Here is a 113,363-nt window from a genome sequence, read left to right on the forward strand (position 1 = left end):
CGGTCGACCGGCCCTGTTCGACGACCCGCTTCGGGTTGGCCCGGGTGGTCAGCTCGTCGACGGTGACGGCCAGTGCCTCCCGCGCGCGTTCGATCTCGGCCTGGATGGTTTCCGCGTCGCGGGCCACCGCACCCTCCCCTTGCTGATCATCACCCGAAGCGGTGACCTGAGTTGCCGGTGCCGGCGGGCGCTGCTCACCGGGTGCGTCGCCCGGTCGGAACCGACGGACCGCCGCGGCTGTCTACCCTAGCCGCATGACTGCGATGCTGGTCGACGTGGGCGACCGGGCCCCGGCCTTCACCCTTCCCGACGCCGACGGGACACCGGTGTCCCTGTCCGACTTCGCCGGCGCCCCGGTGATCCTCTACTGCTACCCGGCGGCGATGACCCCGGGGTGCACCACCCAGGCCTGCGACTTCACCGCCGCCCGGCCGCAGCTGGAGCCGGCCGGGTACCGGGTCGTCGGCCTGTCCCCCGACTCTCCGGACAAGCTGGCCCGGTTCCGGGCCGAGGAGTCGCTGTCGGTGACCCTGCTGTCCGACCCCGACCACCGGGTGCTCGCCGAGTACGGGGCCTGGGGACCGCGGACCCTCTACGGGCGCACCGTCGAGGGCGTCATCCGCTCCACGTTCGTCATCGACGCCGACGCCGTGCTGCAGAAGGTGTGGCGCAACGTCAAGGCGACCGGCCACGTCGGCCGGGTGCTGCGGGATCTGGGACTCGCCGAGCACTGACCGGCGGCGCGCGTCGTCGTCATACTCTCCACGCCGGTCACACCCGGCCCGGGGCCGTAGCCCAATTGGCAGAGGCACACGGTTTAGGTCCGTGCCAGTGTGGGTTCGAGTCCCACCGGCCCCACACACGCGTTCCGTGCCCGGCACCTTGCACCGAACGAGGCGGCCGGGTCATCCGCCGCCACGATCGCCCCGGCCCTGCCTCACCCGTCGCGGCCGTCCACCGACGTACCGTGGGGACGACTGTTCGCGACGGGCCCCGGCCCCGCAGCTCGTCCGATGCGCGGCGCGGGTGCCCGTCCAGGCCGAGAGGTTGACCAGCATGACGTCGCCGCACGATCCGGGCTCGCCAGCGGACCGACCGGACCGGGATCCGGCGACCACGGTCGCCGGCCACGGCGAGCCGATCCCGACCGACTCGCGGGACGTCACCGTCCCGGACGACGCGCCGGCGGCGAGCGCGCCCACCGACCGGACCGGGCCGACCCCGGGCACCGCCTCCGGCAGCAGCCCGATCGGGTCGCCGTGGCCGCCGACGTCGCCCCCCGACGACAGCCGGGACGAGGGTGACCTCCGGCCGTTCGGCGCGGCCGAGCCGGGTCCGGCGGACGTGCCGTACCGTCCGGACGACCAGGCGCCCCCGCCGGCCTTCGCCGCCGGCGGAGATCCGTCGGCGGCCGGCCGGTGGGACCCGCGTGAGGACTCGCCCTCGCCGTTCAAGCCCGGGCCGTCGTCGTTCCCGGCCGCGGGCGAGCCGGAGTACACCCCCGAGTCGACACCGTCCCGCACGGACCCGGAGCCGCGGCCGGCGGGCTCATCCGCCGATCCCTCTGCCACCACGGCGATCCCGGCGTCCGAGTGGGCCCCGCCCGACTCGTCCGGAACCGCCGCCGGACAGCCGTCCGGCGCCAGCGGGTTCGGGTCCAGCGCGGACTCCACCGCCACCAGCCAGTACCCGGCGATGACGGTCGCCGGCCTGGCCGGCACCACGGGTGAGCAGGACCGGTACGGCCGGGGCGGGTACGCCCCGCCGGCCGAGCCGATGGTCGTGCCGGCCCGGGTCGACCCGAACGCGGCGCAGCCGCCGGGTCGTCGGGACGTCGGTGGCCGCACCGTGGCCGGGCTGATCAGCGCGGTCCTGGGCCTGCTGCTGGTGGGCGGCGGGCTGTACCTGGTCGGCGAGTTCGGGTCCCGGATCGCCGTCCGCATGCTCGACGAGGGCGTCTCGGCCGCGGCGTGGGACGTCGTGCTCACCGCTGTCGGTGCGCTCCTGGTCCTGGGGGCGGTCGTGCTGAACGGCTGGTCACCGTGGGCGACCCTGCTGCCCGGCGTGGTGCTGGTCGGCGCGGGCATCTGGTCGATCGTGGCCTACGACGGCGCCGACCGGATCGCCGGCTTCCTGAACCGGATCTTCTCGGAGAACCGGCTCATCGGCTGGGGCGTGACGGGCTGGGTGCTCGTGCTGGGAGCGGCGCTGCTGGGCGCCTCGTGCGCCGCAATGATCGCCCGCGCCGCCGGCCGCACCCGCGGGCGGCCCTGACCCGCGGATCCGTCCGATGCCGCGGCCGGGGCGACCGTCCAGGTCGGCCCGGCCGTGGCACCGTCAGGTCAGCGATCCGGATCGGCCAGCACGCCGAGCAGTCGGGGCAGCATGAGGCGCAGCGCCCGACCACGGTGCGACAGCGCGTCCTTCTCGGCTGGCTGGAGCTCAGCCGAGCTGCGGCCGTCGCCGGCCGCGTCACTCTCGGCCGGAACGAACAGCGGGTCGTAACCGAAGCCGTGCTCGCCCCGCTCCTCCCGATCGATCCGCCCGGGCCACTCCGCGCGCAGTACCTCGACCGCCGGCCCCGGGATCCGGTCGGGGACGGCCAGCGCCAGCGCGCACACGAAGGCGGCGCCGCGTCGGCCATCGGGGACGTCACGCAGCTGGGCCAGTAGCAGCGCGTTGTTGGCGGCGTCGTCGCCATGCCGGCCCGCCCACCGTGCGGACAGCACGCCCGGCATGCCGTTCAGCGCGGCGACGGTCAACCCGGAATCGTCGGCCAGGGCGATCTCGCCGGTGGCGGCAGCGGCCTGGACCGCCTTGGCCGCGGCGTTCTCCTCGAAGGTCGCGCCGGTCTCGGGCTCCTCCGGGAACTCGGGCACGTCGGCCAGGCCCAGCACGGTCACCTGGTCCCCGACCAGCCGCTGCAGCTCGGCCAGCTTCTTGGCGTTCCGGGTGGCGAGCAGCACGCGCCCGGCGCCGGTCCCGCTCATCGCCTGGCCGCCGGCACGGTCCGCTCCAGCGGCTGCTCGAGCGCCAACGCCTGCAGCACGGTCAGCTCCTCGATGCCGGCCAGGGCCAGGTCGAGCATCCCGTCCAGGGTGCCGCGGGCGAAGGTGGCGCCCTCACCGGTGCCCTGCACCTCGACCAGGGTGCCGGCGTCGGTGGCCACCACGTTCATGTCGACCTCGGCCCGGGCGTCCTCTTCGTACGGCAGGTCGAGCCGCAGCCGGCCGCCGACCACGCCGACCGAGACCGCGGCGACCTGGCAGGACAACGGCTGCGGATCGGTGAGCGCGCCCTGCTCCCGTAGCACCGAGACCGCGTCGGCCAGCGCCACCCAGGCGCCGGTGATGGCGGCGGTGCGGGTGCCACCGTCGGCCTGCAGCACGTCGCAGTCGACGGCGATGGTGTTCTCGCCCAGCGCCTTGAGGTCGATGCAGGCCCGCAGCGACCGGCCGATCAGCCGGGAGATCTCGTGGGTGCGACCGCCGACCCGGCCCTTGACCGACTCCCGGGCGGAGCGCTCGTGCGTGGCGGACGGGAGCATCGCGTACTCGGCGGTGAGCCAGCCCAGTCCGGACCCCTGTCGCCAGCGCGGCACCCCGCGGGTGACCGAGGCGGCGCACAGCACCTTGGTCCCGCCGAACTCCACGAGCACGGAACCCGCCGGGTGGGCCTGGAAGCCCCGGGTGAAGCGCACCGGCCGGAGCGCGTCGTCGGTGCGGCCGTCGCTGCGGAGACCCGGAGTGGACGTCGTGGCTCGGTCGGTGCGGGTGTCGGTCGAGGCATCAGGCATGGCAGCAGCGTAGGGCGCGACGCCGACGGCTCTCTCCCATCACCGGCCCGTTGATCGGGCCGGTGGTGCGTCAGCGAGCGGACGGCCCGGTCGGCAGCGGCCGGACCGGCGTGGTCCCCAGGCCGTACCCGATCCCCACGGACAGGGCCGGCCCGATCTCCGGGCCGAGGAAGCGCCGGCCCAGCCGCAGGAACGGCTCGCGATCGCCGGTGGCCAGGAACTCGTGCCGGGGGGTGTCGTCGGCCGGGTCCTCGGCGACGCCTCCGGGCGGGACGGGAGCCAGCAGATCGGCCTCGGTGAGCAGCCGGTAGACGTCCTTGGCCGTCTCCTCGGCACTGGAGACCAGGGTGACCTGGTCCCCCATGACCAGCTGCAGCACCCCGGTGAGCATCGGGTAGTGGGTGCAGCCGAGCACCACGGTGTCGACGTCGCGGTGCTGCAGCGGCGCCAGGTAGGCCTGGGCCAGACCGACGACCTGGCGGCCGGAGGTGATGCCCCGTTCCACGAAGTCGACGAACGACGGGCAGGCCACGGGCCGGACGTCCACCGGCACCTCCGGTGGGCCGGCGCCGGCGGCGACGAGTTCGCCGAACGCGGCCGGATAGGCGCCCGAGTCGACCGTGGCCGAGGTGCCCAGCACCCCGACCCGGCCGGTCCGGGTGACCGCCAGGGCCCGGCGGGCGGCCGGGTGGATGACCTCGACGACCGGGATGTCGTACCGCCGCCGGGCGTCGTCCAGCATGGCCGCCGAGGCGGTGTTGCAGGCGATCACCAGGATCTTGACGCCGTCCGCCACCAGCCGGTCGGCCACGGCCAGGGCGTGCCGGCGGACCTCGTCCAGGGGCAGCGGACCGTACGGGCCGTTGGCCGTGTCGCCGACGTAGCGGACCCGCTCGGCGGGCAGTTGGTCGATGATCGCGCGGGCCACGGTGAGCCCGCCGACCCCCGAGTCGAAGACGCCGATCGGCCCTGATCGGCGATCGTCCCGGAGATCGTCCTGAGAATCGTCCCGGAAATCGTCCCGGGAATCGTCACGGTCGCCACCGGCAGGGATCACGGTCCGCACGCTACCTGCGGGCCCGTGCGCGCGGCGCAGGCCGCGACGCGTCCGGTCAGCTCGGGATGGCGCGGCGCCGGTTGGCCCGGTCCGCGCTGGAGACCAGGAACGCGGCCAGCACACCACCGATCGCCCCGAACAGGTGCCCCTGCCAGGACACGGTGACCACGCCGGACAGGTCGCGCACGGCGACCTGCACGATCCCGGTCCAGAACAGGGAGCCCCAGACCGCCAGCAGCAGCACGCCGAGCAGGATGTGCTGCCAGGTGCGGGTGAAGATGCCCCGGGCGACCAGGTAGGCCAGCCAGCCGAAGACGACGCCCGAGGCCCCGACCGTGTCGGTGTGCGCCGGCGCGATCAGCCACACGCCGAGCCCGCTGATCAACCAGACCAGCACGGTGACCGAGATGAACTGCTTCACCCCGCCCACCATGACCAGGAAGCCGAGGACCACGAACGGGATCAGGTTCGACCACAGGTGCGTCCAGGACGCGTGGATGAACGGTCCGGTGAGCACGCCGAGCAAGCCGTCGACGCTGCGCGGCTCGATGCCGTACCGGACCAGGCCGTCGCTCATCAGGGCGTTGACCACCTGGACCACGACCAGGACGACGGCGAACGCGCCGACGGTGATGCCGGCGACCCGGGCGTTCTCGGGCAGCCACCGCCGTCTCTCGGTCGCGCCCGCACTCGGCGGCACGGCGGGGAACGACGGTCCGGACGGCAGCGGAGCGCTCATGGTTCCCAGGTTACGGAGCGCGGGTCCCGCCGCCATCGGGGAGAACCCGCAGCCGACCCCGGATCCGGCCGGTCAGGCCCAGAGCTGGCCCTCCAGGCCGACCGAGGCCTGGGCGTCGTCGCCGGCCTCGTACACGCCGGTCGACAGGTACTTCCAGCCCCCGTCGCACACCACGAAGGCGATGTCCGCGGAGCCACCGTCACGAGCCACCCGGGCGGCGATGCCGAGCGCGGCGTGCAGGATCGCGCCGGTGGAGATGCCGGCGAAGATGCCCTCGACCTCGAGCAGCTCTCGGGTACGGCGGACCGCGTCGTCCGGCCCGACGGAGAACCGGGAGGTGAGCACCGACTCGTCGTAGAGCTCGGGCACGAAGCCCTCGTCCAGGTTGCGCAGCCCGTACACCAGCTCGCCGTACCGGGGCTCGGCCGCGACGATCTGCACGTCCGGCAGCTGCTCCCGCAGGTAGCGCCCGACGCCCATGAGCGTGCCGGTGGTGCCCAGACCACCCACGAAGTGGGTCAGCTCGGGCAGGTCGACGAGCAGCTCGGGTCCGGTGCCGGTGTAGTGGGCCAGGGCGTTGTCCGGGTTGCCGTACTGGTAGAGCATCACCCAGTCCGGGTGGTCGGCGGCCAGTTCCTTGGCCATGGCCACGGCGGCGTTCGACCCGCCCGCCGCGGGCGAGGAGATGATCTGCGCGCCGTACGCCCGCAGCAGCAGCTTGCGCTCCTGCGAGGTGTTCTCCGGCATGACGCAGATCAGCCGGTACCCCTTGACCCGGCACACCATGGCCAGCGAGATGCCGGTGTTGCCGCTGGTCGGCTCGATGACGGTGCACCCGGGGCGCAACCGCCCGTCAGCCTCCGCCGCGGCCACCATGGCCAGCGCCGGCCGGTCCTTGATCGACCCGGTGGGGTTCCGGTCCTCCAGCTTGGCCCACAGCCGCACGTCGGCGGACGGCGACAGTCGGGGCAACCCGACGAGCGGGGTGCCACCGACCGCGTCGACCAGACTGGAGTACCGGGTCATCGGACGTCGGACCGCCGGATCAGAACCGGCCACCGGCGACCGCCGGCAGGATCGTCACCTGGTCGCCGTCCTTGAGCTGGGTGTCCAGGCCGCCGGTGAACCGGACGTCCTCGTCGTTGACGTAGATGTTCACGAAGCGGTGCAGCGCGCCGTCCTTGACCAGCCGGCCGCCGAGCCCCGCGTAGTTGTTCTCCAGGTCCGCGATCACCTCGGACAGCGTGGCGCCGTCGGCCGAGACCGACTTCTCGCCCTTGGTCATCGGGCGCAGAATCGTCGGCACCGACACGGACACGCTCATGGGATCTCCTTCTTCGGTTCGTCCGGCGCCGGGTGACGGTCGCTGATCGTCACCGCACGGCCGGGCGGGCGGGGCGGCCGGGTGCGGCGAGGACCGACCGGCGCTGCTGGGTACAACAGTCTTCAGACGACAACGTTCCCGTCGGCGGGGAGGACCTCGACCTCTTCTTCGGTGACCACTCCGTCGACGATCCGGTAGGAGCGGAACTCGTCCCGGTGCGGCTCGCGGGTGGAGACCAGCACGTAGTGGGCGTTCGGCTCACCGGCGTAGGCGATGTCGGTGCGGCTCGGGTAGGCCTCGGTCGCGGTGTGCGAGTGGTAGACGACCACGACCTCCTCGTCGCGGGCGTCCATCTCCCGGTACAGCGCGAGCTGCTCGGCGGAGTCGAACCGGTAGAAGGTCGGCGACCGCTCGGCGTTGGTCATCGGCACCAGCCGGGTGGGACGGTCCGATCCGGCGGGCCCGGCAATGATGCCGCAGGCCTCGTCGGGATGGTCGGCCCGGGCATGACCGACGATGGCCTCGACCAGGTCGCGGGGGATGCGCAGCACGCCGGCCAGCTTATCGGCCGCCCCGGACGGCTCCGACCACGGCGGTCGCCCGCTGCGGGTGGCCCCGGTCACCCGGTCCGGACGTCCGGGCCGCCGGCCGGTGCGCCGATCTCGGATCAGGGCTCCGGATCCGGGTTCCGATCAGTGCAGCAGGGCGGTGACCAGCGAGTCCTGCACCGCGCTGAGCCAGCGGTAGGTCGCCAGCATCGGCGCCCGCGACGGATCCTCGTCCTCGCCGGATCCGTCCAGGCCGTCCACCGGTCCGTCCGGATCCCGAGGGGCCGCCGGAGCGTCCGGGTGCGGGCCGGGCAGGTCGGCGTCGCCGTCCTCGGTGATCTCCAGCCGGACGCCGAGCGCCAGCCGCACGTCGTTCAGCGCGGTGATCCAGGCCTGCGCAGTCGCGTCGTCCAGCCGCACCGTGCCCCCGCCGCGGGGCAGCGAGTCCAGCAGCGCGACGGCGGCCTGGTCCTTGGCGGCGATGAGCTCCGGCTCGCGCAGCGACCGCATCACCGCGGACAGGTCCGGGTCCTCCGCGGAGAAGTCCGGCAGCAGGCGCGCGACGGCGGCGTCCTGCGGGGAGCGGGTCGGGCCCCAGGCCACCCCGGTCAGCGCGACGAGCGGGTCGTCAGAGCCGTCGGAACGCCGCTCCGCCAGCAGGTGTCGCACCTGGTCGACCAGGTCGGACACCAACGACGCCTCGGGCGCGGTGAAGGTGGCGACGTATCGGCCGAGCCGACGCCGGAACGGTCTCACGGAGGTGCCGCCGGTCAGCGGTCCTGCGCCATGGTCGCCCACAGCCCCGCGGTCTGCAGTTTGACCACGTCGGCCTCCATCTGCTCCCGGGTGCCGGACGAGACGGTGGCGCGGCCCTTGTGGTGGACGTCGAGCATCAGCGACTCGGCCTTCGGGCGGGGGTGTCCGAGCAGTCGCTGGAACATCAGGGTGACGTACGACATCAGGTTGACCGGGTCGTTCCAGACGATCGTGACCCACGGCGCTGCCGCCGTGCCGGTCAGTTCGGCGACCGGCTCCTCCACGGTGGTGCCGCCGGAGGCGCTCCGCATCCCGGCGGGACGGACTGATGTCACGCCCCTCAGTGTGGCACGAGCCTGACGGCCCGTGCCGGATGGGCGTGGCCGGGTGATCGACCGCGGTCTCTAGGCTGCCGTCATGCCTGCGCCCGCCACCGGCTCCACCGCGCTGTTCACCGACCGGTACGAACTGACCATGTTGCAGGCCGCGCTGGCCGACAGCACCGCCGCCCGGCACTGCGTGTTCGAGGTGTTCACCCGGCGCCTGCCCACCGGCCGGCGGTTCGGCGTGGTCGGCGGGACCGGTCGGTTGGTGGATGCGGTCACCGCGTTCCGGTTCGGGCCGGATGACCTGGCCCCGCTGCAGGGCGTGCTGGACGACCGCACCCTGGAGTTCCTGGCCGGCTACCGGTTCGACGGGGACATCGAGGGCTATCCCGAGGGCGAGCTGTTCTTCCCGAACTCACCGGTCCTGACGATCACCGGCAGCTTCGCCACCGCGGTCATCCTGGAGACCCTGGTGCTGTCGATCCTCAACCACGACAGCGCCATCGCCTCCGCGGCGGCCCGGATGAGCTCGGTGGCCGACGGGCGCACGCTCATCGAGATGGGGTCCCGCCGCACCCACGAGGAGGCGGCGGTGGCGTGCGCCCGGGCGGCGTACCTGGGCGGCTTCACCTCGACGTCCAACCTGGCCGCGGGGCGGCGGTACGGCATCCCGACCAGCGGGACCGCGGCGCACGCGTTCACGCTGCTGCACGACTCGGAGGCCGAGGCGTTCCGGGCCCAGGTCGCCGCGCTCGGCACCGGCACCACGCTGCTGGTGGACACCTACGACATCACCCTGGGCATCGCCACCGCGATCGAGGTGGCCGGGCCGGAGCTCGGCGCCGTGCGGATCGACTCCGGGGACCTGGGCGTGCTGGCCCGGGCGGCGCGGACCCAACTGGACGGGCTGGGCGCCACCGGCACCAAGATCGTGCTGTCCGGCGATCTCGACGAGTACGCCATCGCCGCGCTGCGCGCTGAACCGGTCGACGCCTACGGAGTCGGCACGTCGCTGGTGACCGGATCCGGGGCACCCACCACCGGGATGGTCTACAAGCTGTCCGAGGTGGACGGCCGACCGGTGGAGAAGCGCAGCACCAACAAGGTCTCGCACGGCGGCCACAAGCAGGCGCTGCGGCGGATCCGACCCAGCGGCACGGCGACCGAGGAGGTCGTGTTCCGAGCTTCGGGACCGCACCCCGACCTGGGCGAGCACGACCGGGTGCTGACCGTCCCGTTGATGCGCGGCGGCGAGCCGGTGAGCGGGCTTCCCACGCTGGCCGAGAGTCGTGAGCACCTGCGGGCGGCCATGGTGAGCCTGCCCTGGGAGGGGTTGAAGCTGTCCTCGGGTGAGCCCGCGCTGCCGACCACCCTCGCGTTCTCCTGAGAGGCACCCTGCCGTGACCGACCCCGTGACCGACTTCCCCACCGCTCCTCGACCCGACGGCCCGCGGGCACTGCTCGTGGTGGACATGCAGCACGACTTCGTCGACCCGGCCGGATCACTGTCGGTGGCCGGCGGCCCGGAGACGGTGGCACCCATCGTGGAGCTCATCCGCCGGTTCCGCCGCGACGGGCACGTCGTGGCCTTCACCCAGGACTGGCACCCGGCGGTCACGCCGCACTTCGCCGAGCACGGCGGGCTGTGGCCGGTGCACTGCGTGCACGACTCGGCCGGCGCCGAGTTGCACCCGGACATCGCCGCCGAGATCCGGGACGGGGACCCGCTGATCCGCAAGGGCGACGGCCCCGAGGACGCCTACTCCGGGTTCTCGGTGCTGCACCTGCCGTCCGGCCGGCACGCGCCCACCGGGTTGGCCGAGGCGCTGGCCGAACGCGGCGTGCACGAGGTGACCGTGGTCGGGCTGGCCGGCGACTGGTGCGTCAAGGCCACCGCCCTGGACGCCGTGGCACACGGCCACCCCACCACCGTGCCGCTGGCGCTGACCCGGTTCGTCGAGCTGCGTCCCGGCGACACCGAGCGGGCGGTGGCGGAGATGCGGGCGGCCGGGGTCACCGTCCTCGACACCTGAACCTCCGGACCTGACCCGACCGCCGGACCGGCGCGACTGGATCCGATCGGTGAGACTGCCGGGATGCGGAGCGCTCCCGAGATCGTCCACCACTGGGCCGACCACCCGCTGACCGGCTGCCCGGCGGCGGACCGGGAGCTGTTCGCCGTTCGGCTCGACCACTGGTGGCCGGACCTGCACGCCGGCCTGTCCGCCGTGTACGGCCCGGAGGTCGGCCGCGACGCCGAGACGCTGCGCGACCTCGAGCACCGCCTGGTCGTGCTGGCCGCCCGGGCCTTCGCCTCCCGGGACCCGGAGCTGCGCCGCCTCGACCTGGTCCGCACCCTGGACGACCAGTGGATCGGCGCGCCGCGCATGGTCGGGTACGCCGCCTACGCCGACCGGTTCGCCGGCGACCTGGCCGGGGTGGCCCAGCAGGTTGACCACCTGCGCGAGCTCGGCGTGACCTACCTGCACCTGATGCCGCTGTTGCAGCCGCGACCGGGTGACAGCGACGGCGGCTACGCGGTGGCCGACTACCGCACCGTGCGGCCCGACCTCGGCACCGTCGAGGACCTGCGGGCGCTGGCCACCACCCTGCGACGGTCCGGGATCAGCTTGGTGCTGGACCTGGTCCTGAACCACGTGGCGGCCGAGCACCCCTGGGCGGCGGCGGCCCGGGACGGGGACCGCCGGCACCGCGCGTACTTCCACGTCTTCGACGACCGCACCGGCCCGGACGCCCACGAACGCACGCTGCCGGAGGTCTTCCCCGACTTCGCCCCCGGCAACTTCACCTGGGACGACGAGCTCGGCGGCTGGGTGTGGACCACCTTCAACGCCTTCCAGTGGGACGTGAACTGGGCCAACCCGGACGTCTTCGTCGAGTACGCCGACCTGGTCCTGTTCCTGGCCGACCTCGGGGTGGAGGTGATGCGGCTCGACGCGATCGCGTTCCTGTGGAAACGGCTGGGCACCAACTGCCAGAACCAGCCCGAGGTGCACTCGATCACCCAGGCGCTGCGGGCGCTGGCCCGCATCGCGTGCCCGGCGCTGGCCTTCAAGGCCGAGGCGATCGTCGCCCCGGCCGACCTGGTCGCCTACCTCGGGCAGGGCGTGCACCACGGCAAGGTCAGCGACCTGGCGTACCACAACTCGCTCATGGTGCAGATCTGGTCAGCCCTGGCCACCTCCGACGCGCGGCTGGCCGCGGCCGCGCTGCGGGCCATCCCGCCCATCCCGGCCAGCGCCGCCTGGGTGACCTACCTGCGCTGCCACGACGACATCGGCTGGGCGATCGACGACGCCGACGCCGCCGCGGTCGGCTGGTCCGGCGGCGCGCACCGCGCCTTCCTGTCGGACTGGTACTCCGGCGGGTTCCCCGGCTCCCCCGCGCACGGACTGGTCTTCCAGGCCAACCCGGCCACCGGGGACCGCAGGATCAGCGGCACCACCGCGTCGCTGTGCGGACTGACCGACGATCCGGCGACCTGGGACGACGCGGTGGCCCGGATCCTGCTCGGGCACGCCATCGTCTTCGGCTGGGGCGGCGTCCCGGTGCTGTGGTCCGGGGACGAGTTCGCAGCCACGAACGACCCGGACTGGGCATCCGAGCCGGGCCACGACCGGGACAACCGCTGGACGCACCGGCCCCGACTGGACCGGATCGCTGCCCCGGACGACCCGGATCACCCGTCCCGCCGGGTGTTCCGCGGGTTGGCCCACCTGGCCAGGGTGCGGGCCACGCTGCCCCACCTGGACGCCTCGGTCGCCGCGACGGTGCCCGAGCTCGCCGACCCGGAGGTGCTCCCGGTGCTCCGGCAGCACCCGGTGGGTCCGCTGCTGCAGCTGGCCAACGTCACCGGGCAGTGGCGTCCCTGGCCGGGGCACCGGCTGGCCGAGCTCGGGGTCACCGATCCGCACGGCACCGGCCACGACCACCTGGCCGGGCGGGACGTGGCCGCGGGGCCGGACGGCAACCTCTGGCTGGCCCCGTGGACCGCCGTCTGGCTCACCCGTCCGGCTCGCTGACCGGCCCGCTGACCGGCCCGGTGACCGGCTGGATCGGTCGGGTCAGCCCCGGCCCGATCCGCCGTCGCCGGCCGTGACCCCGATCCCGTCGAGGCCGCTGGTGCCCGGCGTGCCGTCGATCCGGACACTCTGGAACGGCAGCCGCGGCTGGCCCAGCCCCGCCCGCGCGGCCTGGAACTCGGCCTGACCGGAGCCGACCGTGATGAGCCCGTCCGTGCCGTCGTGGCTCGGGCCGGCGGGCCGGGCGCCGCTGCGATCGGGAGCCCCGTGGTCCACCCTGACCCGGGGCAGCGCGTGCCCGTGGTGCCGCTGCAGGAAGCCGACCAGCGCCTCCCGCACCTCGCAGCGCAGGTCGAAGGCGGTCGGCCCATCGACGGCCGACACCAGCGCGCGCAGCCGGACCAGCGAGCTGGTCGCGTCGGTGACCTGCAGGACGCCGACCCGGCCGTCCCAGTGCTCGGAGGCGGCCAGCACCCGGTCCAGTTCGGCGCGCAGCGCGTCCAGCGGCACCGTCCAGTCCACGTCCAGCTCGACGGTGCCGAGCAGCTTGGACTCGGTGCGGGTCCAGTTCTGGAACGGCGTGCTGGTGAAGTACGTCGACGGCAGGATCAGCCGCCGGTCGTCCCAGACCGCGATGACCACGTAGGTCAGCGTGATGTCCTCGATCCGGCCCCACTCGCCCTCCACCACCACGACGTCGTCCACCCGGATGGCGTCGGTGAACGCCAGCTGCAGGCCGGCGAACAGGTTGGACAGCGAGGACTGCGCAGCCAGGCCGGCAACGATGCCGATGACGCCGGCCGAGGCGAAGATCGTCGCGCCCGCCTGCCGGGCGCCCGGCAGCGTCAGCAGCATGGTCGCGATCACCAGGATGACGATCACCGCCACCGCGACCCGCCGGAGCAGGCTGACCTGGGTGCGCACCCGACGCGCCTTGCGATTGTCGACGGTGTCGATCCGGAACCTGTGCAGGGTGACGTCCTCGAAGATGTGGACGAGCGCCACCGCCAGCCAGCCACCCATGGCCAGCACCACCAGCATCATCACGGTGCGGGCCGGGCCCTGCCAGGGACCGAGCACGGCGCTGGTGTTCAGCACCTGCTGCAGCGCGATGGTGATCAACAGCATCCGCAGCGGCAGCCGCACGCGCCGCATGGACTGCCCGGCTCCCGGCTTGCGTCGCACCACCCGCCTGACCACCAGGTGCAGGACGACGCTCACGGCGAGGGCGGCGACCACCCCGATCGCGGTCCACAGGGCCAGGCCGGCCCAGGTGTCGGTGGCCCAGACCATCGATTCGTCGGATTCCACTCAAGCTCCCTTCGCTGTCGTCGGCTGGATGTCGGCAGGACTCGGCGGTGCGTGGGGACACCGTCGGGAGGTCGGGGATGCGCAGGACGTCCGGCATCCGGCGGGACACCTCCACCGCCGGCTCGCCGACGAGCCTGATCCGGGCGGCCTGCCTGGTGCGGCGGCCCGGGTCGTCCCTCCACCGTGCCGAAGCGGGGTCCGGATCTCCACCCGCAACGCCCGGATGGTGACCCTGTCCACATCGGCGCATCCCGCCGGGCAGGATGGGAACCCGCGACCGTCCGACCGACCGCGAAGGGTCCTCATGCCGCGCAGCATCGCCACGACCACCACCGTCGACCGCGACGGACTGCTCGAGTTCGTCCGCCCCCGTCACCACATGGCCCTGCTCACCGTCCGGCAGGACGGGTGGGTGCAGTCGTCGCCGGTCACCGGCGGCGTCGACCAGGAGGGCCGGATCGTCATCTCCAGCTACCCGGAGCGGGCCAAGTCCCGCAACGTCGGCCGCACCGGGAAGGCGTCGGTGCTGGTCATGTCGGACGAGTTCAACGGCGCCTGGGTGCAGGTGGATGGCACGGCCGAGCTCATCGAGCTGCCGGACGCGGTGGAGCCGCTGGTCGAGTACTTCCGATGCATCTCCGGGGAGCACTCGGACTGGGACGAGTACCGGCAGGCCATGGTCGACCAGGGCAAGTGCCTGATCCGCATCACGCCCACCGCCTGGTCGCCGATCGCCACGGGCGGATTCCCGGCGCGACTGGCCTGAGCCGGGACCGCCCGGAGACCCTCAGCGGGGTGCGCGGGCCAGCACGGTGATGGTGCCCGGGTCGATCTCGGTGAACCCGGCGTCGCGGACGGCCAGCCTGCGTCCGTCGCGCCAGGCCGCGGCGGCGTCGCCGGTGCCGGCCAGCAGCGCGTCCCAGTGCGGCGTGCGGCCGTGCAGCAGCACCGGGCAGCCGGCGTCCCGCCAGCGGCGCAGCGCATCCGGATCGCCGCCGTCCTGCGCGTCCGCGGCCAGCAACGCTGCCGCGATCATGCCGGCGTGCCCGACCTGGGCCATCAGCTTGCCCAGCGTCATCCGCGGTTCGACCGGCAGCCACACCTGCAGACAGTGCGCCGGATCGATGCCGGTGGCGTCCGGCACCGGGCCCTCCGGCACGTCGGTGCCCCCGACCTGCAGCCGGGACACCCCAGGGTCGAGCTGCTCGACCGGCCCGGGCACCAGCACCCGGACCTCGGCCCGGACCCGGTCACCGATCCCACCCGCCGACCCGGCGGCGACCGGCAGGTCCTCAGCCAGGGTCACCCCCGGCAGCTCGCCGGTGGCGTCCCAGTGCCCGGCCCGGGCCCGTCGAGTCACCTTGCGGATCGAGCCCGAGCAATAGTCGCTCACTGCCTCGAACCAGGGCCCGCCCGGCTCGGCCCGCGGGTCCAGGCACACCCGGGCCGCCCCGGACGCGGCGGCCACCAGCGCGGCCGACCAGTCCGGCGGTGCGACGCGTTCCATCCGCAGCACCAGCTGCATGGCCCGCACGGCCTCGACCGCCTCGTCCCGGTCGGCCAACACCTCCTCCGGCCGCATGCCCATCCAGTGGGCGTACCGGTCACGCAGCGGCGCCAACGCGACTCCGATGCGACCGTCGCCGGGATCGGCAGCCGCGTCGGCGGCTGCCACGCGGTCGGGGGCGGGGTCGGCGGTCATGCCAGCGGCACCCGGCGGAACGACCCGTCGGCGACGTCGGCCGCCTCGATCTCCTCGCGGCTGATGCCCAGGATGAACAGCACCGGGTCCAGGAACGGCTGGTTCAGCGTGGTGTCCGCGTGCTCGGCCACCACCGGCTTGGCGTTGAAGGCGATGCCCAGGCCCGCGGTGGTGAGCATGTCGATGTCGTTCGCCCCGTCCCCCACGGCCACGGTCTGGTTCAGGGCCACCCCGGACTCCAGCGCGAACCGGGTCAGCGCCCGGGCCTTGCCGGCCCGGTCGACGATGTCCCCGACCAGGTTGCCGGTGAGCCGCCCGTCGATCACCTCCAGGGTGTTGGCGGCGACGAAGTCCAGGTCGAGCTCGGCCACGAGGTGCCGGGCCACCTGGGTGAAGCCTCCGGAGACGATGCCGCAGCGGTAGCCCAGGCGCTTCAGGGTCCGGACGGTGGTGCGGGCCCCCGGCGTCAGCGGCAGCGCGCGGCCGATCTCGTCGAGCACGCCGGCGTCCAACCCGGCCAGCATGGCCACTCGGGCCCGCAGCGACGCCTCGAAGTCGAGCTCGCCGCGCATGGCCGCGGCCGTGATGTGCTCGACCTCGGCCAGCGCCCCGGTGTGCTCGGCCAGCATCTCGATCACCTCACCGGTGATCAGTGTCGAGTCGACGTCGAAGACGATGAGCCGCTTGGCCCGTCGTTCCAGGCCGGCCCGTTCCACCGCGATGTCCACCCCCATGGCCGCGGCCACCTGGGCGGTCGCCACCCGCAGGGCGTCGTCGTCGGGTGCCGAGACGGACAGCTCCAACCCGGTGACCGGGTAGTCGGCCAGGCGCGTGATCGCGTTGATGTTCGCGTCGATGGTGCCGAGCCGGAGCGCCAGCTCACCCATGGCCGCTGCCCGCAGTGGTCGACCCAGCACCACCACCGCGTGCGTGGTGGGGCGCGACGGTGCCTGTTGTTCGTCGATCTGGACGCGGACGGTCATGCCCAGCCCGTCCAGCGACGCCCGGACGTCCGACCCGATGGCCGATTCGGCGTCGGCCGGGTCGTCGGCCGCGATGACCAGCACGCCCAGCGTGAGCATGCCGCGGATCACCGCCTGGTCGATGTCGATCACCTCCACCCCGTGCCCGGCCAGGGTGCTCAGCACCCGGCCGGTGACGCCGGGCTGGTCCGGCCCGGTGACGGTGACCAGCACCTGCCAGCCCGGGACGACACCGTCGTCCGGAGTGGTTCGTGCGGTTGTGGCCTGTTGTTCCATCGGTGCACCTTCTCGGGCGGAACACACCACCGGCCGCCTGCTTGGTGAAGCAGGCGGCCGGGGTGGGGATGACTGACGCGCGGGACGAGCGGACCGTCAGCGCTGCGGGATCTGCAGGTGCGGGCTCGACTCGGCCTCCTGCAGCGGGGCCCAGTCCCGGGACGGATGGGCCTCGGTCCGCATGCGTTCGATCATGTGCGGGTGGTGCAGCTCGAACGCGGGGCGCTCGGAGCGGATCCGCGGCAGCGACAGGAAGTTGTGCCGCGGCGGCGGGGAGCTGGTCGCCCACTCCAACGAGTTGCCGTAGCCCCACGGGTCGTCGGCGGTGGTGATCTCGCCGTACCGGTAGGACCGGATGACGTTCCAGATGAACGGCAGCGTGGACGCCCCGAGCACGAACGCGCCGATGGTGGAGATCGCGTTCAGCGTGGTGAACCCATCGGTGGGCAGGTAGTCCGCGTAGCGCCGCGGGAAACCCATGGCGCCCAGCCAGTGCTGCACCAGGAACGTCAGGTGGAAGCCGATGAACGTGGTCCAGAAGTGGAACTTGCCCAGACCCTCGTTCAGGAACCGCCCGGTCATCTTCGGGAACCAGAAGTAGATCCCGGAGAACGTCGCGAACACGATGGTGCCGAAGAGCACGTAGTGGAAGTGCGCGACCACGAAGTACGAGTCCGACACGTGGAAGTCCAGCGCCGGCGCCGCCAGGATGACGCCGGTCAACCCGCCGAGCAGGAAGGTGACCAGGAAGCCGCAGGCGAACAGCATCGGCGTCTCGAAGGTCAGTTGCCCCTTCCACATCGTGCCGATCCAGTTGAAGAACTTCAGGCCGGTCGGCACCGCGATGAGGAACGTCATGAACGAGAAGAAGGGCAGCAGCACCGCACCGGTGGCGAACATGTGGTGCGCCCACACCGCCACCGACAGCGCGGCGATCGACAGCGTGGCGTAGACCAGACCGCGGTAGCCGAACAGCGGCTTGCGGCTGAAGACCGGGAAGACCTCGGACACGATGCCGAAGAACGGCAACGCGATGATGTACACCTCGGGATGCCCGAAGAACCAGAACAGGTGCTGGTAGAGGATCGCCCCGCCGTTGGCCGGGTCGAACACGTGCGCTCCGAAATGCCGGTCGGCCAGCAGCCCGAACAGGGCCGCGGTGAGGATCGGGAACGCGATCAGCACCAGGATCGACGTGATCAGGATGTTCCAGGTGAAGATGGGTAGCCGCCACATCGTCATGCCCGGGCAGCGCATGCAGATCACCGTGGTGATCATGTTGACGCCACCGAGGATGGTGCCCAGACCGGACACGGCCAGGCCCAGGATCCACAGGTCGCCACCGACACCGGGCGAGTGCTCGATGTTCGACAGCGGCGGGTAGGCGGTCCACCCGAACGCGGCGGCACCGCCCGGGGTGAAGAAGCCCGCGACGGCCATGGTGGCGCCGAAGAGGTACAACCAGTACGAGAAGGCGTTCAGCCGCGGGAAGGCCACGTCCGGCGCGCCGATCTGCAGCGGCAGCACGAAGTTGGCGAACCCGAACACGATGGCCGTCGCATAGAACAGCAACATGATCGTGCCGTGCATGGTGAACATCTGGTTGTACTGCTCGGGCGAGAGGATCTGCATCCCCGGATGACCCAGCTCGGCCCGGATGAACAGGGCCATCACGCCGCCGACCATGAAGAAGAAGAAGGCGGTGGTGATGTACATCTGACCGAGCACCTTGGGGTCGGTCGTCCTCAGGTACCCGAGGAACTTGCTGCCTCGGGGGGACCGTGCGGCCGGGTACGGCCTGGTCACCACGGGACGTGGGGCGACGGCAGTCAAGGAGACCCTCCAGCAGGTCGGCGCACTGGCGAGACGTAGGTGGGACCCACGTGAGAAGCAGCTTAGTCCGACAATCTGTAGAACTCGCCCTCCGGGCCGGACAACCTGCGAATCCCCTGGACGCAGCGCGTGTCCGGAGCGTCGCGGACCGTCGGTGACCGGGCTCCGGTGAGCCGGTCCCACGCCCGCCAGCGGGCCGCTGCACCGGAACCACGTGGGTGCCCCGATCGCGGAGCCTGCCCGGGAGCGGGTGGGTCCGCCGCCGGATCGGACCCGGAACGACGGAAGGGCCCCACCTGAGGCGGGGCCCTTCCGTTCGCGGGTGGAGCTGAGGGGACTCGAACCCCTGACCCCCACACTGCCAGTGTGGTGCGCTACCAGCTGCGCCACAGCCCCGCGGTGAATGCTGGAACAGGTTAGCAACCCGCCGTCCCGGTCCCAAATCGCCTGGTCAGCGCGGTTCCGGGTGCTTCCGCGGCCGAGCGGGGCGCGCACCGGCCGGTGCACCGCCGGTGCCGTGGCGGACCGTCAGCCGAGCAGGTCGGGCAGCCAGGACGTCGAGTTGTACCAGGGCACGTCCTGGCCGTCCCGGAGCACCGTCGGCGTCGCGACCCGCTGGGTGGCGGCCTGCAGCGCGACTCGGCCGGACTCGGCGGCCGCGCTGGCCGCCGGGACCTGACTGCCCGACGTGATGCAGTCCGCGGCGGCTCCGGCTCCGGCGCCGGACGCCAGGTCGGCGAGCTGCCGGTCGGTCAGGTCGGTGGCGCCGCCCTCGTCCGGCTGGGTGTCGTCGGCGAACAGCGCCGCGTGGAAGGTGTCGAAGACACCGGGCTCGGCGCCGGCCTCCTCGGCCACGCACGTCATGGCGGCGGCCGCGCGGGTCGAGTAGCTTCCCGACGCCGACTGGCCGTCCATGAACGTCAGCAAGTGGTACCGGACCACCACCCGGCCCTCGTCCAGCGCCTGCGCGAGCTGCTGGCCGTACTGCTCCTCGAAGTCGGCGCAGATCGGGCAGAGCCCGTCCTCGTAGACGTCCAGGACCGGCACGTCCGGGTTCCCGGCCGCACCCGGCGCGGCGACCGTGATGGCGCCGTCCTGGACCGTGGCGGTCGTCGTCGTCGCGCGGCCGTAGCCGTCGTTCTGCACCTGGGTGCCGGAGCGGTACAGGAAGACCCCGACCACGATGACCACGACCATCACGATGACCACGACCAGCAGGACGATGCCCTGCGTGCGGTTGCGACCGGAACGTTCCGCCGCCACCGACACCCGACCCGGCTGCGCACCGTCCGGTCCGTCCGCCGGGTCGGGGTCGCCGGGCTGCTGCCCGCTCGGCGGCTGGCTGGACTTGGCCACGTGGTCTTCCCTCCTGCTCACCGGGGGTCCCTCCGCCCGGTCGCGGCCCGGAGCACGGCGAACCGCACCGGGCGTCCTCCGGCGCGCGCGGACCCGCGCGTCGCGTGGACGACGTGGACACTCTGCCCGCATCCGATGAGCGGCAGATGAGTGTCCGACACCGGAGGCCGACCGCCGGAGCGGCCGGCCTCCGGGTCACTGGGCCAGCAGGTCCATCACCGCGACGACAGCCGGTTGGGCCGGCTGGGCGGAGGTACCGGTGGTGGCGGCCTGTCCGGGGATCGTGACCAGCACACGACTGCCGAGCGGCACCCCGACCAGTCCCTCGAACGGCGTGCCGGCCTGGACCGGCAACTGCTGCGGTCCGGTACCACCGGTGGTCTGGTTCTCGCCCTCGGTGGCGGGCCAGGTGCTGCCGGCGGACTCGCCGGTCCAGTCCACGGCCACGTACTGGGCGAGCACCTGGGAGTTGTCGACGATCGGCGCGCCGGTGCCGCGGGCCAGTACGGCCACGCTCTGCTCGGTCGGTTCGGCCAGGCCGGCCGGGATGGTGATGCTGGGCCGGGCGCCGAGGGCGCCGGAGATCTCCGGCGCGCCGGCCGGGGTCGGCTCCGGGGTGGCATCCGCCTGACCGCCCTGGTCGGGCCCGATCGCGTTCACGATGTCGACCACGAAGACCAGCGTGTCGGTGCCGCCGATGCCCGCGCCGCTGTTGCCGGCGGACCCGTACCCGTCGGCCGGCGGCAGGCTGAGCAGCACCCGGCTGCCCACCGGCACGCCGACCAGGCCGGTGTCCCACCCGGGCACCACGGCACGGACCCCGATCTGGAAGGTGCTGGTGGCACCGCGGTCGTACGAGTTGTCGAAGACTTCGCCGCCCCAGATCTGACCCAGGTAGTTGGTCACCAGCCAGTCGCTGGACTCCACCATCGGCCCCGTGCCCTCGCTGAGGACGACGCGCTGCAGCGACGGCGGACTGCCCTCGGGGAAGGTCAGCGTCGGCTTCTCGCCGAACGCGCCCGACACGGTGGGCATCTGGTCGGCCGGCACCGGGTCGGCCACCGCGGTGGCCGGCGGGACGGTGGGGCCGAGCGTGGCGGCAGCGCTGCTGCTCGTGGTCCCCGTCGCGGTCGTCTCGGTGCTGTCGCCGCCGGAGCCGCAGGCGGCCAGCAGGAGCAGCGGGATCGCGAGCAGGACAGCGCGCACGCGCATGGAACGACACCTTCCGGTCGTGGTCGGAGGCGCGGTCCGCGAGTCCGGCGCGTCGCTCCGACAGATCAGTGCGGCCGACCGGCGCAGCCGGGCGACAGCCGCGGGCCACCATACGCATCGTTCCCGGCAAGGCACTGTGAACCGTGCGTCACGTCGGCGGGGACGACCCGGCCGGTCGGCACCGGGACCGGACACGGGCGCGGCCTAGGCTGACGGATCGTGGCTTCCCCTCGCGTCTTCGTCTCCCAGCTGGCCGGACTGCCGGTCTACGGGCCGGGCGGCGAGTCCATCGGCAAGGTCCGGGACGTGGTCGCGGCCCTGCGGTTGGACCGCAAGCCGCCGCGCGTCCTGGGCGTCGTGGTGGAACTGCCGACCCGGCGACAGATCTTCGTGCCGATGCTGCGGATCACCTCACTGGAGGCCCGCGCGGTGGCCCTGGCCACCGGTTCGGTCAGCCTGCGGCCGTTCCAACAACGCCCGACCGAGATCCGGCTGGTCGGCCAGCTGCTGGACCGACGAGTCCGGCTGGCCACCACCGCCGCCGCCGCGACCGTGCTGGACGCCGCCATCGAGCGCACCCGGACCCGCGACTGGATCGTGGCCAAACTGGCGGTGCGCGAGCGGTCCGGCCGGATCGGCCGACGCGCCCCGCTGCAGGTGCTGTCCTGGACGGACGTCCGCGGCACCGAGCTGAGTGACATCAGCGGTTCGTCCATCCGGCCGACCCAGGAGCTGCTGGAGTCCTTCGAAGGACTGCGGGCGGCCGACGCGGCGGCCACGCTGCGCGACATGCCGGAGCACCAGCGGCACCAGGTGATCGACGCCCTCCCCGACGAGCGGCTGGCCGACCTCATCCAGGAGATGTCCGAGGAGGACCAGAAGGACCTGCTCGCGCACGTCGACGAGGCCCGCGCCGCGGACCTGCTCGAGGCCATGGACCCCGACGACGCGGCCGACCTGCTGGCCGAGCTGCCCGAACGGATCAAGGAGCGCCTGCTCGAGCTGATGGAACCGGAGGAGTCCGAGCCGGTCCGGCGGCTGCTGCAGTACAGCTACGACACCGCCGGTGGCCTGATGACCCCGGAGCCCGTGGTGCTGGCCCCGGACGCCACGATCGCCGAGGCGCTGGCCCGGGTCCGCTCCCCCGACCTGACGCCGGCGCTGGCGTCGATGGTGTTCGTCTGCCGCCCCCCGCAGGCCACCCCGACCGGTCGCTACCTGGGCTGCGTGCACACCCAGCGGCTGCTCCGGGAGCCGCCGTTCGAGCTGGTGGCCGGGGCACTCGATCCGGACGTGGCCCGGCTCGGCCCCCACGCCCGGCTCACTGACGTGACCCGCTTCTTCGCCGCGTACAACCTGGTCTGCGCCCCGGTGGTCGACGACGAGGAGCACCTGCTGGGCGCGGTCACCGTCGACGACGTGCTGGATCACCTGCTCCCGGAGGACTGGCGGGAGAGCGGTCTGGACGAGGACGAGGTGGGCGTGACGGGCAGCCGCCCGAAGCGGACCCCCGCCACCGGGGCACGCCGGGCCCGCGCCGACGGTGGCCCGGACCAGGACCTGAGCGACGCGGGGGTGGGACATGCCTGAGGGCAGGACACGGCGGCTGGATCAGCCCCGCGGCCGGGGGCGGTTCACGCTCGACATCGATCCGGACTCGTTCGGCGCCTGGTCCGAACGGCTGGCCCGGTTCCTCGGGACCGGGACCTACCTGTTCTGGCAGACCCTGGTCGTCATCGTCTGGATCATCCTGAACATGACGGCGCTGTCCCTGCAGTGGGACCCGTACCCGTTCATCCTGCTGAACCTGGCGTTCTCCACCCAGGCCGCCTACGCCGCCCCGTTGATCCTGCTGGCGCAGAACCGTCAGGACGATCGGGACCGGATCATCCTGGACGAGGACCGGCAGCGAGCCGCGCAGACCAAGTCCGACACCGAGTTCATCGCCCGCGAACTGGCGGCACTGCGGGTGGCCGTCGGCGAGGTGGCCACCCGTGACTACCTGCGGGGTGAGCTGGAACGGCTGCGGGCCGACCTGGACGCGCTCAGTGAGGGCGTCCCGCCGCCCAAGCGGCGGGACAAGAAGCCAGGCAAGGCGGAGGCCAAGGCCGACAAGCGGCCGGTCACCGTCGACGGCCCGGAGTCACCGGTCACGCCGACCTGACCCGGTCGGAGCCCGGTCCCCGCACGGCGACCGGGCCATGCTGGTGGTGCACGACGCCCGATCGAGCGACCGGGAACATCGCGTCCGACCATATAGTTGACGTGTCCAGTACGCGCTCGCCGGCTCGTACCCGCCCGGACGGGTCCCGGTTGCTGCAGGAGGTCAGACATGCAGATCGGCATCTTCGGCGTCGGGGACGTCACCCCGGACCCGCACACCGGCGTCGCCCCCACCGAGCACGAGCGACTGAAGGCGATCATGACGATCGCGGAGCACGCGGAGCAGGTCGGGCTCGACGTCTTCGCCACCGGCGAGCACCACAACCCGCCGTTCGTGCCGAGTTCGCCGACCACCATGCTGGGGTACCTGGCCGGGCGGACCGAGCGCATCGTGCTGTCCACCTCGACCACGCTGATCACCACCAACGACCCGGTGAAGATCGCTGAGGACTACGCCACCCTGCAGCACCTGTCCGACGGACGGGCCGACCTGATGCTGGGTCGCGGCAACACCGCACCCGTCTACCCGTGGTTCGGACAGGACATGCGCCAGGCGGTGCCGCTGACCCTGGAGCACTATCACCTGCTGCGCCGACTGTGGGACGAGGACGTCGTCGACTGGGAGGGCCAGTTCCGCACCCCACTGCGCAACTTCACCGCGACGCCCCGACCGCTGGACGGCGTGGCCCCGTTCGTCTGGCACGGCTCGATCCGCACGCCCGAGATCGCCGAGATCGCCGCCTTCTACGGCGACGGCTTCTTCGCCAACAACATCTTCTGGCCCAAGGAGCACTTCATCCAGCTGATCAACCTGTACCGGCAGCGGTTCGAGCACTACGGCCATGGTCGCGCCGATCAGGCCATCGTCGGGCTGGGTGGGCAGGTGTTCATGCGGCCGAGGTCGCAGGACGCGATCACCGAGTTCCGGCCGTACTTCGACGTGGCGCCGGTGTATGGGCACGGGCCGTCGCTGGAGACGTTCATGCGTCAGACCCCGTTGACCGTCGGCAGTCCGCAGCAGGTCATCGAGCGGACGCTGGAGTTCGCCGACTTCTTCGGCGCCTACCAGCGCCAGCTGTTCCTGATGGACCACGCCGGCCTGCCGCTCAAGACGGTGCTGGAGCAGCTCGACCAGCTGGGCGAGATCGCCCCGGTGCTGCGCCGCGAGTTCGACGCCAAGCGCCCGGCCGGTGTGCCGTCCGACCCGCCCAGCCACGCCGAGCGGGTGGCCCGACGGCAGGCCGAGCAGCAGAGCGCCGAGGCGCTGGTCCCGGCCGGTCGGTGACCGCCCGATGACGCACCGGATGACCGCCCGACCGATGGAGGGTGACCGAGCATGAGCAATCTCGAGGCGACCGCAGTGACGGGGCCGGCCGGCGTCCGGACTGAGGCCGGGACGGCACTCACCCTGGAGCCCCGTCTGGTTCCGCTGGGCGGCATCCGCGGCATCACCGTGGCCCGGACGCTGCCGCACCGGCGGCGTCCGACGGTCGGCGCGTGGTGCTTCGTGGACCACTTCGGTCCGGACCCGGCCCCGATGGTGGTGCTGCCGCATCCGCACACCGGCCTGCAGACGGTGACCTGGCTCTTCGCCGGCGCGGTCCGGCACCGCGACAGCCTGGGCAGCGACGTGTGGGTGCGGCCCGGGCAGCTCAACCTGATGACGGCCGGCCCGGGCGTCGCCCACTCCGAGATCTCCCAGCAGGTCGCCGGCGAGCCGGACGAGGCGGCCACCACCCTGCACGGGCTGCAACTCTGGCTCGCGCTGCCGGGCGACATGAGTGCAGTCACGGCCGCGTTCGAGCACCACGGCGACCTGCCGACGGTCGAGCTGCCCGCGATCGACCAGTCCGGCACGCCGGAGATGGTCACCGCGACCGTGCTGGTCGGGACCCTCGCCGGCGTCGCCTCCCCCGCCACCGTGCACTCACCGTTGGTCGGCGCCCAGATCGTCGCGGACGGGCCGGTCACGACCACGCTGCCGGTGGACACGGCGTTCGAGCACGCCGTGCTGCCGATCGGTACCTCGGTCCGGGTGGACGGCGAACCGGTGTCGGAAGGGCACCTCCACGTGCTGCCGACGGGGGCCGACCGGATCGAGCTGGCCGTGGCAGGCGCCGGCACGGTGATGCTGCTGGGCGGCACTCCGTTCACCGACGACCTGGTCATGTGGTGGAACTTCATCGGCCGCAGCCACGAGGACATCGCCGCCGCCCGGACCGACTGGGAGTCGGTCGCCTCCGGCACGGCCGCCGCCCGGTACGGCACCGTGACCGGTCACGACGGCGCACGCATCCCGGCGCCGGACCTGCCCGGCGTGCGGCTCACCCCGCGCCGGGCCCGCCCGAGCTGATCACGACGGCGTGAGCTCGGCGATGCGGGCCGCGGCCTGCGGCCAGCGCGCGGTCAGCTCGTCCCGCCCGGCGAACGTCACCGCCTCGTCCCGCCACGGCGGGGCCAGGGTGGTGCCGACCAGCGACCAGGCCCCGGTCGACGACGAGCCCTGCCACACTCCCGGCGGCACCCGCAGCTGCGGTCGCTGACCGGCGCGCAGGTCGCTGCCCAGCACGGGCGTCTCGGTCCGCCCGTCCGGCCACAACAGCAGCATGGCCAGCGGCGCGCCGGCGTAGTGGTGGTAGACCTCGGCGGTGTCCAGCACGTGCAGCGCGGAGTACTGCGGCGGCGCGACCAGGAAGTAGATGCCGCTGCCGTGCTCGTCGGCGAAGGTCTGGGCGAACATCCCGCCCTCCACCGGCAGCGGCCGCAGGTCCAGCAGCGCCACGATCTCGGCGGCGGAGAGATGGTCGGTTCCGGGACGGGTCACCGTCCGATCAGACCATCCGACCGTCGCGGCGACCACCCACGCGGTGATCTCCGCCACCCGGATGGCAGCATGAGCGGTCCTGGTGATCACCGACCGAACGGGGCGTCGCGGTGAACGGACGGATCGTGCTGGCGCAGCAGTGGGTGTCGGTCGACGGCTTCGCCGCCGGACCGAACGGCGGACAGGACCTGTTCGAGGCGATCGACGATCCCGCGCCCAGCGAGCGGGCCAACATCGCGCTGCTGCGGGACGTCGACGTCGTACTGCTGGGCCGGCGGACCTACGAGACCTTCTCCTCGTTCTGGCCGACCGCGACCGGCGAGCCGATGGCCGAGTACGTGAACGCGGTCCCCAAGGTGGTGGCGTCCCGGACGCTGACCGCCGCACCCTGGGGCGATCGGCCACCGGCGGCAGTGACCAGCGACGCCGCGGCCTGGCTGCGGTCGGTGAAGATCCAGCCCGGTGGCGCCGTGCTGGTCTGGGGGTCGCTCGTCCTGATGCGCTCGTTGCTCACCGCCGGGTTGATCGACCAGTTGGAGCTGCTGGTCGCACCGATCGCGCTGGGCCGCGGCACGCCGCTGGTCGATCCGGACCGGCCGGTGCGCCTCGACCTGCTGGAGGGCCAGGTGTGGGAGTCGGGCACCGCCCGGTTGCGCTACCGGGTGCGGCGACCGGACTGAGCATCGCGCCGTCGGCTCACCTGCGCGAGCGAGCCGGGGACGGGCGCACGGTCCCGCACCGGTCGCCAGGGCTCAGCGATCGGTCCGCGCCTCCTCGCCCCGGTCCTCGACGGCGCCGTGCCGCACCAGGCTCGCGATGGCCAGGCCGAGGCCGCCCCAGATGACGATCATGGCGATCACCATCATCACGATCGCGGACGTGCTCATCGCCGTCCTCCCCCGCCGGGCCCGGTCGCCGAGCCCGGCCCGGGAAGGGGGTCGGCCGCCGGGCGGGCCCGGAGCGGGGCAGCCGGGTCCGAACCAGGCAGCGGCCCGTCCAGGTGGGTCCCGGCGCGCCACGGCAGCCGGGCGATGACGAAGCCGATCAGCGGCAGGGCCGCCACCAGGAGCCACCCGCAACTCAGCAACAGCCACGCCGGGTAGTCCCCCGTACGGGGCGGAGAGATCGTCGCGGAGCGCGAAGACCAGGACGACGGTGAGCGCCACCGGGGCGACGACGCTCGTCAGCACCCGCCAGCCGGTCCCGACCCGCGGTCGGCCGTGGACGTTGAGGTGGTTCCCCAGGCCGGTCAGGTCCCGGATCACCCAGGCGACGATCACCATGCTGACCAGCGCCACGACGAGGATGCCGTACTGGTTCACGAAGTGGTCGACGACGTCCAGCACGTGGATGCCGCTCGTGGTGCTGAACAGGATCAGGCTGATCAGCGCGGCCGGGACCCCGACGGCGAGGGTCGCCGTGAGACGACCGGCGTCGAGTTTGTCCCGGACGGCGGAGATCACCACCTCGAGCACGCTGACCAACGAGGTGATGCCCGCGATGACCAGTGACCCGAAGAACAGCACACCGAGCAGGGCACCGGCCGGCGCTTCGCTGATGATGGCCGGGAAGGCGACGAAGGCGAGCCCGATCCCGTCGCCGGCGACCTCGCCGACCGCGACCCCGTTCGCCTGGGCCATGAACCCCAGCGCGGCGAACACGCCGATCCCGGCGAGCAACTCGAACCCGGAGTTGGAGAACCCGACGACCAGTCCCGAGCCGGTCATGTCCTCGCGACGCCCGACGTACGACGCGTAGGTGATCATGATCCCGAAGCCGATGGACAGTGAGAAGAAGATCTGGCCGAACGCCGCGGCCCAGACCGACGCCGATGCCAGCGCCGACCAGTCCGGGGTGAACAGCGCGTCGAGCCCGGCGGCCGCGCCGGGCAGCAGCAGGGCCTGCACGACCAGGGCGGCGAACGCGAGGACCAGGACCGGGATGAAGACCACCGAGGTCGCGCCGATCCCCCGTTGGACGCCGAGCGCCATGATGACCAGGACGGCCAGCCAGACCAGGAGCAACGGCACCAGCACCCCGGGCACCACGTCCGCGGTGACCTGGACCTCCCCCGCCTGCAGGAACTCGTCGAAGAAGAACCGCTCCGGGTCGGCGCCCCAGGTCTGGTCGAACGAGAAGACGGTGTAGCGGGCCGCCCAGGCGATGACCGCCGCGTAGTAGACGGCGATCACGAAGCAGATCCCGACCTGCCACCAGCCGAGCCCCTCGGCGCGGCGACGCAACCGGGCGAACGACAGCGGCGCCGAGCCGCGGCCGCGGTGGCCGATGGCGTAGTCCAGCAGCAGGAACGGCAGGCCCGCGGTCAGCAGGGCGACCAGGTGGGCAGGACGAAGGCGCCGCCGCCGTTCTCGTAGGCCACGTACGGGAAACGCCAGATGTTGCCCAGCCCGACCGCCGAGCCGATGGCGGCCAGGATGAACACCCGTCGCGAGCTGAACCGGCCCCGCCGGCGTTCGTCGTCGGACTGACTCGTCTCCGGTCCCGTCGTCGCCCTCTTGCGGCCTCCTGCATTCCGATCCGCCGGGGACGAACCTCACGGGGCGTGGGCATCGCACCGTCGGGACGGATGGTAGGTCCCGGCCCGGTCGCGCGTCGGAGCACCGGCCCGGAACGACGAACCGCCCCGGCGGATGGCCGGGGCGGTTCCATGTGGAGGTGGCGGGAATCGAACCCGCGTCCAATGTCGCTTCGAGAGGACTTCTCCGGGCGCAGTTCGCTCTGTCCCTACTCGGCCCCACCAATCACGCGAACAAGTGTGGTGCGACAGGCCCAGTCACTGCGAGATGTCCCGTCGGGCCCCGTGACCGGACCCGGCGGTGAGCCTCCTAGCTGACGTCAGGGTCCGGGCCGGAGGCGGTCCCGGTCTGACGAGAGTTCAGTCTCGCTCAGGCGGCGAGGGTGAACTCCTGCTGAGATTTGTTCTCGGCATTTGATTTTGGTTGCGACGGGTGGTTCACGAGATCATCGTCGCCTTCCTCGGCCCGCTTCTCCTCACTCCACGGCCACTGTCGAAACCGATCACCCCCGAGGGGTCGCCGGTGGCGGCACGACCATGTCATGCGGTCCTGCTGGTACTGCCGTGCCGGTGCAGATCGGGCAGCTCTCCCGATCCGTCGTGCTCGACCAGCATACCCAACGGCCCCGACGAGCCGGTTGTTCCCGGCTGGTCGGCGCCGGTCAGCGCTGGCCCTTGAAGCGGCGGCCCATCTCCCGGGCCACCTCGCGCTCGGCGTCCCGCTTGGCCATGCTCTGCCGCTTGTCGTACTCACGCTTGCCCCGGGCGACGCCGAGTTCCACCTTGACCTTGCCGTCGACGAAGTACAGCGACAGCGGCACCAACGCGATGCCCGACTCCCGGGTGCGGTGCAGGATCTTGAGGATCTCGGCCCGGTGCAGCAGCAGCTTGCGGGCCCGGCGCGGGGCGTGGTTGGTCCAGGTGCCCTCGGCGTACTCGGCGATGTGCACGCCGCGCAGCCACACCTCGTCGTCGGTGACGGTGGCGTACCCGTCCACCAGCGACGCCCGCCCGGCGCGCAGCGACTTGACCTCGGTGCCGGTCAACGAGATCCCGGCCTCGTAGGTGTCCAGGATCATGTAGTCGTGACGGGCCCGCTTGTTCTGGGCGATGAGCTTCCGCCCGGTCGGGCGGTTGCTGGAGGCCCGGCCCGGGGTGGGTCGGACGATGGTGTGGGTCTGCTTCGCGGCCATGGCCGGTCCAGGGTAACGGCCGCCCCCGACGACCTCGATCGATTTCGCGGGCGGCGGAGGCGCTCGGTGGATCACTGCTCGATGGTCGGAGCCCGCGCTCGCTCGTCCCTCGCTCGCGCGACTCCTCCTAGCTCGACGGTCCGAGCCCGCGCTCGCTCGTCCCTCGCTCGCGCGACTCCTCCTAGCTCGACGGTCCGAGCCCGCGCTCGCTCGTCCCTCGCTCGCGCGACTCCTCCTAGCGGTAGCTGAGGACCGTCTTCCCCCAGGCCTGCAGCAGCGGCGCGTCCAGGTCGTCGACGACGTGCTCCCGCCGGTCGAACACCATGCTGGGGCGTCGGTCATCGGTGTAGGCCGGCCAGGACGGGCCGTCGCCGAGTGCTGCGGGCACCCCGGTCGCCGCGAAGGACAGCCATCGGTGCTGCATCCGGGCCGACAGCCGCCGGGCCGCGCGCAGCCCGCCGAGCTTGAAGGTCAGATCCTTCGGCCCGCGGGACTGCAGGTTGCCGAAGACGTACGGCAGCTCGGTGGCGTGGCTGGCCCCGATGCCGATCAGCTCCAGGAACAGCGGTGCGTGGTCGAACCGGTAGAGGTACGTCGGCGCGATCTGCTGCTGGCCCTGCGCGACCCACACCGTGGGCATGCGGAAGCCGATGTCCCGGGCGATGCCCAGACCGACCTTGGACTGCTTGAGGTCGCGGTACGCGGCCTGGATGTGCGCCTCGTCCGGCATCAGCACCTCGGGCTGGTCCGCGGCGACCGCGGCCAGCATGGCCGCGATGGTGTCCGGCTCCACCGGCATGATCGGCGACTTCATCCGGGCGAAGCCGCTGGCCTCGTCCTTGTTGGTGCCGATGAGCAGCGGCACCGGCAGCGCGCGGCCGGCCGCGAAGACGTCGACCGGGTGCTCGGGCAGCACGTCGCCATCGATGACCGGCGCGAAGGCCAGCACGCCGGGCGTCCGGGCCGGGACGGCCGAGACGAGCGAGGCACCGGCCGCGGTGAGCCGGTCGGCCGGGATGTCCCGGAGCCGGCCCGCCTGCTCCGGTCGCAGTCCGAGCCCGCTCAGGAAGAGCTCGGTCACCGTCGCAGCCCGCCGCGCCCCGTACATCGACGTGGCCGGCGACGACTCGGCGATGGCCCGGTGGAACAGGCCGGCCGCCCCCGGCATGGTCAGCAGCGTGGTGACCAGGCCGCCGCCGGCCGACTCGCCGAACACGGTCACCGAGCCCGGGTTCCCGCCGAACGCGGTGATCTCGTCCTGCACCCAGCGCAGGGCCAGCAGCACGTCACGCAGCGCCGGGTTGGACTGGAACGTCGTCGCACCGGCCGGCAGGTGCTCGTTCAGACTGCTCAGGTCCAGGAAGCCCAGCGGACCGAGCCGGTAGTTGAGGGTGACCAGCACGATGCCGCCGACCGCGGCGGACGCCCGGATCAGCGCGTGGCCGTCGTACACCGGCTGACTGGTCGACCCCACCGAGTACGCGCCGCCGTGGATCCAGACCATCACCGGCCACCCATCGGCCGGCGGCGGGCCGGTCGGGGTGGTGACGTTCAGGAACAGGCAGTCCTCGTCGAGGCGGGTGCCCGGCCCGAGGTCGATGAGCGGGTTGACCGGTTGCGGGGCCGCAGCGCCGAAGGCGAGGGCGTCGGCCGGTTCGGTCCACGGCTCGGGCGGCTCGGGCGCCCGCCAGCGCAGCGCCCCGGTCGGCGGGGCCGCGTACCGGATGCCGCGGAAGATCCGGGCCGTGCCGTCGTCCAGCCCGCGGACCGGGCCGGAGCCGGTGTCCACCACCGGACGCTGGGCCGCGCCGGACAGCTCGGAGATCGCCATTCGTGTTCCCCCATCGGCAGGCGCACCCGGCCCACCCCGACCGGGTCCGCACGTCGGCCGCCGACCAGCGGAGATCGCGGGTCGACCGACCGGAACCGTAGCGCGCGTCACCGGCGAGTCCGTGCGCTCCCCGATCGGATCGCCCGATCCGGGAGCGCACCGGGTCAGAGTCGCACGTAGAGCCGGAGCGTCACCCAGGCCGACACGGCCGCCAGCCCGGCGCCGATGGCGACCAGGATCGGCGAGACCCACACCAGGGTGGCCCCGTCGACCGGCGGCAGGATGCCCGAGCTGATCACCGAGCCCAGCGCCTTGTCGATGAACCAGAACTTGGCCGCGACCAACCCCGCGATGGCCAGCACCGAGCCGATGACCCCGGCCAGCACCGCCTCGATCATGAACGGCAGTTGGGTGCGCCATCGGGTGGCGCCGACCAGGCGCATGATCGACGTCTCGGTGCGTCGGGTGAACGCCGCCACCTGCACCATGTTCGAGATCAGCAGCAACGCGGCCAGCGCCTGGATGAGCGCGATCACGATGGTGGCGTTGCGGATGCCGTTGAGCAGCGAGAAGAGCCGGTCCAGGAAGGCGCTCTGGTCGGTCACCGATTCGACGCCGGGCTCGTCGGCGTACTGCTCGGCGATGACCCGGAACCGTTGCGGGTCGTTGAGCCGGACGTGGAACGACGCGGACAGCGCCTCCGGCGTGCCGATCTCCAGCAGCTCGGGCTGGCCGGCGAACTGCTGCTGGTAGCGCTGGAAGGCGGCGGCCTGGCTCTCGTACTCGATGCTCGCGACCTCGGGGTTGTTCTGCAGCGAGGTGTTGAGCGCCTGGCACACGTCGTCGCGGCAGTCCGGGTCGGACGACGACTGGTCGACGGTCAGGTACACGGTGACCTCGACGCGGTCGCCGTAGATCTCCCGCATCTGATCGGTCATCCGGGCCAGGATCAGCCCGCCGCCCAGCAGCCCGAGGGAGATGGCGGTGGTCAGGATCATCGCCACGGTCATGGTGATGTTCCGGCGGAAGCCGTTCAGGACTTCGCCGAGGATGAAGCCGGCTCGCATGGGTTCCTCTCGTGCGCCGCCGGGTCGGGCCGCCGGGGCTGGGCGTCGTTCGGGTCGTACCGGGGTCGGGTCGGAGGGCGGGGTGGGATCGGCTCAGGCGGAGGCGGAGGCTCCGTCAGCGGCCGACGCCGTAGACGCCACGCGCCTCGTCGCGGACGACCTTGCCCAGCTGCAGTTCGATGACCCGCCGCCGCATCGAGTCGACGATCGAGTTGTCGTGCGTGGCCATCAACACGGTGGTGCCGGTGCGGTTGATCCGCTCCAGCAGCAGCATGATGTCGGCGCTGGTGTCCGGGTCCAGATTGCCGGTGGGCTCGTCGGCGAGCAGCAGCATCGGCCGGTTGGCGAACGCGCGAGCGATGGCCACCCGCTGCTGCTCACCACCGGAGAGCTCCCGCGGCAGCCGCTTGGCCTTGCCCTCGAGCCCGACCATCTCGAGCACCTCAGGCACGGTCTGCTTGACCGCGGCCCGCGACCGGCCGATCACCTCGAGGGCGAAGCCGACGTTCTGCTCGACGGTCTTGTTGTTCAGCAGCCGGAAGTCCTGGAACACGCAGCCGATCCGGCGGCGGTGCGCCGGGACCCGCCCGGCCCGCATCCGGACCAGGTCATTGCCGTCGACCTCGAGGGTGCCGGACGTCGGTAGCTCCTCACGCAGCAGCATCCGCAGCAGGGTGGACTTGCCGGAGCCGGACGGGCCGATGACGAAGGCGAACTCGCCCTTGTCGACGTCGAGGTCGACGCCGTCCAACGCGGGTCGCGTCGACGTCTTGTACCGCTTGGAGACGTTCGCCAGGTGAATCACGGGTGCACATACTAACCACGTTCCCGTTACCGGTCCGTGATCAACACTCCGACCGACAACCGCCGATCGAGCGATTCACGCCGAACAGCAGTCGCTACGACGCGGTCAGCGCCGCCACCGTGGGAGCATGCAGCCGCCCATTGGTAGCAATGGCACTGGTCGTCGACCAGTCAACCGTCGCTCCGCGAACATCTGTGAACCGCCCGCCGGCTTCGGTCACGATGGGCACCAGCGCGGCCAGGTCCCAGACCGACAGCTCCGGCTCCGCGGCCAGGTCGACGGCTCCCTCGGCGACCAGCACGTAGGACCAGAAGTCGCCGTACGCCCGCGTCCGCCAGCAGGACCGCTGCAGCCGCAGGAACGGCTCGAGGGCGCCCGCCTGCTCCCATTCGCCCAGCTCGGAGTAGGACAGGGACGCGTCGGCCAGGTCGGCCACGCCCGAGACCCGGCACACCCGGGACGGACCGCCGAACGCACTGGTGCGCGCCCCGCGGCCGGCGCCGGCCCACCAGCGGCGACCCAGCGCGGGGGCGGACACCACCCCGGTGGTGATCTCGTCGCCGACGAACAGGGCGATGAGCGTGGCCCACACCGGGACCCCGCGGACGAAGTTCTTGGTGCCGTCGATCGGATCGATCACCCACCGGCGGGCCACGGCGTCACCGTTCTGGCCCGCACCGGTGTCCCCCAGCCCGAACTCCTCGCCGACCACCACGTCCGTGGGCCGGGCCGCGGCCAGGTGCCGGCGCAGGGCGGTCTCGACGGCCAGGTCGGCGTCCGTCACCGGCGTCAGGTCCGGCTTGCTGGTCACCTGCAGGTCCCCGGCGCCGAACCGCGGCAGGCTGACCGCGTCGGCCAGGTCGGCCAGCGCCAGCGCCACGGCCAGGTCGTCGTCCGGGGCGCCGGAGTCCTGCTCGGACGGAACAGTGTGGTGCGGGTCGGTCACGGCCGACACTGTAGGGCGCTCACGCCCGTCGACCCAGGTCCGCCCAGTTCCGGCCGAGCAGGCCGACCGCGCGACGGCATCACCGTCTGATGGTCGCTGCGTCCTCGCTCCGTGTCATTGGTCGCTGCGTCCTCCGCTCGTGCCACGCTCCGTCCTCACTCCGTGTCATTGGTCGCTGCGTCCTCCGCTCGTCCCTCGCTCCGTCCTCACTCCGTGTCATTGGTCGCTGCGTCCTCCGCTCGTCCCTCGCTCCGTCCTCGCTCCGTGTCATTGGTCGCTGCGTCCTCCGCTCGTCCCTCGCTCCGTCCTCGCTCCGTGGCGCAGGATGATCTGGTGAGCAGTGGGCTGGCACCGAGCGCGCTCGTCGAACGGGCCCGGAACGTCCTCTACGGCGTCGAGCCCGACGCCTTCCTGGTGGAGCGCACGGCGCTGGTCCGCGCCGCCCGGGCCGCGGGCGACCGGCCTGCCGCCCGAGCCATCGGCGCGCTGCGCCGGCCGACCCGCAGCGCGGACGCGGTGAACCGGTTGGCCCGCCGGCAACCGGCGTCGCTGGAACAGCTGCTCGAGGTCGGGGACCAGCTGCGGGCGGCGTACCGCACGGCGGACGCCGCCGCCATGCGTGAGCTGACCCGGCGAAGGCGCACCCTGCTCCCGCGATTGGTCACCGCGGCCGGCGCCCTGGTCGGTGACCCGGACCCGTCCGCCGCCTTCCGGGACGAGGTGACCGCGACGCTGTCCGCCGCCCTGGCCGACCCGGACGCCGCGGCGACGGTGCGACGCGGGGTGGTCAGCCGACCGCTGCTCTGGGACGCCTTCGCCGAGCAAGCGTTGGGCCAGGACGAGGCGACGGTCGGCGGCGGCACCGAGAGCGATGGTGAGGCCCGCACTCCCGCGCCGGACGCTCGTCCGAGTCTGGTCGACCTGCTGGCCGCGGCCGTGGCGTCGCGCCCGTCGCCGCCGGGCCGCGCACCGGGCGAGCGCCGCGATCCCGCCGAGGAGGACCCGGATGACGTGGCGAACGACCTGGACCGCCGCGACATTTCGGGCGACGCCGAGGACAAGGACGCCGGGCACGACGACGACCACGACCACGACCCGGGGTCGGCGGTCGCACCCCCGACCCCGCGCCGGCTTGCGCCGTTCGGCCCGGCCATCGCTCGCCGGCCGGTGCGGTCCGGTGTCCGCCCGGCGCCGTCGCCCGACCCGTCACCCAGGGCGGCGGGCCGCCCCAGGCCGGAGCGGCCCTCGGCCGATCCGCGCGCCGCCGGTCCGGACGCCGGACCGGACGGGGCGGCACCGCGATCGGTCTCGGCGCTGCGCCGGTCGACCGAGGACCTGGCCGTCGCTGCCGCCGCGGCCGTGGCCGCCCGCCGCGCCGCCGAGGAGGCGGAGGCGACGGCCCGAGAGCGGGCCCGGGCCGTGCTGGCCGACGCGGACGCCGCGGTCGGCATCGCGAGCGCCGACCTGATGGAGACGCAGGACCGGGTCCGAGTGGTGCAGGAGCTGCTCACCGATGCACACCGCAGGGTGGACGACGCCCGGCTCGCGGTCCGTCGCGCCAGACTCGACCGGGCCAAGGCCATCGAGCTGGCCCGCTCCCTGGGGATCGAGGTCACCGACCCGGACGCCACCGCCCCGGCCGAGTCCGCCGACCACGACGTTTCCGCCGACTGAGGTCACCCACCTGCCCGCCGGCACTGCGCCAGCCCAGGCCCGCAGCGTGTGGGCCCGGGCGCACGGTCTGCTCGTCCTGGAGGTCGCCGACCGCTCCCCCGCCGGCGCTGACCTGGACGCGGCCTGACGGGTGCTCATCGACACCGTGGTGGCCGGACCTCCGCCGAACCGGCGCCCGGTCAGCCCGTGCTCGTCCAGGAACGCGTCGAGGTCGTCCTGCAGCACGGCCTGCAGTCGCAGCATCCGGTCGAAGGTGTCCTCCGCACCGTCATGCGGACAATGCATCAACCATCTTGACCATCAAGCCGCCTGATCATTGCGGCCCAGCGTCGGAGTCCGCTGCCGCCGCGTCCGTCCGTTCCAGGAAATCGGCCACCGACCGGGCCAACCCACGCACGTGCGGCTCCCGCAGCACCGAGTGATGGTCGCCGGGCAGGTGCACCACCGACCACGGACCGTTCAGCGTCCGCCCCCAGGCCATCCGCTGGTCGCGGTCCGGACCGTCAGCGGCGACCACCAGGGCACGCCCGGTCCAGGGCTGCGGTCGGTACCGACGGGTGAGGAACCGGGCCTGACGGTAGAAGCGCGGATACTGCCCCTGCCCACGGTCGGGCCCGATCCCGGAGAGCAGCATGCCGACCACGTCCCGGGCCCGCAGCAGCCGGGAGCGCGACCGGTCGGCGGGCACCCGGGAGCCCGGCGGCAGTGCGTCCACCACGACCAGGCCGTCCACCGTCTCGCCGGCCGCGGTCAACTGCCGGGCCACCTCGACGGCGAGTACGGCCCCGAAGGAGTGTCCGAGCAGGCGGTACGGGCCGTGCGGCTGCACCGAGCGGAGCGCCCGGACCTGGCGGCGGGCGGCGGCCTCGACCGACCAGTCCGGCACAGCGCGGTGCTCCAGCCCGTGCGCCTGCAGTCCCCAGACCGGCAGGTCGTCGCGCAGGTGCCGGACCAGCGGGACGAACGCCATCGCCAGACCGCCACCGCCGGCCAAGCAGAACAGCGGCCGCCCGGTCCCCTCCCGCCGCAACGGCACCAGGGTCGAGTACCGGCGGTCCGTCGGCATCCCGCCCTGCAGGGCGTGGGCGAACTCGGCCACCGTGGCCGACTCCAGCAGCGCCTGGGAGTCCACGTCCGGGATGCGCAGCTCGATCGCCACCAGGGCCAGCAGTTCCTCGGCGGCCAGCGAATCGCCGCCCAGTTCGAAGAAGTCGTCGTGCACGCCGACCTCGGGCAGTTGCAGCACCCGGGCCCACAGGTCGGCGACCACACCCTCCCAGTCGGTCCGGGGCGGGGTGCCACCCGGTACGAAGAGCGGCGCCGGCGGCAGGGCGAACCGATCGATCTTGCCGCGCTCGGTGCGCGGCAGCCGTTCCAGGAACACGACGGTCTCCGGCACCATCCACGGCGGCAGCACCTCGCGCAGCCGGGAACGGACCGAGGCCGCGGCGGGCTTCTCGGCGGTGGACACCACGTAGGCGACCAGCCGGGTGCGGCCGGCGCTGTCGTCGCCGACCACCACGGACTCGCGGATGTCGGGCAGGGCGAACAGGGCGGCGTCGACCTCGCCCGGCTCCACCAGGTAGCTGCGGACCTTGACGCTGTGGTCCCGTCGCCCGAGCAGCAGGAAGCAGCCACGTTCGTCGATGCGGCCGACGTCGGCGCTGCGGAACCGCCGCCGCCCGTCGGGCAGTTCGGCGAAGGACTCCGCCGTCTTGACCGGGTCCCGCCAGTACCGCCGGGCGATGTACCGGCCCGTGACGGTGACCACTCCGGTGCCAGGGGCGGAATCCTGCTCGGGCTCGACCTCGAGCTGCAGTTCGGTCACCGGCCAGCCGACCGGCAACTGGCCGCTCTGCCCGGGCTCGCCGGACTCCCCCGGCACCAGCGGCAGCACCGAGGCCAGTCCGGTCTCGCTGGCGCCCCACCGGTTCGACAGCGCACAGTCCGGCGGCAGCACCGCCCGCAACGCGGCGGCGTCGCTGTGGTGCATCGCCTCGCTGGTCAGGGTGAGTGACCGGAAGTCGGCCAGCCGTTCACCGTCGGGGACCAGCGCGACCAGCGCGCGGCCCATCGACGGCGTGGTGTTCACCACGGTGACGCCGCTGCCGCGCAGCCAGGCCAGCACGTCGCCGGTGCCGGCCGCGCGGAGGTCGCGCAGGTGCTGACGCGCGCCGACCTGCAGGCCGGCCAGAGTGTGGTCCAGACCTGCCGAGAAGCCCAACGGCAGCACGCTGGCCAGCACGTCGTCGGCGTCGTACGTGCCGTCGCGGACCGAGACGTTCCAGGCACTGCGCGGGAACAGCCGGTGGTCGTAGACCACGCCCTTGGGCCGACCGGTGGTACCGGAGGTGAACACCAGGGCCGCCGGTGCGAGCACCTCTGGCTCCGGCTGCCCCTCGGGCACCAGGTCCCCGGCCCGGGCCCGGGCGTCGGCACTGGGGTCCGCGAGCGCGTCGCCCGTCGGGATGGGCACCAGGGTGAGCGGTCGACCGGCCGGAGCGGCCGCAGCCAGTCGCTCGGCCCGGTCGCGATGGGCTGGGTCGTGCACCACCGCCCGGGCCCCCGACCCCTCGAGGTACTGCAGCAGCCGGGGATGCGGCAGGGCGTGGTCCAGCACCACCACCGGCGACCCGGCGGCGATGACCCCGATCACCGCGGCGACGGTCTCGGCCCGGTGCGCGGCCAGCACGGCGACCGGGTCGACCTCGGTGTCGTCGGCGTCCGGGTGCCAGCGCCGGAACGACAGGCCGGCCACCGCCCGAGCGGTCCGGGCGGCCAGTTCGGCCACCTCGCCGAAGGTCATCGACCGCTCGTCGTCGACGAGCGCGACGGCGTCGGGTTGGGCGGCGATCACCGTGCGCAGCCGGGCCAGCAGCCCGGCGTCCGCATCAGCCGGTGTGTTGGCCGGCACCCGGCGCACGGTCCGCCGCCAGGGATGGGCGCGGAAGTCCGGACCGGTGGCCGTCGGGACCGCAGCGTCGCCGGAGGTCACTGCTGGCGGGCTCCCACCAGGACGAAGACGGCCCGGGCGGGCTCGGCGAACGGGTTGCGCCAGGCGTGCCGGGTGCCGTTCTGCACGACCACGTCACCGGGAGCCAGCTCGGTGGTGTGACCGTCGTCCAGCTCCAGCACGACGCGACCGGACAGCACCACCCCGTAGTCGGTGGTCGGAGTGGTGTGGAAGCCCGGGGCGTCCGGCTCGAACAGCTCGGCCAGCCCGGGCGAGGCGGCCAGCTGCTGCTGTGCGGACAACGCGGGATCGAACTCCGGGGAGGCGTAGACGCTGTCCGGCGGCAGGGTCAGGTGGATGATCCGGGTGCCGCCGGGCTGCGGCACGAAGGAGGTCACCGCCGCGGTCGGGTCCTGGTGGTCGCTCGGCGAGGTCGGGTCGGTCGCCCAGACCAGCGAGGAGACGAACCCGGGAACGGCGGTGATCTCGTCGGTGCGGGGCGGGGTGCCGTCGGAGACGACGGTGCTGCGGCCCTCGACGGTGCCGGTGACGACGCGGCGGACGCTCATGAGCTGACTTCCTTGTTCGAGTGGGCGGGGCAGGCAGGAGTGCACAGCGGTGCGGGTCAGACCTGGTCGATGAGCGCCGCCGCCTCGGCGAACGTCTCGAGCTCACGCGGGATGTCCGGGCCGGCCGGCTGGTACAGCACGGCGGTGGCTCCGGCGTCGCGCAGCGCGGCCAGCCGCCTGGCCACCTCCTGGCGATCTCCGGTCATGGTGGTCCGGAGCACCAGTTCGCCCGACAGATACCGCTGGTCGATCTCGTTCGCCTCGATGAGGTGTCCGCGGTGGGTCTCCAGGTGCCGGCGGTGCTCGGGCACCGCGGCCAGCTCGGCCGCGTGCCCGACCTGGTCCGGGTGCCCGGCGACCGGGCCGTACTCCCCCATGTGCAGGGCCAGGGCGGCGCCCGGTCCGGCGGCGGCCAGCACCCGCGGGTCGTCGGCGGACTCCCCGTCGTCGAGCACCGTGCCCTGGAAGGTGATCGAACAGGGGCCCTCGTCGGCCATCCGGTCCTTGCCGTGCAACGGGTTGGTGAGCACGCCGTCGGCGACCCGGTCGGCGACCGCGAACCCCTTGGGTCCGTGTGCGGCGATCCAGATGGGGACGTCGACCGGCAGCCGGACCCCGGATGCCTCGCCGTGCAGCAGCGCGACGGTGCTGCCGTCCCACTCGACCGACTCGCCGGCGAGCAGGGCCCGCAGCGCCAGCACGTACTGCTCCACGTCGACCCAGCGGGCCGACTTCCGGCCGATGAGCGCGGAGCTGGTGAAGCCGGAGCCGACGACCAGGTCGGTGCGACCGGGCGCCAGCGCGGCCAGGTGGGCCGTCGCCGCGGCATTGGCGAGTACGTGACGCACGTGTGGCGTCACCACCCCGACTCCCACTCGGATCCGGGACGTGCGGACGGCGGCGACGGCCAGGGCCATCCAGACGTCGGCGTAGATGGATGGAGAGTCGTAGCACCAGGCCCGCTGGTACCCCAGCTGCTCCGCACGAACGATGTGGTCGGGCGTCGCGACACTCGTGGCGAACGCGCAGTTGATTTCCAGGGCGAACTCCCGCGTCGTGGATGGATGCGCTGGGTGAGCAGGGTGCGGCTGGCATTGAACCATTGGCGGCAGACGGTCGGGATGGCACCACGCGAGGTGTCACCGATCGTGATGGGTCGGGGTGCATCCAGCGGCCCGATCGGGGACGATCGGGCCGCGCTCCGCACGCGTCACCGCGGACCATGACCCGGACGAGTCATCGTTCCGCCGTCGGCCCGGCCGGACGGACCAGGCCCGGTTCCGGCCCTCCTCGATCCGGCGATCCGCTCGCCTTCGCAGCGACGACGAACCGCGCGAAGACCGCCCGGACGGTTCCGCCCGGCTGTCGTAGCGTCGCCGGGACGCCGCCCGCACCGGCGCCCAACCGGAACCGGAACCGGAACCGCCGACGACAGCCAGGACCGCCGATGCCCGCAGTCACCGCCGCCCTGCCGGACCGATCCGCCACCGCCGCCGGAGCACCACCAGCCCGATCGAGCGCGGAACCGACCGCGGCGGCCGACCACATCCAGGCCGAGGTCGCCGAACTCATCCGGCGGCGCGGGATCGATCCGATCGTCGACCACCGCTCGACCCGACTGCTCATCGACGAGGTCATCGGCCACTACGAGGAACGGGTGGCCACGTCGTCGCTGCCGCCGCTGCTGGACCGTGCGGCCGCGGTGCAGCAGGTCTTCGACGCGCTGGCCGGGTTCGGCCCGCTGCAGCGCCACCTGGACGACCCCGAGGTCGAGGAGATCTGGATCAACGCGCCCGGCCGGGTCTTCGTCGCCCGCCGCGGCCTGTCCGAGCTGACCACGGTGGTGTTCTCACCGGGCGAGGTGCGGGACCTGGTCGAGCGGATGCTCAAGCCGTCCGGGCGGCGGCTCGACCTGTCCAGCCCGTTCGTCGACGCGCTGATGCCGGACGGCAGCCGGCTGCACGCGGTCATCCCCGACATCACCCGGGAGCACATCAGCGTCAACATCCGGAAGTTCGTGGTTGCCGCGAACGGCCTCGAGGACCTGGTGGCGCTCGGCACGCTGACGCCGCACGCCGCCCGGTTCCTGGAGGCGGCGGTGGTCTGCGGCCTCAACGTCATCGTGGCCGGCGGCACCCAGGCCGGGAAGACCACGCTGCTGAACGCGCTGATCAACTCCATCCCGGCGCGGGAGCGGATCATCACGGCCGAGGAGGTCTTCGAGCTCCGCCCGAATCTGCCCGACGTGGTGGCCATGCAGACCCGGCAACCGAACCTCGAGGGACACGGCGAGATCCGGTTGCGGCGGCTGGTCAAGGAGGCACTGCGGATGCGGCCCAGCCGGATCGTGGTCGGCGAGGTCCGGCAGGAGGAGTCGCTCGACCTGCTGATCGCGCTGAACAGCGGCCTGCCCGGGATGTGCAGCCTGCACGCCAACTCGGCGCGGGAGGCCGTGGTGAAGCTGTGCACGCTGCCGCTGCTGGCCGGCGAGAACGTCACCGACGCCTTCGTGGTGCCCACGGTGGCCGCGTCCGTCGACCTGGTCGTGCACGTCGGGGTGCAACCCGACGGTTCCCGCCGGGTGCGCGAGATCGTCGCGCTGCCCGGCCGGGTCGAGGCCGGCGTCATCGAGACGGCCGAGATCTTCGCCACCCGGGACGGCCGGCTGGTCCGGGCCGGTGGCTTCCCACCGCACGAGGAACGCTTCGAGCGGTACGGCTACCGACTGGCCGACCTGCTGGCCGACCGGTCCTGAGTCCGAGACCAGGAACGCACCCGGGGCGACGTGATCGTGGTGGCGGCCAACGACCGACTGGGCCTGCTCGGGTTCCTCGACCGACCCGGCGTGGACGGCGGCGGCGCGAGGGGCTGCTCGGCCAGCAGGCCTCGTTGCAGTGGGTGCAGGACGAGATCGCCGCGTTGGGCGGCGATCCCGGCGCGGTGACCATCGCCGGCGAGTCCGGGGGCAGCGACAGCGTCTGCGCCCAGCTGGCGTCGCCCAGCACGTCGGGTCTCTTCGCGCGCGCCGTGCTGCAGTCGGCCACCTGCTCGGACGCGTCGTGATCGACGCGTTCCTGCCGGGGGCCGGTGTCGCGCTCGACACCTGGCGCCCGCGGGAAGCGCGGCAACAGCAGAGCGTCCGGTAGGCGGCCGCCGCCGGCTGCCCGGATCCGGCCACGGCGGTCGACTGCCTGCGCGCGCTCCCCGCCGACGCGCTGCCGGCCGTTCCGTCCGAGGTCTCCTTCAGCCCGGCGGTCGGCACGGCCACCCTGCCGGAGCGGCCGTCCGACGTGCTCGCAACCGCGCGGCCGGCCGATGTGCCGGTGCTCATCGGCGTCGTCCAGGACGAGGGACCGCTGTTCATGAACACCGTCTTCGCCGCCCAGCCGCTGGACGCGAACCGGCGGACCGTTGCTGCGCCTGGCGCCCGACGACGTCACCCCGGTCGCGGCGGCGACGTTCGCCGCCGACGACCACTGCGAGCTCTGGTCCTGACGACCCGGCCGGCGACGTCCGGCGGACGGGTTACTCTGACCCGCGACACGGGGTGCCCGGCCGAGGCGGCCGGGCTGAGAAAGACCCGTTGAACCTGATCTAGTTCGTACTAGCGAAGGGATGTCGCCATGACGTCGCTGTCTGCCCTCGTCCAGCCACCCGCACCGAGTCCGTCCGGTGCTGCGCGGTTCACCGACACCCTGTGGCAGCAGGCCACTTCCGTCCGCGCTGCGATCGACGAGCTGGAGTTCCTGCAGCAGCTCGGCAGCGGCACCCTGCCGGTGCCGGCGTTCCGGTACTACCTGGAGCAGGACGCGCTCTACCTGGCCGGGTACGCCAAGGCGCTGGCCCTGCTGGCGGCCGCGGCGCCCGACCCGCAGGCCGCGGCGTTCTGGGCGTCGTCGGCCTCCACCGCGGTGCTGGTCGAAGCCGGACTGCACGAGGAACTGCTGGCCGGTGATCGGCTGCACGAGACCGCAGATCCTGCAGCAGATCTCGCTCGGACCGAGCGGGCCGCCGCGGAGCACTCGCCGACCTGCCTGGGCTACGTGTCGTACCTGATCGCCACGGCCGCGACCGCGCCGTACCCGGTCGCCGCCGCCGCCGTGCTCCCCTGCTACTGGATCTACGCGGACGTCAGCAGCCGATTGGCGACCGATGCCGCGGCGGTGCTGACCACCGATCCCGACCACCCGTACGCCCGCTGGGTGGCCACCTACGACGGTGCCGAGTTCCAGGCGTCGGTCGCGACGGCCCGGGCCCTGGTCGACGCGGCCGCGGCGGCGGCCACGCCCGAGCAACGCGACCGGATGACCGAGGCGTTCCTGCTGGCCAGCCGGTACGAGTTGCTCTTCTGGGACACCGCGCTGCACCGCGTGCCCTGGCCGGTCTGAGCCCGATCCCCCGTTCCCGTTCCGGCTGCGCCGTCGCGCGCCGGCTCCCCGCGCCGCCCGCCGTCCCGTCGACGGTCCGCCGGCGCACCCCCGAGAGGCGTTGAACCCATCGTGCCCGCATCCCCGCACCCCACCGTCCGATCCACCCGCCGCCGGCGGAGCGTGCGGTCAATCACCGTCGTGACCACGCTGGCCGCCCTGCTGCTGAGCGGCTGTGGCGGTAGCCCCAGTTCCAGCAACGGCCCTGACTCCGGCTCCGGGTCCGGCGACACCGAGCGCACCACGGTGCGGTTCGCGCTGGACTGGACGCCGAACACCAACCACACCGGCCTGTACGTGGCCCAGCAGCGGGGCTGGTTCGCGGACGCCGGCCTGGACGTCGAGATCCTGCCGTACACCAGCGCATCACCCGACACGCTGGTCGACAGTGGCGCCGCCGACTTCGGGATCAGCTACCAGGAGTCGTCCACCATGTCGCAGGCCGCCGGCGCGCAGGTGGTGTCCGTGCTCGCCGTGCTGCAGCACTGGGCGACCGCCATCGCGGTGCGGGCCGACCGGGACGACATCGCCTCGCCACGCGACCTGGACGGGTTGACCTACGCCGGGTTCGGTGAACCCAGTGAGGTCCCGCAGCTGCGGCAGGTGATCCGCAGCGACGGCGGCACGGGTGAGTTCACCGCCGTGGTGCTGGGCACCTCCGCCTACGAGGCGCTGTACTCCGGCCGCGCCGACTTCACCATTCCGTTCGTGGCCTGGGAGGGCCTGGAGGCCGAGCGGTCCGGCGCGCCGCTGAAGTGGTTCCAGTACCGCGACTTCGGATTCCCGGACGCCTACGCGGTGATCATCGACGGCAACCGGGACTGGCTCGGACAGTACCCGGAGGCGGCCGATGCCTTCGTCGGGGCCCTGCAGCGCGGGTACCAGTTCGCCGCCGACGACCCGGACGCCGCCGCGCAGCTCCTCATCGACGCCAACCCCGGCGTCTTCAGCGACGAGGACCTGGTCCGGGACAGCCAGCGCATGCTGGCCGCCGACCTGATGCGGGACGGGGACGGCGTGGTCGGCACCCAGACGGCCGCGCAGTGGCAGGACTACGGCCAGTTCCTGTACGACGCCGGCCTGCTCGTCGGCCCGGACGGCGAACCGCTGAGCGCCGAACCGGACTTCGCCGGCATGTTCACCGACGCGCACCTGCCCGTCACCGGGAACTGACGACCTGGTGCACGGGCCGCCGCCGGAGCCACCGGCGGCGGCCCGGCTCATGCCTGGGCGCGCAGCAGCTCCTTGATCACCGGGATCCGCGCCGGGGCCATCGAGAGCTCCTGCACGCCACGGTCGATCAGCTCTCGGGCGAACTGCGCGGTGCCGGCCATCTCGCCGCACACCGCGAGCTCGGTGCCGGAGGCCACGGCCATCTCGCACACGGTGTCCAGCAGTCGGCGCATCGCCGTGGAACCCGGATCGAGCAGGTCGGCCACCGACGGCAACGTCCGGTCGGCGGCGGCCAGGTAGCCGGTCAGGTCGTTGGTGCCGATCGAGATGAAATCACTGACCGCGCAGATCTCGTCGGCGGCCAGCGCCGCGGCCGGCACCTCGACCATGGCGCCGATCCGCTCCGGCCGGCGGTGGTCCACACCGTCCGCGACCAGGGAGGCGACGGCCTCGTCGACGGCGGTGCGGAACGCGAGCATCTCCTGCGCCACGGTCACCATCGGCGCCATCACCGAGACCCGGTGACCGACCCCCGCCCGGCAGATCGCCCGGAGCTGCGTGTGCAGCACCGACGGGTTGGCCAGCAGGTACCGCAACCCGCGCAGACCGAGGAACCCGTTGCGCGCCGGATCGAGATCCAGGGCCGGGACGGGCTTGTCCCCACCGGCGTCGAGCACCCGGATGATCGCCGGGCCGGTGCCGGCCGCGTCCAACAGCTCGGCCAGGTCCGCCGCCTGGCGGTCCTCGCTCGGGAGCTCCGCGCGGTCCAGCACCAGCAGTTCGGTGCGCAGCAGCCCGACGCCGTCGGCGCCGAACCGGCAGGCCGCGCGAGCGTCGGTCACCGACCCGATGTTCGCCATGATCCGGATCGGCCGGCCGTCGGGCAGCACCACGGGCTCCCGGGCCCGAGACCGCTGCTCCTCCGCGAGCCGGTCGTGCGCCTCGATCCGCGCCCGGACGGCGGTCAGCCGCGGACCGTCGGGGTCGACCTCGATCGTGCCCGCGGCCCCGTCGACCACCACCGGCGACCCGTCGATCAGCGCGGCAAGCCGTCCACCGGCGCGCAGCACCATCGGCAGGCCGAGTCCCCTCGCCACGATGACGGCGTGCGCGGTGATCGATCCGCGGGCCAGGACCAGGGCGGCGGCGCCGCGCTCGGCCACCACCGGCACCTCCGCCGGGCCGATGTCCTCGGTCACCACCACGGCGCCGTCCAGCGACGCCGGCACCCGGTCGAGCCGCAGCCCCATCGCGTCCAGCACCGCGGCTCCGGCCTCCAGCACGTCGACCGCGCGCGCGGCGACGAACTCGTCGGGGTCGGCCGCCATCGCCGCGGCCCGGCCGGTGACCGCCGTCCACCAGGCCCGCTCCGCGCCGTCGGCCAGGCGTGCCGCGGCCGCAGTGCGCAGGTCGGGGTCCTGCACCAGCACCGCGTGCGCGGCCTGGAACTCGGTGCCCACCGCCAGCAGCGCGGCCGCCTCGGCGATCGCCGAGTCCAGCCGCCGCGCCTGCTCCTGCACGTCGACCGGTGTTGCTCCGTCCGCCGGTCCGAGCAGCGTCGAGAGGTCCTCCGGCCGGCGTTGCAGCCGCCGCACCGGTCCGAGCACCAGCCCGACGGACCCACCGACGCCGCGGATAATGCCGGGCGCGTCGGGCACCGGCCCCCGCACCGGCCCGGACGGCGCCGAGGGACGAACCGCGTCGGCCGCGGCCGTCCCGTTCGGCGCGACCTCGCCGAACCCGGTGCCGATGAGCGCAACCACGGCGTCCAGCGCAGCCCGGGCGGCCGGACCGGAGGCGCGCAGGGCCACCTCGTCGCCACCGCGCAACGCCAGTGCGACCACCCGCAGCACCGACCGCACGTCCACCCAGGCCGACCCGTGCCCGGCCAGCTCCACCTGGGCGGGGAACCGGGCCACGGACCGGACCAACGCGGCCGCGGGCCGCGCGTGCAGGCCCAGTGGGTTGCGCAGGGTCGCGCGGGCCTGCGCCCGGTCGTCCACCGCGATCCGGTCCTCGACGTCCGCCGTCAGGGCTCCGGTTCCCGCCTCGCGGACTCCCGCGGTCGGCTCCGCGGCGGGCGGCGAACCGGGCGCCCCGCGGGCCGACTCGGCCGCCCGCACCACCTCGTCCAGGTCGGCGCCGCCCGTCGCGGTGACCGCGGCCGCCACCGCTGCCTCGACCAGCGGCGCGTCCACCACCCGGATCCGGGCGACCTGCTCGGGCTCCAGGAACTCGAGCGCGGTCTGCGCGGTCATCTCGGCGCTGCCCAGGTCGTAGAGCAGCACGGCGCCGTCGCCGGTGTCGGCGCGTTCGAGCGCGGCCATCACGCCCTCGAAGGAGGTCCCCAGGTTGCCGTCGCCGTCGCCACCGACCGGCGCGATGACCACCTCCGGCGCCATCTGGCCGGCCAGGTCGGCCAGACCGTTGGCCAGGTCACGACTGTGTGAGACGAGCACCAGTCCCACCGTCACGTCGCGCTCCTTCCCGACCCCAGTCCCGACCCCAGTCCCGACGCCGGTCGGCGCCGGACGGGCGCCGGCCGACGGTCCGGCCGTGCCACCGGCCGTGATCCCGCATGGACCGGAAGGGTCCCGCTGCCGGCGACGTTGCCGGCCCTGCACCCGTTCAGTCGGTCCGCCCGGAGGTGTCCGCCGTCGCGGCCAGCGTGCGCAGCAGCAGCGCGATGCTCACCGCACCCGGGTCCGGGTGGCCGATCGACCGCTCCCCCAGGTAGCTGGCCCGGCCCTTGCGGGCTCGCAGGGGCACAGTGGCCTCTGCACCCTTCTCGGCCGCATCGGCGGCCGCGGTGAGCACCTGCCGGGCTGTCCCGCCCTCGCGGTCGGCGTGCTGCGCCGCGCCCACGGCGGCGAACAACGCGTCGACCATGGTCTTGTCACCCGGCTCGGCCTTGCCGCGCGCCACCACCCCGTCCCGGGCGGCGGCCAACGCCGCGGCGACCGCCGCGCCGGTGAGTTCCGTGTGGTCGCCCAACGCCGTCGACGCGCGGAGGAAGGCGGTGCCGAACAGCGGACCGGATGCGCCGCCGACGGTCGAGATGAGCGTCGTGGCCACCAGTTTCAGCACCGCGGCGGGCGTGGCGAAACTCTGGCTGTCGAGCTTGGCCAGGACGGCGGTGAAGCCGCGGGCCAGGTTCTCGCCATGGTCGCCGTCGCCGATCTCCCGGTCCAGCGCGGTGAGCCGCGCCTTGTCGGCGATCACCGCGTCGGCGGCGCCCCGCAGGGCGTCGACCACCGACTCGGCGGTGCATCCCCGACCGACGGTCTCGTGTCCGGCAGTGCCGGTCGTCATCTCAGGCCCCCCAACGCAGCGCCGGCGTCCGCACCGGAGCGTCCCACAGCGCGAGCATCTCGTCGTCCAATCTCAACACAGACAGCGACATCCCCTGCATCTCGAGGGCGGTCACGTAGTTGCCGACCAGCATCCGGGACACCTGCAGGCCACGCTCGCCCAGCCTGCCGTGCGCGGCCCGCGCCGCGAGGTGCAGTTCCGCCAGCGGGGTGCCGCCCATGCCGTTGACCAGCAGCAGCACCCGGTCGCCCGCCTCCGCCCTGAGATCGTCCAGCACCGGATCGAGCAACTGGGCGACCAGGGCGTCGGCCGGTGGTAGCGGCATCCGCCGCCGACCCGGCTCGCCGTGCACGCCGATGCCCAGCTCGATCTCGTCCTCGGCCAGCGTGAACGACGGCTCACCGGAGTGCGGCACGGTGCAGCCGCTCAGCGCCGCCCCCATGGACCGCACGCCGCGGACCACCCGGGTGGCGATCTCGGCCACCGCATCGAGCCCGTCGCCGCGTTCGGCGGCCGCCCCCGCGATCTTCTCGACCAGCACCGCGCCGGCGATGCCCCGGCGACCGGCCGTGAAGGTCGAGTCCTCCACGGCCACGTCGTCGTCGATGAGCACGGTGCGCACCGGCACACCCTCGGCGCCGGCCAACTCAGCGGCGACCTCGAAGTTCAGCACGTCGCCGGTGTAGTTCTTGACCAGCAGCACCACGCCGGCGCCGCCGTCCGCCGCCTGCACCCCGGCCAGCACCGCGTCGGGAGTGGGCGAGGTGAAGACGGGGCCGGGAACGGCGGCGTCGAGCATGCCGAGCCCGACGAGGCCGGTGTGCAGCGGCTCGTGTCCGCTGCCGCCCCCGGACACCAGCGCCACCTTGCCCGTCACCGGCCCGTCGGCCCGGCTCACCACGGCCGGATCGAGCTGGACCCGCAGCGTGTCCGGGAACGCCACCGCGAGCCCTTCCAGGGATTCGCGGACCACGTCAGCGGGGTCGTTGATGATCTTCTTCACGGGCGTGTTCGTCCTCGTCCGCCGTCTGCTCCGACGACTCTCGCCGGTCATCCTGGCACGCAGCCCCGACAGGGCCGATCAGCCGAGCCGGTCGGCCGCCCGATCGACCGACTGGCAGATCAGGGATCCCGATCACCCGACGTCGGCGACGAGCTCCTTGCGGGCGGGCGCGGACGGTGGGACCTCGTCGGCGGTGTACCGGGCGAGCCGGGTCTCGTCGTCCTCGGCGGCCTGCTGCTCCTCGATGCGCTGCTTCACCTTGCCCAGGCCGGGCACCGAGGCGAGCATCTCGTTGAGCTCCCGGACGATGTCCAGCAGGTCCCGGACGTCCGGGGCGACCGTCCCGAAGGTGTCCAGGATCGGCACGATGTCTGCGTCCAGGTGGGCGACCAGATCGGGCAGTTGGTCGATGAGCTTCACCACCGCGTCGACCTCGTCGGGGCTGGTGGTGTCGGCGATGCGACTGGCGATGGGCAGCAGCCGCTCCAGCACCGGCTGCACCGCGGTGAGCAGCGGAGCGGCCCGGTCGACGAGCTGCTCGGCATCCCCGAGCACGACACCGGTGCGGTCCACCAACGGGGCGGCCGTGTCGATCACCGCGTCGGTGCGCCGCACGGACTGTTCCGCTCCGTCGATCACCGCGGCGGTGCGCCGGACCAGGTCGTCGGCCCGGTCGTCGGTGCGCTCGATCCGCTCCAGCAGGGAGGTCACCCGGCCCATCAGCGTCTCGACCTGGCCGACGACGGTGACCAACCGCGGCACCAACCCGACGGCCTGTTCGACGGCGCCGACGGCTCGACCGGCGAGCCGGAGAAGGTCACCGGGCCCGGGCAGTTCCGTCAGGGGGCGGAGGCCGGGCAGCCCGGCGAGCAGGGACCGGACGGACGCGCGGCGGGGATCCACCCCTGCAGTGTGCACGTCACCGCCCGCGGCCGACGCCGGGACCGATCACACCGCGACCGATCAGACGGTGGTCAGGCGTCCTGCTCGACCTCGCGGCGCCACCGGATGCCGGCCTCGATGAACGGGTCGATCTCGCCGTCGAAGACCGCGGTCGGGTTGCCGACCTCGAAATTGGTGCGCAGGTCCTTGACCATCTGGTACGGGTGCAGCACGTACGAGCGCATCTGGTTGCCCCAGGAGTTGCCCGCGTCCTTGAGGGCGTCCATGGTCGCCTTCTCCTCCTGCCGGCGCCGCTCCAGCAGCTTGGCCTGCAGCACCGCCATGGCCGAGGCCCGGTTCTGGATCTGCGACCGTTCGTTCTGGCAGGAGACCACGATCCCGGTGGGCAGGTGCGTGATGCGCACCGCCGAGTCGGTCGTGTTCACGCCCTGGCCACCCGGCCCGGACGAGCGGTAGACGTCGACCCGGATCTCCTTGTCGTCGATGTCCACGTGGTCGGAGGTCTCGACCACCGGCACCACCTCGACACCGGCGAACGAGGTCTGCCGGCGGCCCTGGTTGTCGAACGGCGAGATCCGCACCAGCCGGTGGGTGCCCTGTTCGACCGACAGCGTCCCGTAGGCGTACGGCACCTTGACCTGGAAGGTGGCCGACTTGATCCCGGCCTCCTCGGCGTAGGAGGTGTCGAAGACCTGGGTCGGATATCCGTGCCGCTCGGACCAGCGCAGGTACATGCGCAGCAGCATCTCGGCGAAGTCCGCGGCATCGACGCCGCCGGCCTCGGACCGGATGGTGACCAGGGCCTCGCGGGCGTCGTACTCGCCGGAGAGCAGGGTGCGGACCTCGAGCGCGTCGACGTCGCCCTGCAGGGCGGTCAGTTCCTCGTGGGCCTCGGGCAGCGTGTCCGGGTCCTCGTCGGCCAGCTCGAACAGCACGCCGAGGTCGTCCATCCGTTGCCGGAGCTCGACCATCCGCTTGAGCTCGGCCTGCGCGTGCGACAGGGCGCTGGTGACCTGTTGCGCCCGGTCCTGGTCGTTCCACAGGTCCGGTGCGGAGGCCTGCTCGGAGAGCTCGGCGATGGACCGCTGGAGCTTCGGCACGTCCACGACGGTCTCGATGCTGGTCAGCGTGGTGTCCAGTGCCTTGAGGGCCGCAGCGTCGTCCAGATTCACGAGTTGACAGCCTACGCGTCCCGTCCGGGTGGCCCGGTCGGTCCGAGTTCGCCCGAACGCGGGACCGTGCCGTCGCGGCCCCCGATGACACCATCGACCGATGCCGTTGACGCTTCAAGTGTCCGGTCACGAGGTCGCGGTGCACGAGGTGGACCGGGCCGCGGACACGGACGTCCAGGACGTCATCGACGCCTGCGGCACCGGGATCCTCGCGGCGCTGTCCCCGCGACCGGCTGCTCGCGACGTGCACCTGGTGCGGCTGGCGGTTCCCCCGGACGGCGACCCGGCGAGCAAGGAGGTGCACGCCGTGCGCTTGGACGGCCGTGCCGTCGGAGTGATCGAGGGACTGCGGCACCATCCCCGATCGGGTGACTGCACGGTGCGCGTCTTCGCGATCATCCCGGAGGCGCGCCGCCGCGGCATCGGGACCGCCGTCGCCGATGCGATGATCGACCTGCTGCGCCGGCAGGGCGTGACCGAACTGCACGTCTGGTTCGATCCCGACGAGGCCGATGGCGGTGGCCCGTCCGCCCGGCGGTTCCTGGCCCACCTCGGCTTCGAGCCGCCCCGGCCGGCCCCGGCCGGCGCCGGTGATCCGCGGCTGCTGGCGGCGCGACGGTCGATCTGACGCCCGCGGGCTCGGTCGCCGGTCTCAGTCGCCGGGATTCGGTTCCGGTCCGCGGCGGTCCCCCTGCTGGTAGACGTCCGGGATGCCGTCCTGGTCGGCGTCGACCGTCTCCAGCGCCTCGATGCGCCGGTAGGTCCGGTTCCGCAGCCGCAGCACCACGGCGGCCAGCAGCGCGGCGAGCAACGAACCCGCCAGCACCCCGACCTTCACGTGCTCGCCCGACTCGGTCGGACCGAAGGCCAGCTCGCCGATCAGCAGCGAGACGGTGAAGCCGATCCCACCCAGCAGGCCGACGCCGAGCAGGTCGGTCCAGCTGAGCTCGTCGGAGAGTCTGGATCGGGTGACCCGGGCGGTCACCGCCGTGGCGACCAGGATGCCGATGGGCTTGCCCAGCACCAGGCCGACGATGACACCCAGGGTGATGGGATCGGCCAGCGCCCGGCCGATGCCGTCCAGCCCGCCGAGTGGGACGCCCGCCGCGAACAGCGCGAACACGGGGACGGCGATGCCGGCCGAGATCGGTCGGAAGCGGTGCTCGAAGTGCTCGGCCAGGCCCGGGCCGGCGCCCGGGCCTCCGGCCCGCTGCGATCGGACGACCGGCACCACCAGTCCCAGCAGCACGCCGGCCACGGTGGCGTGCACCCCGGAGGCGTGCACCAGCGCCCACGTCACGGCGGCCAGGGGGAGCAGCAGCCACCAGGACCGGATCCGGCACTGCACCGCGACCGTGAACAGGGCCAGCGGGACCAGCGAGAGCCCCAGCATCGTCAGGTCGAGATCCGAGCTGAAGAAGATCGCGATGACGGTGATGGCCAGCAGGTCGTCGACGACCGCCAGCGTGAGCAGGAAGGTGCGCAGCGCGGTGGGCAGGTGGCTGCCGATCACCGCCAGCACGCCGAGCGCGAAGGCGATGTCGGTGGCCGTGGGGATGGCCCATCCATCGGTCGCGCCGCCGGCGTTGAACGCCACGTAGATCAGCGCCGGGACGGCCATGCCGCCGATCGCCGCCGCGATCGGCACGGCCGCGCGGCGCGGATCCCGCAGGTCGCCGGCCACGAATTCCCGTTTGAGCTCCAGGCCGGCCACGAAGAAGAAGATCGCCAGCAGCCCGTCGGCGGCCCACTGGGCCACGGTCAGGTCGAGGTGCAGGGCGGCCGGGCCGAAGCTGACCGCGGCGAGGTCGAAGTACGACTGCGCCCACGGGGAGTTGGCCCACACCACGGCGATGACGGTGGCCACCAGCAGCAGCGCCCCGCCCACGGTCTCCTGGCGGAGCAGGGCGGCGATGCGGCGGGCCTCGGGCCAGCTGCCCCGTGACAGCAGGTGCGGCCGGTCGGGGCCGGTGGGACGGGACTGGTCGGTCGGCTGGTCGGTCAACGGGCGCGCCTCTCCCGGCCGGGCGGCCGAGGTCGTGGGACGGGTCAGGGCGAGCGCCATCGCTCCGCCGACCAGACTTCCCGGCACACCGGGTCCTAGCCTAGAGCAGCGCGGGACCCCGAGCCGACACACAGCACGGCACCCACGGCGCGAAGACCTGCCCGTCCACCCGTTCCGGGCGATGGCCGCCACGGACGAAGGATCCTGCGGTACGCCTTCCTTCGCAGGTCAGCGGGTTGTCCACAGCCGAGTGACGACCCTTCCGAAGCCCGCCGGGCCGCCGATAGCGTCTGTCTCCGTCGCCGCCAGGCCGCGTCTCGCGGGCCCGGGGCGCGGTGATCGAGGGTTCGCGAGGAGGCGTCCGGCAGTGGGGTCGTTGCTCGGTCTCGTCGTGGGCATCGGGGTGCTGCTCGTCTGGCACGGGTGCACCGTGACGCCGTCCGGACGGGCCCGCCGCGTCTCGCGGGAACGCACCCAGGAACTGCTGCTGCAGGCGGGCCTCCCCCGCCTCCGACCGGGTCAGCTGATCGCCGCCCAGCTCGCAACCGCCCTGCTGGTCGCCGTCGTGGCGGTGATCCTGACCCAGTCGCTCGTGGTGTCGGCGGTCTTCGGCGCCTTCGGCGCCACGCTGCCCCGGCTGCTCGTGCACCGGCTGCGGGTCAAGCGTCGTTCGGACCTGCGGGAGCTGTGGCCGGAAGTGGTGGACAACCTGACCTCCGGTGTCCGGGCCGGATTGTCGTTGCCGGAGGCTCTGGCGGGAGTCGGCATCCGAGGCCCGGAGCCGTTGCGGGAGCCCTTCCTCGCCTTCGGCGCCGACTACCGCGCGAGCGGCCGGTTCGACCACAGCCTGGACCGGCTCAAGGCCGCCCTGGCCGATCCGGTGGGCGACCGGATCTGCGAGTCGCTGCGGGTCGCCCGCGAGGTCGGCGGCACCGATCTCGGCCGGCTGCTCGGGACGCTCTCGGGGTTCCTGCGGGACGACGCGCGCACCCGCGCCGAACTGCTCGCCCGGCAGTCCTGGTCGGTCAACGCGGCCCGGATGGCGGTGGCGGCCCCGTGGCTGGTGCTGATGCTGCTGGCCACCCAGCAGGAGACGCTGGCTGCCTACGACACTCCCGTCGGCGCGGTCATCCTGGTCACCGGGGCCGGGTTGTCGGTGCTGGCCTATCGGCTGATGGTCCGGATCGGTCAGATAACGCTCTGACCAGCAACGATGTGCAGCGATCTGCTCTGTGTCTGCTCCCAGAATCCATCCCTGAGCGCCGCGAGCGCCCGGTCTTCGTCGTTCGGCCACAGGTGCGCGTACGTGTCGAGCGTCTCGCGCGAGTTCTTGTGCCCGAGTCTGTCGGCGACCGCGGTCACCGACAGGCCGGCCGCGATGAGGAGCGAGGCGTGAAAGTGGCGCAGGTCGTGGAACCCGCTTCGCCCGGACGGCGACTCCGGCAGCACCAGGCCGGTGGTGGCCTTCTGCCACATGTCTGAGTACGTCGAGCGGGACAGCGGCAGGCCGCGGACCCCGGTGAAGATGAGCCCGGACGGGTGCGGGGAGAACCGCACGAGGTGGTCGCGGACGACGTCGGCGGCCAGGGCGTCGATGCGGACCGACCGGTCCGATCGTGGTGTCTTCGGCGGGCCCCAGGTCGGCGTCGTGGTGGCGAGCTGACGGTCGACGCGGACGGTGCCGGTGCCGTCCGGGTGGAAGCTGACACGGTCGGCAGTGAGGCCGCGCAGCTCGGATAGCCGCAGGCCGCTCGCCGCGGCGAGCAGCACCATCGCCCGAGACGACGGGTGGATCGTTTCGGCGATGTGGTGCACCTGGTTGACGGTGAGCGGCACGACCCGGTGCTTCAGCACGATCGGCAGGTTGATCTTCCGGCATGGTGTGCGCGGGATCAGGTCGTCCTCGACGGCCGACCCGAGGATCGCGGCGAGCGTCTGGTAGATCCCCAGGACGCTGTTTGGGGCGAGTCGGTCGGCCCAGGCGTTCACGGCGTCCTGCACGTCGGCGCGGGTGACGGCCTGCAGGCGGTGCTCGCCGAGGCGGGGTTCGATGTGCAAGCGCCATCGGTTGTCGAGGGTGTCGCGGCTGCGGTCGCGGTGCTGCAGCTGCGAGGCGAGCCACCGGGCGCCGTACTCGCCCACGCTGATCTTCGAGTCGGCGACGTAGGTGCCGGCGCGCTGGTCCACGTCCACCCTTGCGAGGTGGGCAACGGCTTGGTCCTTGAGCTCGAACGATCTGGTGCGGCGCCGACCGCTCGCGTCCCAGACCGCGACCCACCGCTTGCCCTGTCCCCAGCGGGCAGTCCTTGCACGAGTGGCCCGACCGCGCGAGTCAGGAGGGCCGGGCTTCGTCCAGAGGTCGCCGACGTGCCCCACCGTCAGTTGGCCTTGCGGCGGTCTCGGCGAGCTTGTCGGAGAGATGCGATGTCGATGATGTCTGCCTCGGCTGCTGTGTCGGCGGGTTCGTCGTCTAGCGCGAATGCGAGGGCAGCTTGGAAGCCGGCGGCGAACCCCTTGGTGTATCCGTGTCCGTGTCCGTCGTGCCACGCCACGTTAAGTGCCGACTCCGGCGTCATCACTCCGTGTCTCCCCAGTCCCTCGGATGGTGCTCAAGATCGCTTCATCCTGAACGGGCGGTCGTCGTATCGGCGTCCCCCGATGGTCGGGTTACCGAACCGTGACCGATCACTGGCCGTAGGTCAAATTCCCGAGCTAGTCGCTCGATCAGAGCTTGAGAGTCTGGACCTGGTTGGGCAACTACCTGCGGGAATGCGGTTCTGACGAGATCAGTGAGATGGGTGATTCGCCCCAAGCGTCCAGCGAGTTCGGCGATTAGCTGGGCATCAGTGGCGTCGGCCAGTGAAACGTTCGTGTTTTCGCGCCGAGTACCGAGGTTGCGCACACGCTCTGCAACCGCAGCTGGGATTGGTTTCTGCCCTGACAGAAAGTAAGCGACCTGACGCGGACTGACACCGAGTCGGGCCGCGAGTTCGCGTTGACTGACCCCCAGTCGTCGTTGCGTCTGCACCAGTTCCTCGGCTGTCACTCACTAAGAGTGACACGGGACCAGACAGCACGCCAACTGCACGAGACTGCACACGTGCTGATCACGCAGCGCTAGGTGCATAGCCGACTACGCGCCGTTCGGCGTAGCTGCCGCGCAGATTGCTGCATGGTGTTGCACTGTGCAGGATCTGTGCAGTAGATTCCTTGCATGACCAGCACCCAACCCGCGGAACCGCAGCAACTGCGGTTCTACAAAGTGCGTGAGGTCGCTCAGATCACCCGTCAGTCCGAGTGGGGCATCCGGCGACTGATCCGTTCCGGCCAGATCCCGGCCGTCCGCCACGGGAAGTTCCTGCTCGTGCCCGTGGACGGCTTCGAGGCGTACCTCGCCGCTCTTCCTCGCGTCGGCGAGTGACCCCTGCCTCAACACAGACGGCCCGGTTGGTGTGTCACCACCAACCGGGCCATGACCAGAGCCGTCCCGAGTCACCGAAGGGAACCAGTCATGAGCACCGTAGCAACCACCCCAGACATTGAGAGGCACGCGAGAGCGATGGATCTCGAATGTCTCCGGGAGCTGAGGATCTCGCGGCACCACCTGGACCTCGCGCTGGACGCCGGCCATCGCGCCGACCTCATCCGGAAGGGCCTGCTGCCCGTGAGCGCGGCATGAACCGCCAGTCGCCGGGGCCGTCCCGCCCCACGAAGGAAGAGGCGATCGCCGCCGCGGGCATGGCACTCGCCCGCCTCAACACGCTCCGCGCTCAGCGCGCTGCCGCCGAGGCAGCGACGGTTGTTGATGAGTGGGAGGAACCGAACCCGTCGGTCCCGATGATCACGATCCAGACCCGGGCGGACTCCGCCGGGAACATCGACCGTCACAACGTCGGCGACCCCACCCCGATCCTGGAAGTGCGGATGCCGTGGCTCCCGTGCACGGGGTTCACGGACCTGGCGTGGCTCACCCCCGTCGAGGCGCGCAGGATCGCGGACGTCCTGGTCATGGGTGCTGATCTGGCTGAGCGGGTCGCGCGATGACCGCCGCCACGATCACGCCCCTCACGGCCGCGAACTACGCCATCCCCGCTGCCACGGTCGTCATGTCGGCCGCGAGGATGGCCGAGGACCGGGACGCCTGGTTGGAGCTGCGCCGCACCGGTGTGACCGCGACGGACGCCCGCGTCCTCGCCGGCCACGGGTACTCGGGCGAGACGGTGTTCGGGCGGTGGCAGGAGAAGGTCGACTTCCCCGCCGCCGACGACGCACCTGACGTCGAGCGCGACGCCGATGAGGACCTGTCGTTGCAGTTGGGGAACGACATCGAGCCGATCATCGAGAAGTACGCGGAGCGGCACCTGGGTGTGGCGATGCGCCGCGTCGGGATGCTCCGCAACCGCGCCCATCCTCACCTGTTGGCGTCGCCGGACCGTCTCACGAGCGATGGTGGCCTGGCCGAGTTCAAGCACACGTCGACGTGGTACCTGCGGACCTATCAGGACCACGACTCGCCGTGGACGAACCGGGCGGGCTGGACCCTGCCGCCGGCGTGGCTGACGCAGTGCCTGCACCAGCTCCTCGTGTCCGGTCGCTCCCACGTGTGGGTGTGCGCGCTGATCGCTGAGGACCGGCGCATGACGTACTGGGCCGTCCACCAGGACGAGCTTGAGCAGGCCGTCCTCGCCGAGCTCGCCGGCACGTTCTGGGCCCACGTGAAGACCGCAACTCCCCCGCCGATCACGTGGGACACCGTGACCGCGGCCGAGGTGAAGGCCCGCTACCCGCAGGCGAAGACCGAGTCGGTCACCGTGGAGGACCCGTCCGTCATCCAGGCGTTGATCGCTGACCGGGCCGCGTACAAGGCCCGCATCAAGGACCTCACCGTCGACCTGGACCAGGTCGAGAACCGGTTGCGCGTCGCAGCCGGTGACGCCGCGGAGGTCCTCGCCCCGAGCGGTGAGCGGCTGTTCCGGTATTCGCTGGCCACCCGCCGCACCGTCGACTACAAGCGCATGGCCGCCGACCTGCTGCCCGACGTCGACGTCACCCCCTACACGACCGTGACCCCCTACCGCTCCCTGGGCGGTTTCCCGAAGGCAGCGAAGTGATGACGACCAGCACGACGATCGAGAAGCAGCAGGGCGGGGCCCTGCACGTCTCCCCCGGCCAAACCGAGTGGGCTCCGGAGCAGCAGGCGGCGTTGCGGCAGCTCGGCCTCGAAGACGCCACCGCCGGTGACATGTCGGTGTTCCTGCACGTGTGCCAGCGCACCGGCCTCGACCCGTTCGCCCGGCAGCTGTACATGATCGGCCGCAAGGCCAAGCAGTGGGATCCGAAGACCCGCTCCGAGTCCTGGACGACGAAGTACACGATCCAGGCCGGCATCGACGGGCTCCGCCTGGTCGCTGACCGCACCGGCAAGTACGTCGGGCAACTCGGTCCGCAGTGGTGCGGCGAAGACGGGCAGTGGCGCGACGTGTGGCTGTCCGACAAGCCCCCGGCCGCCGCGCGGGTCGCCGTGCTGCGCCAGGACTTCCGGGAGCCGCTGTGGGCGGTCGCGATCTTCCGGGAGTACGCCCAGACCACCAGGGACGGCCTGACCCGCATGTGGGCGGAGAAGCCGGCTCTGATGATCGCGAAGGTCGCGGAGGCCCTCGCGCTGCGCAAGGCGTTCCCGCAGGACCTCTCCGGGATCTACACGTCCGAGGAGATGTCGCAGGCCGATCAGGCCGCGGCCATCGGCGGCCCGGCTGCGCCGGGGGCAGATCAGGGCTCGACGCCTCCGCCCGCGCTGCCGGAAGGTTTCGACGAGGCGGTCGCCGAGGCGATCCGCGACGAGGACCTCGATGGGCTGCTGGACCTGCACGCGATGGCGGTGCAGGCCGGGCATCAGGTCCACGTCGCCCGCATCGTCGCCGCGGGCAAGCAGGTGAGGGCCAGGATCGCCGAGCGCGAGAAGGCAGCCCAGGACGACGTCGTCGATGGCGAGGTCGTCGAGGACCCGGAGACGACCTGATGTCTCGGGGCCGGCCGTTGGCGGACACGATCGAGGACATCGAGGTGTGCCTCATGTCGACGACGGACGCGGAGATGGTGGCGCGCCGGTTGGGGGTGCGGCGGGCGTCGGTGATCGCCGCGTGCCGGCGCGCTGGCCGCCCTGATCTGTCGGAGCGGTTCTTCCGCCCTGAGCCGCACAGCAGCGGCCAACTCAAGAGATGGGGGTGCGCATGACCGTGCACCGATGGGGTTCGTGGATCCGTCTCAACAACGAGAACGTCGGCATCCCCGTGCCCGAAGCTGGTTACACCTACAGCGTCCCTGTGCACGAACTGTTGGACGCAGCCGGAGCCGCATTCTGGCTGTCGCACCTGTCCGAGAAGGGATGGGTCACGACAGCTGACCTGAGCGCGCTCCGGACGGTCATCGCCGACCTGCGGGACGAAGCCACGGAGGCGTCCGTCTGATGCCGTACTTCCTCGTGGACGACAACTTCCGGGAGCACCCGAAGGTGCTGCGCATCCCGCGCCGGCAGCGGGAGTCGGTGTGCGGCACCTGGGTGCTCGCGGGGAACTGGTCGGCCGCGAAACTGACCGACGGTGAGATCCCCGATTACATCGTGGAGGAGTTGGGACTGTCGCGGCGGAACGTCGAGACGCTCGTTTCCGTCGGACTTTGGGAGGAAACCGAGCAGGGTTACCGCTTCCACCAGTGGGCCGAGAACGGGCAGCCCGTGCGGGAAGTCGTCGAGCAGAAGCGCGAGGACAACCGCGAACGACAACGCCGTTCAAGGGGAAACCGCAGGTCAGAAGGTTCTGTCACGCGTGACAACCCCGTGACACCCCCTGTGACTCACGCGTTAGTCACAAACCCGCGGCACGGTGACGAAAGCGTGAGTCACAACCCCCACTCCACTCCACTCCACTCCACTCCTATAACTACCCCCCAACCCCCCTCAGACGAGGGGGGCGAGATCGACCCATTCGAACCCGATCCGCCCTCGCTGCTGCCCGTCCAGCCCGCACCCGACCGCACCGTCAAGCGGACCCGGGGTACCCGCGTCCCGGAGCCGTTCGTGATCACCCCGGAGATGCGCGCCTGGGCGGCCGAGAAGGTCCCCGGCGTCGACGTCGACCAAGCCACCGAGCAGTTCGTCGACTTCTGGCGCGGTCTCGGCGGTACGAGGGGCTGCAAGGTCGACTGGGTCGGGACGTGGCGTAACGGGATGCGTTACGCCGCTGATCGTCTATCCGCCCGCCGCGCCGCCGTTGTCGGGGCTCGCCCGGCCGCGGTCCGACAGTTCCGGGGGTTCCAGGAATGACCACGCTCGTGCAGGACACGATCTCCGAGTGCGCCCTCCTCGGCTCGGTCTTGATCGAACCTGACATCGCTCTGCCCGCCTTGCGGATGCTCGACCCGGACGAGTTCGCCCAGGCCCGTCACGCGTCCCTCGCCGCGCTGCTGATCGACATGTCCCGCCGCGGCGACGCGATCGACCCGATCCTGGTCGCCGAACAGGTCCGGGCCCGCGGCGAGTTCGTCCAGCAGCTCCCGGCCAGCTACCTGCTGTCGCTGTCCGGTGGCGTCGTGCAGCCCCGGTACGCCGCGGAGTACGCCGCGAATGTGCGTCGCGCCGCCCGGATGCGTCAGGCCCGCACCACCGCCATGGACCTCGCGCAACGCCTGGACGCGATGGCCGACACCGGCGAGTTCCACAACCTCGACGAGCTCCTCGCCCACGGCGTCGACGCGTTCGCCGGGATCCCCGACCAGCTTGACCAGGCCGTCACGACCTTGCCGCCGACGCTGGACGACGTCATGGCCACGGAAGTCCACGAGCAGTGGCTGATTCCAGGCCTGCTGGGCCGTGGGGAACGGGTCGTGATCACCGGCCTGGAGGGGCAGGGCAAGTCGGTGATGCTGCGGCAGGTCGCCGCGTGCACCGCCGCCGGTCTGCACCCGTTCACCCTGGAACGGGTCGCCGACCCCGCCCGCGTCCTGCACATCGACCTGGAGAACAACCTGGTCCAGTCGAAGATCGGGTACGCGATGATCATCCCGGTCATCGACCGGATCCTGCAGTCCCGGTCGTGGCGGTCGAACCTGCGGATCGCGCTCCGACCCGAAGGCATCGACCTCCTCGCCGCTGACGCCGTGTGGTTCTCCCGGCAGGCCGCCGCCACGTCACCGGACCTGATCGTGTCCGGGTCGCTGTACCGCATGGCCCTCGGCAACCCGAACAGCGAGGAGGACGCCCGCAAGGTCGTCTCGGTCCTCGACCAGGTCCGCACCCGCCACAACGCGACGCTGCTGCTGGAGGCGCACGCCGGTCACGCCACCACCGGTGCCGGCGCCCGCGCGATGCGCCCCCGCGGGGCGTCGCTGTGGATGGGCTGGCCTGAGGTGGGTCTGGGCATGACCCGCCACCCCGACGACCCGGGAAAGAAGCGCATGGAGCTGGCGATGCTGGAGCCGTGGCGCGGAGCCCGCGTGGACCGGGACTGGCCGGAGGAGATCCGACACGGCAACCCGGCGCACCGGGAGTTGCCGTGGATGCCCCGGGACGCGGAGAACTACTACGCGGAGCTGTCCGAGAATCGGCGGGCCGCTGCATGAGCGACCTTGAGACCCGAGTCCTGGCTGCGGTCGCCGAGTACGGCCGCACCCGTGAGGCCGTACTCGCGGCGACGAACTGCCTGGACCGAGGGCAGGGGTCCTTCTCGGAGATGCGGGTCCGGAACGGGGCGTGGCTGGCCGCGCGGGACCGGCTCGACCAGCTGGCCGGCGAGTACGTCCTCGCGCGGGCGTGGTCAGCGTGAAGCGCTCCGGCCCCCTCCCCCGGATCACGCCGATGCGCCGGTCCCGGATGTCCCGCCGCCCCACCGCACGGCTGGCCGCGTCGAACCGCGAGTGGCGCGAGACCGCCCGCGACGTCATCCTCGCCCGCGACCAGTGGCAGTGCATCGTGTGTGGCCGGCTCACCCGCCTCGCGCACCACCGGGTGCCGCGGCAGATGGGCGGCCGCACCCACGACCCCGACGTGCACTCCCCCGACCGCGGGATCGCGGTGTGCCAACGCCACCACGACCGCATCGAAACCCTGGAACGGGCGGACGCGTACCGGTGGGGGTGGCTCGTCCCATCCGGCATCGACCCGGCCACGTGGCCGGTGTACTACCAGGCCGAACACACCTGGTACCTCCTCGACCCCGCCGGCCGCCGCCACCAGGTCGCCGCCGATGTCGCTCTGGGAAGGGTCACCCCGTGACGTGGAAAGTGTGCCCGGCATGCGCCCGCCGCGAAGCCAGCGTGATCGCGGAGGACTGCCCGATCTGCCAGGGCCAGGGCCGCCTCGAACTCGGCCGGCCCGCCCTGGCGCAGGCGGCCCGCACGGGCGGCCCGGAGGCCGTCGCCCTGGCCGTGGACTACGCCCTGGAGGTCCAGGCCCGCAAGGACCTCGCCCCGCAACACCCGGACTGGCTGCGTGCCCGCACCAACCTCGCCCGCGTCGTCGCAGCACTCCGGGCACGGGGTCTCCTCGCCCCCACCCCCTCACCCATCGACCCCAGCAGCGTGTTGCCGGCGCAGCACCCGAGGCCGCCGATCGAGCAGGTCCGCGCCACCGCCAAGCACCTCACCCCCGGGTATCAGCGCGGCGACCATGAACGGCTCTACGCCCCCGCCCCCTGCCAGTACGGCCCCGACGAGCGCCCGACCGAGCACGGCGGCATCCCCGGATTCAGTGCGGCCGGGTTCATCGCCCACCTCACCCGCGTGTGCGACCCCGTGGATCCCGTGGACCCGCACACCTCGACCCGGCACCGCGCCCAATCCCGGGACCGTCAGGGCCGCTTCGCGAAGGTCCTCGTGTCCGCCGCCGCCCTCGACCAAGCCCTGTTCTGACCCCCGCCCGCGACACCGCGGGGGTCCCCCGACCACACCGACAACCGTTGGAGCATCAACGCCATGGGACCAACCACCAGCAGCGTCGCCGAGCGGATCCGGTCCGCCGCCGACACGCCCCACCCGATCAGTGATCAGGCCATCGCCACACAGCTCGGGATCCCCGCCCGCGTCGTCCAGGCAGTCCTCGGCCACACCGGGATCTCGCCCCTCGTGGCGCACCCCCGACCCGACCGCGACTTCGACGACATCATCGACGGCGTGTCAGCGGCCACTCAGCGGGCCCGTCGCGCCGCCCGCACCCCGTGCGGCACCGTGCCCGGGTTCCGCTCCCACCGAGCCCGCCAAGAAGACCCCTGCACCGACTGCGCCACCGCGTGGGCCGAACGGATCCAGGACCTCCCCCCGATCGAGCACGGCACCCGCAACGGGTACGTCGCGCACTACCGGCGGAACATCCCGTACTGCCAGCCGTGCCGTGACGCGCAAACCGTGTATTCCCTCGGCCTCCGCACCCGGACCGCCGCATGAGCGCCCGCCGGATCTACCGCATCCACGTCATCAGCAACGGCGGCGACTACCCACGCAAGTTCATCCCTCCGGACGACGCCTGGATCGACCCAGACACCGGGTACCCCGGCGAACGCCGATTTGTCCCGCCCTCGGTCGGTGTCTACCCGCGGCACTTCCTGTCACAGTCCGGCGCCCAGGAGCGTCGCGACATGCTCGAAGCCAACGGCTGCCGGGCATGGGTCGAACGGTCCAACCCCATCGAGTTCCCCTCGGAGGACCAGTCGCGGTACACCGTCGAACTCGGTGGGCAGACGTTCAACCAAGCGCAGTGGGAAGCGATCGACCGATACATCGACGCCCGCCTCACGCACCATCAACCACCGACCACGGACAGCGCCGCATGACCGCCCGCGCGTCAACACAAGGGCGAGTCAACAAACGCGCCGGGAACACCACCGGCCGCGGACGCAAGACCAGCCGCACCGCCATCGAAGAACGCCGCCGCGCCGCCGAAGCCGTCCAGCTCCGCGCGCAGGGCTACACGCACCAGCAGATCGCCGACGAGCTGGGCTACCGGGACCGCTCCGGGGCGCACCGCGCGATCTCCGGGGCGTTGGCCGCGGTCGAGTCGGAGTCCGTCGAGGAGCTGCGGAAGGTGATGGACGACCAGCTCGACACCGCGATGCGGCAAGTCCTCCCCCTGGTCCAGGGCGAACCGAACCTGGGGTGGCTCACCGACCTGGACACGGAGTCGATGACGCCGCAGCAGTTGGACGAGCTCGCGGAGCGCGTCGCCGGCCTGATCGAGGACAAGCTCGAACTCAGGTTGAAGGCGGTGGATCGGCTGGTGAAGATCCAGGAGCGGCGGGCGAAGCTGCACGGGGTGGACGCCCCGATCCGCACCGAGGTGAGTGGTGATGGTGTGCCGTTCCAGGTTGTGTTGCCGGCGGCCGCGTTGATGCCGGGGGACGTGAAGTGATCGCGATCATCGCCGCAGACGAGGCCGACATGGACGCCGTCGACGAGACGGTGTTCCCGCTCCCGATGGGCACGCCGATGGTCGTGCGCGACGTCGAGGCATGGCTGGCCCAGCCGCTCTACGACGAGCAGGGGCAGTTCGCCGACGTCATCGCCACCAAGAGGGCGAAGCAGCATCCCCAGTTCGATGAGGTGTGGCAGATGTTGGCCCGGCACGTCGCCGGCCGGTTCCGCTGCTGGTGCGACGCCCCGATCAACCCGCGGACCGGGGCGTGCCTCGCGGTGCGGGGTGTGCACCCGATGCCCGAGGACGATGCCCCGTGAGCGCCGTCGAGGGGTTCCCCGACATCGGGTACGTCGCCCGGGCCGCAGCCGAAGTGACCGCCCCGTTGGTCACTCGCATCCCCGGATGGGTCGCTCCCCCGTTGAAGTCGAACGACCGCCTCCACCACATGGCCGAACACCGCGTGAAGGCGTCACTCCGGGCGGACGCCGGGTGGGTCGGCCGCTCCCGGCAGGTCCGCGCCAAAGCCCGCGCGGACGGGTGGACGTTCCCGATCGACTACCCCGTCGAGGCGTTGATCGTGTGGGAGGTGACGGATCGGCATCGCCGCGATGCCGGCGCCTCCACCCCCACATTGAAGGTGTGGCTGGATGGCCTCCGTGATGCGGGGATCCTCGCCGATGACCATCACGGGATCGTGGTTGAGGAACGCGCCCGGGTCGAGGTCGGGGACCGCAGGGGTGTGCGGATCGAGCTGCACCGGGTCGAGCCCGACGATGCCGCCGCTCGTTGAGACGTGGCAGTACGGCGACCCCGGCCGCCCCTACGTCCCCGAACCACCACAACACGCCGCCCACCAGGCGTACGACGCGAAGGAGCTGCTGTACGGCGGCGCGGCCGGCGGCGGGAAGACCGAGTTCCTCATCGCCGCCGCCGTGTTCCTGGCCCTGCGGATCCCGGGGTCGGCGTCGATCATCTTCCGGCGCACGTTCCCGGACCTGAAGCGCACGATCATCCCGCGGATGCTCGCGAAGATCCCGAAGACCGTCGCGACCTACCACCACACCGACCACACGTGGACGTTCAAGAACGGGTCCACCATCGAATTGGCGTATCTCCGCAAGGAGACCGACGTCCTGAACTACCAGGGCGCCGAATACCAACTCATCATCTTCGACGAGCTGACGCAGTTCACCGAGTTCCAATTCGACTACATGGCCACCCGAGCCCGAGCCGCTGGCGCGGTCCTCGCCCTGATGCAAGCCGCGGGTGTGTCGTCGCGGATCATCGGGACCACGAACCCCGGCGGCCCGGGACATCACTGGGTCAAAGCCCGCTTCGTCGACCCCGCCCCCTGGGGCGCCACGTTCACCGTCCCGCCGACGAAGGACCAACCGAAACCCCGCACCCGCAGGTTCATCCCGGCGAAGCTCGCGGACAACCCGCACATGGACCCGTCCTACGAGGACACCCTGGACGCGATCCCCGACCCGGACCTGCGCCGCGCCCTCCGCGATGGCGACTGGGATGTCCTGCAGGGGGTGCGGTTCAAGCAGTGGCGCCGCGCCCTGCACGTGGTTGACGCCGGGATGATCGATCTGCCGTTGGTGGACTACCCGCGGATCGTCGCGGTCGACTGGGGCATCGACGCCCCGTGGTGCGCGCTGTGGATGGGGCTGCTCCCGGACGGGCTGGTCTACGTGTACCGGGAGCTGTACCAGGCTGGGCTCACCAGCGAGGAGCAGTGCCGGGCGATCCTCGCCGCCGAGGCTGAGGGTGAGCGGGCGGAGGGCCGGCCCCTGCCGTTGATCATGGACCCGGCGATGTGGGCCCGCCAGCACACCAGCGGGTCGGAGAAGCCGCTGGACCCGGACACCCCACCACCCGGGTCCGTTGCGGCGACGTATCGGCGGTTCTTCGGGCCGTCGATGCGGAAGGCGAACAACTCCCGGATCGACGGGTGGGCCGCCATCGACGAGCTGCTCCGCGTCCGCAGGGACGGCTTGCCGCGGCTGCTGGTGTCGGAGTTGTGCCCGAACCTGATCCGCACCCTGCCGGCGTTGCCGAGGTCGACGAAACGACCGGAGGACGTCGACACCGACGCTGAGGATCACGCGCCGGATGCGTTGCGGTACGGGGTGATGGAACTGGCGGGTGGTGGGAAGCGGCGGGTGACGACGACGGTGACCAGGAGGGCCGCGCCGCCGGTGACGGGAAGTCTGGCGTCGACGGCGTTCTGACCCCTTGTAAATACCGCGCCGCGCGGTAGTATTGCCGCATGGACACCACCACCAAGGCGCCGACCGGGTGGGTGGTCACCGCCGACAGCGACCCATGGGTCAGGTCCCACTTCACCGACCCCACCCAGGCCAACGTCTACGCGTCCGACCTCAACACGCGCGGGCACCACGGCATCCGCGTCACCCCAACCCAACAGCAGGAGACCGCATGTTCACCGTCGCGTTGATCATCGCCGCCTGGTTCGCGCTGTGCGCCGGGCTCATCGCGCTCGCTCGGGGGGCGCGTCTGGCCGACGAGATCGAGTTGCAGCAGCAGGATCGTGAGGACGCGGCGTGGTGCGAGGCGCACGCCGTGAACCAGCCGATCCCGTTCGAGTTGACCGACACCGGCCGGACCGCCGCATGAGCGCCATCCTCGACAGCATCGCCCCGGTCATGACCGGTCTCGCCGGCCTGGCGACCGCCACGGTGCTCCTGTTCATCACCCGTCGCCAGGACCGCCAGATCAGCGAGCTGCGCGACGAGATCACCGCGGTTCGCCAGGGCGACCACCACCGGGTCGACGGCACCGAGTGCGCCGTCACGTCCCAGATCCACGGCTCGGATCCGTTCGGTCCGTGCTTGCACTGCGGCCACTTCCACCAGATCGACGTGCCGTGCGGCCTGTGCCAGGCCGAGATCGGTCAACGCCGGCTGTCCTCCTGAGACCTGCCGGGTGGGCGTCAACCGCAGCAGCCCCGGGGCCGCGTACACCCGGGCGCTGCACGTATGGCCGTCGGCGGGTGACCTCCTTTCGGCCCGTGTCATCGACGCGACCAGCGCCCACCCGGCAACCAACCCACCGAGAGGGACCACCCGATGAGCGACAAGCCCTGCATCTTCTGCGAGATCGTCGCCGGCCGAGAGCCCGCGGACGTCGAAATCGAGTACGCCGCGACGATGGTCATCCGGCCGCTCCGGCCGGTCACCGGCGGGCACGCCATCGTGATCCCGCGCGAGCACGTCACGGATGCGCTCGCGTCCCCGATCGTCACCGCGCTGGTCGCCGGGGACGCGGCGGTCTACGCCGCCGCCAGAGCGTTCCGCTGGGACGGCGTCAACCTGATCACCAGCGTCGGCCAGGCCGCGACCCAGACCGTCCGGCACCTGCACGTGCACGTGGTGCCCCGTCGCACCGACGACGGACTGCACCTTCCGTGGACCGGGCAGCAGTGACCCGCACGGTGGTGTGCCGGCACAACGTCATCGACTGCCTCGGCCACGGCATGCGCTGCGCCCTCTGCGGCCGGATGATCAACCGCACCGACGAGCCCGACCCGTGTGTGGTGTTGGGGCACGAGTGGCAGAACGGCGAATGCGTCCACTGCTCGGCAGCCGTGGGTCAAGAAACTACGGGTCGATAACGACCATGTCCATCTTCCTGGTCCTGCTCCAGCAAGGTGCGCGCCGCCTGACACGATCGCCGGGTGAACAACTGGCTCGTGCCGGCCGCAACAACCGTCGCGGCGATCATCGCGTTGATCGGCGTCCTGATCGTCGGTGACCTGATGACGGCGCGCGGACGTCTTCGGCGCCGTCTCGACCGAGAGACACAGATCCTCGAACGGCTTCCCGCCTCATCGGAAGCGCGATGGGCACTCGAGATCGTGATCGCCGAGGACTCGTCGCGACTGGCGATCGTCGTTCTCCACGCGCCGTTACGGCGGCGTCTCCTGCGTCGGCTGTTGATCGGTCTGACGATCCAAGCGGCTGCCGCCGTCTTCATGCTCCGACTCGGCCCTCCACGCGAAGCGCCGTTCCTCCTCCTGTGGGTGGGCGGAGTCGTCTACTCGATCGGTGCCTTCATCACCGTCCTCGCCGGGAGGGCCTACCGCCGGTACCGGTTCAAGTTGAAGCGTCTGGTTGCTGTGGCTGTCGACGACGCCGAGAAGGCGTACGACGACAAGGTGAACGAACGCGCGGCGAGGACGGCGGACGCGACAGGCCACCGGCCGCCTCCCCCACGGCTCGGACCGCGCCGCCGAAACTCGACCAATGACCGCCCCGCTGCGCCCCGCCGCCGTCCCCACCGGTGAACTCGGCCAGCCCGGCAACCTCCGCGCCCGCACCACCACCCGCGGCCGCACCGAGTACGCCCCCCAACCCGCCGAACAGAACTGGGAACTCACGTTCCCCCACTCCGTCCGCGTCTACGACCAGATGCGCAAGACCGACGGGCAAGTCGGATCCGCGCTCAACGCCATCGTCCAACCCATCCTCGACGCGCCCTGGGACCTCGACACCATCGGCGTGAAGGCCGACGTCGCCCGCTTCGTCCGCGCCGAACTCGGCCTCCCGGGCCCGGGGAAGCCGTTGGAGCGGCGCCGCCGCGGGCAGGCCGGCATCGTGTGGACCGAACACCTCAAAGAAGCCCTCCTCTGTCTCGCGTGGGGGTTCGCCCCGTTCGAACAGACCTACGAGGTCACGATGCCCGGCGACCCCGGGCACCCCGACGACACCGACCGGCCGGTGGTGCATCTGCGGAAGCTCGGCGCCCGCCTCCCCTCCACCCTCGACCGCATCGAGGTCGCCCGTGACGGTGGCCTCGTCGGGATCTGGCAGAAACCGATCGCCGGGGACTGGCAGGCCACCTGGGGCCAAGGCACCCAGCCCGGCCGGGACCAGGCCGGGAACGTCCTGATCCCCGTGGACCGGCTCGTCATGTACGTCAACGGCAAGGAGGGCGCCGACTGGACCGGCACCAGCATCCTGCGGAACGCGTACAAGCACTGGCTGATCGCCGACCAGCTCATCCGAGTCGACGCCCAAACCGTGGAACGCAACGGCATGGGCCTGCCGATTGTCGAGTACCAGGACCCCGCCGACCGCGCGGACGCCGAGGACATGGTGCAGCAGATCCGGGCCGGCGCGACTGCCGGGATCGCCTACGAACGGGGCCGGTTCTCCGTGTCGCTGCAGGGCGTGTCCGGGACCGTCGTCGACGCGCTCCCGAAGATCACCGCCCACCAGCAGGCCATCACCAAGTCCGTCGGCGCGATGTTCCTCGACCTCGGGCACGACGCCGGCGCCCGCTCCCTCGGGGAGACGTTCGAGCAGTACTTCGTGCGGATCCTGCGGTCGTGGGCGAAGACCGTGATCGCGTCGACCGCGACCGAGCACATCGTGCGGGACCTCGTCGAACGGAACTGGGGCCCCGACGAGGCGTACCCGCGGATCGTGCCCGGCGACATCAACACCGAGCAGCTGTCCCCGGAGCAGCTCAAGACGCTCACCGAGGCCGGGTTGTTGGTCGCGGATGATGGGATGAAGCAGCACGTCCGGACCCGCTGGTCCCTCCCCGAGCCCGACCCGGAGGAGGAACAGGACGAGCCGGCCGCACCAGCGAACCCTTTCCAGCCCGAGCCGGAACCCGTTGACCCGGTCACCGGTGAACCGCTCCCCAACCCAAGTCCGGACGGGCAGCAGCGGAATCCGTTCCAGCCGGTCGCCGCCGCCCAATACGCCGCCGGGGTCACGACCAGTACGCGGGCGACCCGGCGGCGCGGTTCACCAGCGTCCCGGTGAACAAGCTGCACCGGCCCGAGGCCGTGCTCACGACGGAGGAGTCGGACGCGTTCGTCGCGCGCGCGAAGGCCGACGCCGCCGGCCGCTCCGGCGGGGACATCGTCATCCAGCCAGGCGCGATCGTGATCAACGTGCCGCCCGGCACCACCGACCCGACCGCGATCGCGGATGCCGTAGAGGAGGCCGTGATCCGGGTCATGCGGCAAGCACGGGAACGGAGCCTGACCTGATGGTGGACAACCAGGCCGTCGCGGTGCGCAGCAACATCCGGCACGGCTCCCGAGTGGCGATGCTCACCGACGAGCAAGGCCGCCTGTGGTCGCTGCACATGACCCCGGAAGGCGCGCAGCTCGGCGGGATCGCCCCGATCTTCGGGGAGGCCAGCCGGCAAGGGCTGCAACCGCTGATCGGCGTGCAGGAGAAGCAGCTGCGGACCCTGTCGTTCCGGCACACCATCACCCACCGCTCCGACGTGTGGGGCGACGGCGTGTCCACGGTCCTGACCGTGCTGCTGATCGTCGCGAACATGGGCATCAAGCTCCGCCCGCTGAACCTGTCGACGTTCGAGGACCCGGGCGGCTGGTGGTACTGCACCGGCCTGGACATCGAGATCACCGAGCGGCTCCCTGATCAGCAGCCCAAGCGGGCCACCTTGTCGTGGTCGTTCAAGGAGGCCATCGACGAGCGTCCGGAGATCGCCCGCCCGGCGCCGCCACCTCCCCCGCCTGCGCCGCCCGCCGCGCCCGCCTCGCCGGCGCCGGTGGGGACGAAGTACACGGTGAAGGCCGGGGACTCGTTGTGGCGGATCGCGGAGCGCCTGCTGGGTGACGGCACGCGGTGGCGGCAGCTGTACGACCTGAACCGGGAGCGACTGAACCTGAAACCACCGGAGATGTTCAAGGGCTTGCTGACGGTCTGGATCTACCCCGGCCAGATCCTCGACATCCCGCCGCGGTGACCTGATGGCCTCCGGCGTCTCACAGAACGGGTGGGCTCTCGATCCGGCCACCCGCAGTTACCCCGTCCCCGGGGCTGGTGTGTCGCTGACGCTCGTCGCCGACGACGACGCCGCGACGATCCTGCTGTACTGCGCCGCCGCGTTCCACGTGTCGGTGGCGCCGTTGAAGGCCGCGCAGTGCGGCGGGTACGACAAGCGCCCCATCGGCGGGCTCGGCGGCACCACCAGCAACCACCGGTCCGGCACCGCGGAGGACCTGGACTACAGCGACTTCCCGCAGGGCGTCCGGCGGATGACCGCGCAGCAGCGCGCCGCGTGCAACGCGATCGAGCGGAACTGCGAAGGCGCGATCCGCTGGGGCGGCAACTACGGCGGCTCGTCCCTGGTCGACGAGCAGCACTTCGAGATCAACACCACCGACCGGGCGTTGCTGCGCCGCGTCGCCCAGAAGGTCGCGTCCGGCGGGGTCGGCGCGGGGGTCGGGTCGGCCCTCGCCCCGGCCGGTGTTCCCCTGTCGATCCCGGCGCTCGCCGGGATCACCCCGCTCGGCGGAGCCAGCACCAGCGCCGGTGCAGCGGCCGTGGAGAAGCCGCTCCCGCAAGTCGGGCCGGTCACGCCGGTCGCCCTGATCCCGCTCACCGGGGCGCCCCTGGTCGAGGCGGACAACCGGCTGTCCGAGATCCGCGTCGACGGCGCCGGCCTCACCTCGAACATCACGCGGCGGGTCACCCGCGCTTCGCTGTCCTACTCCTCGCAGGAGGTCACGCAACTCGCCCTCACGATCCAGGACACGCCGGACGCGGCGATCGTCGCGTCCGGACTGTTCGACCAGGGCGCCAACATCGACTTCGGTGACCAGCACATGGAAGTGCGGAAGCTGGACATCACCGGCGGCGCGCACGGCCCGGTGCTGGAACTCGCCGCCCGGTCCCGGGTGATCTGCGACCTCAAGGGGCCGCGGCACTCCGGGGAAGGCACCTGGGGCGAGATGGACATCTCGCAGTGGGTGACCGACCGGGCGCGGGAAGCCGGCGCTGCCGCCCTCGTCCAACCCGGCCTCGGCGCGCAGGCGATCACCCGGCAGGCGAAGCAGTCGACGTGGGACGTCATGGCCGACCTGGCGCAGATCGTCGGCGCCTGGTGCTACGAGACCGAGCAGACGATCTGCTTCGGGCGGCCGTCGTGGCTGGCGAACCTCCCCGGCCGGCTCGGGTGGGACCTGTGGTGGGAGGCGTGGGACCGGTACTCCCCTGGCCTGGCCGGCATGCCGGAGTACACGTGGTCCCCGGACAGCGACGAGGAGATCCTGACGGTGCGGCTGCTGTCCGGGGACGCGGACAAGGCCCGCCCCGGGCAGGTCGTCACCCTCACCGGCCGGCTGGGTCGGGCGAACGGAGCCTGGGTGATGCGGGACGTGCGGCCGCCGTTGACCCGGATCGGGCCGGTGGTCGTGGTGTGCGGCCGACCCGTCGACCCGGAACCCCGCGGCGGTACGGGGAGCGTGTCGTGATGCTGGTGGACATCGTGGAGGCCGCCGCGGCGTGGCGGCGATGCACCGTCGCCGCGACGCCGGAGGCCGCGGACTGGGCGTGCCAGGCCGCGGGGTCGTTCACCGGCGTGGACCTGCTGACCCGTCTGCTGCCGGCTGGTGTCGAGGTCGGGGCGTGGCTGCCCACCTGCGAGCCCTTGTCCGTCGCGGAGGCGTTGACGGCTCGGTGCGCGGTGCTGCAGTTGACGTCGGGACGGTTGGCGGTGGTGGCCGCGCCCGGTGTCGTGGTCGAACCGGCCGGGCGCCGGTGGGCGGCCGTCACCGGTCCGCCCGCGACCCGCTATGCGTCGGCGTGGTGGCCGGCGACCGTGACCCGCACCCTGAGGAGCCGCTGATGCTGCCACCGCCGAAACCGCCGCCGCTGCCGACGACCGCGCCCGCGTTCCTGTGGCGCGGCACCGTCACCCAGTTGGAGCCGTCGCTGACCGTGGCCGCGCCGAAGCTCGCCGGGCACGACCAGGGCGTCCCCGGCTGCGAATCCGCCGTGTTCGACCCGGCGCTGCAGGTCGGTGACCGGGTGTGGGTCGCCGCCGTCGAAGGCGACCGGATGCGGTTCCTGGTGCTGGCCCGACGCGCCTGACCGTCCCACCACACCCCGCGACGCGCGGTGACCATGCCGGGCATGGCCGACCTCCTCGTGTTGCCGCTGCGCCTCGCCCCAGACGGGGCGTTCCACACCGCGGCGCAGGGCAGCGACGAGCAGATCACCGACCAGATCGCCGCGACCATCGGCACCGCCATCGGGGAACGCCCCATGTGCTGGCCGTTCGGCATCGCCGACCCCACGTTCGACGAGCTCACCAAAGCCGACGTGCAGGCCGCCGTGTCCCGCTTCGGCCCGGACGGGGTCGTGATCGACGCGGTCACCACCACGTGGACCGACGCCACGACCGCTGCCGCTGCCGTCGAATGGTCCCGCACGTGACCAGCCCGAACCCGGACCTGCCGGCCGCGGTCGATCTCACCCTGCATGACGTGTCCGAGCGGGACCTCGTGCAGGCCGCGGTCGACGCGATCCGGGTCCGCATCCCCGACTGGGTCCCGCAGGAAGGGCACGTCGAGGTCCTGCTGATCGAGGCGGCCGCGCTGCTGATCGGGCAGTACTCGTACGGCCTGAATGAGATCCCCCGCAAGGTCCTGGACGGGGTCATCCAACTCGACGGGGTGTCCCGGCTGCCGGCGATCGCCGCGGGCGGCACCGTGCAGGTCACCATCGCCTCCACCACCTCGGGGATCAAGCTGCTCCCCTGGGGGTCACGGTTCCGGGTCGCGTTGGGTGATGGGACGAGCATCGACCTGATCAGCGATGAGCAGGTGCAGATCAACCCGGCGAACGGGCTCACCGCGACCGTGCACGTCACCGCCGAGTACCCTGGCGCCGCCGCGAACGGGGTCCCGGCCGGGACCGCGGTGCAGACTGTGGATGTCGTGCAGTGGGTCGAGTCGGCGCAGCTCGCGTCGGCCCTGGCTGGTGGCGCGGACGCCGAATCGGACGCGGTGTTCTACGCGCGGGCGGCGGCGATCCGGCGGCGCCGCACCGACACGCTGGTCACCGCGGAGAATTTCGAGACCGCCGCCTTGGACGTGCCGGGGGTGGGCCGGGCCAAGGGGTTCTCGCTGTGGGACGGCACCGGCGCCCCCGGGACGGATCTGGGGCATGTCACCGTGGTCGTCGCCGCCCCGGACGGCACCGAGGTCACCGGTCAGGTCGCCGCCGCCGTGCAATCCACCCTGTCGGGGAAGTCGGTCGCCGGCCTGCAGATCCACGTGATCGACCCGGACTTCCAACCGTTCGGCATCGGGGTGCAGATCACCCTCGCCCCCGGCTACACCGAGGCCGCCGTCGCCGCCGCCGTCCAAGCAGATCTGCAGGCGTGGTTGGCGCCGGCAGCGCGGCCGTGGGGTCAGCGGCTGTGGGAGAACGAAGTCGTCGTCCGCGTCGGCCAGGTCCCCGGCGTGGCCCGGGTCGTCGACATCACCGGGCCCGCGATCGCGATCACCGCGCCGTCGCCGATCATGCTGCCGCAGTCACCGATCCCCGTGACCGTCACGGTCGTGCCCTGATGGCCGGGTTCGAGCGGACCCCGCCGAACCTGCTCCCGGTTGACGCGGGCGACGGTGGGCAGGCGGTGATGCGCCGCTGGTTCCGGTTCAGCGACGGGCAGGTCGCGGCGGACAACGGGCAGGGCGGGGTGATGCTCGGCGAGGACGAAGGCGTGTCGACCTCGCCGATCACCGAGAACGTCGCGCCGCTGCCGATCCCGGTGACGCCGGGCGAGACGTACACGGCCGGGGTGTCGTGTGACGGGCTCGTGATCATCGCGATGCAGTGGGTCGGTGAGGACGGTACCGTCGCCGCGCGCGTCTTCGGGTGGGGCGTGCGCCGCGCCGCGGTCACCGCGACGTGCCCGGCGAACATCACCGGTGTCATCGTCGCCGTGTTCAATCCGACGTTCACCATCACCGCCATCACCGGCGGTGTGTTGACGGTGGACTACTACCGGCCCCTGCAGTGGCCCGACGCGCCCGCCCTGATCGTGGGGGTCGAACCGCCGGGGCCGATCCTGATCTCCGATCCGGTCCTGGCCCGCACCCAGGTGGATCCGGGGCCGGTGCCGCCGACGGTCGCGGACACCAGCTTCGGCGCGTACTGGTGGGCGTCGCTGCCCCGCATGTACCGGGACACCGACGAGGATCGGGTGCTGCGCCGGTACCTCGCCGGCGTCGGGGCGGCCGCGGACCAGGTCAGCGCGGTGCGGAACCGGCTCGACGCCGGGGACCTCACCAGCCCGGCCGCCGCGGACGACGCGTGGGTGCCGTGGCTGGCGCAGGTCGTGGGTGTCCCGGTGTCGACGGCCGCGGAGACCCGCCGCCTCCTGATCGCCCGTGGCCAGTCCCCGGCCGTCGGGACCCGCCCCGCGCTCGCCGCGCTGGCCCAGACGTACCTGACGGGGACGCGGCAGGTGTCCGTGGTCGCGTCGAGCGAGCCGTGGACGATCCTGCTCCGCGTCCGCGCTGACGAAGCCGAGTCCGCCGGCGGACCCGAAGGGGTCGTGGCGAAAGTCCTGGCCACGGGGCAGGTCCCGGCTGGGTTCACCGTGCGCGTGGACACGGCGCAGCAGACGTGGGACCAGATCGACAGTGCCGTGCGCGTCTCGGGTGGGAAGTGGGCCGGCATCGACGGCCCCACGCAACGGTCGTGGGCGTTCGTCGACTCCCTGGGGTTGCCGTCCGACGGGTCCACCCCACCACCCGACCCAGATCCGGAGCCGGGTGAGTCGAACGGGTACGGCACCGCGCCGTACGGCACCGGCCCCTACGGAACCTGAGGAGCAGCACCGTGACCGGTCCCCTGACCTACACCCCGCCCGCCGTGTCCACCGAACCCGGCGAGGACAAGTGGGGCGTCGCGGTCAACGCGATCTTCCTGGCCATCAAGGCCGCGGTGAACGAGCAGGACGACGACGTTGCCGCCGCCCTGGCCGCTGCGCTCGCCGCCCAAGCCGGCGTCGGTCTGCGCATCACCGAGCGGTCCACCTCAGGCACCCTGGACCCGCAGGTGGACGGGGACATCGTGCTGTGCACGAATACCGGCCCGATCACCCTGATCGTGCCGGACGACTGGCCGGCCGCGTCGGCGCTGGAAGTCATCGCCCGCGGCACCGGGACGGTCACCATCGCCGGTGAATCAGGCATGGCGATCACGGCCGAACCGGCCGCGGCGGCGCTGACCACGGATCACCGCAACCAACGCCTGCACCTGCTGCGCCTCCCCGGCCTGACGGTGGATGAGGTGCCGGGGACGGTGCTGGCCGAGTGGTGGGCCGATGACGTCGCCTCCACCACCCCGAACGCCGCGATCGCGTCGGTGCCGTCCGGGAACGGTGTCCCGGCGTTGACCGGCGCGTCCGGAACGCAGCCGACCCTCGTGCTCGACGCAGGCGGCACCGGCCGGAAGGCGCTGTACTTCAACGGGTCCAGTCAGTTCCTGTCGTTGAGCGGCGCCGCGTTGGACATGCTGCGGGCCCGCGCGAAGGTCACGCTGATGGTCGTCGTGCGGTACCCGTTCACGCCGGCCGCCTCCGGCGCCCGGGCCCTGTTGGAGATCTCGACTGCCGATCAGACGAAGTCCCGCCTGTACTGGCACGCGCGGGGCACCGACGGGAACGTGCAGGCCGGTGGCCGCCGCGACGACGCCCAGACCTCGGCCAGCGGCGTCGTCGGGTCTGCTGGGCCGTCGACGGCGGGGATCTACGCGTACACGCTGGAGTTGGACTTCACTGCGGCCGCCGCGGACGGGTACGTCAACGGCACCAAGGTGCTGGATGCGGCGTTCTCCACCGCGGGGGCGGCGACGTCGGACACCCGGTCGGCGCGGGGCAACATCGGCGCGAACCTGGCCGGCACCGCCGCGTTCTGGCAGGGCGAGTGGTTCGGGATGGCCGCCGTCGCCGGGGTCGGTGACGATCAGCGGAAGTTGCTGCACACCCTGGCCAAGCAGCGGTTCGGCGCGGCCACCGTGGACGCGCTGCCCGGTGCGGAGACGCTGGTCACTGGTGGGGCCGTCGCGTGAAGCGTGGCGTGGCCCTGTCCCGACGCTCGTCCGGGTTGTACGTCCCGGCCGGGAGCGGGAGCGTCACCCCGCCGCCGGGGCCGGCGGGGCCGAACGCGTACAACGCGCAGGGCGTGTGGGTCGGCGACCAGATGCCGGGCGGCCCGCCGCCTGGGTATCAGACGGTGTTCGCGGACGACTTCACCGGTCCCCGCACCGGGTTGAACCGTCCGGAGTACGCGAACTACCTGGGCACGTACAACAACTCGTTCTCCGGCGCGAACCCGGACTCGTCGTGGTGGGACGGGTCTCTGGTCGAGGTCGTCGACGGGGTGCTGCGGCACTCGCAGATCGTGCGCACCCGCGCCCACAAGGACGGCAAGGTTGACCGGCGTATCGAGTCGGGCACTTCCACCCTGTGGGGGATGCCGCCGACGGCGTTCCCGCAGGTCACGATGCTCGCCCGCACCTACGGGCCGTTCGCGTTGGAAGGGATCGTCGGGACGGTCCTGATGCTGTGGCCGTACGGCGACAACTGGCCCGCCGGCACCGAAATCGACTACCTCGAAGAGTCCGCGCTGGGCCGGGGCCGGTCGAACTTCCACTGGGGCGCCGACTGGCCCAACCACCAGCAGACGGGGTTCCGGGAGTGGGCGATCCCGAACACCGGCACCCGCACCGCCTACAACCTGTTCGCGGCGCGGATCCTGCCGTCGGGGCATCCGAGTAGCCCGTTCCTGACCGAGGTGTGGTGCAACGGCGTCCGGGTCACCACGTGGCTGCCGCCGGTCGACTTCCGGCAGACGTGGCCGATGCTGGGGATCAACCAGACCGAGGGGTACATCGCGGACAACGCGAACCCCACCTGGTTGGGCCCGACCGGCACGCAGGTCATGGACAGTTTGGAGCCGCACGGCAAGCAGCCGTTCTTCGACATCAAGTGGATGCGGGTGGACAAGCCGGCGGCGTGATCACGGAGCGACGACACCCCGGCGGGTCCCACCAGCGGTCCGGGGTGGCCCGCACGGTGTGACCCGTGACGACCACCTCTTCGCCCCGGTGGGGCTTCCCCATGGCCACCGCGGGGTCCGATCCGTGGCCGGAACGCCAAGGGTGGATGGACAAGGTCCTCAAGCCCCTGGAGGAGCTCGGCGCGCAGATCGTCATCGGCACCACCGCGCAGCGCCCGCAGGCCGGGGTTGGGAAGCGGTTCTACTTCGACACCAGCACGCAGCGGCTGTACCTGGACACTGGGTCGGCGTGGGTTGAGATGTCCCCGGTCGGGTCGAACACCGACCCCGCCGCCCTGGAGTACGGCGCCGCGGTGAAACGCGGGAGCAGCCGCACCGCGGCACGTGGCGATCACACGCACTTCATCCCGTCGACGGTGGTCTCGCACGAGCTGGTGATCGCCGGCACGCCGCCTCCGTCGGTTGGGCGGCTGCGGTGGGCGTTCTTCCATCGGATCGTGCAGGCGGGAGGCGGCGGGGGCGGAGTGCTCGGCGACCTGAACCCGTTCGGGGAGTTCTCCCTGCCCACGCCGTTCACCAACGGTGTCGTGCACGCACGGGCGGAGTCCATCGACCCGGACTCCGCAGGCGGCGCCATCTACGTGTCCCGCGCCGGCACGGAAGCCAACTGGACCACCGGCAGTCCCGGCTACGTGCGGTTCCGGGCGTTCCAGCGGGGCAACCCGAACCAGCCCGAGGCAGTGGGCCCGATGCGGCTGCAGCTCGCCGTCTGCGGCTGGTGACCGTCGTGGTGTCCACCCAACCCGGGCCATCGAAGATCCTGCGCTGCATCACGCTGCTGGCGATCACCGCGATCTACGCCCGCGTCGCCCTGCTGTACGCGCCGGGCGCCGAGACCCGCCTGACGAACCCGCTACCCGCGGCGCTGCGGGACGTGTCCGGGCCGGTCCCCCTGAGCGTGTACGCAGGGCTGTGGTTGTGCTCGGCTGTCGTCGTCGCGGTCCTCGCCGTCCGACCGGTAACGCCATGGACGGGGAAGCGGATCACGGCCGCGCTGCTGGGCGCGGTGACGATGCCGGTGGCGTGGGCTTGGTTCTACCTGATCGGCTGGGGGATCTCGGGATTCGGATCGACCGAATGGAACTCGGCCGTGCTCTACGGGGGGTTGGCTGTGGTCACCGGGTGCGTCCTAATCGGATGGCCAGCCGCGGCGGGGAGTCGACGATGACGGACACCGCGTTCCTGTCAGCGGTGCTGGGTGTGCTGGTCACGCTTGGCGGGATCGTGTGGGCCGGCGTGAGGTTCAAGTCGGCCGACTACGGCAACCTGCAGAAGGACATCGAATCGCTCCGCGACAGGCTGCACGAAGTCGAGACGGAGATGCGCGCCAACGAGGTCCGGCACCGCATCGAGATCAATCACCTCGACACCGAGGTCCTCGAGCTCCGCCGCGGCATCGAAGCCGGCACCATCCCGCCGTTGCCGCCGCGGAAGCCGTGGCCTGCGCTGCCCAGTGCGCCGGCGGCCGCGTCGTGACCGGGTATGAGACCACGCTGCGGGTGGTCCTGCTGGCCGCGTCTGGGGTCGCGTTCGTCCTCACCGCGGTGGTGACCGCGCCGCGGCTGCGCAAGACCCATCCCGCCCGCCTGCCGCGCAGTGAGGTCCTGGGCCGCGGTGGACTGCTCGCCGTGATCTTCGGTGTCGGTTTGGGCGCGTTCAGCGTGCTGCAGGACTGGCCGGACGTCATCCGCTTGGGCGTGCTGCTCACCGGGACGGCGTGGGTGATCGCGGCGGCCGTGTTCGCGTGGGTTGACCGCAGCGACACCGGACGCGTCCCACCGTCGAAGCGGTGACCGCGGTCCCCTCAGTGCATGGCTGACGTGCTGCACACCGACGACCCGACTGCTGAGGTCGTCATGCCCGACGGGCGGGTGATCCGCAACCTCACCGCCGAGGAGTACCAGGCGTCGCTCGCGGAAGCGGCTGCCGCCGACGATGGCTCCCACCCGCACGGCCCGCCGCCGGACGTGATCGCGGCCGCGCTGGCTCGTCTCGGCGAGGACTGACCGGTGCCGATCGAGAAGCTGCACACCGACCTCACCGGCACGCTCAAGGGCAAGACCTGGCCGACTGGGCGACCGCGGGTTGGGTTCGTGCACTGCCTGCAGGCCCCTCCGAAGAAGGGTCTGGGCCGGGAGCTGGTGCAGTGGGCCAAGAGCGAGGGCGTTTCGCCGCATTGGGTGTCCGACCCGGGCGGGGCGTACCTGTGGCTGCCGACCACGCAGCAGGGTGCGCACGTCGGCGGCGGCAACCCGTACGGCGTCGGGTACGAGGTCACCGGGTACGCGGAGTGGGATCGGTCGACGTGGCTCGCGCAGGGCATGGACGGGCTTCGCTGGCAGGCGTATTGCATGGCCGTCGACTCCGAGCGGTGGGGTCTGCAGCTTGAGTGGGGGTCGCTGGCCGAGCTGGCGCGGGCTGTGCCGAAGTTCTATACGCATAACGACTCTCGTCTGGTGTTCAAGGGGACCACGCACTACGACCCGTCCACGGGCTATCCGTACGACGTCGTCATGAAGATGGCCAACGAGTGGCGGTACGGCGCGGGCGTGAAGGTGCCCAACCCCACCCCGCAGGCGCCGATCGGTTCCGGCTCGGGTGGTGCGGAGCCGGCGACGTGGTGGCAGCGGGCTGCTGCGTCGTACGGGTCGCTGGCCGACGCGATCGTCGAGGCAGTGCGGGCGGCGTGATGCCGACTCTCGACGAGGCGCAGGTCCGGAACTTCCGGGCCGCGATGGCCACTACGTACGCGTGGGCAGCCGAGCGCGGCCAGGACCCGGTCCAGCTCGCCGAACGCGTCGCGTTCGGGATGTGGACCGAGGGCCGCGGCTGGAACTGGGCGAACGACGGCCGCAACACCAGCCGCAGCCCCGGTGTCACCCCAGCGGTGGCGGCGATCCTGCGGCGGTCCCTGGACCTGCCGCACGACAAGGTCGGCAGCAACGGTCGATCGACGGGCCCGCTGCAGCAGTTGTCGTCCGATGTGGGCGGCGGCTGGGGCGACATGGCCGGAACGATGGACATTGCCACATCGGTCCGCCGGTTCCTCGCCGCGCTCAAGGTGACCGACACCCCGGTCTATGCCGGGACGCTCGTCACCCCGACCGGCAGTCGCCGCGTCGAGATCCGCCTGTCCAGTCCGGTCGCAGCGGACGTGCTGCGTGTTCAGCAGCCTCTCGCGGACGAGGCGGAGTCCAGCAACTACAGCGCCGCGCAGGTCGCGGTCGCGCAGCAGATCGCGGCGGCATACCGGCCGACCGACCTCACCAGGAAGAAGGGGCTCATCGTGGCCGAGTACACCAAGGAAGAGTTCGAGCAGGCGATCGACTCCATCGCCGGCAAGAGCCGAGACGCGACGTGGCGCGCGAGTGTCGGCAAGGGCTTCGCCGCGGAGGACTACCTGGTGTCGGCGGCGGTCGCCGCGCAGAGCAGCGACGCCAAGCTCGATCAGGTCCTCGCGGCACTCGCCGGACAGCGGGACTTCCTGTCGGACCTCGTGACCGGTTCCGTGGTCGTTCGTTTCGGTCACGGCGGCGGCATCGCCCGCGTCGACATGGGCACGAAGCGGTGGCGCGGGTACGGCTCGATGGACGAGCTGTGGGCCGACGAGAAGGCCGTCGTCGATGCCGGCGGCACGGTCATCGCGATCGGCCAGGTCGAGGACCCGGCGGCCCGCGGGTGGGTGTCCGAATGAGCATCTTCACCCGGGTGTTCTGGAAGGACGCCGTCGAGCGGTCGTTGCGGACCGGCGCGCAGAACATCGCCGCAACGTGGTCGGCCGCCGGGGTCGGCTCGCTCATAGGTGTGGACTGGAAGGCCGCGGCCAGCATCGCCGGCTTCGGGATCCTCTACTCGCTCGTGACGTCCGTGGCTGCAGGCGCACTGACCAACACCGAGGGTGCGTCGCTGGTGGTCGAGGCGGTCGACCCGCCCGGCAAGCACGCCGCCGACTGACCACCCTGCTCTGATCCCTTGGAGGTTCCGCGTCGTGACTCAGCCGCCCATCGTCGGTGACCAGCTCCAGCCCGCCACGGTCCCCCAGCTCATCACGGACCCGGTGACGGGCGAGTTGGTGTTCCCGGACGAGTACGCGCCGCGGTCGGTCAAGGCCGACGCGGAGTCGATCGCGGTCGCGCGGCAGGTCATTACCGACAAGGCCGCGCAGGTGGTGGCGGCGGCCGACGAGGCTGTGGAGGCGCGGGATCAGGCGGTCGCGGCCGCGGATCAGGCGACGGCACCGGCGGCGGCGATGGTCGCGGCGGCCGTTGCTGCTGAGGACATCCCGGCGAAGGTGGTCGCGGCGGTCGCTGCGGCGCCGACCGCCGCGCACGCAGCGGCGGAGGCGGTGAACTGGGCACTGGGGCAGGCGAACGTCCCACGCGGCGAGATCCGCCCGGACGACGTCTGGGGTGTCCGGTTCGGTGACGGCAGCTACTTCATCGAGGCCGACGAGGCCCGCGGCATCTACTCGCAGATCACCCACCAACCGGACTCGGTGCCGGTCGGTGCGGTGGCGTTCATGGTGGAGCTGCCCGACGAGCTCGGCATGGACTGGGCGCTGCTCACCCAGGACAACCCGGCGCGGATCATCGAGGCGCGGTGGCGCGATGGCCGCACCTACCCGGAGTCCGGCGGTGGGCCGGAGCCGGAGACCGACCTGGCGCCGCTGATCTTCGTGGGCGACTCCCTCACGGCCAACTGGGGGTCCGCGGCGGGGGCGGGCGCCTCGGCGGCGCTGGCCACCAGCCTGGGGCGGGCGTCGGTGAACATCGGCATCGGCGGCCAGACCAGTCCCCAGATCGCCGCCCGCCAGGGCGGGGTCCCCGCGCTGTGCACGGTGTCCGGTGGGGTGATCCCCGCGTCCGGCAGTGTGTCGGTGACGGCGTGGTCGACGAACCTCGCGCAGCTCACCAGCGCCGGGTCCCGGTCCTTCGTCGGCACTCTCGCCGGGGTCCCCGGGACGCTCACCGGCACCCGCGACTCGGGCGGCACCTACACCTACACGTTCACCCGCACTACGCCGGGGATCGCGGTGCCGTGCCCGGCCGGCACCCCGTTCCAGACCGGCTACCAGTGGCGCGACCGCGTCCCGATCGTGTGCGTGGGCCGGAACAACTTCAAGGCCGGCCAGGACGAGCCGGCCGTCATCGTCGGCCACGCTCGTTCGATCCTGGACTGGTCCCGCCGTGGCGCCGATGGCCTGGTCCTGTCCGTCCCGCCATGGGAGGGCGAGTCCGTCAGCGGCGAGTTCGCGTCAACCCGCGCCCGGCTGGACGCGCTGAACGCTGCGCTGCTGGCCGCGTTCCCCACCCGCTTCATCGACACCGCCGCCTATCTGCGGTCGGCGGCCGTCCTGCAGTCGCAGGGCATCACCCCAACCGCGACCGACCTGCAGAACATCACCGATGGCATCACCCCTGAGTCGTTCCGGTCGGACGCCGGCCACTACAACGCCGCGGCCTACGCCGCGATCAACGCCCTGCTGACGCAGGCTTTCACTGCGAGAGGACCGGTGGCCTGATGCCCGGCTTCGGAATCGTGATCCCCCGCACCGGCGGCAGCGGGCCCGTCCTGCCGTACGCGATCGGCAAGGCCGGCTACCTGCACCGCTGGGACCCGAACCTGTGGACCGAGAACGGCGACGTGCCCGACGTGCTGGAGGACCTCGGCAGCGCCGGCGTCGACATGGCCCCGAACGCAACGGCCGGCCTGACCGCCGCATCGGCCACTGGCATCGGCCGGCACCTCGCCTCGACCAGCACCAGCCGCTTCCTCACCCCGGCGGCCGTCCCGAACACTCCGGGCGTCTCGCTGGTCACGGTGGCCAAGACGGACCGGCTCGGCGCGGACTTCTTCCGCGCCCGGGGCCTGGCGATCCGCCGCGCCACGAACGGCCAATGGCAGGTCGCCGGCTCCGGCGGCAACGTCCTGGGCGCCAGCGTCGCCGGTTGGTGCTGCGTCATCGCCACCCGAGCCGCGGACGGCACCACCAGCCTGTACGTCAACGGCGTCGAGACCACCGGCACCATCACCACGCCGCAGGTCGAGGCCGTCGCCTTCCTGGGCTCGTCCAGCTCCGGCCCCAACGAGATCGACGCCGGGGTCGGCGTCGTCTACGGCGACGTCCTGACCGACGCCGAGGCCGCCGCCATCCGCGAGTCGCTGAAGCAGCGGTACCCCGCCCTGCCGTAGCGCTCACCGTCGTCGGGTCCGGCTACCCCTCGCGGCCGGACCCGGACGGCATCGGCACTTCTCCGGGTCGTCGGCCAGATGCAGCGCCTCCTCTGCCACGGCGTCGGCCTGCAGCGGCCGGTTGGCCGGGTCCTGGTTGAGCCGGTTCCGGGCCTCGCCGATCATCCCGGCCCAGCACACGCCGGTGTGCTCTGCGGGTCGGGTCCGGGCGTAGATGCCGCGGAGGCCGTCGCCGGCCTGCGGGTCTCCCGCGAAGTGCGTCACGCGGTCGAGTGTGCCTTGTGGTCCGACACCGTTCCCGTCCCACCGTGTCCCGGCCGGGCGTCGTCCTCTGACGGGTGACGCGGCCACCCGGCCGAGTGACCTGGGAGTGAGGGGCGCTGCTGTGAGGACTGCTCGGGCTGTGCTGGCCGCGGTGGCGGCGTTGACGATCGCTGGGGCGACGGTGGTATCCGCTGCGCCGGTGCCCAGGCCGGATCCGTGTGACAGCGTGCGGTCGACGCAGGCGGGGCCGGGGTCGTGGCTGGACTGCCGCCTGGACCGCTTGGAGGGGTTGGCGCCGCCGGCCGCGACGGTGACGAGCACCGTGACGGGCCCGGCAAGGACGGTCACGTCGACGGTGACGGCGCCCCCGAGGACCGTGACGTCCACGGTGACCGCTCCCACGGTGACGGTGACCGCGCAGCCGCCGACCAGCACCCCACCCACCAGCACCTCGACGAGTACGCCGCCGCCGGTCGCTGGGAAGTGGCGGGACGTCTACTTCGAGGGCTTCGACCGCGAGGCGCCGCTCGGTCAGGTCGGCCAGGTGTACGGCGGCGCGATGCGCGGGTACGCCGACGGCGCCCGCGACACCAGCAAGCGGGGCCTGTACGACCCGGACCGGGTCCTGTCGGTCAAGGGCGGTGTCCTGGACTGGTGGGTCCGCACCATCAACGGACAGCCCTTGGTCGCGACGCCGGTGCCGGCGGACTACCTGGGGCAGACGTACGGCCGGTACGAGGTGCGGTTCCGCGCCGACCCGGTGCCGGGGTTCAAGACGGCGTTCCTGCTGTGGCCGTCGGACACCGCGGCCGGACCGGGCGACTGGAACGACGGCGAGATCGACTTCCCCGAGGGCAACCTCAACGGCTCGATCTTCGGCTACTCCCACGACCGGCTCGGCGACATCGAGGACAACGCGTTCTGGGTCTCCACGGGCAAGGGGTACGGGGCGTGGCAGACCGCGGTCATCGAGTGGGAACCGAACCGGCTCGCGTTCTACCTGGACGGCCGGCTGCTCGGCGAGACCAGTGACCCGGCGGCGATCCCGATCGTCGACATGCGCCTGACGTTGCAGGTGGAGACGGGGACCGGTGGTGAGGCGATCCCGGCCTCGGCGCAGGGTCACGTCCAGGTCGACTCCGTCAGGATCCAGGCATACACCGGCTGAATGGGCGTCAGGGGGTCCGCCGATCCAGCTTCCAGCGCTGGTCCGGCCCAGTGAACTCGTGGCCGTGCGCGGCGCTCAGCCCGGCGCAGTGGGTGATGACGGCGGCGCTGAGCTCGTCGCCGTCGGGATAGGAGCGCGGCCACAGCTTGCTGGCCCGTTCCCAGATCTCTTCTTGGCGGTCGACTTCCCAGGAATCCACGATCCGTGCGGTCGGCCACGATCCGTGCTCGATCAGGCCGAGCCAGCGTTGCGGGCCCTTGCCGTCGATGAAGAACGGCAGCACGTAGAGGACAGCGCTGTCCCATTGAGTTGTGACCGGCATGGGGTCCGGTTCGGGCTGCTGCTTCTCGGTCTCGGTCATCGGTGGCCCCTTCGTCTCGGTTGGTGTGGTGGTCGGAGGGTACGAGCGGGCCACGGTCGATGTCCCCCGGTGATGGGTGCGTGGTTGGTGTGCTTGTTGTGTGAGTGTTGCCGCCGGACCCCTAGTCTATTACCGCGCCGCGCGGTATATTGGTGGCATGACGACCACCGTTGCCGCGCCGCCCGAGCAGGGCACGGAACCGCGACACCAACCACGCACCAAGCCCTGCCGGCTGTGCGGTCACGCATACGACCAGCACGACCACTACCGCGTCGGCCTCGACTGCTCCGCCGGTCACTGCTACTGCCCCCGCTATCGGCGCCCGGATCTCCTCGGCCGGGCGTTGGACTGGTTGGTGGAGCGGTCGACCGTGCCGGAGGCCGCGTACACGGATAGCCCGCTGGGTGTGATCCGGTGACCGGCCCGAGCGAGTTGACCGCTCAGGAGCGGGCGATGCGCGCGGTGACCTCATGCGCTGACCGCGGCCCCGCACCCGCCCCGGAGGGCATGTTGGTCGAGGAGCGTGAGCGGTCCCTGGCGAGCATCCGGCAGCGGGCGGAGCGGTGGCGCCGGATCGCGGGCACCGGGATGGCGACGATCGCGCAGGACGACGCGCTGTTCCTCCTGGCCGAGCTGGACGCCGTAACCGCCGAACGGGACGACGCGCGGCGCCTGTCGGTCGGGTACCGCACCGAGGCCCGCGCGAAGGCGGCCACGGTCAAGACGGTCGCCGCCAACCTGGACCGCATCCGGCGCGTCTACGACGCTGCGGTGACGTACATCGGATGGCGGTCGACGGACACACTGCACGCCCTCGAAGCCGCGGTGAACGTGGACGCTGCCCGCGCGTCGGTGCCCGTCACCGAGCCCGCCCCGGCGGCAGATGCCGTGGAGCGGGTCGCTCGGATCATCGCCCGCGAGAGCCTGGACGTGCACGGCGTTGACGAGGCCACGCAGCAGGCGATCAACGACCGCCGGTGGCCGAACTACGCGGACGTGGCGGCCACCATTGTCGCCGCACTGGACGACCCCGCCCCGGCGTCCGAGCCGATCGGGTACGTCGCGGTCGAGCGGCTCACCGGCTACGTGATGGTCCTCCCGACCGACGCCGACACCGCACCGATCCCGGCCGCGTTCAGCAGCTACTCGGCGGACCTGCTCGCCCGCCCGCGCCTGGACGTCCGGCCCGTCGTCTGCGCTCTGGTGCCCGTCACCGACCAGGAGGCCGACCGTGGGTGACCCGACGAACTTCGTGGAGGCGAACGCCCTGCTGGCCGCGCAGGCCGAGGACTACGACGAGGCCCGCCGGATCATCGGCGCGATGCTGCCGGGCGAGCGGAGCGAGCTGGCCCACGCGGCTCGCTACGTGGCCGCCCTCTGCCTGCGCGAGAACGACCGCGCCGGCTGGGCCGCGGCCAATCCGTCGATGGGGCACAACCCCGGCTTCACCGCCGTCATCGAGCCGTCCGACCCGATGACGTGGTCGGTGCCCGTCACCGAGCCCGAGCCGCCGGCCTGGTCGTTCGCCGAGCACCTACAGCGCCAGTCCGACTTCTCGCAGCGCACGTTCGGGCCGGGTCTGCGGACGGCTGGGCTCATCGACCACATCACCAAGGAGCTGGCCGAGCTGGCCGCCGAGCCCGAGGACATGTCGGAGCGGATCGATCTGGTCATCCTCGCGCTGGACGGCGCACTGCGACTGGCGCACTACCGCGGCGACCCGGTGACCGCGGTGATCGACGCCCTGGTCGCGAAGCAGGAGCGGAACGAGGCGCGGACCTGGCCGGATTGGCGCACGGCGCCCGAAGGCAAGGCGATCGAGCACGACCGGTCGGTGCCCGTCACCGAGCCCGCCCCGGTCATCACCCCGGGCGCGACGCCATGGTCGATCTGCTGCTGCTTCCACTGCGGACCGCCGTGGCGAAAGGACCCGCTGTGGGAGTCGGACAACCACCCGCGCGGTTCGTGGATGGCGCTGTGCCCGACGTGCGGCAGCAAGCGGTGTCGGGGTGCGTCCGACCATCGCACCGGCTGCGACGCGGTCGAGCAACAGGAAGAGGCCGCACTGCTCGATCTCACCAAGCCCGCCCCGGCGGCCGAGCCGATCGGGTGGGTCGTGGTCGACAGGGATCTAGACCTGGTCTACGGCAACATCTTCACCGACCTGGATCGTGCGCGCGATCACGCCGATGAACCCGGCTACCGCCTCTACACGCTGGTGCCCCTCACTGACCAGGAGGCCGACCGATGAGCGACCACGCCGTGACGTTCGATCACTCCGACTGCGAGCACGACGAGGGCGACTGCTCGCCGTACCCGACGTTCGTCTGCACCGCACCGGTGGACGCCGACTGCCGCACCACCTGCCAGCCTGCCAACCCCCGGGACTACTGCGACTGGTGGACCCGTTGCGAGACCTGCGACGGCTACGGCCACCCGCCGATCACCGGCCCGCACTGCACCGAGGGCCACCCGCTGGTCTCGGGCCAGTGCAACGCCGTCGAGTGGTTCATGTACGACGACTGGCAGGCAGCCAGCGACGAGGGCCACCCTACGCAGGTCTGGCCCGACGGCCCGATCGACATTGAGTACACCGGCGACTCCTACGCCTGGTCTTTCGCGGTGCCCGTCACCGACCAGGAGGCCGACCGATGAGCACGCAGACGCGCGTCCGCACGGCCCGCAAGCTGCACCGCTGCGACCGGTGGTGCGACGAGTGCACCCGATGGGTCGAGCCCGGCGACCGCTACGTCGAGCACACCGAGTTCCCCAGTGGGGATGCCGCGCTCGCCACGAACGGACGTCCGGTGCACCTGGCCGAGTGCCGGCCCTGCGCTGAGCACTCCGGCCGAGGCGACCTGTTCGTGCCCGTCACCGAAGGGACCGAGACCCATGCCCAGTGACGACCAGGCCGTCGACCCGCGCATCGACGCGGTGGCGGCGCTCCTGTGGCTCCGTGACTACGGCGACGACTCGTGGTGGCAGCTCATCGCGGGCGATGTCACCGTGGCCGAGCGCCTGCAGCCCGACGACGATCTCCGCCCCCGTTCGCCTGAGGAGTGGATGGAGCGCGAGGTCCACTACTACCGGCAGGGCGCCGCGTTCTTGCTGACCCGGGCTGACGCCGTCGACCCGTTGCGACAGCTCGTCACGGCCCCCACGGACGAGCAGGTCGAGCGGATCACCCGACGCATCCTCGGCCCCCGCCCGGCTCGCCCGACTCTCGGGCAGGCGTGGCGGCACGACGACGAGATGCCGGCCACGGTCCGCGCTGTCCTGGCTGCTGTGGCCGCCGAGACCAGCACCGGCGGTGACCAGTGACCTGGAAGCCGACCAACCTCCGAGAGCTCATCCCGCTGGACCCGACGTGGACGCTGGAGATCGCGATCCGTGAGGAGTGCGACCGACGCGGCCACCCGCCCCGCACCGTGAACCCGACGTGGGCCGAGCCCGGCCGGCCGATGGGGCCAGTCACGTTCTGCCGATGCGGCGCCCACCGACAGGTCGGCGTGCACACCACCGTCGGGCACCCGTGCCACCAGTGCTTCGTCGAGTGGCACGACCAGTGCAGCGGGCGGCCGCACCCGGCTGATCCCGGCGACCCAGACCGGGGGCGCCCGCCGATGCCGGCCGGTGTCTCCGGCTGCAACTGCGAGCACCATGCGCCGCCGATCGAACCGGCGCCGTGCGACCTCCCCACTATGACGCTGTTCGACCTGCCCGGGGGTGCGGCATGACCGAGACGCCCCGCGTCGTGCTCCCGGAGCCGGTGGAGTCGGTGATGCCGTGGCGTGGCCCGTGCGGGCTGTGTGGTGGCCCGGACGCCCGGCACCGGGTGCTCGACGCGATCCAGGCCGACGCCCGCTGGCCGGGGAGCCCGGAGTTCACCGCGGAGACCTACGACCTGCCCGTCGCCGTCGTGGAGTTCATCGCGGAGCACTGGCGGTCGGAGACCGAGACGTGGTCGGTGCCGGCTGGCGACCGGGCGGTGAAGCGTCGTCGGCGTCGTGAGACCGTGGGTCGCGTGAGCAAACGCCGCCGCGTGTACCTGTCGGAGAAGGACATCGCTGCCCGGGTCGGGTTGCAGGCCGGGACGGTGCGGAAGTACCACTCTGAGGGGCGGTTGCCGGAGCCTGCGGTGTCGATCGGTTTGGATGAGGCGACGCAGGTCGATGGGTGGACTGTGGAGCAGGTGGATGCGTGGCAGGCGGGACGCCCGGGGAAACCTGGCCGGCCACGGAAGAGCCCGGACGCGTGACGTTACGGGTTGGTCACGACGGGTAGGCAGGTTCGTGCGAGGCGCATTATCGTGCCGCCGTACCCGAACCGGACGAAAGGGCCACCGATGCGCCGATCGATCAGAGCGTTCGGCGTCGCCGTCGCCGTGCTGGTGACCGTCCTGACCGGCTGCTCCAGCAGTGACGACGCCGCGACCACGGTAACCGTGACCGCCGAGACGACCGGTGGCCCAGCGCCGCAGTCAGTGGATGCGTGCCGCACCTTCTCCAACGCTTCGGCCGGCGCGGATCCGGTGATCGAGATGTGGGCGAGCGACCCGATCGCCGAGACCGCCCCCACCGCGCACCTCAGTTGGGTGCTCATCAGGAACAACATGGACGAGATGCCCGCCGACTTCGCCTTGGATGCTGAGCCGGAGGTGTCGGCGCCGCTGCGGAAGTTCAAGGATGCCGCGGACGCCGAGCCGCTGCTGGTGAAGGACTACGAGGCGTGGATCCCATGGGTGTCGGACACCTATCGGGAGGCGAAGACGGCGTGCCAGGCGATCGGCATCGAGACGCTTCCGTCTGCCGATGTGGATCCGACGGCGTTGTCCTTGTCGGCGGAGGCTGCGATGTCGTCAGCGCAGGAAGGTCTTGAGCGGTGGGCCGCGGAGCAGGAAGCCGCTCGGGTGGCCGCTGAGCAGGAGGCGGCGCGGATCGCTGCAGAGCAGGCCGCGGCTGAGGCGGCCGCGGAGGCACAACGCCAGGCGGAAGCCGAAGCCGTTGCCGAGGCGCAGCGCCAGGCCGACGAGGAAGCAGCTGCGGCCGAGGAAGCAGAGCGCCGGTCACAGGAGGACGCCGGCAGCATCGGCCCCCAGATCGTCATGACGAGCCCGCGCGGGTATAGCTGCTATGACGACGACGTCTGTCGCTGGCCGGACGGGTCACAGGTGCCGAACTACCAGCGCTGCGGACTCGCGTGCGGTGAACCTCCCACGTCGGGTGATCTGCAGAGCCAGTACATGGAGGAGCAGGCCGGGCAGGAGTGGCAGGAACCGAACTACGGCGAGTGAACTGCCGTAGTTGATCATCGTCCGTCTGCTCTGCGTCTGCTGCGGTGGTGCACGCAACCCGCCCACCTGCACAGATGACAACAGATGAACGGCACGCCGGGGACGCCGTGAACCCCCTCTCACCTGCAGGAATGCGTGAGACCCGTCTGTAGGTCCGGATCGGCCGGCTGCCCGAGGACCGTCGGGTGCTCCGATGACCGGGTCCACACTCATCGGCGCCCTGGTCGGTGGCCTGGCCGCCGCCGGACTGCTGCTTTCCGCCCTGGCCACGCCGCCGGCCCGCCGGATCACGCTGGCCGATCGGATCGCCCCGGCCCTGCGGGAACGGGACCGGCCGTCGCAGCTGCTGTCCGGTCCGGACGGGCGCGGCGCGGGCGGCGTGCTCGCACCGCTGCTGCACCGGCTCTCACGGCTGGCCGACCGGCTGCTCGGCGGGCAGGCGTCAGTCCGGCGGCGACTCGCCGCCCTGGGTTCGCCGCTCACCGTGGAGCAGTTCCGCACCGAGCAGGTGCTCTGGGGCGCGGCCGGCTGCGCGATCGGCATCGGGCTCAGCCTGGTGGCCGTCGTGGTCGGGCAGAGCAGTCCCGTGGTGCTGCTGGTATTGCTCGGGGTGTGCGTCCTGGCCGGGGCGCTGGGCCGCGACTGGTGGCTCAGCCAGCGCGTCGCCCAGCAGGAGACGGAGGCGATCGCCGAGTTCCCGGTGATCGCCGAGATGCTGGCCCTGGCCGTGACCGCCGGCGAAGGTCCGCTGGGCGCGATCGACCGGGTGACTCGCCTGGCCCACGGTGAACTGGTGCGCCAGCTGGGCGCGATCGTGGCCGACACCCGATCCGGCGTCCCGCTCATCGTGGCCGTCACCGCGCTGCGCGACCGGACCCGGCTGGAACCGCTGGCCCGCTTCCTGGACGGGATGGCCGTGGCCATCGACCGCGGGACCCCGCTGGCCGACGTGCTGCGCGCACAGGCGGCCGACGTCCGGGCGCTCAGCAAGCGCCGGCTGCTGGAGAGCGGTGGCCGCAAGGAGATCGCGATGATGGTCCCGGTGGTGTTCCTCGTCCTGCCGATCACCATCGTCTTCGCCATGTTCCCGGGCCTCATCGCCATCACCACGGTGGCCGGATGACCGTCGACCGTCGCCGAGCCCGACCGCGCTCGGGCCACCCGCCCGATCCGCCCACGGGGCCACGTCCGGGCGGCGCGATCCGCGACCGCCCCGTCGCCGCCGACCCCACGGCCGCACCTCACGTCGCCGCCATCGCCTGCTCGCCCGCCGCCGCCCGGCCCGACCCGTCCGGGTCGGACCCGAACCACCCTGGAGCGTGTCGCTGTGCTGTCCCGCCTGTTCCGTCCCGGCCTGCTGCTGCTGAGTGCCGTGGCCGGCCTGATCGCCATGATCTCCGTGTCGTCGTCCCGCCACGGCGAGTCCCCCACCGAGGACGACCGCGACCGCGGCGACGTCCCGGGCTGGGTGATGATCACCGTCATGACGGCGATCGTGGTGATCGCCCTGCTCGCCGTGTTCCGCGAGCAGGTGCTCACCGCCGTCCAGAACGCGTTCAGCTCGGTCACCGGCAGCGGCGGCTGACCTCGTCGGACGGACGGGCCGACCGCCCGTCCGACGCCGGCTCGTCGATCGCCGAGTTCGCGATGGTGCTGGTGCTGCTGGTCATGCTGTTCCTGGCGCTGGTCTCGGTCGCGCTGTGGGGCTACAGCCGCACGGTGCTGACCTCGGCCGCGGCCGACGCCGCTCGCTGGGCGGCCAACGCCGACGTGCCCGACGAGGCCGCCACCCGGCGGGCCGGAGAGCTGCTCGGCGACGGTGTCATCGGGTCGACCCGGCCAGGTCTGGTCTGCTCGACCGCGGCGGCCGGACTGGTCGTCGCCGTCACCTGCACCATGCCGGCCCCCGGCGTGGTGACGCTGCTCGACGGTGTGCTGCCGGACATCACCGTGACCGGACACGCAGCGCGCGAGGGCCTCTCGTGAGGCGGGTCCGGATCGGGGCCCGGCCCGGGCACCGACGCCCACCCGAGCAGGCCCGGGGCACCGGCCCGACCGTCGACGGGCGGGACGACCGGGACGCCGGCCGGGCCGTCATCGAGGTGGTGGTGCTCGCCGTCCTGGTGCTGCTGCCGGTGGCGTACCTGCTGCTGGCGGTGCTGCGCATCCAGGCCGCGTCGTTCGCGGTCGGCCAGGCGGCGCGGGACGCCGCCCGGCTGCTGGACGCGGCCCCGACCGTCCAGGTCGGCCTGGACCGGGCTCGGGAGGTCGCCGCGCTGGCCCTGTCGGACCAGCGGGTGCAGCCGCGCGACCTGCAGCTGCGGTTCGTCGCGCCAGGTGGCGACTGCGCGACCGGTCAGCAGGTCAGCCCGACCCTGGCGCCGGGCGAGGTGCTCGACGTGTGCGTCATCGCGGTCATCGACGTGCCCGGCATCCCGTCCGTGCTCAGCGGCGACCGCAACACGGTGACCGGCGTGTTCACCCTGCACGTCGGCGAGTTCCGCGCCGCCCCGGTCACCTGAGCCGGCGACCGCGGCCCGACCTGGCGCGCCGCAGCGGCCGGACGGCCGGCGCGGGACACTCGGTGAGCCGGATGGTCCGGAACCCGACGGCCCCCGACGAGCACCACCGGCGGGGAGGTCGACATGAGCAACGAGCGGGCCGCGTCCACGGTCCGGGCCGGCGGACCGCGGCGCGTGCAACTGCATCGGACCCGTGGGTGGCGGAAGCCGCCCGGCGTGGTCGTGGTGGCGAGACCCTCGCGATGGGGGAACCCGTTCCGCCTGTCGGGGCCGGACCGGGTGGTGGACACGCTCGGCGATGAACCGGTGGTCATCACCTGCTCGCGCGGCGCGTCCCGCGCTACAGCGGTGGCGATGTTCCGCGCGGCGCTACGGGACGGCGAGCTGCCGTTCGACGGCGCCACGGTGGTGGCCGAGCTGTCCGGGCACGACCTGGCCTGCTGGTGTCCGCTCCTGGACGCCGACGGCGCGCCGGTGCCCTGTCACGCGGACGTCCTGCTCGAGGTGGCCAACGCCGGCCGACCACGCTGACCGCCCGGACCCTCCCCACGATCCCGGGCCCGCCGGGTCAACCCGCCGCGGGCCGGAGTCGCTCGGCCAACCCGGTGGCCCGCTGTGCGCGCCGCTGCACGGCAGCCCGGACGGTCGCTTCGTCGCCGATCACCCGCACGGCGTCGCGGGTACGGGTCAGCGCGGTGTACAGCAGTTCCCGGGTCAGCAACGGCGACTCGGGCGGCGGCAGGATCAGCGCCACACGCTGGTACTGGCTGCCCTGACTGCGGTGCACGGTGAGCGCGTGCATGGTCTGCACATGCGTCAGCCGGCTGGGCGCGAACCCGATCGCCGCCACACCGGCGTCGCCCGCCGGGCCCGCAGCGTGATCGGCAGCGTGATCGGCAGCGGGATCGGCACTGCCACCGGTGGTGAACACCGCCCGCAGCGATCCGTCGGCCAGCCGCACCACCACACCGGTCTCGCCGTTGAACAGCTTGAGGCTGTAGTCGTTCTCGGTCACCAGCAGCGGTCGACCGGGATACCAGGGTGTGCCCGGACCGGCGGCGGTCCGCGCTCCCCCACTGCCGGCGGGGACCAGGTCGGTGGCCAGCCAGCGCTCGATGATGCGGCTCCACCCGGTGACGCCGAACGGACCGCTGCGGTGGGCGCACAGCACCCGGTGGTCGTTCAGCCGTTCCAGCGCGGTGGGCACGTCGCCGGCCGTCGCGGCCTCGCGGACCGCGCGGGCGGCCCGGACCACGTCGCCGCGGAGCACGGGGTCGGCCGCGGCCGCCCGGCGGGTGGGGTCCTCGAGCTCCAGGAAGCTCACCTCGGGTCCGCCGCCGCGCAGGATGGCCAGGGTGCTGTCGGCATCGCCGGTCCGGACGGCGGTGGCCAGCTGGGCGACCGCCCCGCCGAAGCGCCAGGTCCGGGTGAGCAGCACCACCCCACGCGCCGCGGCGACCGGTGCCGCGGGCTGCGAAGTCTCGGGAGTCGGTGGCGCGGCGGTCTGTGGCGCGGCGGTCTGTGGCGCGGCAGTCGGTGGCGCGGCAGTCTGTGGCGCGGCAGTCGGAGCCGGGCGGGCGGACCCGGATGCCGACGACGGGTCGGACAGTCCGGCGACCAGGTCGGGCAACACCGATCCGGCCTCGACCGAGGCCAGCTGGTCGGGATCACCGACCAGCACCAGCCGGGTGCGCGGGGACAGCGCCTCGACCAGCCGGGCGGTCAGGGTCAGCGACACCATGGACGTCTCGTCCACCACCACCACGTCGAACGGCAGCGGATTGCTCCGGTCGTGCCGGAACCGGGTCGAGCCGGGCCGCCAACCGAGCAGGCGGTGCAGCGTCGACGCCGGCAGGGCCCGGAGCATCGCGCGTTCGGCGTCGGTGAACCCGATGTCGGGCGTGGCCGCCACCTCGCCCACCGCTTCCTGCAACCGCGTCGCGGCCTTGCCGGTCGGCGCGGCCAAGGCGATCCGCGGCGGCGGGCCCGGCTGGTCGGCCAGCACGGCCAGCAGCCGGCCGATGGTGGTCGTCTTGCCGGTGCCCGGCCCACCACCGAGCACCGTGGTCCACCGGGTGGTGGCGGACCGGGCGGCGGCGCGGGCCTCGGGCACGTCGGGGGCGAACAACCGGTCGATGGCGGCGTCCAACCGTGCGGCGTCCACGACCGGTGGCGCCGCGCCCTCGCGGCGCAGCAGGTCGGCCGCGACCTGCTGTTCCTCGCGCCAGTACCGCTCGAGGTAGAGCAGGGTGCCGTCCAGCCAGAGCGGTCGCCCCGACCCGACCAGCGGGCTGGCCCGCAGCGCCGCCGGCCACTCGTCGGCGGCCGGCCACGCCAACTGCGGCGCCACCTCGCCGGGCGAGCGCAGATCCAGGCACACCGAGCCGAGCCGGACCCCGCGGACGGCGAGGGCGGCGGCGAGCAGCACCCGTTCGTCGGTCTCGCCGCCCAGCCGCCCCAGCCGGTCGGCCACGTGCACGTCCGCCGCGGTCAGCACACCGGCGAGGTTGGCCTCGCGCAGCACACCGGTGGCGTTCCGCGCGATGGCCACGTCCCAGGGGTCGGTCGGGTCCCGCTCGTCATCCCCGGCCACGATCGCGGCGACGACCGCGGCGGCGGCCGGGACCGGCGCCACACCGGGCATGCCGACCGGCCCCCCGCGTCCGCCGCCGACCGGACCGATCGGGGTGACCGGGACATGCCCCATCCCGCTGCGCAGCTCGGCGGTCACCACAAACCCGCCGCATCCGCACCCCGGGCGTCACCGGAGGACTGCTGGCCGGCCGGTTCCGGCGACCCCGTCACCGCCGACCCGCCGGACGGCGGTCCGGTCGCGGCGCCGTCCAACGCGTCGGACAGTTCGACGACCATCGCCGACGGCGGCCGCCAGCCGAACACCCCGTGCGGGGTGCCGTCGGCGCGGGGCGTGTCCGGACCGCACATGCCGCGGACGAACAGGTACAGCACCCCTCCGAGGTGCTGCTCCGGCCGATACCCGGGCTGCCGCCACCGCAGGAACCGGTGCAGCGCCACCGAGTAGATCAGTGCCTGCAGCGGATAGTCGGAGTGCAGCATCGCCGCCGTCATCGCCTCCGGCCGGTAGTGCCACGCCGAGAGACGCGGCGCGGTCGGCGATCCCGTGTCCGCGTCCGGATCACTGAGCCAGTTGGTCTTGTAGTCGGCCACGACGTACCGCGGACCGGGCAGCCGGACGACCAGGTCGAGACTCCCGGTCAGGAAGCCGCGCATCGGTTGCGCACCCAGCGCCGGATCGGCGAGCCGGTCGGCGTACCCGGCGAGCGGATCGTCGGCGGCCAGGTGCCGGCGCACGATCGGCGCCAGATCGCCGACCACCACCGGCCCGCGTGGGCGGTCCCCACCCGCCAGCGGCATCTCGAAGTCCAGTTCGCACAACCGGTCCCGGCCGCCGATGTCCGCCAGCCGGCGGTCGTCGGCCAGCGGCCCCAGCGGGGTCAGCAACGTGGGCAGCAACGCCTCGGCCAGCGCGTCCGGGTGCACGCCCACCGGTCGGCGGGCGACCGCCGTGGCACTCACCTCGCGCAGCCGTGGCAGCAGGTCGCCGTCGGTCGGATCGATCTCCTCGAACACGGCGTGCACGACGGTGCCGAACGCGGCGCCCATCGGCAGGTCCGCCATCGGCGAGGGCAGGTCCGCCCCGGGACGATCGGATCCGGAGCCGCGGGCACGTCCATCGCCGGTCCCGGTGCCGGTGAACGGATCCTCGGAACCGGGCGGCGCGAACGCTCCCAGGTCCTCGTCGTCCCGTTCGCCCCGCTCCGGTTCGCTGCCCACGGACCCCGGCCCGGCTCCCGCCGCGACACCGTCGCTCCCACCGGCGGTCTCGACCGCCCCCGCGCCGGTTCCGGCATCGGCGGCCGCCGCGGCCAGCGAGCTGTACGAGCTGCGCCGCCAGGCCAGGTCCAGTCGGCGGTGGAAGGGACGCGCGGTCAGCGAACCCACCGGGGCCGCCGGCGGCGGCGTCTCGACCGGGACGACGTCCCCGACGGTCTCCAGGGCGAACGCGCCGGCCTCGGCCCAGCGCCGCAGGCGCCCACCGGCGTCCTCGTCGTGCGGAACCGGCACCTGGTCGGGGACCACACCGCTGTCCGGCAGGTCCCGACGGTCCGGGTCCCGGCCGAACAGCACCCGGTGCAGACTCGCGCACCGCGCGTTGGTGGCCGGCGCCCACCACAGCACCAGCTGGGACTGGGCCCGGGTGGCGCCGACGTAGAACAGGCGGAGGCTCTCCCCCGCCTCCTCGACGGCCATCCGGTCGGCCCGCCCGGTCCAGCCGTCGGTGTTCGGGCCGCCGACGTCGAGCACCCGGTGACCGGCGTCGTCGTGCAGCCGGAGCACCGACAGCTTCTCCCGGTCGGGCACGTAGCGGTCGAAGGCGAACGGCAGGTACACCACCGGATACTGCAGGCCCTTGCTGGCGTGCAGGGTGATGACCTGCACGGCGGCGGCGTCGCTGTCCAGCCGCCGGGTGCGCTCACCGGAGGTGTCGGTGGCGGCCTCGTCCCGCCGGCGGCGCAACCACTCCAGCAGGGCGACCAGGCCGAGCCCGTCCTGCACCGCCGCGGCGTGCAGGTTCTGGGCGATGTGCCGCAGGTCGGTGAGCAGCCGCTCGCCGTTCTCCCGGCCGAGCAGCCGGCGGGCCAGGTGCTGCTCGACGACGGCCGCCTCGAGCACCGCGGCCACCCCCCGCTCGGCCAGCACCGCGGCCCAGCCCCGGACCCAGCTGCCGAGCCGGTCGGTGAGCTCGTCCCCGCCGGTGTCCAGGTCGGCTGCGGACCGGCCGAAGAACGCCGTCAGCGCCGCCGCGTGCACCCGGCCGGCGCGGTGCGGCTGCTCCATCGCCTCGAGCAGGGTGAGCCAGTCGTCGCAGGCCACCGTGGCGTAGACGCTCCCGGCGGCGGCGACCACGGCCGGGATGCCGGCGCCGTCCAGCGACTGCTGCACCAGCCGGGCCAGGTCGTGCTTGTGCACCAGCACGGCCACGTCACCGGCAACCAGCGGGCGTCCGTCGAAGGTGGCCCCGGAGGCCAGCAACCGGCCCACGTCCGCGGCCAGGTCGGCCGCGATCCGGGGACGCACCTGGTCCATCCGCAGCGCGCCGGACCGGCGGTCCGAGGTGTCGCGTTCCAGCCGCCGCAGCCGCACCGGTGCCGGGCTGGGGCTGCCGGCCAGCCGGCTGCCCGCGCGGGCGGCCCGGACGGGCCGGACCCGGATCTCGGGATCGCCCAGCGCCGCGCCGCCCAGCAGCACCTGCAGCGCGTCGACCAGCGGGGCGTCGCTGCGGTGGTTCTCGGCCAGCGTCGCCCGCCGGGACGCGGTGCGCGCGGCCGCCAGGTAGGTGGTGACGTCGCCGCCGCGGAAGGCGTAGATGGCCTGCTTCGGGTCACCGATGAGCACCACCGTGGCATGGCCGGAGAACGCCCGGTCCAGCACCAGCCACTGGACCGGGTCGGTGTCCTGGAACTCGTCGACCAGTACCACGGACCAGCGGGCGCGCATCCGGTCCCGGGCCGGGGCGTCGGCGGCGGCGAGCGCGTCGGCGACCCGGCTGAGCAGGTCGTCGAAGCCGACCACCCCCGCCGCCCGCTTGCGCCGGTCGAGCTCCTCGCGGACCACGGTTGCGAAGCGCACCCGCCGCGCGGCCACGGTCCCGGACGCCGCCGTCACCGGCTCGATCCGGGCGTGCGGGTCGGCGACGGCCGCACGCGCCAGCGCCAGCGCCTCGGAGCGGGAGAACTCGGGACGACCGGCCGTGCGCGCGCCGTAGGCCCGCACGTAGAGGTCATCGACCACTTGGACCACCAGGTCGTCCAGGTCCTCGACCAGTTCCACGGCCGGATCCGAGTCGCCCGCGGCGCCCAGGCCGGTCAGCACCTGCTGGCAGAACTGATGGGTGGTCGCGATCGTCGCCGCGTCGAAGTCGGCCAGGGCCGCGGCGAGGCGGCGCCGGCGCACCGCCACCTCCGCGTCGGGGACGTCGGCCAGCGCGGCCACGACCACGTCGGTGCCGGCCCGTGCGGCGGCCGGGTCGGCCAGCGCCTGTTCGGCGCCGACCAGATGGGCGCGCACCCGCTCGCGCAGTTCCTGGCTGGCCGCCCGCCCGAACGTGACCACCAGCAGCTGGTCCAGGGGCACCCCGCGTTCGGCGACGAACCGGGTCACCAGCGCCCCGACGGTGTGGGTCTTGCCCGTGCCCGCGCTGGCCTCCAGCACCGTGGTGCCGACCGGCAGCGGGCCGGTGAGCGAGAACGGTTCCGGCGTCGGAGCCCGGTCCTCGACGGCCGGGGCGCCGTCGGTGGTCCCGGGGCGCGTCGGTGCGGCGGTCACAGCGGCACGATCCGTTCGTGGGCCAGCAGCGGCGCCCAGAGCCGCAGGGCCAGCTCACCGAACCGGGTGCGCTCCCCGGCCCAGTGCTCGTCGGGCGCCGGCTCGGGGGCGGTCACCGTCTCGAACAGCGCGCCCGCCCCCCACACCACCACGTGGGCGGCGTCGGACTGCTCGCCGGGGAACTTGTCGTCGTTCCACTGGCCGGCCGCCTGCACCGAGCAGCTGAGCTCGTCCTCGGAGCGGCGCCGCGCGTCGGCGTACGCCTCGGACGCCTTGAACGGCAACGGCAGCGGCTCACGCCGGGCACGATCGGCGAGATCGGCCAGGGCGGTGAGGGTCTCGACGGCTGCGTCGGCTCCCACGGGGTCCAGCACGGCCTGCCGGGCTCCGCCCCGCCCACGCCCCACGGTCACCGCCGTCCATCCCCGGTCGGGGTGCGCGGCGGACAGCGCCAGCAGATCGATCCAGCTCCGCATCCGGTGCTTGCCGGAGAGCCGGCCGAACTCGACGCCGACGAGCCGGTCGCCCCACACCCGGTCGACCACGCCGCGCAGTTCCCGCCCGTCGGCGAGCGCCACGACCAAGTCCTGCCGATCGGCCGTGCCGGTCCGCAGCGGGGCGGTCCGGTCGACCAGGATGTCGACCTCGTCGAGGATCTCGGTCAGCACACGGTTGCCCAGCGGCCCGACCGGCAGTTCACCGCGGCGCCACTCCAACTGGCGGCACGTCTCCTCGTCGACACCCCGCAGACGCTGGCGCAGCAGTCGATCGCCGATGGCCCACCGCTGCAGGCCGGTCAGCTCGACGCTGAGCTCGTCGGCCGCCTCGGTCTCGTCGGCGCGGACCGCGACGTCCAGCCGCTGCCGCAGGAATCCGCGGACGGGGTGCAGGAGCAGATCGCGCAGCGGCTGGAGTTCCACCACCGGCGCCGGCCGCGCGGGCAGCGGTGACGACACGAACGGCGCCGCGGACCGCCGGGGTCTCTGGCCGGCGCGGGCGGCGGCCAGTGCACTGGTGTCCGCACTGAACGGCCCGGTGACGCCCAGCGCTCCCTCCGTGAAGTTGCGGGCGTCGTACGGCTGCAACGGATGTCGGACGAGGATCTGGTCGCGGACCGGCCGGCCGTCGGTGGTCTCCCCGGTGAGGTCGAGCGCGTCCAGGATCTCGCCGAGCGGCACGGCCGGCGGTCGCCGCGCCCCGGTGCGCTCGTCCGCCCCGGTGTAGGTGATCACCAAGTGCTGTTCCGCCGCCAGCACCGCGTCCAGCAGCAGTTGACGGTCCTCACCGCGGATGTCCCGTTCGCCGGTCACCTGGTCCCGGGCCAGCACGTCGTCGCCGTCCACCCCGGGGCTGCGCGGGAACGATCCGTCGTCCAGCCCGACCAGGCACACCACTCGGTGCGGTACGGACCGCATCGGCAGCATGGTGCACACGGTCAGGGTGCCGGTGCGGAAGTTGGCCCGGGTCGGTCGTCCGCGGAGCCGCCGGTCCAGCAGCGACCGCAGATCGGCCGTGCCCAGTTCGAGGTGATCGGCCAGCGGGCCGGCCTGCTCGCCGGTCTCACCCAGCTCGCGGAGCAGTTCGGTCTGTTGCCACAGGTCCTCGGCGGGCACCGCGGCCAGGCTCAGCACTCCGTCGCGCAGCGCCGTCACCCACCCCGACAGCGGCTGCCGGCCGTCCAGGGCGGCCACCACCGCCGAGACCCGGGCGACGAACTCGGCGAGCCGTCCGGCGAGGGCGACGTCGGCGCTGCCGATGTCGTCCAGCGGCAGCGCCAGGCCGAGCCAGTTCTGGTCCTGCTCAGCCATCGTCGCGCCGAGCAGGATGCGGTCCAGTCCGGCCGCCCAGGTGTTCTGCCCGAAGGCGTCCAGTCCGTAGGTGGCCCGGTGCCCGGCGTCCAGACCCCAGCGCACCCCCGCCCGGGTCACCCAGGTGGAAAGTTGTTCCAGGTCGTCGTCGTCGAGCCGGAAGCGCCGGCGCACCGCGGGCAGCCCGGCCAGGTCGAGCAGTTGGGAGGCGCCGGCGCGGGACCCCGCCAGGTCGAGCAGCCGGGCGGCCACCCCGAGCAACGGGTTGGTCTGCCGCAGCGCCCGGTCGGCCAGCCGGACCCGGAGCCGGTGGGCCGGGTGTCCCTCACCGGTGACGTCGGCCAGGCCGAACGCCGCCGACACCAACGGGGCATAGGTCTCGATGTCCGGACACAGCACCACGACGTCCCGTGGTTCCAGGGTCGGGTCGTCGGCGAGCAGGCCGACCAGGACCTCACGCAGCACCTCGATCTGCCGGGCCGGCCCATGGCAGGCGTGCACCTGCACACTGCGGTCGTCCGCGGCGACCGGGCCGGGCCGGGCCGGTCGGTGGTCGTCCTGGACGTCGCGCTGCAGCCGGCCGAGCAGGGTGGACGGCCGTGCGGGCGCCCCCACGTGCCGGTCGACGGACGGGAACGCCGACAGCGTCAGCTGCAGCTCCCGGGCGTCCCGGCCCAGTGACGTCAGCAACGGGTGCTCCCCGCACAGCGCGGAGTCGTCCTCGGACCGCCGGCGGGGTCCGGTCGGACCCGAGGCGGCCACCCGGTCCCACAACCGTGCGGACGGATGGGTGACCCACAGGTGCACGTCACGGACCTCGGCCAGGGCGGCCAGCACCTCGGCCTGCGCCCGGGGCAGCCGGGTGACGCCGAACACGGACACCCGCGCCGGCAGGTCGAGATCGGATGGGTCACTGCGCAACCGGGCGAGGCGTTCGGCGCGGCGGAGCACCGGGTCGGTCACCCCGTCGGCCGCCATCCGGGCGCACCACCGCCGCCACAGCTCGGGCTGCCAGACCAGATCGGCCGGGACGACGCCGCCCAGGCCGTTCCCGTCGGCGCCGGAGGACCAGTCCTGCAGCATGGCCGGCCGGTAGGCCGCGTACTCGTCGAACAGCCCGGCCAGACGGCGTGCCACCGCGTACCTCCGGCCGCGGCGTTCCCGGGCCACGGCCGGCGGGAGCGCACCGTCGGCGCTGGCACCCAGGTGTTCGGCCAGGGTCCGGCCCCACGCCGGCGGCGCCCCGCCGCCGACCGCGACGTCTTGGACCGCGACGTCTTGGACCGCGGTGTCCCGGACCGCTGCGCCACCGGCGGCGACGGTCCGTCCGGCAGCCAGCACGTCCCGGTCGATGAGATCCAGCAACGGCCACACCGATCGGTCCGGTACCCACGGGTCGTCGTCCGCAGCGGACCCGCCGCCGACCGTCGCGTCGACGCCCAGCGCGGTGGCCACCAACTGTCGCGGCGACGGGAACTCGACGGCGGCACAGATGCCGTCCCGGTCCGGCCCGGCCCCGAGCTGCGTCGAGAGTCGTTGCGTCAGCCAGCGTTCGACGCCCCGAGTGGGGACCGCCACGATCTCACCGGCGAACGGATCAGCCGGCGGGACGGCGAGGACCTCGGCCAGCCCGTCGGCCAACAGGTCGGACCGCTCAGCGCGATGCACGAACAGCGGCATCCGCGCCTCCTCCCCACCGGGCCGCACCGGCCTGACGCGGTGGGCAGGGACACGGTAAGGCAGCGCACCGACAGGACCCTCCGAGCGGCGCGCGCCGTCCGGGCCTCCGGACCCGGGAACACATCAGGCCCTGACCGGTCTCCCGGTCAGGGCCTGATCACCAAGTGGTAGCGGGGACAGGATTCGAACCTGTGACCTCTGGGTTATGAGCCCAGCGAGCTACCGAGCTGCTCCACCCCGCGTCGTTGTGGTGACACCACTGTAACAAGCTCCGGCGCCGCATCCAAATCGCGCCCGATCCGCGGGCGGCGGTCCCGGCCGCTGGGCCCCGGAACGCCGGAAGGGCGGCGTCACCGATGATCTCATCGACGTCACCGCCCCTCCGGGTCGGACACTGCCCGGTCGGTCAGCCGCCCGCGGGCGCCTGTTCCGTCGTCGTCTCGGACGGCGTGGTGCCGGGGTTCGACAGCTGCGTCCTCTCCACCACCTGCAGGTAGTTCTTCACCGCCTGCTCGAGCTGCTCGGTCGCCGTTCCGATCCGGCCGAGGTCACCGGACTGGCGGGCCTGGTCCATCGCGGCCACGGCGTCGGTGAGGTCCTGCTGGGCCTCGGCCGCGTCCGCCGGCAGCGGCACCTGGGTCGACGGCGACGTGGGCGGCGTCGACTCCGTGCCGGTGCCCGGCTGGCCGCCGTTGCCGGTGTCGCCCTCGACCGGAACGATCGAGGACTCGGCAGCGTCCTCCAGCGCCAGGCGCAGCGTGGTCCCGACGCCGACTCGGCCGCCGTACCAGACCAGCACCCAGTTCAACTGCGGGAACGACGTGCGGGACGCCGTCTGGATGTAGAACGGCTCCACGTAGAGCAGGCCGTCGTTCACCGGCAGGGTCAGCAGGTTGCCGAAGATGACCTGCGATCCGTTGGTCTGGGTCGACAGGGTGACGCGCTCACTGACCTGCTGGGTGGAACGGAACAACTGTTGCACCTGTTGCGGACCCGGCGTCTGCGTGCTGTCGGGCAATCGGAGCACGGTGAGCTTGCCGTAGTCCGCCGGGTCGGAGTTCGCGCTGAGGTAGGCGCTCATGAACTCGCGCTGGAAGCCGAGCAGCACGCTGGTCAGCTCGAACTGCGCCGTCTCCTGGCCGGGGATCTGCACCTGCAGGTAGTACGGCGGCTGCACGCCGGCCGTCGACTCGTTCACGGTCGGGTCGTTGGGCACCCGCCAGAAGCCGGACGACTGGAAGAACTGCACCGCGGCGTCCGGCCCGGTCAGGTGGTACTCCTGCAGCAGGTACCGCTGCACCTCGAACAGGTCCTGCGGGTACCGGAAGTGCGCCCGCAGGTCGTCGCTCACCGCACTGTTGGGCTGCACCAGGTCCGGGAAGATGCCTCGCCAGGCCTGCAGCACCGGATCGGACTCGTCCACCGCGTAGAGCGTCACCGTGCCGTCGTAGGCGTCGACGGTGGCCTTCACCGAGTTGCGGATGTAGGACACCTGCTCGGCCACCTGACCCTGGGCCCCACGAGCCTGCACCAACGAGCTCTGGGTGGCGTCGGACAGCGTGACGTTCTGCGAGTACGGGTAGTTCGTCGCCGTGGTGTAGGCGTCGACGATCCAGACGATGCGCCCACCGACCACCGCCGGGTACGGCTTGGTGTCGGTGGTCAGGAAGGGCGCCGCCGACTCCACCCGGTCCGCCGGGTCCCGGTTGTACATGATCTTGGAGTTGCCGTTGATCTCCGACGAGAACAGGAAGTTCGCCTCGCCGTACTGGGTCGCGAAGACCAAGCGCTGGAACAGGTTGCCCAGGTGCACGCCACCCTGGCCGGTGTAGGTGTAGTTCGACTGGCGGGTGTCGTACTCGCGGGGCGCGCCGCCCTCCTCCGCGCCGACGATGGCGTAGTCGGTGGTCAGCTGCCCGTAGTAGGTGCGGGGCTGGTCGACCGGGATGTCGCCCTGCTGGAACAGGTCGGACACCGTGTACTCCGGGTACCCGTTCTGCACCGTGTTGGCGGGCGCGGCCACGAATCCGTTGCCGTGGGTGAACACCATGTGCTCGTTGATCCAGTTGCGCTGGTTCTCGGCCAGACCGCCGGCGTTCAGCTCGCGGGCCGCGACGACGTAGTCCTGGACCGTGCCGTCGACGTTGTACCGGTCCACCGACAGCTGCGCCGGGAAGCCGTAGAAGTTCTCCAGCTGCTGCTGCTGGGTGAACGTCGGGTTCAGCACGTTCGGGTCCAGCAGTCGGGCGTTCGGGATCGTCTGCTCGTCCTCGGCCACGTCCAGCGGGTTGCCGGAGATGGTGCCCGGGTAGTCGATGTACTCGATGTCGTCCATCCCGTACGCGGCCTTGGTCGCGTCCAGGTTCCGCTGGATGTACGGAGGTTCGCGGGAGATCCCGTTGGGGTTCACCACGACCTGCTGCAGCACCAGCGGCCAGACACCGCCGATGAGCACGCTGGCCAGCACGAGCAGGCCGAGCGCGATGGCGGGCAGCTTCACCGAGCGCAGGAAGGCGCCGACGATGAAACCGACGGCACAGATGGCCGCGATCACCATCAGGATGATCTTGGCCGGCAGCACCGCGTTGACGTCGGTGTAGGAGGCGCCGGTGAAGGATCCGCCGCGGTTGGAGAACAACAGGCTGTACCGGTCGAACCAGTACTGCACCGCCTTGAGCAGCACGAAGGCGCCGATCAGCAGGGACAGCTGCAGGGTCGCCGCGGTGGTGATGCGCCGCCCCGGCCCGGACAGCCGGATGCCGCCGAACAGGTAGTGGGTGACCAGCGCGGCCACGAAGCCGATGACCGTGGCCACGAACAGCCAGCTCAGGATCATCTGGATGAACGGCAGCTTGAACACGTAGAAGCCGACGTCGTGCTGGAACTGGGCATCCGAGGTGCCGAACGACCCGCCGTGCATGAACAGCTGCACGGTGTCCCACTCGGACTGGGCCGACAGCCCGGCCACCAGCCCGACCACGCCGGACAGCACCAGCGTGATCAACCGGGGACGCCCGGTCACCAGCGCCCGGTACGGGGCGAGCGGATCGGCCTCACCGGTCGGCACGAACACCGGCCGGCTCCGGTAGGCCATCAGGATGCACAGGAAGACGACCGCGGCGGCACCGAGGCCGGCGATCAGGAAGAGCACCACCCGGGTCAGCACCTGGGTGGTGAAGACCTCGCGGAACCCGACTTCCCCGAACCACAACCAGTTCACGTAGACGCCGACGAACTGGAACCACAGCACACCCAGCACGCCCAGCGACACCAGGGCGATCAGCACCCGTTTGGTCCGCTTGGACATGGTGGGCACACCGGCATTCGGCCGCATGGCCACGGTGGAACTCCTCGGATCGTCGGGCGGCGGAGCACCGTGGCCGCCCCGCCGCCCGACCGCCTGGGCAGGCGGCGACCGGAGACGCGAGCACGGTCGGACATTCGTGTCCGTGGCGGCCGCCGCACCCGGCGTCCCACCACCGGAGCCGGAGCGCGATCGATGGACCGCGGCTGACGGACCGCGGCTGGCGGCGAACCAGCTCCGACGGGCAGGACGAACCGGTGAGACCGACCGCGTCGGGACACCAGAGCGTCAACTGTAGGCCCCGGGCATTGGTTCCCCACCGGTCCGGCGCGGCGTCGCCCCGCACCGGGCCGACCCCGGAGCGGCCGGGCGGGCGCTGTCGGTCGTCCGTGGCACGATCGCCGGGTGATCGAGGACGGCGCGCAGACCCCGCAGGACGATCCGGCCCGCTGGCTGGAGGACCCCGACCTGGCCGTCGCCGTGGCCGAGGTCGACGAGTTCGTCGGGGCGGCCGGCTGGGACCAGGCGCCGCAGCTCTTCGCGCTGGTCCGCACCGAGGAACTGCTGCGGGCGCAGCCGTCCCTGGCTGATCAGCTCGCCGGCGCCGCGACGTACACCCCGATCGCCCAGGAGGCGCTGCCGGGCGGCGCCGAGGCGGGCGGCGCGACGACCGACCTGGAGGCCGCGCTGGCCGCGGTGTCCTGGCCGCAGGAGGTGGCTGGCTGCGTGGTGGTGCAGGAGATCGTGGTGCTGCCGCCGTCGGCCGCGGCGTCGCTGCCCGCCGAGCCGGACCGGGCCACCGCCGAGGCCGCCGATCATCCTGATCGCACCGAGGCCCGGCTCACCGCCGGGGTGCTGCGCGGCCGGCCGGGCGGCGCCTGTCTGCTCCGGGTCCGTCCCGCCCCGGCCGCCGGCCCGGTCGGGCCGATCGAGCCCGAACCAGGCCCGGAGCCGCTGCGGGGCGGCGACCTGGCACCCAATCTGGTGGCGGCGCTGCACGCCACGTTCGAGGACTGAGCCGGCACGCCCGGCCGGCGGGACCAGGCCGGCGGCTCAGCAGCCGACCGGCGTCCGGCCCGCCCGCAGGTCGTCCAGCGCGGTCATGGCCTGCTGCAGCGACCCGACCCTGACCAGCTCCAGACCGTCCGGCACCTGGGTCAGCGCCTCGGCGCAGTTGCCCTCGGGCACCAGGAACACGGTGGCGCCGGCGTCCCGAGCGGCGATCATCTTGAGCAGCACGCCACCGATGGCGCCGACCGAGGTCTCGTCCCCCGACACCTCCATGGTCCCGGTGCCGGCGATGAACCGGCCGCCGGTGAGATCGCCCGGCGTCAGGCCGTCGATGATCCCGAGCGTGAACATCAGGCCGGCCGACGGGCCGCCGATGTTCTCCAGCGCGATGTGGATGTCGAACGGCGCGTCGGGCAGCTCGGCGAACTCGATGCCCAGCGATCCCTGCGGCCCCAGGTCCGGGTTGCTGGTCAGGGTCACCGTCCGCTCCTGCACCGGGGCCGTGTCGACGGTGCTGTCGGTGCTGTCGGTGCTGTCGGTGCTGTCGGTGCCGCCTTCGGGCGCGGACGCCGCACTGTCCTCCTCGTACGGTTCGACGCCCAGGGTCACGGTCTGACCCGGGGAGGTGTCGGCCATGACCGAGCGCAGCGAGTCGGCGTCCGTGACGGCCCGGCCGTCGACCGACACCACCCGGTCCCCCAGCGCGAGCACGCCGGCGCTCGGGCTGTCGTCCGGCACCCGCGAGACGACCACCACCTCGGGGTAGTCGAGGTACCGCAGGGCGGCGATCTCGGCGGCGGTCTCGGAGGCGGTGAACTGCGCGGCGTTCTGCTCGTTGACCTGCTCGACGGTCCGCTCGGGCGGATAGATCTCCTCGCGCGGGACGAGCGCGTAGCGGCCGGAGGCCCACAGGCTCAGCGCCTCGACCAACGGCACGTCGTCGGTCACCGAGATGGTCGTCATGTTCAGGTGCCCGGCGTCGGGTGCGGCCTGTTCGGCCTCGAGCTCGCCGACCGACGCCGGGACGTCCGGGCCGGTCATGGTGATGACCGGCGCGCCGTCCACCGACCCGAGCGTGTTCACGGTGACGCCCGGGCCGAGGGCGACGTAGGGCACGGGCACGAAGACGGCGACGGCCAGCAGGACCAGCGTCGCCGCCGTCCCGATCGCCACCGTGCGGCCACGACGGGACATCCGGGAGAACCACGACACGATCGCCCAGCCTAGCCATCGGCCGGCCCGCCGTCGGGACACCGCCGGGACGCCGAGGGCGGTGGTCCTCGACTACCCAGGACTGTCCGCTCCCGGCGTGACGAGACCCGGAACGGGGAAGCAGCCGATTCAGTACCGTGGAGCCATGACGAACCTGCCGTTCGGTTTTGGCCCTCCTGGTGACGACGACGAGAGCGCCGGCCGATCGGGCCAGGGCCCCGGGCACGGACCGGCGGGGTTCGATCTCGGTCAGCTCGGCTCGATGCTGTCCCAGCTCGGCCAGATGATGTCCCAGGCGGGCGCGTCCGGACAGTCGGGTCCGGTCAACTACGAGCTGGCCCGGCGCATGGCCACCTCCCAGCTGCCCGCGACCCACCCGGCGTCGTCGATCGACGTCAAGCTGGTGACCGACGCCGTCGCCCTGGCCGAGGTCTGGCTGGACGGTGCCACTTCGCTGCCCAGCGGGGTGCGGACCACGACCGCGTGGACGCCCCGGCAGTGGGTGGACGCCACCATGCCGATGTGGGAGAAGCTCTGCTCGCCGATCGCCGAGCGCGTCTCCACCGCCTGGATCGAGGGCCTGCCTGAACAGGCGCGGGCCCAGGCCGGTCCGCTGCTCGCCATGATGGGCTCGATGGGCGGGATGGCCTTCGGGTCGCAGCTCGGTCAGGGCCTGTCGCAACTGGCCAACGAGGTGCTCACCTCGACCGACGTCGGCTTCCCGCTCGGCCCGGACGGCACCGCCGCCCTGATGCCGCGGTCGGTCGCCGAGTTCGCCGGCGGGCTCGACCTCCCCGAGGACCAGGTGCGGCTGTACCTGGCCGCGCGCGAGGCGGCGCACCACCGCCTGTACGGGCACGTGCCGTGGCTGCGCGACCGGGTGCTGTCCCTCATCGCCGAGTACGCCGGGGCCATCTCGGTGGACTTCTCCGCCGTCGAGGAACTGGCGTCGTCGATCGATCCGCGGGACCCGGCCAGCATCGAGGCCGCCCTGGGCCAGGGCATGTTCGAGCCGAAGATCACCGCCGCGCAGAAACACGCCATGGCCGGCCTGGAGACCCTGCTCGCGCTGGTCGAGGGCTGGGTCGACACGGTCGTCGCGGACGCGGTGGGTGACCGGCTGCCCGGAGCCGCGGCGCTGCGCGAGACGCTGCGCCGGCGCCGGGCCACCGGTGGTCCGGCCGAGCAGACGTTCGCCACGCTGATCGGTCTGGAGCTCCGCCCGCGCCGGTTGCGCGCGGCGGCCGACCTGTGGCGCGCCCTCACTGACAGTCGTGGGACCGAGGGCCGGGACGCGCTGTGGGGACATCCGGACCTGCTGCCGTCCTCCGCCGACCTGGACGACCCCACCGGGTTCGTGCACCGCGACCAGGAGTTCAACGAGCTGCTGGCCGGCTTCGAGCAGGACATCGCCGGCCTCGGTGCGCAGCCCGACGACCAGGATCCGGACGGCCCCGCCACCGGTCGTGACGCGGACGGACCGGACGCGCCGCCTCGCTCCGTGTGACGCTCGGCGTGTCGCGCACGTCCGCCATTCCCGGAAAGCGGTGCCCACCCGGGTACGGTGAGTCACACTGCGGCGACGGCCGGTCGGACGTGAGTCCCGATCGCGCGGTCGCCGACCGCTCGCGGTGGTGATCCCAGGCCACCGCCGCGCCACCGCCGTGGAGAGGACACCCGAGAGTGAGCACCGAGACCTACAACGGTTACTGCGTGAAGTGCAAGGAGAAGCGCGACTTCGAGGGGGAGGTCGCGGAGACCAACGGCCGTCGGATGGCCAAGGGCACCTGCCCCGTGTGCGGCACCAAGATGAACCGCATCCTGGGCAAGGCCTGACCTTCCGGACTCCTGGCGTCCCGGCCGGTCGGGACGCCAGGGGTCGGGCCCGCTGATCGTTCGACACCGTCGGATCGGCGCTGAGCTGCGGGTTGTGGACAACCCGCCCAGGGCCGCCGCCGGTCGGCCACCCTCATCGGGTGCTCACCGCCGCGGCCGCCGTCGCCGCTCGCCGTCGTCCCGCCGTCCCGACCGACCGACCGGCCGAGCCCGCCCTGCCGTACCGGTTGGCCGACGGTGTCGCGGTCGTCGACCGGGGCGACGGCAGTCTGCAGATCGGCACGGAGCCCCCACGGTGCCTCGTGCTGCACCATCCACCCCGGGACGCCCCGGCGGTGTTCGCCCGGTTGGCCGGGCGGGACACCGACCGACCGGCGTCGGTGGCACCGTCCGGGTTCGCCACAGCGATCGACCTCGGTCCGTGGTGGCCGGTCCTGGACGACCTGCTCGACGCGGGGCTGCTGGTCGCCACCGACGAGCCGGTTCCGGCCCCGCCCGCCGACGGGCCATGGGTCCCGGCGGAACGGACCGCGCTGGCCCATCACCACGGGACGGGTGACGCCGACCGCGCCCTGCAGGCCCGCGCGGACGCCGTCGTCGCGATCCACGGCACCGGCAGCCTGGCCGGCGGCATCGCCGCCCTGTTGGCTGCGGCCGGGATCGGGCGGGTCCACCGGGGCGCGGCCGGCGTCGGCGACCCCGTCGTCCCAGAGCTCTCGGTCGACCGCCCGGAGACCACTCGCGGAGCGGAGGCGCTGCGCTCGCACGCGCCGGCCGCGCGTCTGGCGGCGTCCATCACGGTGCTCGCCGCGCACCCACCGGTCGACCCGGCCGAGACCGCGGTGCTGACCTGGCGGGCGTTGCCGCACCTCGTCGTCCAGGTCTCCCCCACCAGTGCCGTGGTGGGACCGCTGGTCCTGCCCGGGCGCACCAGCTGTCTGGCGTGCACCCACCGGCACCGCAGCGATCGCGATCCGGCGTGGCCCGCGCTCTGGCAGGCCGCCCGACGGGCGGCCCGGCCGGCTCCGGCGCTGGTCGTGCAGGCCGCCGCCACCCTCGCCGCCCGGGAGGTGCTGGTCCTGGTCGACAACCTGGACCGGCCGGTCACGCTCGACGGCACGCTGGAGTGGACGCTGCGCGATCTGGCGCCGCGTCGTCGGTCGTGGACGCCGCATCCCGAGTGCGGGTGCCGGCCGGCGTGAGCCCGATCGTCCGGAGCGCTCAGCGCACCGTGAT

The 113,363-nt window shown here is 72.5% G+C and carries 119 protein-coding genes, 3 tRNA genes, 1 other RNA gene, 2 pseudogenes and 1 riboswitch (1 of these 126 only partly in view); of the genes and pseudogenes, 80 read left to right on the top strand and 45 right to left on the bottom strand.

Features of this window, described 5'->3' with window-relative positions:
• Window positions 1–127, bottom strand: partial view of a DUF3618 domain-containing protein gene (locus JL106_RS07815; RefSeq protein ID WP_205260145.1) — the 5' portion only. It extends 95 nt beyond the left edge of the window; the window shows 127 of its 222 coding nt (coding positions 1–127); its start codon is at window positions 125–127; the stop codon falls past the left edge of the window.
• A gap of 127 nt (window positions 128–254) precedes the next feature.
• On the opposite strand from JL106_RS07815, the gene bcp reads away from it, so the two are divergent.
• From bcp to JL106_RS07830, 3 genes are all read left to right on the top strand, one after another.
• Window positions 255–734 carry a thioredoxin-dependent thiol peroxidase gene (bcp, locus tag JL106_RS07820; protein ID WP_205260146.1) on the top strand — a complete coding sequence of 160 codons (480 nt, stop codon included), beginning with the start codon at window positions 255–257 and terminating at the stop codon, window positions 732–734.
• Window positions 735–784: 50 nt separating this feature from the next.
• A tRNA-Leu gene (locus JL106_RS07825) sits at window positions 785–858 on the top strand.
• 198 nt (window positions 859–1,056) lie between these two features.
• Window positions 1,057–2,274: a hypothetical protein gene (locus JL106_RS07830; RefSeq protein ID WP_205260147.1), complete on the top strand. Its 1,218-nt coding sequence runs from the start codon at window positions 1,057–1,059 to the stop codon at window positions 2,272–2,274.
• Window positions 2,275–2,342: 68 nt separating this feature from the next.
• Here the strand turns inward: JL106_RS07830 and JL106_RS07835 are convergent, their stop codons facing one another.
• The 9 genes from JL106_RS07835 to clpS all read right to left on the bottom strand — a co-directional run bounded on the left by JL106_RS07835 (window position 2,343) and on the right by clpS (window position 8,531).
• Entirely contained in the window at window positions 2,343–2,990 is a 648-nt protein-coding gene (locus JL106_RS07835; protein WP_205260148.1) for a non-canonical purine NTP pyrophosphatase, read from the bottom strand.
• Window positions 2,987–3,796 carry a ribonuclease PH gene (rph, locus tag JL106_RS07840; RefSeq protein WP_205260149.1) on the bottom strand — a complete coding sequence of 270 codons (810 nt, stop codon included), beginning with the start codon at window positions 3,794–3,796 and terminating at the stop codon, window positions 2,987–2,989. The genes JL106_RS07835 and rph overlap by 4 nt, the downstream gene beginning before the upstream one ends.
• A 70-nt stretch (window positions 3,797–3,866) precedes the next feature.
• Window positions 3,867–4,760, bottom strand: a complete 894-nt coding sequence (gene murI, locus JL106_RS07845) for a glutamate racemase (protein WP_407940125.1) — start codon at window positions 4,758–4,760, stop codon at window positions 3,867–3,869.
• Between the two features lie 148 nt (window positions 4,761–4,908).
• The gene (locus JL106_RS07850; RefSeq protein ID WP_205260151.1) at window positions 4,909–5,592 is read right to left on the bottom strand and encodes a rhomboid family intramembrane serine protease; all 684 of its coding nucleotides are present in this window, start codon (window positions 5,590–5,592) and stop codon (window positions 4,909–4,911) included.
• Between the two features lie 72 nt (window positions 5,593–5,664).
• A complete protein-coding gene (locus tag JL106_RS07855) occupies window positions 5,665–6,618 on the bottom strand; it encodes a PLP-dependent cysteine synthase family protein (RefSeq protein ID WP_205260152.1) in 954 nt (317 codons plus the stop codon).
• Between the two features lie 19 nt (window positions 6,619–6,637).
• Window positions 6,638–6,916, bottom strand: a complete 279-nt coding sequence (locus tag JL106_RS07860; RefSeq protein WP_205260153.1) for a MoaD/ThiS family protein — start codon at window positions 6,914–6,916, stop codon at window positions 6,638–6,640.
• Window positions 6,917–7,038: 122 nt separating this feature from the next.
• On the bottom strand, window positions 7,039–7,467 hold the full coding sequence (locus JL106_RS07865) for a Mov34/MPN/PAD-1 family protein (protein WP_205260154.1): 429 nt from the start codon (window positions 7,465–7,467) through the stop codon (window positions 7,039–7,041).
• A 141-nt stretch (window positions 7,468–7,608) separates the two neighbouring features.
• Window positions 7,609–8,220 (bottom strand): DUF2017 domain-containing protein, encoded by a 612-nt coding sequence (locus JL106_RS07870; protein WP_205260155.1) that lies wholly within the window; start codon window positions 8,218–8,220, stop codon window positions 7,609–7,611.
• Window positions 8,221–8,234: 14 nt separating this feature from the next.
• The gene (gene clpS / locus JL106_RS07875; protein ID WP_205260436.1) at window positions 8,235–8,531 is read right to left on the bottom strand and encodes an ATP-dependent Clp protease adapter ClpS; all 297 of its coding nucleotides are present in this window, start codon (window positions 8,529–8,531) and stop codon (window positions 8,235–8,237) included.
• Window positions 8,532–8,637: 106 nt separating this feature from the next.
• On the opposite strand from clpS, the gene JL106_RS07880 reads away from it, so the two are divergent.
• From JL106_RS07880 to JL106_RS07890, 3 genes are all read left to right on the top strand, one after another.
• The gene (locus tag JL106_RS07880; protein WP_205260156.1) at window positions 8,638–9,933 is read left to right on the top strand and encodes a nicotinate phosphoribosyltransferase; all 1,296 of its coding nucleotides are present in this window, start codon (window positions 8,638–8,640) and stop codon (window positions 9,931–9,933) included.
• A gap of 13 nt (window positions 9,934–9,946) precedes the next feature.
• Entirely contained in the window at window positions 9,947–10,579 is a 633-nt protein-coding gene (locus tag JL106_RS07885) for an isochorismatase family protein (protein WP_328841749.1), read from the top strand.
• A gap of 63 nt (window positions 10,580–10,642) precedes the next feature.
• Window positions 10,643–12,589: an alpha-amylase family protein gene (locus JL106_RS07890; protein ID WP_205260157.1), complete on the top strand. Its 1,947-nt coding sequence runs from the start codon at window positions 10,643–10,645 to the stop codon at window positions 12,587–12,589.
• 42 nt (window positions 12,590–12,631) lie between these two features.
• Here JL106_RS07890 and JL106_RS20830 read toward each other — a convergent pair whose 3' ends face one another.
• A complete protein-coding gene (locus JL106_RS20830; RefSeq protein ID WP_205260158.1) occupies window positions 12,632–13,900 on the bottom strand; it encodes a mechanosensitive ion channel family protein in 1,269 nt (422 codons plus the stop codon).
• A gap of 304 nt (window positions 13,901–14,204) precedes the next feature.
• On the opposite strand from JL106_RS20830, the gene JL106_RS07900 reads away from it, so the two are divergent.
• Complete coding sequence (locus tag JL106_RS07900; RefSeq protein WP_205260159.1) at window positions 14,205–14,666, top strand: PPOX class F420-dependent oxidoreductase; 462 nt, start codon at window positions 14,205–14,207, stop codon at window positions 14,664–14,666.
• Window positions 14,667–14,687: 21 nt separating this feature from the next.
• Here JL106_RS07900 and JL106_RS07905 read toward each other — a convergent pair whose 3' ends face one another.
• From JL106_RS07905 to JL106_RS07930, 6 genes are all read right to left on the bottom strand, one after another.
• Window positions 14,688–15,602 (bottom strand): peptidyl-tRNA hydrolase, encoded by a 915-nt coding sequence (locus JL106_RS07905; protein ID WP_205260160.1) that lies wholly within the window; start codon window positions 15,600–15,602, stop codon window positions 14,688–14,690.
• On the bottom strand, window positions 15,599–16,861 hold the full coding sequence (serB, locus tag JL106_RS07910) for a phosphoserine phosphatase SerB (protein ID WP_205260161.1): 1,263 nt from the start codon (window positions 16,859–16,861) through the stop codon (window positions 15,599–15,601). Before serB ends, JL106_RS07905 begins: the two co-directional genes overlap by 4 nt.
• Before the next feature lie 96 nt (window positions 16,862–16,957).
• Window positions 16,958–18,694 carry an aa3-type cytochrome oxidase subunit I gene (gene ctaD, locus JL106_RS07915; RefSeq protein WP_205260162.1) on the bottom strand — a complete coding sequence of 579 codons (1,737 nt, stop codon included), beginning with the start codon at window positions 18,692–18,694 and terminating at the stop codon, window positions 16,958–16,960.
• A gap of 323 nt (window positions 18,695–19,017) precedes the next feature.
• A tRNA-Ala gene (locus JL106_RS07920) sits at window positions 19,018–19,090 on the bottom strand.
• A gap of 132 nt (window positions 19,091–19,222) precedes the next feature.
• Window positions 19,223–20,071 carry a thioredoxin domain-containing protein gene (locus tag JL106_RS07925; RefSeq protein ID WP_205260163.1) on the bottom strand — a complete coding sequence of 283 codons (849 nt, stop codon included), beginning with the start codon at window positions 20,069–20,071 and terminating at the stop codon, window positions 19,223–19,225.
• Between the two features lie 174 nt (window positions 20,072–20,245).
• Window positions 20,246–21,262: an FKBP-type peptidyl-prolyl cis-trans isomerase gene (locus JL106_RS07930; protein ID WP_236007099.1), complete on the bottom strand. Its 1,017-nt coding sequence runs from the start codon at window positions 21,260–21,262 to the stop codon at window positions 20,246–20,248.
• Window positions 21,263–21,478: 216 nt separating this feature from the next.
• Between JL106_RS07930 and JL106_RS21980 the strand changes: the two genes are divergently transcribed.
• The 4 genes from JL106_RS21980 to JL106_RS07950 all read left to right on the top strand — a co-directional run bounded on the left by JL106_RS21980 (window position 21,479) and on the right by JL106_RS07950 (window position 25,778).
• Window positions 21,479–22,852: a magnesium transporter MgtE N-terminal domain-containing protein gene (locus tag JL106_RS21980; RefSeq protein ID WP_205260439.1), complete on the top strand. Its 1,374-nt coding sequence runs from the start codon at window positions 21,479–21,481 to the stop codon at window positions 22,850–22,852.
• The gene (locus tag JL106_RS07940) at window positions 22,845–23,426 is read left to right on the top strand and encodes a DUF1003 domain-containing protein (RefSeq protein ID WP_205260164.1); all 582 of its coding nucleotides are present in this window, start codon (window positions 22,845–22,847) and stop codon (window positions 23,424–23,426) included. Before JL106_RS21980 ends, JL106_RS07940 begins: the two co-directional genes overlap by 8 nt.
• A gap of 168 nt (window positions 23,427–23,594) precedes the next feature.
• The gene (locus JL106_RS07945) at window positions 23,595–24,710 is read left to right on the top strand and encodes a CE1758 family FMN-dependent luciferase-like monooxygenase (RefSeq protein WP_205260165.1); all 1,116 of its coding nucleotides are present in this window, start codon (window positions 23,595–23,597) and stop codon (window positions 24,708–24,710) included.
• A gap of 51 nt (window positions 24,711–24,761) precedes the next feature.
• Window positions 24,762–25,778, top strand: a complete 1,017-nt coding sequence (locus JL106_RS07950) for a pirin family protein (protein WP_205260166.1) — start codon at window positions 24,762–24,764, stop codon at window positions 25,776–25,778.
• Here JL106_RS07950 and JL106_RS07955 read toward each other — a convergent pair whose 3' ends face one another.
• Entirely contained in the window at window positions 25,779–26,249 is a 471-nt protein-coding gene (locus JL106_RS07955) for a cupin domain-containing protein (protein WP_205260167.1), read from the bottom strand. It abuts the gene before it with no gap.
• Between the two features lie 125 nt (window positions 26,250–26,374).
• On the opposite strand from JL106_RS07955, the gene JL106_RS07960 reads away from it, so the two are divergent.
• Window positions 26,375–26,929 (top strand): dihydrofolate reductase family protein, encoded by a 555-nt coding sequence (locus tag JL106_RS07960; protein WP_205260168.1) that lies wholly within the window; start codon window positions 26,375–26,377, stop codon window positions 26,927–26,929.
• 72 nt (window positions 26,930–27,001) lie between these two features.
• Here JL106_RS07960 and JL106_RS22465 read toward each other — a convergent pair whose 3' ends face one another.
• From JL106_RS22465 to JL106_RS08000, 8 genes and pseudogenes are all read right to left on the bottom strand, one after another.
• On the bottom strand, window positions 27,002–27,136 hold the full coding sequence (locus JL106_RS22465; protein WP_407940120.1) for a methionine/alanine import family NSS transporter small subunit: 135 nt from the start codon (window positions 27,134–27,136) through the stop codon (window positions 27,002–27,004).
• Window positions 27,133–28,692 (bottom strand): annotated as a pseudogene (locus tag JL106_RS07965) (sodium-dependent transporter). Before JL106_RS07965 ends, JL106_RS22465 begins: the two are co-directional and overlap by 4 nt.
• A gap of 225 nt (window positions 28,693–28,917) precedes the next feature.
• Window positions 28,918–29,296: a transfer-messenger RNA gene (ssrA, locus tag JL106_RS07975) on the bottom strand.
• A 151-nt stretch (window positions 29,297–29,447) separates the two neighbouring features.
• Entirely contained in the window at window positions 29,448–29,978 is a 531-nt protein-coding gene (gene smpB, locus JL106_RS07980) for an SsrA-binding protein SmpB (protein ID WP_205260171.1), read from the bottom strand.
• Window positions 29,979–30,213: 235 nt separating this feature from the next.
• On the bottom strand, window positions 30,214–31,809 hold the full coding sequence (locus JL106_RS07985; protein ID WP_205260172.1) for a carboxylesterase/lipase family protein: 1,596 nt from the start codon (window positions 31,807–31,809) through the stop codon (window positions 30,214–30,216).
• A gap of 164 nt (window positions 31,810–31,973) precedes the next feature.
• Window positions 31,974–32,876, bottom strand: coding sequence for a permease-like cell division protein FtsX (ftsX, locus tag JL106_RS07990; protein WP_205260173.1), 903 nt, complete (start codon window positions 32,874–32,876; stop codon window positions 31,974–31,976).
• A 115-nt stretch (window positions 32,877–32,991) separates the two neighbouring features.
• On the bottom strand, window positions 32,992–33,681 hold the full coding sequence (ftsE, locus tag JL106_RS07995; protein ID WP_205260174.1) for a cell division ATP-binding protein FtsE: 690 nt from the start codon (window positions 33,679–33,681) through the stop codon (window positions 32,992–32,994).
• A 94-nt stretch (window positions 33,682–33,775) separates the two neighbouring features.
• Window positions 33,776–34,627, bottom strand: coding sequence for an inositol monophosphatase family protein (locus JL106_RS08000; RefSeq protein ID WP_205260175.1), 852 nt, complete (start codon window positions 34,625–34,627; stop codon window positions 33,776–33,778).
• Between the two features lie 333 nt (window positions 34,628–34,960).
• On the opposite strand from JL106_RS08000, the gene JL106_RS08005 reads away from it, so the two are divergent.
• Window positions 34,961–36,301, top strand: coding sequence for a hypothetical protein (locus JL106_RS08005; protein ID WP_205260176.1), 1,341 nt, complete (start codon window positions 34,961–34,963; stop codon window positions 36,299–36,301).
• Between the two features lie 313 nt (window positions 36,302–36,614).
• Here JL106_RS08005 and JL106_RS08010 read toward each other — a convergent pair whose 3' ends face one another.
• From JL106_RS08010 to JL106_RS08020, 3 genes are read right to left on the bottom strand one after another with little or no spacing between them, the layout of a single operon-like run.
• A complete protein-coding gene (locus JL106_RS08010; protein WP_205260177.1) occupies window positions 36,615–39,296 on the bottom strand; it encodes an AMP-binding protein in 2,682 nt (893 codons plus the stop codon).
• Window positions 39,293–39,823, bottom strand: a complete 531-nt coding sequence (locus JL106_RS08015; protein WP_205260178.1) for a cupin domain-containing protein — start codon at window positions 39,821–39,823, stop codon at window positions 39,293–39,295. The genes JL106_RS08010 and JL106_RS08015 overlap by 4 nt, the downstream gene beginning before the upstream one ends.
• Window positions 39,824–39,879: 56 nt before the next feature.
• Window positions 39,880–40,863: an LLM class flavin-dependent oxidoreductase gene (locus JL106_RS08020; RefSeq protein WP_407940126.1), complete on the bottom strand. Its 984-nt coding sequence runs from the start codon at window positions 40,861–40,863 to the stop codon at window positions 39,880–39,882.
• A 407-nt stretch (window positions 40,864–41,270) separates the two neighbouring features.
• Between JL106_RS08020 and JL106_RS08025 the strand changes: the two genes are divergently transcribed.
• The 5 genes and pseudogenes from JL106_RS08025 (at window position 41,271) to JL106_RS08045 (ending at window position 45,423) form a co-directional block, all read left to right on the top strand.
• Complete coding sequence (locus JL106_RS08025; RefSeq protein WP_205260180.1) at window positions 41,271–42,578, top strand: CpaF family protein; 1,308 nt, start codon at window positions 41,271–41,273, stop codon at window positions 42,576–42,578.
• Between the two features lie 143 nt (window positions 42,579–42,721).
• On the top strand, window positions 42,722–42,886 hold the full coding sequence (locus JL106_RS21570) for a carboxylesterase family protein (RefSeq protein ID WP_407940127.1): 165 nt from the start codon (window positions 42,722–42,724) through the stop codon (window positions 42,884–42,886).
• Window positions 42,887–42,981: 95 nt separating this feature from the next.
• Window positions 42,982–43,197: pseudogene (locus tag JL106_RS22470) on the top strand (carboxylesterase family protein); the annotation flags it as partial.
• A gap of 159 nt (window positions 43,198–43,356) precedes the next feature.
• Window positions 43,357–43,456, top strand: a riboswitch (TPP riboswitch).
• On the top strand, window positions 43,447–44,211 hold the full coding sequence (locus JL106_RS08040) for a thiaminase II/PqqC family protein (RefSeq protein ID WP_205260182.1): 765 nt from the start codon (window positions 43,447–43,449) through the stop codon (window positions 44,209–44,211). (Overlaps the previous riboswitch by 10 nt.)
• A 180-nt stretch (window positions 44,212–44,391) precedes the next feature.
• Entirely contained in the window at window positions 44,392–45,423 is a 1,032-nt protein-coding gene (locus JL106_RS08045; RefSeq protein ID WP_328841764.1) for an ABC transporter substrate-binding protein, read from the top strand.
• Between the two features lie 47 nt (window positions 45,424–45,470).
• Here JL106_RS08045 and dhaM read toward each other — a convergent pair whose 3' ends face one another.
• The 5 genes from dhaM to prfB form a co-directional block, all read right to left on the bottom strand.
• On the bottom strand, window positions 45,471–47,897 hold the full coding sequence (dhaM, locus tag JL106_RS08050; protein WP_205260184.1) for a dihydroxyacetone kinase phosphoryl donor subunit DhaM: 2,427 nt from the start codon (window positions 47,895–47,897) through the stop codon (window positions 45,471–45,473).
• A gap of 154 nt (window positions 47,898–48,051) precedes the next feature.
• Window positions 48,052–48,735 (bottom strand): dihydroxyacetone kinase subunit DhaL, encoded by a 684-nt coding sequence (gene dhaL / locus JL106_RS08055; protein WP_205260185.1) that lies wholly within the window; start codon window positions 48,733–48,735, stop codon window positions 48,052–48,054.
• Window position 48,736: 1 nt separating this feature from the next.
• Entirely contained in the window at window positions 48,737–49,738 is a 1,002-nt protein-coding gene (gene dhaK / locus JL106_RS08060) for a dihydroxyacetone kinase subunit DhaK (RefSeq protein WP_205260186.1), read from the bottom strand.
• A gap of 132 nt (window positions 49,739–49,870) precedes the next feature.
• Complete coding sequence (locus tag JL106_RS08065) at window positions 49,871–50,641, bottom strand: hypothetical protein (protein ID WP_205260187.1); 771 nt, start codon at window positions 50,639–50,641, stop codon at window positions 49,871–49,873.
• Window positions 50,642–50,712: 71 nt separating this feature from the next.
• The gene (gene prfB / locus JL106_RS08070; protein ID WP_205260188.1) at window positions 50,713–51,813 is read right to left on the bottom strand and encodes a peptide chain release factor 2; all 1,101 of its coding nucleotides are present in this window, start codon (window positions 51,811–51,813) and stop codon (window positions 50,713–50,715) included.
• A gap of 100 nt (window positions 51,814–51,913) precedes the next feature.
• Between prfB and JL106_RS08075 the strand changes: the two genes are divergently transcribed.
• Window positions 51,914–52,441: a GNAT family N-acetyltransferase gene (locus JL106_RS08075; RefSeq protein WP_205260189.1), complete on the top strand. Its 528-nt coding sequence runs from the start codon at window positions 51,914–51,916 to the stop codon at window positions 52,439–52,441.
• 24 nt (window positions 52,442–52,465) lie between these two features.
• Here JL106_RS08075 and nhaA read toward each other — a convergent pair whose 3' ends face one another.
• Complete coding sequence (gene nhaA, locus JL106_RS08080; RefSeq protein ID WP_205260190.1) at window positions 52,466–53,878, bottom strand: Na+/H+ antiporter NhaA; 1,413 nt, start codon at window positions 53,876–53,878, stop codon at window positions 52,466–52,468.
• Between the two features lie 307 nt (window positions 53,879–54,185).
• Between nhaA and JL106_RS08085 the strand changes: the two genes are divergently transcribed.
• Entirely contained in the window at window positions 54,186–55,022 is an 837-nt protein-coding gene (locus tag JL106_RS08085) for a type II secretion system F family protein (protein ID WP_205260191.1), read from the top strand.
• Here JL106_RS08085 and JL106_RS20845 read toward each other — a convergent pair.
• Both JL106_RS20845 and JL106_RS22475 read right to left on the bottom strand, forming a co-directional pair.
• A complete protein-coding gene (locus JL106_RS20845; RefSeq protein ID WP_205260192.1) occupies window positions 55,007–56,005 on the bottom strand; it encodes a tyrosine-type recombinase/integrase in 999 nt (332 codons plus the stop codon). The two genes, JL106_RS08085 and JL106_RS20845, sit on opposite strands and share 16 nt — an antisense overlap.
• A 433-nt stretch (window positions 56,006–56,438) precedes the next feature.
• Entirely contained in the window at window positions 56,439–56,864 is a 426-nt protein-coding gene (locus JL106_RS22475; RefSeq protein ID WP_205260193.1) for a helix-turn-helix domain-containing protein, read from the bottom strand.
• 168 nt (window positions 56,865–57,032) lie between these two features.
• On the opposite strand from JL106_RS22475, the gene JL106_RS08100 reads away from it, so the two are divergent.
• From JL106_RS08100 to JL106_RS08305, 42 genes are all read left to right on the top strand, one after another.
• Window positions 57,033–57,239, top strand: a complete 207-nt coding sequence (locus JL106_RS08100) for a helix-turn-helix domain-containing protein (RefSeq protein ID WP_205260194.1) — start codon at window positions 57,033–57,035, stop codon at window positions 57,237–57,239.
• Window positions 57,240–57,493: 254 nt separating this feature from the next.
• Window positions 57,494–57,862, top strand: a complete 369-nt coding sequence (locus JL106_RS08105; RefSeq protein WP_205260195.1) for a hypothetical protein — start codon at window positions 57,494–57,496, stop codon at window positions 57,860–57,862.
• On the top strand, window positions 57,859–58,929 hold the full coding sequence (locus tag JL106_RS08110) for a YqaJ viral recombinase family protein (protein ID WP_205260196.1): 1,071 nt from the start codon (window positions 57,859–57,861) through the stop codon (window positions 58,927–58,929). Before JL106_RS08105 ends, JL106_RS08110 begins: the two co-directional genes overlap by 4 nt.
• Window positions 58,929–59,837, top strand: coding sequence for a phage recombination protein Bet (gene bet / locus JL106_RS08115; RefSeq protein WP_205260197.1), 909 nt, complete (start codon window positions 58,929–58,931; stop codon window positions 59,835–59,837). The genes JL106_RS08110 and bet overlap by 1 nt, the downstream gene beginning before the upstream one ends.
• A gap of 211 nt (window positions 59,838–60,048) precedes the next feature.
• Window positions 60,049–60,285, top strand: coding sequence for a hypothetical protein (locus JL106_RS08120; protein WP_205260198.1), 237 nt, complete (start codon window positions 60,049–60,051; stop codon window positions 60,283–60,285).
• Window positions 60,285–61,139: a hypothetical protein gene (locus JL106_RS08125; RefSeq protein ID WP_205260199.1), complete on the top strand. Its 855-nt coding sequence runs from the start codon at window positions 60,285–60,287 to the stop codon at window positions 61,137–61,139. The genes JL106_RS08120 and JL106_RS08125 overlap by 1 nt, the downstream gene beginning before the upstream one ends.
• Window positions 61,136–62,434: an AAA family ATPase gene (locus tag JL106_RS08130; RefSeq protein WP_205260200.1), complete on the top strand. Its 1,299-nt coding sequence runs from the start codon at window positions 61,136–61,138 to the stop codon at window positions 62,432–62,434. The genes JL106_RS08125 and JL106_RS08130 overlap by 4 nt, the downstream gene beginning before the upstream one ends.
• On the top strand, window positions 62,431–62,637 hold the full coding sequence (locus tag JL106_RS08135; protein WP_205260201.1) for a hypothetical protein: 207 nt from the start codon (window positions 62,431–62,433) through the stop codon (window positions 62,635–62,637). Before JL106_RS08130 ends, JL106_RS08135 begins: the two co-directional genes overlap by 4 nt.
• 32 nt (window positions 62,638–62,669) lie before the next feature.
• Window positions 62,670–63,086 carry an HNH endonuclease gene (locus JL106_RS08140; RefSeq protein WP_205260202.1) on the top strand — a complete coding sequence of 139 codons (417 nt, stop codon included), beginning with the start codon at window positions 62,670–62,672 and terminating at the stop codon, window positions 63,084–63,086.
• A 41-nt stretch (window positions 63,087–63,127) separates the two neighbouring features.
• Window positions 63,128–63,721 carry a hypothetical protein gene (locus tag JL106_RS08145; protein WP_205260203.1) on the top strand — a complete coding sequence of 198 codons (594 nt, stop codon included), beginning with the start codon at window positions 63,128–63,130 and terminating at the stop codon, window positions 63,719–63,721.
• Window positions 63,722–63,784: 63 nt separating this feature from the next.
• Window positions 63,785–64,252, top strand: a complete 468-nt coding sequence (locus JL106_RS08150; RefSeq protein ID WP_205260204.1) for a hypothetical protein — start codon at window positions 63,785–63,787, stop codon at window positions 64,250–64,252.
• A complete protein-coding gene (locus JL106_RS08155; RefSeq protein ID WP_205260205.1) occupies window positions 64,249–64,638 on the top strand; it encodes a hypothetical protein in 390 nt (129 codons plus the stop codon). Before JL106_RS08150 ends, JL106_RS08155 begins: the two co-directional genes overlap by 4 nt.
• Complete coding sequence (locus tag JL106_RS08160; RefSeq protein WP_205260206.1) at window positions 64,635–65,213, top strand: hypothetical protein; 579 nt, start codon at window positions 64,635–64,637, stop codon at window positions 65,211–65,213. The genes JL106_RS08155 and JL106_RS08160 overlap by 4 nt, the downstream gene beginning before the upstream one ends.
• Entirely contained in the window at window positions 65,210–65,536 is a 327-nt protein-coding gene (locus JL106_RS08165) for a hypothetical protein (protein WP_205260207.1), read from the top strand. Before JL106_RS08160 ends, JL106_RS08165 begins: the two co-directional genes overlap by 4 nt.
• Window positions 65,537–65,637: 101 nt before the next feature.
• A complete protein-coding gene (locus tag JL106_RS08170; RefSeq protein ID WP_205260208.1) occupies window positions 65,638–66,009 on the top strand; it encodes a RusA family crossover junction endodeoxyribonuclease in 372 nt (123 codons plus the stop codon).
• A complete protein-coding gene (locus JL106_RS08175; protein WP_205260209.1) occupies window positions 65,993–67,456 on the top strand; it encodes a terminase large subunit domain-containing protein in 1,464 nt (487 codons plus the stop codon). The genes JL106_RS08170 and JL106_RS08175 overlap by 17 nt, the downstream gene beginning before the upstream one ends.
• 38 nt (window positions 67,457–67,494) lie before the next feature.
• Complete coding sequence (locus tag JL106_RS08180) at window positions 67,495–67,683, top strand: hypothetical protein (protein WP_205260210.1); 189 nt, start codon at window positions 67,495–67,497, stop codon at window positions 67,681–67,683.
• Window positions 67,665–67,862 carry a hypothetical protein gene (locus JL106_RS08185; RefSeq protein WP_205260211.1) on the top strand — a complete coding sequence of 66 codons (198 nt, stop codon included), beginning with the start codon at window positions 67,665–67,667 and terminating at the stop codon, window positions 67,860–67,862. The genes JL106_RS08180 and JL106_RS08185 overlap by 19 nt, the downstream gene beginning before the upstream one ends.
• Window positions 67,859–68,161, top strand: coding sequence for a hypothetical protein (locus JL106_RS08190; protein WP_205260212.1), 303 nt, complete (start codon window positions 67,859–67,861; stop codon window positions 68,159–68,161). The genes JL106_RS08185 and JL106_RS08190 overlap by 4 nt, the downstream gene beginning before the upstream one ends.
• A gap of 153 nt (window positions 68,162–68,314) precedes the next feature.
• Window positions 68,315–68,671 (top strand): HIT family protein, encoded by a 357-nt coding sequence (locus tag JL106_RS08195; RefSeq protein ID WP_205260213.1) that lies wholly within the window; start codon window positions 68,315–68,317, stop codon window positions 68,669–68,671.
• A gap of 251 nt (window positions 68,672–68,922) precedes the next feature.
• Window positions 68,923–69,531 (top strand): hypothetical protein, encoded by a 609-nt coding sequence (locus JL106_RS08200; RefSeq protein ID WP_205260214.1) that lies wholly within the window; start codon window positions 68,923–68,925, stop codon window positions 69,529–69,531.
• Window positions 69,491–71,020, top strand: a complete 1,530-nt coding sequence (locus JL106_RS08205; protein WP_205260215.1) for a phage portal protein family protein — start codon at window positions 69,491–69,493, stop codon at window positions 71,018–71,020. Before JL106_RS08200 ends, JL106_RS08205 begins: the two co-directional genes overlap by 41 nt.
• The gene (locus JL106_RS08210; RefSeq protein ID WP_205260216.1) at window positions 71,017–71,250 is read left to right on the top strand and encodes a hypothetical protein; all 234 of its coding nucleotides are present in this window, start codon (window positions 71,017–71,019) and stop codon (window positions 71,248–71,250) included. Before JL106_RS08205 ends, JL106_RS08210 begins: the two co-directional genes overlap by 4 nt.
• Complete coding sequence (locus tag JL106_RS08215) at window positions 71,250–71,978, top strand: LysM peptidoglycan-binding domain-containing protein (RefSeq protein ID WP_205260217.1); 729 nt, start codon at window positions 71,250–71,252, stop codon at window positions 71,976–71,978. The genes JL106_RS08210 and JL106_RS08215 overlap by 1 nt, the downstream gene beginning before the upstream one ends.
• Window positions 71,979–71,982: 4 nt before the next feature.
• On the top strand, window positions 71,983–73,488 hold the full coding sequence (locus JL106_RS08220; RefSeq protein ID WP_205260218.1) for a M15 family metallopeptidase: 1,506 nt from the start codon (window positions 71,983–71,985) through the stop codon (window positions 73,486–73,488).
• Window positions 73,488–73,862 (top strand): hypothetical protein, encoded by a 375-nt coding sequence (locus JL106_RS08225; protein WP_205260219.1) that lies wholly within the window; start codon window positions 73,488–73,490, stop codon window positions 73,860–73,862. Before JL106_RS08220 ends, JL106_RS08225 begins: the two co-directional genes overlap by 1 nt.
• Window positions 73,862–74,107 (top strand): hypothetical protein, encoded by a 246-nt coding sequence (locus tag JL106_RS08230; RefSeq protein ID WP_205260220.1) that lies wholly within the window; start codon window positions 73,862–73,864, stop codon window positions 74,105–74,107. Before JL106_RS08225 ends, JL106_RS08230 begins: the two co-directional genes overlap by 1 nt.
• Before the next feature lie 42 nt (window positions 74,108–74,149).
• Window positions 74,150–74,452, top strand: coding sequence for a hypothetical protein (locus JL106_RS08235; protein WP_205260221.1), 303 nt, complete (start codon window positions 74,150–74,152; stop codon window positions 74,450–74,452).
• Window positions 74,449–75,591: a baseplate J/gp47 family protein gene (locus JL106_RS08240; protein ID WP_205260222.1), complete on the top strand. Its 1,143-nt coding sequence runs from the start codon at window positions 74,449–74,451 to the stop codon at window positions 75,589–75,591. Before JL106_RS08235 ends, JL106_RS08240 begins: the two co-directional genes overlap by 4 nt.
• A complete protein-coding gene (locus JL106_RS08245; RefSeq protein WP_205260223.1) occupies window positions 75,591–76,856 on the top strand; it encodes a hypothetical protein in 1,266 nt (421 codons plus the stop codon). The genes JL106_RS08240 and JL106_RS08245 overlap by 1 nt, the downstream gene beginning before the upstream one ends.
• An 11-nt stretch (window positions 76,857–76,867) precedes the next feature.
• The gene (locus tag JL106_RS08250; protein WP_205260224.1) at window positions 76,868–78,100 is read left to right on the top strand and encodes a hypothetical protein; all 1,233 of its coding nucleotides are present in this window, start codon (window positions 76,868–76,870) and stop codon (window positions 78,098–78,100) included.
• Complete coding sequence (locus tag JL106_RS08255) at window positions 78,097–79,050, top strand: hypothetical protein (protein WP_205260225.1); 954 nt, start codon at window positions 78,097–78,099, stop codon at window positions 79,048–79,050. The genes JL106_RS08250 and JL106_RS08255 overlap by 4 nt, the downstream gene beginning before the upstream one ends.
• Window positions 79,051–79,115: 65 nt before the next feature.
• A complete protein-coding gene (locus JL106_RS08260) occupies window positions 79,116–79,832 on the top strand; it encodes a hypothetical protein (RefSeq protein WP_205260226.1) in 717 nt (238 codons plus the stop codon).
• Window positions 79,829–80,278: a hypothetical protein gene (locus tag JL106_RS08265; RefSeq protein ID WP_205260227.1), complete on the top strand. Its 450-nt coding sequence runs from the start codon at window positions 79,829–79,831 to the stop codon at window positions 80,276–80,278. The genes JL106_RS08260 and JL106_RS08265 overlap by 4 nt, the downstream gene beginning before the upstream one ends.
• Entirely contained in the window at window positions 80,275–80,586 is a 312-nt protein-coding gene (locus tag JL106_RS08270; RefSeq protein WP_205260228.1) for a hypothetical protein, read from the top strand. The genes JL106_RS08265 and JL106_RS08270 overlap by 4 nt, the downstream gene beginning before the upstream one ends.
• Window positions 80,583–80,903 carry a hypothetical protein gene (locus JL106_RS08275; protein WP_205260229.1) on the top strand — a complete coding sequence of 107 codons (321 nt, stop codon included), beginning with the start codon at window positions 80,583–80,585 and terminating at the stop codon, window positions 80,901–80,903. The genes JL106_RS08270 and JL106_RS08275 overlap by 4 nt, the downstream gene beginning before the upstream one ends.
• An 18-nt stretch (window positions 80,904–80,921) precedes the next feature.
• The gene (locus JL106_RS08280) at window positions 80,922–81,116 is read left to right on the top strand and encodes a hypothetical protein (protein WP_205260230.1); all 195 of its coding nucleotides are present in this window, start codon (window positions 80,922–80,924) and stop codon (window positions 81,114–81,116) included.
• A 3-nt stretch (window positions 81,117–81,119) separates the two neighbouring features.
• Window positions 81,120–81,800, top strand: coding sequence for a hypothetical protein (locus tag JL106_RS08285; RefSeq protein WP_205260231.1), 681 nt, complete (start codon window positions 81,120–81,122; stop codon window positions 81,798–81,800).
• A gap of 197 nt (window positions 81,801–81,997) precedes the next feature.
• A complete protein-coding gene (locus tag JL106_RS08290; protein ID WP_205260232.1) occupies window positions 81,998–82,804 on the top strand; it encodes a hypothetical protein in 807 nt (268 codons plus the stop codon).
• Complete coding sequence (locus JL106_RS08295) at window positions 82,801–83,064, top strand: holin (RefSeq protein ID WP_205260233.1); 264 nt, start codon at window positions 82,801–82,803, stop codon at window positions 83,062–83,064. Before JL106_RS08290 ends, JL106_RS08295 begins: the two co-directional genes overlap by 4 nt.
• Before the next feature lie 34 nt (window positions 83,065–83,098).
• Complete coding sequence (locus JL106_RS08300) at window positions 83,099–84,631, top strand: SGNH/GDSL hydrolase family protein (RefSeq protein WP_205260234.1); 1,533 nt, start codon at window positions 83,099–83,101, stop codon at window positions 84,629–84,631.
• Window positions 84,631–85,302, top strand: a complete 672-nt coding sequence (locus JL106_RS08305; protein WP_205260235.1) for a hypothetical protein — start codon at window positions 84,631–84,633, stop codon at window positions 85,300–85,302. Before JL106_RS08300 ends, JL106_RS08305 begins: the two co-directional genes overlap by 1 nt.
• 3 nt (window positions 85,303–85,305) lie before the next feature.
• Here the strand turns inward: JL106_RS08305 and JL106_RS08310 are convergent, their stop codons facing one another.
• Complete coding sequence (locus JL106_RS08310; protein ID WP_205260236.1) at window positions 85,306–85,566, bottom strand: hypothetical protein; 261 nt, start codon at window positions 85,564–85,566, stop codon at window positions 85,306–85,308.
• 388 nt (window positions 85,567–85,954) lie between these two features.
• Here JL106_RS08310 and JL106_RS08315 point away from each other — a divergent pair, with 388 nt between their 5' ends.
• Complete coding sequence (locus JL106_RS08315) at window positions 85,955–86,734, top strand: glycoside hydrolase family 16 protein (RefSeq protein ID WP_205260237.1); 780 nt, start codon at window positions 85,955–85,957, stop codon at window positions 86,732–86,734.
• Window positions 86,735–86,741: 7 nt separating this feature from the next.
• On the opposite strand, the gene JL106_RS08320 is transcribed toward JL106_RS08315, so the two are convergent.
• The gene (locus tag JL106_RS08320; RefSeq protein WP_205260238.1) at window positions 86,742–87,095 is read right to left on the bottom strand and encodes a hypothetical protein; all 354 of its coding nucleotides are present in this window, start codon (window positions 87,093–87,095) and stop codon (window positions 86,742–86,744) included.
• 157 nt (window positions 87,096–87,252) lie between these two features.
• Here JL106_RS08320 and JL106_RS08325 point away from each other — a divergent pair, with 157 nt between their 5' ends.
• The 13 genes from JL106_RS08325 (at window position 87,253) to JL106_RS08385 (ending at window position 95,441) form a co-directional block, all read left to right on the top strand.
• Complete coding sequence (locus tag JL106_RS08325; RefSeq protein ID WP_205260239.1) at window positions 87,253–87,513, top strand: hypothetical protein; 261 nt, start codon at window positions 87,253–87,255, stop codon at window positions 87,511–87,513.
• Window positions 87,510–88,334 (top strand): hypothetical protein, encoded by an 825-nt coding sequence (locus JL106_RS08330; RefSeq protein ID WP_205260240.1) that lies wholly within the window; start codon window positions 87,510–87,512, stop codon window positions 88,332–88,334. Before JL106_RS08325 ends, JL106_RS08330 begins: the two co-directional genes overlap by 4 nt.
• Window positions 88,327–89,346, top strand: coding sequence for a dATP/dGTP pyrophosphohydrolase domain-containing protein (locus JL106_RS08335; protein ID WP_205260241.1), 1,020 nt, complete (start codon window positions 88,327–88,329; stop codon window positions 89,344–89,346). The genes JL106_RS08330 and JL106_RS08335 overlap by 8 nt, the downstream gene beginning before the upstream one ends.
• The gene (locus tag JL106_RS08340; protein WP_205260242.1) at window positions 89,343–89,750 is read left to right on the top strand and encodes a hypothetical protein; all 408 of its coding nucleotides are present in this window, start codon (window positions 89,343–89,345) and stop codon (window positions 89,748–89,750) included. The genes JL106_RS08335 and JL106_RS08340 overlap by 4 nt, the downstream gene beginning before the upstream one ends.
• The gene (locus tag JL106_RS08345; protein ID WP_205260243.1) at window positions 89,747–89,998 is read left to right on the top strand and encodes a hypothetical protein; all 252 of its coding nucleotides are present in this window, start codon (window positions 89,747–89,749) and stop codon (window positions 89,996–89,998) included. Before JL106_RS08340 ends, JL106_RS08345 begins: the two co-directional genes overlap by 4 nt.
• Window positions 89,988–90,416: a hypothetical protein gene (locus tag JL106_RS08350; protein ID WP_205260244.1), complete on the top strand. Its 429-nt coding sequence runs from the start codon at window positions 89,988–89,990 to the stop codon at window positions 90,414–90,416. Before JL106_RS08345 ends, JL106_RS08350 begins: the two co-directional genes overlap by 11 nt.
• Before the next feature lie 514 nt (window positions 90,417–90,930).
• Window positions 90,931–91,353: a helix-turn-helix transcriptional regulator gene (locus JL106_RS08355; RefSeq protein WP_205260245.1), complete on the top strand. Its 423-nt coding sequence runs from the start codon at window positions 90,931–90,933 to the stop codon at window positions 91,351–91,353.
• Between the two features lie 87 nt (window positions 91,354–91,440).
• Window positions 91,441–92,388 carry a hypothetical protein gene (locus tag JL106_RS08360; RefSeq protein ID WP_205260246.1) on the top strand — a complete coding sequence of 316 codons (948 nt, stop codon included), beginning with the start codon at window positions 91,441–91,443 and terminating at the stop codon, window positions 92,386–92,388.
• 193 nt (window positions 92,389–92,581) lie between these two features.
• Window positions 92,582–93,511, top strand: coding sequence for a type II secretion system F family protein (locus JL106_RS08365; protein ID WP_205260247.1), 930 nt, complete (start codon window positions 92,582–92,584; stop codon window positions 93,509–93,511).
• Between the two features lie 204 nt (window positions 93,512–93,715).
• On the top strand, window positions 93,716–93,973 hold the full coding sequence (locus JL106_RS08370; RefSeq protein WP_268928089.1) for a hypothetical protein: 258 nt from the start codon (window positions 93,716–93,718) through the stop codon (window positions 93,971–93,973).
• Window positions 93,974–94,020: 47 nt separating this feature from the next.
• Complete coding sequence (locus JL106_RS08375; RefSeq protein ID WP_328841893.1) at window positions 94,021–94,374, top strand: TadE/TadG family type IV pilus assembly protein; 354 nt, start codon at window positions 94,021–94,023, stop codon at window positions 94,372–94,374.
• The gene (locus JL106_RS08380) at window positions 94,371–94,910 is read left to right on the top strand and encodes a hypothetical protein (protein ID WP_205260249.1); all 540 of its coding nucleotides are present in this window, start codon (window positions 94,371–94,373) and stop codon (window positions 94,908–94,910) included. The genes JL106_RS08375 and JL106_RS08380 overlap by 4 nt, the downstream gene beginning before the upstream one ends.
• Before the next feature lie 123 nt (window positions 94,911–95,033).
• Window positions 95,034–95,441: a DUF4326 domain-containing protein gene (locus JL106_RS08385; protein ID WP_205260250.1), complete on the top strand. Its 408-nt coding sequence runs from the start codon at window positions 95,034–95,036 to the stop codon at window positions 95,439–95,441.
• Between the two features lie 37 nt (window positions 95,442–95,478).
• Here JL106_RS08385 and recD read toward each other — a convergent pair whose 3' ends face one another.
• The 5 genes from recD to JL106_RS08410 form a co-directional block, all read right to left on the bottom strand.
• Window positions 95,479–97,644: an exodeoxyribonuclease V subunit alpha gene (gene recD, locus JL106_RS08390; RefSeq protein WP_205260251.1), complete on the bottom strand. Its 2,166-nt coding sequence runs from the start codon at window positions 97,642–97,644 to the stop codon at window positions 95,479–95,481.
• Window positions 97,638–101,276 (bottom strand): UvrD-helicase domain-containing protein, encoded by a 3,639-nt coding sequence (locus JL106_RS08395; protein ID WP_205260252.1) that lies wholly within the window; start codon window positions 101,274–101,276, stop codon window positions 97,638–97,640. Before JL106_RS08395 ends, recD begins: the two co-directional genes overlap by 7 nt.
• The gene (recC, locus tag JL106_RS08400) at window positions 101,273–104,764 is read right to left on the bottom strand and encodes an exodeoxyribonuclease V subunit gamma (RefSeq protein ID WP_205260253.1); all 3,492 of its coding nucleotides are present in this window, start codon (window positions 104,762–104,764) and stop codon (window positions 101,273–101,275) included. Before recC ends, JL106_RS08395 begins: the two co-directional genes overlap by 4 nt.
• Window positions 104,765–104,929: 165 nt before the next feature.
• Window positions 104,930–105,006, bottom strand: a tRNA-Met gene (locus JL106_RS08405).
• 164 nt (window positions 105,007–105,170) lie between these two features.
• Window positions 105,171–108,098, bottom strand: coding sequence for a UPF0182 family membrane protein (locus JL106_RS08410; protein ID WP_236007202.1), 2,928 nt, complete (start codon window positions 108,096–108,098; stop codon window positions 105,171–105,173).
• Window positions 108,099–108,476: 378 nt separating this feature from the next.
• On the opposite strand from JL106_RS08410, the gene JL106_RS08415 reads away from it, so the two are divergent.
• On the top strand, window positions 108,477–109,085 hold the full coding sequence (locus JL106_RS08415; protein WP_407940128.1) for a PPA1309 family protein: 609 nt from the start codon (window positions 108,477–108,479) through the stop codon (window positions 109,083–109,085).
• 36 nt (window positions 109,086–109,121) lie between these two features.
• Here JL106_RS08415 and JL106_RS08420 read toward each other — a convergent pair whose 3' ends face one another.
• Complete coding sequence (locus JL106_RS08420) at window positions 109,122–110,291, bottom strand: YlbL family protein (protein WP_205260255.1); 1,170 nt, start codon at window positions 110,289–110,291, stop codon at window positions 109,122–109,124.
• A gap of 145 nt (window positions 110,292–110,436) precedes the next feature.
• Here JL106_RS08420 and JL106_RS08425 point away from each other — a divergent pair, with 145 nt between their 5' ends.
• The 3 genes from JL106_RS08425 to JL106_RS08435 all read left to right on the top strand — a co-directional run bounded on the left by JL106_RS08425 (window position 110,437) and on the right by JL106_RS08435 (window position 113,329).
• Window positions 110,437–111,798 carry a zinc-dependent metalloprotease gene (locus JL106_RS08425; RefSeq protein WP_205260256.1) on the top strand — a complete coding sequence of 454 codons (1,362 nt, stop codon included), beginning with the start codon at window positions 110,437–110,439 and terminating at the stop codon, window positions 111,796–111,798.
• A 176-nt stretch (window positions 111,799–111,974) separates the two neighbouring features.
• Window positions 111,975–112,127: a DUF5679 domain-containing protein gene (locus JL106_RS08430; RefSeq protein WP_205260257.1), complete on the top strand. Its 153-nt coding sequence runs from the start codon at window positions 111,975–111,977 to the stop codon at window positions 112,125–112,127.
• Between the two features lie 140 nt (window positions 112,128–112,267).
• Window positions 112,268–113,329, top strand: a complete 1,062-nt coding sequence (locus JL106_RS08435) for a hypothetical protein (protein ID WP_205260258.1) — start codon at window positions 112,268–112,270, stop codon at window positions 113,327–113,329.
• The last annotated feature ends 34 nt before the right edge of the window (window positions 113,330–113,363 follow it).

The organism is Nakamurella leprariae (genome assembly GCF_016918035.1).
Lineage (GTDB): Bacteria > Actinomycetota > Actinomycetes > Mycobacteriales > Nakamurellaceae > Nakamurella > Nakamurella leprariae.

Coding starts and splice junctions, on each gene's coding strand:
- bcp (WP_205260146.1), top strand. CDS start 255: ATGACTGCGATGCTGGTCGACGTGGGCGACCGGGCCCCGGCCTTCACC.
- JL106_RS07830 (WP_205260147.1), top strand. CDS start 1,057: ATGACGTCGCCGCACGATCCGGGCTCGCCAGCGGACCGACCGGACCGG.
- JL106_RS07835 (WP_205260148.1), bottom strand. CDS start 2,990: ATGAGCGGGACCGGCGCCGGGCGCGTGCTGCTCGCCACCCGGAACGCC.
- rph (WP_205260149.1), bottom strand. CDS start 3,796: ATGCCTGATGCCTCGACCGACACCCGCACCGACCGAGCCACGACGTCC.
- JL106_RS07850 (WP_205260151.1), bottom strand. CDS start 5,592: ATGAGCGCTCCGCTGCCGTCCGGACCGTCGTTCCCCGCCGTGCCGCCG.
- JL106_RS07855 (WP_205260152.1), bottom strand. CDS start 6,618: ATGACCCGGTACTCCAGTCTGGTCGACGCGGTCGGTGGCACCCCGCTC.
- JL106_RS07860 (WP_205260153.1), bottom strand. CDS start 6,916: ATGAGCGTGTCCGTGTCGGTGCCGACGATTCTGCGCCCGATGACCAAG.
- clpS (WP_205260436.1), bottom strand. CDS start 8,531: ATGCGGAGCGCCTCCGGCGGCACCACCGTGGAGGAGCCGGTCGCCGAA.
- JL106_RS07880 (WP_205260156.1), top strand. CDS start 8,638: ATGCCTGCGCCCGCCACCGGCTCCACCGCGCTGTTCACCGACCGGTAC.
- JL106_RS07890 (WP_205260157.1), top strand. CDS start 10,643: ATGCGGAGCGCTCCCGAGATCGTCCACCACTGGGCCGACCACCCGCTG.
- JL106_RS07900 (WP_205260159.1), top strand. CDS start 14,205: ATGCCGCGCAGCATCGCCACGACCACCACCGTCGACCGCGACGGACTG.
- JL106_RS07905 (WP_205260160.1), bottom strand. CDS start 15,602: ATGACCGCCGACCCCGCCCCCGACCGCGTGGCAGCCGCCGACGCGGCT.
- serB (WP_205260161.1), bottom strand. CDS start 16,861: ATGGAACAACAGGCCACAACCGCACGAACCACTCCGGACGACGGTGTC.
- JL106_RS07930 (WP_236007099.1), bottom strand. CDS start 21,262: ATGCGCGTGCGCGCTGTCCTGCTCGCGATCCCGCTGCTCCTGCTGGCC.
- JL106_RS07940 (WP_205260164.1), top strand. CDS start 22,845: ATGCCTGAGGGCAGGACACGGCGGCTGGATCAGCCCCGCGGCCGGGGG.
- JL106_RS07945 (WP_205260165.1), top strand. CDS start 23,595: ATGCAGATCGGCATCTTCGGCGTCGGGGACGTCACCCCGGACCCGCAC.
- JL106_RS07950 (WP_205260166.1), top strand. CDS start 24,762: ATGAGCAATCTCGAGGCGACCGCAGTGACGGGGCCGGCCGGCGTCCGG.
- JL106_RS22465 (WP_407940120.1), bottom strand. CDS start 27,136: ATGAGCACGTCCGCGATCGTGATGATGGTGATCGCCATGATCGTCATC.
- smpB (WP_205260171.1), bottom strand. CDS start 29,978: ATGGCCGCGAAGCAGACCCACACCATCGTCCGACCCACCCCGGGCCGG.
- JL106_RS07985 (WP_205260172.1), bottom strand. CDS start 31,809: ATGGCGATCTCCGAGCTGTCCGGCGCGGCCCAGCGTCCGGTGGTGGAC.
- ftsX (WP_205260173.1), bottom strand. CDS start 32,876: ATGCGAGCCGGCTTCATCCTCGGCGAAGTCCTGAACGGCTTCCGCCGG.
- JL106_RS08015 (WP_205260178.1), bottom strand. CDS start 39,823: ATGAGCGTCCGCCGCGTCGTCACCGGCACCGTCGAGGGCCGCAGCACC.
- JL106_RS08025 (WP_205260180.1), top strand. CDS start 41,271: ATGCCCGCAGTCACCGCCGCCCTGCCGGACCGATCCGCCACCGCCGCC.
- JL106_RS08040 (WP_205260182.1), top strand. CDS start 43,447: ATGACGTCGCTGTCTGCCCTCGTCCAGCCACCCGCACCGAGTCCGTCC.
- dhaL (WP_205260185.1), bottom strand. CDS start 48,735: ATGACGACCGGCACTGCCGGACACGAGACCGTCGGTCGGGGATGCACC.
- JL106_RS08075 (WP_205260189.1), top strand. CDS start 51,914: ATGCCGTTGACGCTTCAAGTGTCCGGTCACGAGGTCGCGGTGCACGAG.
- nhaA (WP_205260190.1), bottom strand. CDS start 53,878: ATGGCGCTCGCCCTGACCCGTCCCACGACCTCGGCCGCCCGGCCGGGA.
- JL106_RS08100 (WP_205260194.1), top strand. CDS start 57,033: ATGACCAGCACCCAACCCGCGGAACCGCAGCAACTGCGGTTCTACAAA.
- JL106_RS08105 (WP_205260195.1), top strand. CDS start 57,494: ATGAACCGCCAGTCGCCGGGGCCGTCCCGCCCCACGAAGGAAGAGGCG.
- JL106_RS08110 (WP_205260196.1), top strand. CDS start 57,859: ATGACCGCCGCCACGATCACGCCCCTCACGGCCGCGAACTACGCCATC.
- bet (WP_205260197.1), top strand. CDS start 58,929: ATGACGACCAGCACGACGATCGAGAAGCAGCAGGGCGGGGCCCTGCAC.
- JL106_RS08120 (WP_205260198.1), top strand. CDS start 60,049: ATGACCGTGCACCGATGGGGTTCGTGGATCCGTCTCAACAACGAGAAC.
- JL106_RS08125 (WP_205260199.1), top strand. CDS start 60,285: ATGCCGTACTTCCTCGTGGACGACAACTTCCGGGAGCACCCGAAGGTG.
- JL106_RS08130 (WP_205260200.1), top strand. CDS start 61,136: ATGACCACGCTCGTGCAGGACACGATCTCCGAGTGCGCCCTCCTCGGC.
- JL106_RS08135 (WP_205260201.1), top strand. CDS start 62,431: ATGAGCGACCTTGAGACCCGAGTCCTGGCTGCGGTCGCCGAGTACGGC.
- JL106_RS08140 (WP_205260202.1), top strand. CDS start 62,670: ATGCGCCGGTCCCGGATGTCCCGCCGCCCCACCGCACGGCTGGCCGCG.
- JL106_RS08150 (WP_205260204.1), top strand. CDS start 63,785: ATGGGACCAACCACCAGCAGCGTCGCCGAGCGGATCCGGTCCGCCGCC.
- JL106_RS08155 (WP_205260205.1), top strand. CDS start 64,249: ATGAGCGCCCGCCGGATCTACCGCATCCACGTCATCAGCAACGGCGGC.
- JL106_RS08160 (WP_205260206.1), top strand. CDS start 64,635: ATGACCGCCCGCGCGTCAACACAAGGGCGAGTCAACAAACGCGCCGGG.
- JL106_RS08175 (WP_205260209.1), top strand. CDS start 65,993: ATGCCGCCGCTCGTTGAGACGTGGCAGTACGGCGACCCCGGCCGCCCC.
- JL106_RS08180 (WP_205260210.1), top strand. CDS start 67,495: ATGGACACCACCACCAAGGCGCCGACCGGGTGGGTGGTCACCGCCGAC.
- JL106_RS08185 (WP_205260211.1), top strand. CDS start 67,665: ATGTTCACCGTCGCGTTGATCATCGCCGCCTGGTTCGCGCTGTGCGCC.
- JL106_RS08190 (WP_205260212.1), top strand. CDS start 67,859: ATGAGCGCCATCCTCGACAGCATCGCCCCGGTCATGACCGGTCTCGCC.
- JL106_RS08195 (WP_205260213.1), top strand. CDS start 68,315: ATGAGCGACAAGCCCTGCATCTTCTGCGAGATCGTCGCCGGCCGAGAG.
- JL106_RS08205 (WP_205260215.1), top strand. CDS start 69,491: ATGACCGCCCCGCTGCGCCCCGCCGCCGTCCCCACCGGTGAACTCGGC.
- JL106_RS08215 (WP_205260217.1), top strand. CDS start 71,250: ATGGTGGACAACCAGGCCGTCGCGGTGCGCAGCAACATCCGGCACGGC.
- JL106_RS08220 (WP_205260218.1), top strand. CDS start 71,983: ATGGCCTCCGGCGTCTCACAGAACGGGTGGGCTCTCGATCCGGCCACC.
- JL106_RS08225 (WP_205260219.1), top strand. CDS start 73,488: ATGCTGGTGGACATCGTGGAGGCCGCCGCGGCGTGGCGGCGATGCACC.
- JL106_RS08230 (WP_205260220.1), top strand. CDS start 73,862: ATGCTGCCACCGCCGAAACCGCCGCCGCTGCCGACGACCGCGCCCGCG.
- JL106_RS08235 (WP_205260221.1), top strand. CDS start 74,150: ATGGCCGACCTCCTCGTGTTGCCGCTGCGCCTCGCCCCAGACGGGGCG.
- JL106_RS08245 (WP_205260223.1), top strand. CDS start 75,591: ATGGCCGGGTTCGAGCGGACCCCGCCGAACCTGCTCCCGGTTGACGCG.
- JL106_RS08270 (WP_205260228.1), top strand. CDS start 80,275: ATGACGGACACCGCGTTCCTGTCAGCGGTGCTGGGTGTGCTGGTCACG.
- JL106_RS08280 (WP_205260230.1), top strand. CDS start 80,922: ATGGCTGACGTGCTGCACACCGACGACCCGACTGCTGAGGTCGTCATG.
- JL106_RS08295 (WP_205260233.1), top strand. CDS start 82,801: ATGAGCATCTTCACCCGGGTGTTCTGGAAGGACGCCGTCGAGCGGTCG.
- JL106_RS08305 (WP_205260235.1), top strand. CDS start 84,631: ATGCCCGGCTTCGGAATCGTGATCCCCCGCACCGGCGGCAGCGGGCCC.
- JL106_RS08320 (WP_205260238.1), bottom strand. CDS start 87,095: ATGACCGAGACCGAGAAGCAGCAGCCCGAACCGGACCCCATGCCGGTC.
- JL106_RS08325 (WP_205260239.1), top strand. CDS start 87,253: ATGACGACCACCGTTGCCGCGCCGCCCGAGCAGGGCACGGAACCGCGA.
- JL106_RS08340 (WP_205260242.1), top strand. CDS start 89,343: ATGAGCGACCACGCCGTGACGTTCGATCACTCCGACTGCGAGCACGAC.
- JL106_RS08345 (WP_205260243.1), top strand. CDS start 89,747: ATGAGCACGCAGACGCGCGTCCGCACGGCCCGCAAGCTGCACCGCTGC.
- JL106_RS08350 (WP_205260244.1), top strand. CDS start 89,988: ATGCCCAGTGACGACCAGGCCGTCGACCCGCGCATCGACGCGGTGGCG.
- JL106_RS08360 (WP_205260246.1), top strand. CDS start 91,441: ATGCGCCGATCGATCAGAGCGTTCGGCGTCGCCGTCGCCGTGCTGGTG.
- JL106_RS08365 (WP_205260247.1), top strand. CDS start 92,582: ATGACCGGGTCCACACTCATCGGCGCCCTGGTCGGTGGCCTGGCCGCC.
- JL106_RS08385 (WP_205260250.1), top strand. CDS start 95,034: ATGAGCAACGAGCGGGCCGCGTCCACGGTCCGGGCCGGCGGACCGCGG.
- recC (WP_205260253.1), bottom strand. CDS start 104,764: ATGCCGCTGTTCGTGCATCGCGCTGAGCGGTCCGACCTGTTGGCCGAC.
- JL106_RS08410 (WP_236007202.1), bottom strand. CDS start 108,098: ATGCGGCCGAATGCCGGTGTGCCCACCATGTCCAAGCGGACCAAACGG.
- JL106_RS08425 (WP_205260256.1), top strand. CDS start 110,437: ATGACGAACCTGCCGTTCGGTTTTGGCCCTCCTGGTGACGACGACGAG.